A 115343-nucleotide genomic window follows, 5' to 3' on the forward strand; every position below is an offset into this window, starting at 1 on the left:
GCCGGCTTATCGGCAGGACTTGCACTTGGAAGATCACTTCGCAACACGTTGATTATTGATAGCGGGAGGCCGTGTAACAGGCAAACGCCCCATTCGCACAACTTCATTACGCATGATGGCGACACCCCTGCTCAAATTGCCGCGGAAGCGAAGAAACAGGTATTGCAATACCCTACTGTGTCGTTTACCCAGGACCGGGTTGCTACAGTTGAAAAGCATGGTATGCATTTTAGTGTACATACAGACAATCAGCAGGTACATCAAACACGCTTGTTATTATTTGCCACCGGCATCCGCGATATTATGCCGGGTATACCTGGTTATGCCGAATGTTGGGGCATTACGGTATTGCATTGCCCTTATTGTCATGGTTACGAGGTGAAAGACAAACACGTGGGCATAATTGCCAACGGTGAGCTAGCAGTGGAATATGTGCCGTTTATTAGGCATTGGAACAAGGATATTACCCTATTTACGAATGGCACACCTACATTTGACGATGCGGCAAAGGAGAAGTTGCTTACACTTGGGATACATATTGAAACCCAGCCGATCGTGGCGCTTCAACATCAATTTGGAAGGTTGGAGAAAGTGGCTTTACAGGATGGGCGCCAAGTGGCGGTAGAAGCCATGTATGCACACCCTTTCTTTGAGCAGCATTCTGATATACCGGCGAAATTGGGTTGCGAGATGACGGAGCATGGGTATATCCAAGTAGACAGCTTTCAGGCTACTACGCAGCCAGGGATTTACGCGGCGGGCGATAATACTACGCGCATGCGCTCCGTAGCACAAGCTGTGGCACAAGGTGCTGTTGCTGGAGCGATGATGAACCGGGTATTGATTTTTAACTTGGAAGAATCTTAATCGAGGAGGTCGCTGACGTATTGTTGTTCAGCTTGCGGCGCGGGGTATGGTAACGACTTCAAATAATTCCAATCAATCTTTTTCCCCAGGTTGGCCATATAATTGGGTGGCAGCTTGGGGAAAATGTTCACACAGAGCAACATAATAGCTTCGTACATGAGCTCCATGGTTTTAGACTGGGGATCTTGCGCATTTTTAAGCAACCCTAGTGGCACCAGCATCATATAAGGCTTTTTAGGCTGGTTCTTTTTATTGGGTATAATAGGAGATAGAAAAATCTCCTTGGGACCACCTACTACATCTTCTACAAAATACAAGTCCAACACGATAGCTACCTCATGCGGTACTTGTAACTTTTTATCTTGCAATAAGTTAGTTTGAATAAACTCCTCGAAATACTTCCTTACTAGGTAAGAAATAGGAGGTCGTACTTCGTGGTTGGTTGCAAATTGATGAATGGTGAAAGTAGCAGGCACGCGTATTTTTTTTGCGCGAATATACTGTTTTAGGCATAAAAAAAGGGCATTGCCTTGTTCATACACAGCAATACCCTTCTTGGTAAATGTGAAATTACTTTTTCGTTGTGGTGTAGCGCGGCATTACCAATAGTTTTACTATGGAATGTGCAACCAACGATAATACAGCTACGAGGATGAGGATGGCCACCTTTTTAGTGGTAGAATCGAACAAATCAACTGTACTGGATTCGCCTTTTCCTGCGAAGAACCAGGTAATCGCAAAAGCGATGATGCCACAGATCCACAGGGTTGCGTGCGACCAGAAATACTTAGTTTTTTGCATGCCCCCTTTTCCGAACGAAGTAAAAAGAAGTACAACGTGGGCCACGAAAAAGGCCAGGGCTAAAATTGACAAGGAAGTGAGTACCATGGAATATAGATTTGTAGGTTGTATATTTACAATATACGTCTTTTTTTAAATTAAAAAATAGGGGCAAAATCCCAAGAAATATTAAATTATAGGTGTATTTCGATCAAAATAATATACGCAACAACACGTATTGACATACACTTATTTGACACATCAATTATATGCTAACCTTTTCCACACAAAACCTAACCATGCAAGCACTCTCCATGAACGACCTCGCTGTTGTACATGCCTTGCATTCTATACAGGAAGTTGATGAATTCAATACATTAGGTGTACCCCGCGATATAAAAGACACTACCAATGTTTTGCGTAAATGGATTACAGCTGCAGAAAATAAAGAAACACCTGAATACATTTTCACTATTAAACACCGCGCCACCCATCACTTTATTGGTCTTATTGCCTTTAAAATGAAAGCGCCTAAATTTCGTTCCGCGGAAGCTTGGTATAAATTGCATCCACACCACTGGGGTAAAGGACTAGCAACCGAAGCATTGCGCGGGCTTATAAAATTTGGGTTCGAACATCTACAATTACGCCGTGTTGAGGCGGGTTGTGCTGTTGAAAACACCGCTTCTTATAGGGTAATGGAAAAAGCAGGTATGCTGCGCGAAGGTATGAAAAGAAAATCGTTGCCCTTGAAAAACGGCTGGCACGATACTTATTTCTACGCTATATTAGATACCGACCATGTTTAGTTGTTGCGCATAATACGCTCTACGAGTCCAGGGCTTATTCTGTGCAAGACTTTCAGCAGTTTTGCTTTACCAATATGAATAACGGGGCGATCATTTTTCAAACCTTGTAACATTTCCTTCACCAAAGCTTCCGGTGATATCTTTTTTCCTTTGTTCTTGCGTGTCATACCGGTATCCACTAATGGCGGTACTACTTCAAATACTTGTACGTTGGTATGACTTAATTGGTATGTCAAACTTTTTGTAAAACTTTTCAGCCCTGCTTTGGTAGCACAATACACAGCAGCAGATCTCTTGGGTGCTATAGCTAAGGCAGAAGTGATATTGATGATAGCGGCTGTAGATTGCTGCATGAGCACGGGGAGCAAATAAGCCGTAAGCGTGATCGGTACTTCTAAATTAAGCATAAGTTCCCTTTCTATACGTGGAGCACAGGCGCTTGTGGTAGGTAATTCGTAATTATACTGAACGCCAGCATTATTAACTACCATGTTGCATTGTGGATATTCCGTGGTGACGGTATGTACGAGCGCATGTAGTTGCGTAGCATCACTAAGGTCGCAAGCGATGGGAATTAATGTAGGCTGTGCGAGGTGCTCGAGTAATTGGGTATTGCGGCCTACCGCTAACACAGTATTTCCTTGGGTTAGTAACGCTTCTGTGATGGCTAAGCCAATGCCTGCTGTGGCTCCGGTTACGAGCACGGTGTTTCCTGTAAGGTTCATAGTAACGTGTTTTCGAAGCAAAGGAACAACCTTGCTATCTCCTTTTCAATTACATATGTAAAGAAATTAGCGCTTTGCGCGTATACGGCTTAATTGGGTAGGTGAAATACCTAAGTAGGCAGCTACTTGGTATTGAGGAATTAGGTTTTCTAAACCTGGATATTCTTCTTGGAATACGCGGTATCGATCTTGTGCATCGAGTAGTACGAGTTCAATTTCTCTTTTTTCCTTTTGCATGAAAAAGGATTCAGCAAGCTTGCGAACGCCTCTTTCAATTTCTTGGTGCTGATCGAATAATTGTTCGATCTCGTAGTAGTTAGCGACCAATAACTCGCAGTTGGTGAGTGCTTGGATATTGATCTGGGAGGGTTGGCGGGTAAGTATGGCGGTGTAGGCGCCGATGAATTGGTGTTGGGTACTGAAAATTTTATTGTATTCTGTGCCGTCGCGGGATACAAAGTAGGCACGGGTAACCCCATTTAGCAGGAAGGCAATGTGTTGTTCGTATCGCCCTTCCCGGGCAAAAAAATCGCCCTTCTCTAGCTTTGCCGGCTGGAAAAGGGCCAATAAGTTAGTAGCTGCAGCCGGGGATAATGCGGATAAGCTATTGAAATAGTTGAGTAATTGGGTGGTCATTACCTTACAGCATTCGTAAAAAACACCACCAATATAGCTATAATTGCAGGCAATGCTTGCTTGATAAAAATCGATTTGGAGGCTGTTAACGCACCGTATACACCGGCTACAATTACGCAAGCTAAGAAGAACATGGCCACGTTTTTCGACCAAATAGGGTCGGAAATCAGCAACGACCAGCCCAATCCAGCTGCTAAGAAGCCATTATACAAGCCTTGATTGGCAGCAAGTGCTTTCGTTTTCTCAAATAAGTCTGCAGGAAAGGATCGAAACGTTTTCTTACCAATGGTCGTCCACGCAAACATTTCAATATATAAAATATACAAATGCTCGAGTGCCACGATGGCGATAAAGATCTTCGAAATAAGATTCATGAAACGGGTTTTAGGTATTCAATATTAAGTAAAAAACAAATCGTAACCCTGTTTAAAATGAAAAACAATGCGCTCGTATCCAAATGGAATTTTCATTAACATACATTATCATATAGAGAAGAGTTAAAATATTAACCTACTGTTAAACCCAAAGTTTACAAGCATTCCCACATATTTTTAGCATTACTAAACTCATATTAGGGGCGCCAAAGCGTCAAATTACATGTTTAAACAATTGAATTACAATTAATAAATGTGCTTGAAAATATTTTTTATACCATAAAATATATTAAATTAGAAGTACAGGATTGCAACTAAATAAGAGAATGTTTTTTGTTGACGCAGTAATTAATACCCTAAGCACCCTGTAAATGATTTCTTGTAAGACGAGCAGCGTTCCCGAGAAGAGCAATGTAAGCGCATGTAGACTGTAACGAGGAGTATCCTCTATAAACCAAAACTTATCGCATGATTATCACCTCAACCGCTTCGCGGTTTCAATGTTTCATACTTTAACATATTGGCAGCGTATTCCCCTATACAAAAGATTTTTATTGATGATTGCTAATTTGTTTATGCTTAGGACAGGCTGTTCCTTTTCCAGGGAACGGCCTTTTTAATGCCAGGACGGCATTAATTTGATGTTGCTAACTTGTTATGCTTAGTATAACAAGATTGACCGCTCCCCGGGAAAGAAATCAATATCTTTCAAACCCTGCAATTATTTACGTTACTAGTGGAATTAATGATGTTGAGTCAATTCAAACAAGTAAAAGCCCTAGCGGCCATTACAATTGAAATACGATTGGACAAAAAAGGAAAAAATTGGCATCCATGCTATAATATGGACGATTCACATACTGAATGTACGAAAAATAATATTCCATGTGCACCTTCCTGGCAGTTGCCAAAATTAGCAAAGGCTGAAAGTCATTATTACAAAGACTTCCAGCCAAAAAATATTTTGTTAATCCTTATTAACAATTGCCATTCACATCACAAGCATCTCCAGCTATAGCCGTAGAAAAATCGAGCGGTAAGCGACTAGCATTGTATTCGCTATATGATTGTTGTAACGCTTGTAAGAATAATTCTGAAGGTTGTGCACCGGAAACGCCGTACTTATCGTTCAACACAAAAAACGGCACCCCTCGCACACCTAATTGCACTGCTTGGGCTTCATCGCGGTGAACGTCGTCGGAGAAAACTTCTGTTGTTAGTACATGTACTACTTCTTCCCTATCCAATCCAATACTAGTGAACAGGTTGATGAGTGTATCGTGGTTACTTACATCTTTACCGTCGGTGAAATAGGCTTTGAACAATACTTCTTCTGCCGCATCGCCTAAGTGGTGACGTTTAGCCAATTGAATTAAACGGTGTGCATCGAAAGTGTTAGAGATAACTGTTTTATCAAAATTAAATTCAAGACCCACTTCCGCAGCCGAAGCCGTTACTTGGGCATGCATTTGCTTCGATTGCTCTACGCTCATCCCTTTCTTCTCGGCTAAATATTCATAAATACTTTTGCCGGGCATGCTAACCGTGTTTGCATCGAGTTGGAAGCTATGCCATACGACTTCGATGTTTTCTTTATGATCAAATTGTTCGAGGGCTTGTTCGAATTTACGTTTGCCAATATAGCAAAATGGGCAACGTACGTCCGACCATATATCTACTTTCATATTTGTATGTTTAGAAATTATTCGCTTTAATTAGTTGTAAACCTTTCGTCCAGCGTACTAATTCACGGAGGAGTGTTTCTGCTGACTTTTCGAGGTTTGTATTAGGAATAAACACTTCGTTTTCATTAATGAACTGGTCGAAGAACGGGATGTGAACAGCTTCCATTAGGGGTACCATGCGGAAAGTGCTGAGGTCACCTTTTAAGCCTACAAAAGCACGTGTACCAGCGGAAACGCCGCCATAACTTACGATACCCGCGGCTTTGTAGTTCCATTCTTGGCTTAAGTATTCTAAGGCATTGCGGAGTGGTGCTGGGTAATTATAATCGTATTCGGCTGTTACGAAGATGAACGCATCTGCTTCATCAATTTTTGCGCTCCATGCTTTTGTATGATCGTGTTCGTATTTCTTCAAAATGGGGTGTGTAGCCTCGTTCATCATCGGCAGATTCAATTCGCCAAGGTCGATCAATTCAACATTAAACTCGCCAGATTCTTTAGCTTTCTCTGTGATCCATTTTGCTACAATGGGACCTTTTCTACCCGGGCGAACGGTGGAAGTAATAATTTTTAGATTGAACATGTTAAGAAGGTTTTTAAAAACCCGGCAGGGAGGCTACTACCCTACCGGTACGATATAAAAATTGAAAAATTATGCTTGTTGTATAAGTTGTACGCTGGCGTGAATTTTAATATCCTCCCCGAGCGCTAATTCACCTTTTTCCATGAGCGCGTTGTACGTCATACCGAAATCTTTACGTTTAATAACACCATTTAATTCAAACCCTGCAATCGTTTTACCGGCACGATCCTGTACAGTGCCTCCATAGGTAACATCTAAACGAACGGGTATTGTAATACCGCGAATGGTAAGGTTACCAACCAATTCGTATTGATCATTGCTTTTCGGGGTGAAAGAGGTGGAATCGAACGTAACAGTTGGAAACGTACTGGCATCGAAGAAATCGGCGGTACGTAAGTGCTCGTCGCGTGTTTCGAAATTGGTATTGATGCTATTAACTTCCATCTCGAAATGGATAGACGCATCGCTGAAATTGGGCTCAGCAGCAGTCATGGCGCCTTTGTAATTCATAAAAGCTCCATTTACAACCACTACCGATTGTTTTACTTGAAATTGGATGGCGGAGTGTGTAGGATCAATAATCCATGTAGAAATTGCCATTGTATAATCTTTATAAGAAATATTAAATTAATAACATCCAAATTTATGCTAACACTGTTAGATACTGGGGCAAAAAAAATGTATATTCTATTCCAATGATTTAATAAACCCGCTAACAGCGTCTTGGAGAATCAACACCTTCATTGAATTGGGGCGATTGCTTTCGATCATTTGAATAGAAACGAGCCCGTGCAAGATGGACCAATATGTATGGAACTTCAGCATGGGGTCTACTTCCGATTGAGAACCGGCAGCCAGTGCATCTCTAACAGCTTCGATCATTTCGGCGGTGCAGGATTTCATTTCAGGTACATTCACTACCCTGTCGCAAGTAGGAATACCTAGTCCAAACATAAGCTGGTAGTATTCTTTTTGCGAGAACGCGAAATCCCAATACGCCAAAGCCATCGCCTCGAGCTGTTTGCTCGGTTTGCGATGTGCCTTCTTAGCGGCATGCAAATCCGCTTGTAACAAGGCAAACCCATCTTTCGTGAATTGTAATAAAATGGCGTCTTTATTCTCGAAATGTGTATACACCACCGGCACAGAATACTCGATTGCATCGGCAATCTTGCGGATGGATAGGGCTTGCCAGCCTTCTTCATTCACAATCTTCCACGCAGCCTGGAGGATACCTTCACGCATCTCTTTCTTCTGCCTATCTTTCCTTTGTGCTATGATACTCATATTACTACTGCAATTTTCGCTAACAGTGTTAGCAAAGATACGGCAATTACTGGAATTGCCAATTTTAGCACTGGAAATGACGAATTCCAAACAAAAAGCCGTGCATCATACCTACGGAAAGTATGATGCACGGTTGCAATGAAAGTTAGGAATTACACTATTTGCCCCAGAAAGCATCTTCCTGTTCCGCGTCGGCCGTAAATACTTGCACTTTTGTGATAAGCCCGTTTTCCACGGTATAGATATCAATATTGTCTACCGCTAGTTTTTCACCCGTTGGCAAAGTAGCCGTCCAGTGTAATACAGTGGCCACTTGCTGGCCATTGACGGAAATAGATTGAATTGTTTCGAGTTTCAGGGTATTGACGGTTACTTGGAACATACCGCCCACCATGGCAAATACTTCTTGGGCATTACGCTTTTCGCCAGAGAACTGGTTTTGGCCGGGTTGACTCCATGTTAATGCTGGGTGTAATAAAGCTCCTACCGTTTGCATATCTCCTGTTTGTACTGCTTGTAAGAATTTCTCTACGGTTTGTTGTGCGTTGTTCATATCGTATTTTTTTTCGTAATGAAAGAATGTTGTTATGTTATTTGTACGGTACAAAAGTAGCTGGAAGCAACAGGGTGATTATTACCATTACACGACAAAGATTTACCATTTTACGACAGCCGTATTTTGGAATGTATTGCAACGTAACTTTATAGCATGAACCCACATCAACAACAATTCCTCCTTCACTTCTTAGCATATGCTGCGCAGCGAAACGTAGACATAACTACCCTTTGCCAAGCTGCCCAGCTCAACATCAAACAACTAAGGAAGAAACAAGCACCTGCCTTAACACCACATCAATGGCACCGCTTATGGCAAGCTGCTATCGATGCTACAGGAGATGAATTGTTTGGTTTGCATTTCGGAGAATCCATGCAGCTAGTAGCCCTAGGCACCGTTGGAGAAATCATAAAAAGCAGCGATACTATAGGCGATGCTGTACAAACAGCCGCCAGCTTAGCATATCTCGTTACCGACCTATTCAGCATTACTATCGAGCGAAAGAAACATCAATTCAGCTTCCAGTTTATCCCGAAAGGGAATACCAATTCGCTCGCATTCCGGCAAATGATGGACTTATTTCTCGTGTTCACTGTGCACGAATTAGATGGCTTTGTATTACAGAAACTATCTCCCTTGCAAGTGCGCATTGGTTATACAATAGCCCAACCAAGCGAGTATGAACGGGTATTACGTTGTGCTCCTATTTATAAAAAAGATGTGTTCAGTTTAACTTTTCCCAGTACTTATTGGGAGGAACCTATAATAACGGCTAACCATGCTGCGCAGCAGCAATTGCTCGCTAATATTCATGCCTTACAGCAAAATGGGGATTCCATGCAAGCGAAGATTCATAATTACTTGGTAACAAACGCTTACTTAGGCATTGCGTCGTTAGAAGATATTGCAGCGAACTTAGGTATGAGTCCACGTACACTACAACGCAAACTAAAGGAAGAGGGCTTAAAATACCAGCAATTGACCGACGAAGTAAGAAAAGTGCTAGCATTGCAATACCTTGCGGGCAATAGCGCGTTGAAGGAGATTGCAGGCATATTAGGATACAATGAAATCAGCGCCTTTAACCGCGCATTTAAGAGGTGGACAGGTAATACTCCCAGCGAAATGCGTTTACAATTGCAAGCAAATTAACCATGCGAAAATCCAATAAAGTACCTTTACAAGCCTTGCTGGAGGGCGACTACCTTAGGGTGTACAGGATGCATAAGGAACTGAATGACTTATCGGCGATTCCTCATCGTCACGACCATTACGAGTTGATGATGATCACCGGTGGCAAGGGCGACCATGCCATTAACTTTAAACAATACCCGTTTAAGGTAAACCGGGTGTATTTTATTCATCCCGGGCAAGTACATACTATTAATGAATTTGAGCGAGATGGGATATTGATTCTCTTCGGTGAAACCATTATGCAACGCTTTCTTACTTTGCACAAATCGGAAGATCACTTCGGCTTACTTGATCCATTTACGGATACACCATTTGTTGATTTGGATGCCCCATCACGGGAACTATACCAATCTATACTACCTAATATCCAACAAGAGTTAAAAGCTAGGCAACCCGATGAAGCGATACTCTTTCATTATGTGTCACTTCTGCTGTTGGCCGCCAACCGTAGATTCACACAACAACATACAGATACTAAACATAGTACCAAAGAAAGAGAGATTAGCAGTCAATTGAAACGCCTTGTAGAAGCATATTACAAGCAAGAACACGGTGTAGCTTTTTATGTAAAGAAAATGAATCTTCCCATCAAGCAATTAAACAAATATTGCTCGCTTACTTCGGGGTTGAGTTTATATGCATTAATTCAAGAAAGGTGCTTAATTGAATCTAAAATACTATTACAGGTTTCTGCCTTATCGGCAAAAGAAATTAGTTACCAGCTCGGATTCAAAGACCCTGCATATTTTGGGCGCTTCTTTAAAAAACATACCGGGTTAACACCGGTTGGTTATCGAGCACAAGTGGCGCTAAAGTACCAGTCATAATAGCTATAGTACCAACTCTACTTTTACTTGCCCAGTAACTTTGCATATACAAATTACAATTGTTATGCAAGAGCAACGAAGGACGATACAAGCCATTGGCTTGGGTTTTATAGCGTCCTTATTTCTTTCCAGTACATTTATTATTAATAGTTTACTAGCGCACACTACAGGGCATTGGACTTGGACAGCGGCTTTGCGTAGTATTTTCCTTATACCTATTCTAGGTATTATATTGCTTTGTAGTAAGCAGCTAAAACCCATGTTGCAAGCTATACAACAAATGCCGGGCTTGTTCATTCAATGGGGCATACTTAGTTTTGGCGCCTTGTATACATTGCTGGCATTGGCATCTTTATTTGTGCCGGGATGGTTAGTAGCAGCCACCTTCCAAATAAATATCCTCGCTGGGATGTTATTAGCGCCATTTATTTACAACGATCATCGTTCCAAAATACCTCGCAGAGCCTTGTTATTATCAGTGTTAATTTTAGTGGGCGTATTAATTATGCAATTTGAGAAGTTGCAACATGTCGATCACATCGGCGGTGTTATACTCAGTTTCTTTTTGGTATTAGGAGGTGCTGTTGCTTGGCCTTTAGGTAATAGGAAGTTGATGGTAGAATTAGAGAAACGTGGTTTACAATTAAATGCCGTTCAACGGGTAATGGGGTTAACGATTGGATGCATGCCCTTACTATTATTCTTATGTTGTATTGGCTATGTACAAACTGGATGGCCGCCAATAGGGCAAAGTGAAGCTTCCTTTTACGCTGCGCTTTTTAGTGGCTGTTTAGGCGGTGTTGGATTTTATAAAGCTACTCATTTGGTGAAACACAACCCCGTTGCACTGTCTACCATAGAAGCCACGCAGGTTTTCGAAATATTCTTCACCTTAATTGGCGAGATGATATTGAACCATGCTGGGTTCCCCGGCATATATGGTACGGCAGGAATGTTAGTAATCCTCGTAGGTATTGGTATGCATTGTTACACCGCAGTGAAGCACAAACCGGCGATTAGCTTGCAATTGTCGTCGTAAATAATCGTACATTCCTTGTATAAAAAAAGCTGGTATATATATACAAGGAATATTGTATTGTTTAGCGGGCATTAATCATTCCTGGCATATCGACTTTTACCGGCCCATTATGCCCCCTTGGTTGCCCTACCACGATGCGTTGATCTATATTAGCGGCATAGCAGAAATCATGCTAGGGATAGGCTTAATGGTAAAACAAACAAGGGTACTAGCAGCTTGGGGGTTGATAGCCTTGTTAATAGCTATATTCCCTGCCAATATCCAGATGGCCATTAACTTTGTACGAGAGCATCACCCGCAAACATGGGTAGCTTTTGCACGGTTACCTTTGCAATTACTGTTGATTTACTGGGCTTATGTTTATACGAAACCAATAGAGCCTAGTCAACGTATATCTCGTTAAACAACTTCGTGTACAAGCATATTCTTTGGGTTCTTTGCGTGATAGGTTGGTGGCCTGTTAATGGGCAACACATCAATTGGCAGAACTTTGATAAATCGGCCTTCCAACAGGCGATGCAACAAAATAAACCGCTGTTATTGGATTTGGGCGCCAGTTGGTGCCATTGGTGCCATGTAATGGATGATTCCACTTACGAAAACCCAACCATCGTTCAATACATTAACGATTACTATATTCCCACCCGCGCCAACCAAGATAAAAGGCCCGACTTATACGCCAAGTACAAAGATTATGGCTGGCCCGCTACCATCATCTTCTCACCCGAAGGCAACGAAGTTTACAAAGAAGCAGGCTATATTTCTCCCGAAACATTTCTTCCCATTCTTCAAACACAACTCCATTCCTCCCCTATAACGAATACAATAAATAACTCACCTATTAACTACCAGGCATGGACACCTGCAGTGAAAAAATACATACTCGATAATTTTTATTACTACCTCGACACTACACTAGGCGCATACGACATGAGCCAGAAATATATAGAGTACGATGGAATCGACTACGCGATGTATGCCGCACCTACCAATAAAATTTTAGCACGTTGGCTGCAAACAAGCATTACCCAATCATTCAACTTGAATGATACTGCTTGGGGCGGCGTGTACCAGTATTCTACTAACCGCGATTGGCAACACCCGCATTACGAGAAGCTACTGGGTATACAAGCCCGCTATTTAAAAATGTATGCACGGTATTATGCGTTGAAGAAAGATGCTAGTACACTCGCGCGTCTTAACCAAATAAATAGCTATCTACAAACATTCTTAGCCTCTCCTAACGGCCTTTACTACAATTCGCAAGATGCCGACCTAATCGCTGGTCAACACGCAGCGGCCTTCTTCACCTCTTCTTCCGCTGAGCGCCTACACCAAGGCATTCCAAGAATAGATAGTGCTTGTTATGCAAAGGAGAATGCCCAATTAGCAGAAGCCTTCTTGTATAGCTGGGCTGCAACAGGCGACACTTCCTATCTCCAAAAGGCAAAAAAGATACTAACCACCCTCACCACAGTATACAATGCACCCAATGGCGGCGTTTACCACGATCTTCAACATACAAACCTCCCGCTAGCCCTCGGCGATCAATTATACTTTGCAAACGCGCTCTTATTGTACTACCAAGCAAGTGGCGATACCGGGGCCTTACATAAAAGTGTAGCTTTAGCCCAATGGATGCAAACGCATTTATTGGCACCACCCGGCGGCTTGGAAAGCTATGAACGTGCCAATGCCGTTTTACCTCCCGGGATCGTGATGGCAGAAAATATTGATGCTTGCCGCTTTTTTAACCGGTTGAGTTACAATAGTGACAAATCCTTCAAATCCACTGCGCAGCAAATCTTTCGCTACCTTACACAACCTAGCCTGCTCAAACACATCATTGCCGAACCCGGCCTGCTATTAGCACAGGTAGAATTAAGCAGTGCGCCTACACTGGTAAAAACTAACCGATTGGTATTCATACAATGGCACGATTACGCCATGGAGCAATAAACAACCTAATTGGTTGCTCATTTCATTGGGAATGAAATAATTGACATGCCTAATTGTTACAATTTTAACTATTTTTATCGTGTACCCAGTTTTTTTGGATAACAAGCTTTTATAATTAAGATTATATTTATACCTTAAACCTACCTGTGAGTGATAGAACACACGAGGGTACAACATTAATAAAACGACTACACCGCATGTAGTTAAGATTGTCAACCAAATGAGTAGTAGCGACGCAGCGTTAATCCGTGGAATCCGGGCGAATGATCGACAAGCATTCACTGAAGTGTATGAGCGTTACTTCCAAGCATTAGTAATGACGGCTCACCGTTATGTGAAAAACCCGGGCATCGCGAAAGAACTTGTACAAGAAGTTTTTATCAAGCTTTGGGAACAACCATCATTACTCGAGGAAGACGGTGCCTTGAAAGCATACCTTTTTAAAGCTGTCATCAATCAATCGCTCAACTTCCTGAAACGCGAGAAGAATATCGCGCGGCATCACCTTGTTATTGCCGAAAGCTCCAGCGAAGGCTACTTGGAGAATCTGCAAGAAGAACAAGAACTGAAAGTGCTCATCTATAAAGAAATCGAAAAGCTGCCTACTCAATGTCAACGCGTATTTAAAATGAGCCGGTTCGATGGCCTTAAATACCGGGAAATTGCCGAAACACTATCCATTTCTGAGAAAACTGTTGAACACCACATCATTCACGCACTAAAAGTATTGCGCATCAACCTGTTTGTCTCCAACGACCAATCCCGCGATTACACCACGCAATTACGCCTACTTCAACTCTTCATGGTTTTAGCGGCCGATCTGCACGATCGACTCTAAGCTTATCCAATCTGCCCTATTGCCGTTTGTAGCCCATAACTGCTTGTATTTTCACATTACATTCTAACATCATATAAATATTTTTTAAAAAAATCTTACTTCCCACTAGGGGGGTACCCTGTATTTAATTGTATACATATTAAAGTCGCTAGAAAAAATGGACGAGAACACAATTAATTGGCAATTATTGGTGCAGCACTTCAACGATCCTTCGGACGATGATTTGCAGCAACAAGTATCAGCATGGCTTTCGGCCAATCCATCGCACCAAAACATGTACGAAGAACTGAAACGTGTGTGGGAACTTTCGGCAGACGCCAAAGTATTACAGCATTTCAATGTGCAAGAAGAGTCGGCCGCCTTATCGGCCCTATTGCCCGACAAACCTGTGTATGAATTACCGGCCGATCCCATATCTCGTTACCGCTGGTACAAGATTGCAGCGGCTGTATTACTCGCTTCTATCGGTGGGTATTGGTTCTACAGGGACGCGAACAAGATCAACTTCCTTACGAAAACAACGGCACAGCAAATTGATTCTGTCATCCTATACGATGGTTCAAGAATCATCTTACACAAAAACAGTAGCATTCGCTATGCCAGCAATATGGTGAAAGCCGACGCACGTGCTATTTACTTAGAAAAAGGGACTGCTTTCTTCGATGTACAACCGAACGACCAACAAGCCTTCGAAGTGCACGTAAACCATTCGAAAATTACGGTACTGGGCACTGCTTTCAATGTAAACGTGGAAGGTGAAGCGATTAATGTAGATGTGAAATCGGGTAAAATTAAGTTCGAACCGCGCAGCGAAAACGGCGTGGTATTGCATGGTGGTCAAAGTATCGATTACACGCCCCAAAGAGGCATCACAACACGCAATAGCACCAATGAAAATGCCGACGCATGGGCCACGAAAGAGCTGGTGTTTGTAGATGCATCGCTCGCAGAAGTATGTAAACAATTAGAAGATGTATACCAAGTAACTATTAGCATGAAAGGACATGTGCCGCTGAAAAAACTCAATGCCACGTTTAGAAATAACCCGCTAAGCGATGTATTTGAAGTATTAGAAGCAGCCTACCCTATAGAAATTGAACAATCGGGCCAACAGATCATTATCACGAGCAAATAAGCCTAGGTAATTCTTAACACACCCTGCCATCAACCAAATTTCGTCGAACAATCGTGTATCTAACCTATAACCAAAATTTAAGATGTTAGAAATTCTCATCAAGAAAAAACGACCCAAATCAAAGGTCATTTTGGCCTTATTAACGCTCGTTTGCGTGGAAGGAACCGCCGCCAACCTTTCGCATGAACAGATTCGCGACGAGCGTTTAGAAGTTATCCTGCGCAAGATGGAACAGAAGTTTAACGTAGTATTCGTGTACGATGCTGCCGTTATTAACCGCGAGATGAATGTAGAAGTAAAACTTGACAATGTTTCGATCGACCAAGCGCTGAAGCAATTGGCTGCGAAAGGCATCCAAGCGAAGAAAGTAGGCGATAAAATTGTATTAACCAAGCAAGCTCCTGTTGCAGCTGTTGAACAACAAGTGAAAACAATCACTGTAAAAGGGCATGCAAGGGTAAAAGCTGAAAACGGCGAGATTAGTACCCTGCCTGGGATTACGATTCTTGAAAAAGGCAATCCCAAAAACGGTACAGCTACAAATGCTGCCGGCGAATTTAGCATTACCGTGAAAGAAGATGCCACCTTGGTATTTTCCATGGTAGGTTACAAACCCCAAGAAGTAAAAGTTGCCGGTGCCTCTTCTTCCTTGAACATTACGCTAGAAGAAAACGTAACCACCCTCAGCCAAGTAGTTGTTACAGGTTACCAAACGATCGACCGCAAACTCTTCACGGGTTCTGCCGCGCTCTTGAAAGGCAGCGATGCGAAGCGCGATGGTGTTCCCGATGTAAGTAGAATGTTGGAAGGCCGTGTTGCCGGTGTATCGGTACAAAACGTATCAGGTACTTTCGGTGCCGCTCCTAAAATTCGTGTACGTGGCGCTACCTCTATTACCGGTGATAACAAACCACTTTGGGTAGTAGATGGTGTGATCTTAGAAGATGTGGTGAACGTATCGAATGAACAATTATCTACCGGTGATCCTACCACGTTAATCGGTTCTTCCGTAGCCGGTTTGAACGCCGATGATATCGACAATTTCCAAATCTTGAAAGATGCCGCTGCAACGGCTATGTACGGCGCCCGCGCTATGAACGGGGTCATTGTAATTACTACGAAGAAAGGTCGTTTAGGTAAACCTGTTGTGTCTTACACCGGTAACTACTCTACTTACCTGAAACCCACATATAACGATTTCAACATTATGAACTCGGCCGACCAAATGAGCTTATACCTCGAATTGGAACGCAAAGGCTGGTTAAACTACGCGGATGTTGCCCGTAGAGCAAACGGTGGTGTGTTTACCAAAATGAGCGATATGATTACTGCCGGCCCAGATGTTCTTTTAAATACACCCGAAGCCAAATCGGCCTACTTGCAACGTTATGCGCGTGCGAATACCGATTGGTTCGACGTATTGTTCAACAATTCTTTCATGCAAGAACACTCCCTGAGCGTTTCATCTGGTTCTGATAAATCACAGTTGTATTTCTCTTCCAGCTTCTTGAATGATAATGGTTGGACGATTGGTGATAAAGTAAAAAGATACACCGGTAATGCCCGTGCGAACTTTAATTTAACAGATAAATTAGCCATCGGCTTAATTGCCCAAGGTTCTGTGCGTGAACAACGTGCACCAGGTACTATTGGCCGTGTAAGTAACCCAGTAGAAGGTAAATACGATCGTGATTTCGATATCAACCCATTCAGCTATGCGTTGAATACCAGTCGTACCATGACGCCGTACGATGAAAACGGTGACTTGGAATACTTCAGAAGAAACTACACAAAGTTCAACATCATCAACGAATTACAGAATAACACCTTGGATTTGTCGATGTTGGATTTCAAGTTACAAGGTGATTTGAGTTATAAAATCACGCCACACTTAAAATACAGCTTCTTAGGTTCGTTCCGCTATGCGAAAACAAACCGTGAACACAAAGTGCGCGAAAACTCGAACATGGCCATGGCCTACCGTGCAGCCGATGATGCAACCATCCGTGCGAATAATAAATTCTTATACCGCAACCCCGATGATCCAGAAGCTGAGCCAATTGTAGTATTACCTTATGGTGGTTTCTACAATACAACCGACGATTACTTGGTAAGCTACAACATGCGTAACACCTTAGAGTGGACACGTACTTATAACAACACGCACACTTTCTTACTCTACGGTTCGCAAGAGGTGCGCCTAGCTGATCGCCAGAATAAATTCAATTATGGCTATGGCTACCAATTCGATAAAGGTGGTGTACCCTATGTTGATCCTAACATTATTAAACAAGCCATTGAAGGCAACTTTGACTTCTATGGTATGAGTATGAACTACGATCGTTTCATTGCTTGGATGGCAAACGGTGCATATTCTTACAAAGGTAAATATGCTTTGAATGCTACGGCACGTTATGATGGTTCTAACTTGATGGGTAAATCGCGAAATGCTCGTTGGTTGCCTACTTGGAATATCTCCGGTTCTTGGAACATTGATACGGAAGATTTCATGAAACAACAACAAACGATCAACCGCTTAACCTTGCGTGCTACGTATGGTTTAACGGCGAGTGTGGGTAGAGCTACCAACTCTAGTTTAGTCTTGAAAAGCGGTCGTGCTAACAGGCCTTACTTACCAGAAGTTGAATCGATCATTCGATTGGCTAACTTAGAAAACAGCGAGTTAACATGGGAAAAGCAATACGAAACCAACGTTGGTTTTGATGCAGGTTTCTTCAACGAACGCCTTACGTTAACGGTTGATGGTTACTTAAGAAATGGTTTCGATTTGATTAGCCCGATGCGTACTTCCGGTTTAGGTGGCGAGTTTGTGAAAAATGCAAACTATGCAGATATGGAATCACGTGGTATCGAGGTTACACTCGGTTCTTCCGTTATTAAACGCAAAGATTTCAGCTATAGAACCCAAGTAACCTTCGCTTACAACAACCAAAAAATTACCAAGTTAAAAAGCAACCCAAGCGTGTGGGAATTAGTAGTACCAGATGGAGGTCCTAATGAAGGCTACCCTTACCGTGGTTTATTCGGTGTAGAAGTTGCTCATTTGGATAAGTCGACCGGTATTCCTGTATTCATCAACGAAAAGGGAGAAGAAAGTATTAACGTAAACTTACAAAGCCAAGAAACCAAGTACCTCAAATACCTCGGTCCTGTTGATCCAACCATCACCGGCGGTTTCTACAACTCTGTGAACTATAAAAACTTGACTTTATCTGCCTTGGTAACTTTCAGTGCCGGTAACAAAATTCGTTTGAACCCTGCATTTGATCAACGCTATACCGATTTGAACGCTGCACCACGCGAGTTCCTCGATCGTTGGGAAAACTTGTTGGATGAAAAAGTAACAGGTATTCCATCTGTAGTAGATGTTCGCCACTTTAGCGGCTTAGGTGGTTATTCGCCTTATAGCATTTACAACTACTCTGATGCACGTATTGCCGACGGCGGATTTGTTCGCTTGAAACAAGTATCGCTTACCTACATGTTGCCACCGAAATACTTGAGCAAAATCAAAGCCAATAACTTGTCGATCAGTTTGCTCGCTAACAACCCATGGTTGATTTATGCCGATAAAAACTTGAAAGGACAAGATCCAGAATTCTTTGCATCAGGTGGTGTGGCATTGCCGATACCGAAGCAATACACCGTTTCATTAAAACTTGCGTTCTAATCAAACAATCAGATGAACATGAAAAAATATGCCCTCTATATATTAGCCGGTGGAATGGTAGCCGGTACCGGTTGTAAGAAGTTCCTTGAAACAACGCCTGATATGCGTACGGAATTGGATACGCCTACAAAAGTTGCCGAATTATTGGCCACTGCATACCCTAAAGGCAACTATATCACCTTCGCTGAAGCCATGTCCGACAACTCGGAAGACAAAGGCACCAACGATGGTACCTTGGTGAATGTGCAGCCTTGGAGATTTGAAGATGTACAAGATCGTGACCAAGATTCTCCAGATAACTACTGGTTTCAAGCATATTCGGCCATTGCTGCCGCTAACCATGCATTAGCCGTAATCAACAAACAAACCGACAAAGCGGCTGCTTACCGTGCATCGAAAGGTGAAGCTTTAGTAGCAAGAGCATACGCGCACTTTATGTTGGTGACTTTGTATGCTAAAACATACGATCCTGCTACGGCGGCTTCTTACCCGGGTGTTCCATATATTACCGAACCAGAAACCAAAGTAGTACAGAAATACGAGCGCAAAACAGTGCAATACGTATACGAACAAATCGAAAAAGACTTGTTAGAAGGTATGCCGTTGATCGACGATAATTCGTACAAAGGTGCTCCTAAATATCACTTCACAAAAACAGCGGCTTTTGCCTTTGCTTCTCGCTTTTACTTATTCAAGAAAGATTATGCGAAAGTGTTGCAATACGCGAATGCTGCCTTCCCTAATGGTAATATTAAACCTTACTTACGCCAAGTAAACGTAGCATCTGAAAGAAACAAAGAGCCATTGGTAAAACGTGCTGAATACACAAAAGCAACTACGAAAGCCAACCTTTTGTTAGTGGAAACTACCTCTTGGTGGGCACGTAACTTAAGAGGTTACCGCTATGGTATGAACAGAAATGTGTTAACCAAAACCGCTTGGTCAAGAGGCGTTAGTGGTGGTTTATGGGGTTTCTCGTTCTACGGATCAGAAGAAACTCTTTTCACACCGAAGTTTGAAGAGCATTTCGTGAAAGAAGACATCAACGCGAATATTGGTATTGGTGTGAACGTAATTCCTTTGTTTACAGCGGAAGAAGTATTGTTTAACCGTATTGAAGCAAACATTTACTTAGGTGATTATGCGGCAGTATTGAAAGACATGAATGAGTTCGGTAGCTTACGTTTCATTGTAAACGATACCGACAACCCGAACTACGACCCGGTAAACCACGTGATTACGCAAGACAAGATTTTGGCTTTTTATAAAACGAATGACATCAAATTGGGCTTCATTAAAACGATTCTTGATTTCAGAAGAACGGAGTTTTTACAAGAAGGTATGCGTTGGTTTGATATCCTGCGCTACAACTTGCCTGTAGAACACGTTTCTTTCAACCTAAAAGATCGTTATATCCTTGGTCCTGATGATCCGCGTAGGATTTTGCAGATTCCACAAGAATCCCAATTATCAGGCTTAGAAATGAACCCTCGTTAATCCATTCAAAAAGCAACACCATGAAAAAGTACATTGTAGCGATACTGTCTGTTTGTTTTGCCGCGAGCGTGTTCACTGCTTGTAGTAAAAACGACGACAACCTCGACATCCCGTTGATGTACGAAGGCGATAAATACGCTAAAAACGCCATCGATACCTTCATCATCAACGAATATATTATCCCGTATAACATCTCGGTGAAATTCCGTTGGGACCCCTTCGAAGTTCCTACCAACAAGTTCTTGGTACCGGTAAAAGAAGACGTGGTAATCCCAGTTATGACGATCGTAAAGCAAATTTGGATCAACCCGTACGAGCAAATGCTAGGCAAAGGGTTTATTCAAAAGTATGCGCCTAAACAGTATGTATTAGTAGGTAGTGCCAACTACAATAATGATGGTACGATTGTATTGGGTGAAGCAGAAGGTGGTAGAAAAATTACCCTTTACCAGCTGAATAAATTCGACCGTAAGAATGTGCCTTTTGTGAAACAAATGTTACACACCATTCACCACGAATTTGCACACATCTTACACCAAACCATTCTATACCAAAGAGAGTACAAACAAATTACGCCGGGCGGCTATACTGCTACGTGGTATAACACCTCGAATGCACAAGCCTTGGCTTTAGGTTTCATTACACCGTATGCAAGATCTAACAGCGATGAAGATTTCGTAGAAATGATTTCAACGATGTTGGTAGAAGGTAAAGCGGGTTTTGATGCCATTGTGAACGCACAAACGCCGGCAGCACGTGATTTATTAAGACGAAAAGAAGCATTAGTTTCTGCGTATATGCTCGACAAATGGAAAGTAGACATTTACGAATTGCAAACCATTACGCAAGCAGCCATCGCACAAGCCACTAACTAATGAAAACAAGACTTAAATACGTTTGTATGAAAAATATTTTAATCCCCGGTTTGCTGCTCGCTATCATTAGCATAACAGCCTGCCGGAAAATCGATAGCGACCCGGTATTCGGTCAAAGACCGGACGAGCGTTTGATGGAAATTCTTGAAAAGGCCGACCAACAACTTAAAAGCAGTGAATTTGGTTACCAAGCGTACCTCTTCCCTTCTGAAGGTGGTAACGGTGGCTTTGCTTTCTATGTTAAATTCGATCCGAACAACCGTGTGCAGATGTACAGCGATATTAACGCTAGTACCAGCTCGCAAGTAGGTAGTAGCAGCTACCGCTTGAAAGCCATTCAAACACCTTCGTTGTTCTTCGATACGTATAACTATATGCACGTATTATCAGATCCCGACAACCCATTGGGCATTGGTGGCCGTGCAGTAGGTAACTACGGTGATTTCGAATTCTCTATCGATTCTACCAAGGGCGATACGATTCACCTAACAGGCAACAAACAAAAAAGCCCCTTCGTATTAGTGAAAGCATCCCAAGCAGATGCCAACTTCTACAAGAATAACGGCTTGTACAGGTTAGATTCTACCCTGCGCGATTACATGACCAATGCTACATTCCTCTACGTAGAAGATGCTAAATCGGGTAATTATGCCTTTAGCTTGAATGCAGATACCAGGGTGGTAAGCTTAAGCCGTGTTGAAGGTGGCGAGGTAGTGAGCCTCAATACAGAATATGCCTTAGCCCCTTACGGCTTGTATTTGAACAAAGCCATCACCATTGGCGGTGTTAGCTACCGCTATATTTATTGGGATGCAGCAACAAAAAGCCTGTACTTTAAAAATGGCGATACCCGTATCAATATTAAGAATGGTACAACCGCTATTATTCCATTCTGGCGCTATATCGGGGTTGACTTTAACTCGTTGGTGATTAACGATTCGCCGATGGATGGTTGGAGTACCGACTTTACAACAAAATGGAATGCAGCACGCGTGGCCATGTTGAATGGTCCGTATACATTGAGAATGGGTTACTTATTCCTCACATTCAATAAGGATGTGAAGTTGATGACCATCAACTTGTTCATTTACCAAGGAGCAAACCAGTTCTTAGCAACGTACCCATACAGCTACACGGTTACAGAAGACGGTGTATTCAAATTCAAAAAAGCCGGCGACCCGAATGGTAACGGTGGATTGATAGCGGCGAATATGGCTCCGCTCTTAAATCACATTGAGAATGATCGCTTCACCACAGATTACTTTATCCACCCAGTGGAAGGTGTGATGGGTATGATGAAGAGTGTAGAAAACCCAGCATTCAGTTTCTCAACTTATACGACTAATTTCTAGTGAAACATCCCGGAACAGCAAGCTGTTCCGGGTCTTTCCCTCGTCAACATAATTGATATACCATGAAAAAATTTCTTTACTTCACCCTCGCTACTGCCCTTGCATTGGGTGCTTGTAGTAAATCGGAAGACTTCATTATACCGGTAGAAAAATCGTATGCAGATACAGCTGTTAATCTCAGTACTTTCAGTAGCTTACTCAATAGTGCGAAAGATGGTTGGGCAGTGACTGTGATTCCTAAAGACCACGGTATTTATTCCGCTTACATTCGTTTCGATTCGGCCGCAAAAAGTTTCACCAGCATCACAGAATATGAAACTAAAACAGCTTCTTCGAAATACGAATTAACCGTTACCGGCCAATTGAATAGCACGCTTACGTTGGCTACCGGTAATTCATTCGAATTACTACCGGTGGAAACTACCCGTTCCATTGATGAGAGCTTTAATTTCGTATCGAATGTAAAAGACACTGTACGTTTACGTGGTGCTCGCTACGGCGATGAGTTGATCCTTACAAAAGCAACCACTGCTGAGCGTACCGCTTACGAAGCGGGGGCATTGAACTCGATGCAACAATTGATTCGTGCTTATTATAACGCTACTTTGTATCCTACCATCACTACACCGGGCGGCGAAAAGCAACAGTTAGATTTAAGTCCTACTGCCCGCTTTATTTCCCTCTTCCGCGTAGCGAACAACCTATTAGAACGCGAAGGAACAGATATGACTGCTACTTTAAGAGGTATCAAATTCCGTCGACCATTGTTCATTGGTAAGGAAACAGTAAGCGAGTTGTTATTCGATCAAACGGAAGGCAACTACTTCACGAATATTGGTACACAAAAGGTATTTTTAGTTGACAATGCCTTACCGAATATTCCTTTACACTTGGCATTGGGTAAATTATACCCAGCCACTTGGGGTACACCGGATAGAACCTTCTTCCCAGAATATGGCGTTTTACCAGGTAACTCTGTATCATTTAAAACAGCCTATGATAATGCAAAAGCAGCCTTACTAGGTATGGGTTTTTCATTGTACGGTATTAACTATACGTTTGTAACAGCTTCTAATATTATGAACGTAGATGTGTTCTTTGTAAGAGGGTCTACTATTTACCAAGGTCAGTTTGGCTACAACTACGTAAAAAATGCAAATGGCCAGTTTACGTTTACGGCTCGTCCTTTCACTACGGCTACCATTAGCCAGAATGCGAGCTTTATAAGATCGGCGATGTTGCCTTATTTGAACGTTTTGGTAGCACAGCCTTATACAGTGGGTTACTACGACGCATATCAAACTTTGGGCACCATGTTGGCACAATTCAAAGGCGTAAATGATCCTACCATGGAATTCACTGGGTTCTTTGCTTCGGTATTGACCTTGTAAAAGATAGTTGACCGTCGAAGTACAGGCTCGGCGGTCCTGGTTTCACCTATTTTTGTTTAGCCCATTTTTACCTTGTAATGGTTCAATCGACGGGCATTTCTACAATCTAACGCCTGGTTTGCAGGGAAAAAATAAGCCCCGGTATGCTTGCATGCCGGGGTTATTTATTGATAGCCCCTAAACAAAACTTCCTACCGGCTGTTAAATAATCATCCACTCCTCTTCCTCGGCACAAACATCACGCACCTCATCAGCATTATTCATCAAATAAATTATTCGCTGATGCTTCGTTTACTGCTGCTCGCTTTTTGCTGCTGCGTGCTTTTAAAAGTACAAGCACAACCTCAACAAGAAATCGGTTGGCCTCGACAATTAACGAAAGACGGGAACGCCATTACCTACTACCAACCACAAGTAGAAAGTTGGAAAGACTACAAAACGCTGGTAGCCAATGCTGCCTTCGCACTTACCCCTAAAGGCGGTAAAGAAACCATGGGCGTTGCTACTATAGAAGCGGAAACCAATACAGATAAAACTGACCGTATCGTGTATATCCGCAATATTAAATACACCAGTGTGCGCTTCCCTTCAATAGAAGATGATCATCAACGGGCGGCCATGGAAAAAGTATTCCGGGATATTATGCCTACACAAGGCGATCAAATATCATTAGACCGGTTAACAACGCAGATGAATGACAAAGCCAATCCCAACACGCCTACTGTTCAAGTGAAGAACGACCCGCCCCCGGTATTTTTTAGTCAAACGCCCGCCATTTTGCTCATTGTAGATGGCAAGCCGGTATTATCGCCCATAGAGAAAAACAGTATGGAATTCGTGGTGAATACGAATTGGGATTTGTTCTACGATAAAAGTCATAAGCAATATTACCTATTAACGGAAAACGTATGGTTGACGGCGGCCGATTTTAAAGGTCCATGGACGGCCACTACCAGTTTACCGAAAGACATGAGTAAGCTCCCTGCAGGGCAAAACTTCGACGATGTTAAGAAAGCAATACCACCGAAAGGCGGTACTGCGCCGTATGTTTTCTTTAGTGATAAGCCGGCAGAGTTAATCCTAATAAAAGGCGCCCCTGTATATTCAAAAATCAAGGGCACTAATTTGCTCTATGTAACCAATACCGATAATGATGTATTTGTAGACAATGATAAAGAACTTTTTTACGTATTACTTTCCGGCCGTTGGTTCTCGGCCAATAACTTTGAAGGCCCCTGGCAATATGCTGGAGATAAGCTTCCTAGCGACTTTAAAAGTATTCCGGCCAACTCCCCGAAGGCGCATGTATTAGCTTCCGTACCGGGCACTATAGAAGCCTCGGATGCGGTTATGCTGGCACAAATTCCGACGACAGCTATCATTAACAAAGCCGAAGCCGAAAAACAAGTGAAAGTAACATATACGGGCGATCCACAATTTGCGCCTATAGAAACAACTTCATTGGAATATGCCACGAACACGCAGGATAAAGTGATCAAAGATGGCGACCTATATTACTTGTGTTTTCAAGGTGTATGGTTCATGAGTACCAGCCCGAAAGGGCCGTGGAAAGTAGCCGATAATGTTGATCCTACAATATACACCATACCACCTAGTTCCCCGGTATATAATGTTACCTACGTTACCCAAACAAATGCCACCCCTACTACCGTAGAAAGTAGTACTACGGCCGGTTACTTCGGGATGTTCGTAGTAGGATTAGTGACAGGCATGGTTATTAATTACGGTACAGGCTGGTATTACCCGCCTTTTATGTATTGGGGACCTATGTATCCTTACCCTATTTACCATCCTTGGCCATGTACGTATGGTGCAGGTGTAGTGTATAACCCATGGACGGGTGGATTTGCAGCAGGCAGAAGAGCATATGGGCCATACGGGGCAGCAGGTACGTCTGCTTGGTATAACCCAGCTACAGGTCGTTATGGCCGTTCTGCCAGCGTACAAGGCTGGTACGGAGGCAGAACATCGGCCTCTTCATACAATCCATGGACGGGTGGGTATGCGCATACAAACCAAGGGCATAATGCTTATGGCCAGTGGGGGCATTCAACAGCCGCGGTTGGCAACCATTGGGTGCAAACAGGGCATGTAACAACGGCCGGTGGTACAGCAGTGGGTTATAGAACTGCTGGAGGTAATAGCGGCGTTATTACTACGGGCAACCGGGGCAACCATGTAGTGCACACGAATAATGGGAATGTATTTGCCGGGCATGATGGGAATGTATATCGAAAAAACACCAATGGTTCTTGGAGCCAGTATACGAAAGATGGAGGTTGGAACCAAGTACAACACAATGGGAATGCTACGCATACAAACCCAGGCCGCATAGGTGGCAATGAAGGCACGCAACACGTGATGCAGGGCTTAGATCGTTCGGCGGCACAGCGTAACCGGGGTGAGTTTCAAACAAGGCAATTCCAGCAGTTTCAACGGAGTGGAGGCTTAGGCGGTGCTCGCGGCGGGTTTGGCGGCGGGCATGGGGGTGGATTTAGAAGACGGTAAATGTGATTTGGTTAACATAGCAACCGGGCTGTAATTTGTGAAAATAGCAGCCCGGTTTTTTATTTTTCCAGGGCATGCAAGATCTCTTGTAGTTTTTGGGTATTTAAAATAGACAACATAAACGTAGTACCATCTTTCTTTACAACAAACAAACCGGCATTCCCTTGCGTAAGGTACCCTTGTCCATATTTCGGGCTTCGCTTATACCCCCATCCCAAGAAATCGCCCAGTGCATTGAATTCTACCACCTGCACATAATCGATATCCTCCCAAGGAATGGTACGCAATTTCCTTACGTGGGGCGGGTAAGTAAAATGTACCCCGTCTTCATCTACCAATACACTTAAGCGGTAGATCAATAACAAGGCAAATACAGCCAATTGCAGCAATATAGCTAACGATAAGGCTATAATATCTACTTTATCTCCATTGTACATAAACTTGATGAGCAATACCACCAATAAAATGAAAATGGGTAAAAAGAGTAAAAATAAAATGGGGGTAAATAAGCGGGAGCGCTCGCTGAATGCATCGTGTTGTTTCATAAGATCAAATATTACCGCGTTGGCTACCTTTAAGGTACGAAAAATATAGCGTACAACCGGCCCAATTTTTATTACCATTTTCTTATTTAACGCATGATTACCAGCATTATTCGGACTCCTAATCGTGCAAAAGCTTAACAGTGATTTAAAATAAGTGTTACAATGACAATTAAATTACGTAAATCATTGAAAAATACCCACTTCCGAGTAATGTACGAGCAAATTGCCTGTTGTACCTTGCATTTGAATTATAGCCCGCTTAAAATCGCTTATGGATGTATTGCTCTTAGGAGAATTAAAAAAACTTTGGCAATCCCTTGCTAAACATGTATTACCCGGTGAATTCGATTTCAAATTCGATGTTCAACAACACTTATTAAACATCTTCCATGTTGAGGAGTATTATTATTTTATTTTTAACACAGGTACGGGTACGCTTGAATTTGTAAGCCCACAGGTTAGTAATGTATTAGGTTATACCGCTGAAGAATTTGATTCCATGCAGTTTCTTCGTTGCATACATCCCGACGATCAATTCTGGTTTTTAAACTTTCAAAATATGATAGCGGAGTTTTTCATGAACTTACCGCCCGGGAAAGTCATGCATTATAAAATCCGTTCCGATTTCCGTTTGAGAAAGAAAGATGGGGAATATGTGCGCATATTGTCACAAGTAACCGTTCTTCAAACCAATGAAATTGGTAGTTTGCTGCGTGGGTTTGGTGTACATACAGATATTACGCATTTGAAAAAAGATGGTCGCCCCATGTTGTCTTTTATTGGCATGAATGGAGAACCGTCGTATATTGATGTGGAAGTGAAACCGGTATTCCTTTCCTTCAAAGAACTTATTTCTCCCCGTGAAAAACAAATCTTGCAACTTTTAATCCAAGGGAAAACGAGTAAAGAAATAGCGATTGCCTTAGGGAATACAAAGCAAACAGTAGATAAGCAGCGGAAGAATATGCTCGTGAAAACAAATACGAAATCGTCGGCAGAACTAGTGGTGAAAGCCATTCGCGAAGGATGGATATAAGATATAGATATATCAAATACTGTGATCGATTTTTGCATGCATGAATATTCATTTATAAACTCCATCTTTGCAAAAATTTTCAGTACGTGACTCACTCCTCCAACGCTAGCGGGAAATTCGTTTCACTTATTTTAATACTCGGAAGCCTTACTGCACTCGGACCATTTACGATCGACATGTATTTACCCGGGTTCCCGGCTATTGCAAAAGATTTACAAACGGATGCTAACCATGTAGCCTTATCGCTTTCCAGTTATTTTATAGGTATCTCCGCTGGACAATTATTATACGGCCCTTTATTGGATCGTTTCGGTAGAAAACTGCCCTTATACATAGGCTTGGCCGTGTACATCATTTCCTCCTTAGCTTGCGCTTATGTGCATACGATCGACGGTTTAATTGCTTGGCGTTTCTTCCAAGCTATTGGTAGTTGTGCTGCCACCGTTGCAGCCATGGCCATGGTGCGTGATTTATTCCCAGTAGAAGAGAGCGCAAAAGTATTTGCCTTATTGCTATTAGTGGTAGGCGCATCACCGTTATTGGCCCCTACTATTGGCGGTTATGTAACAGCGGCATTTGGCTGGCATTCCGTTTTTCTTATCCTTACAGGTTTAGGCATATTAACTACCATTGCTTGCATTTTGTGGTTGCCTACCAAGTATCAACCCGACAAAAACATTTCCCTTAAACCGGGCCCTATTTTACGCACATTCGGGCAAGTATTATCACAAGCACAATTTTATACGTATGCCTTTACCGGCGCCATTGTATTCTCGGGATTGTTTGCCTATTTATCGGCATCACCGAAGTTATTCATGGAAGTATACGCGGTATCGGAGCAAGCCTATGGTTGGATATTTGCTGTATTAGCAGCGGGTTTCATTGGTTCTAGCCAGTTTAATACGTTGTTGCTGCGCAAGTTTAGTAGCGAACAATTGATTCGTTTTGCTTTGCCGTTACAGGCATTGATTAGCATTACGTTCTTTGCAGCTGCGTACTTTGATGTATTGAACTTAACCTTGGTATTAATTTTCATCATGTTATGGAATTGTTGCTTGGGTATTATTAACCCCAATGCTGCCGCCTTAACATTGGCTCCTTTTGAAAAGAATGCGGGCAGTGCTTCTGCTTTAATGGGCGCGGCACAAATGGGCATAGGCGCACTTTCCAGCGTGTTTGTGAGCTTACTCAGTGCTAACAGTGCTATGCCGTTGGCGACTGCTTTCTGCGGTGCCTCCGTATTAGGATTATTGGTATTGATGATTGGAAGAAGAAACATTAAGCACCCTATCAAAGCTGCTACAGGCACTACGATGGCTGCACACTAAAATAACAAAGGCTGCTGTACACCACAGCAGCCTATCTTTGTAGATATATAAAGACACGGTTAATCTTGCCAACCAAATAAAGACTTCGCTTTATTATAATCCGTGTAATCTCTTTCCCCGCTCCTAGCCACCGGCGTAATTTTCGAAGCAGGTACAAATACAAATTTGAAACGACGGAATTCTACAGCCGGCACATAGGCCGAACCATCCGGTTTGTTGATCCTAAATGCTAAAACGTATTGATTTACATTTGCACCAGGGTAAAGGAGGTAGCGGGTTTGATATAATCCGCCTGAACCTAAGCCAGGACATGGATACCATGCACCATCTAATTCAGCAGTGGGATTATAATACACCAGGACTAAACTGGAATCGACAAATCCCTTCCTTAAATTATTCAATACAAAGTTTTCGGCACCGCCATTCACAGTCTTAGCACCGAATGTGAAGGTTACAACATTGGCGTTTCCATCATTGCCGTCTTTGCCAGGCGCACCATCGTCGCCTTTTTTACAAGCTGCTAACAAAAGGAAACCCAATACGAGTACAAGCAAATTTTTCATGTGTAATGACAATTTGGGTAAGCAAAAGGTAAAACTGGAACTTCCAACAAAACAGCAAATAATAGTTAACACTCAAACGCGTAGCACCGGGGCCGTTGCTGCGGAAATACTGTAAACGATAAAGTACAAAACTATACTGCAACGGGTATACGTACAACGGCCATTTCATTGGTGGCCGGAAATTGACTATATCTGGTCGTATTAACCTGGCAAGTGAAATAACCGTTGTTTTTGTATACTGTTTTTATAAAAGATTCCCTTTCAATACCTTCACGGCATCACCACGCTCTAACTCGTTGTGTTCCTGCCATTGCGATTGTTGCTGTTCCGCCAAACGTGCAGCTTGTACGGCATGAAACTTCTCTTCCAAACGCTGTAAACATAATTGCTTGTTTTGCAATTGAGAACGGGTATCTGTTACGGTAACCGAAATACCTGAAGGTTGATGGATACCACGTACCGCCGTTTCTACTTTATTTACGTTCTGGCCACCAGGTCCGCCGGAACGGCACGTTTCAAATACCACGTCTTTGGGGTTCCATTTTTGCGCAGCTCCTGGATCGAATAAGGAAACACCTACGAACCAGTTTTTACGCTTATGGAATTTTCTATACGGGCTTTCTGCTATCCATTGAATAGTGCCCTCCCATTCTTGAAACACATCACGTACACCGTGCCCAAAGGCCAACAGTGTAACCGATAAAAAGGTGCCTTTAAGATCACCTTTTACTTCTTCAATAGTATCGAGTGCAATGTGTGCTGCTTTTGCGTGGGCTACAATTTTCTCTTTTACTTTAGCTACTACACGGGCACATTCAACTGGGCCACGGCCCGATGATATTTGGATAATTAATTTGTCCATTGTTTATTATTCTTTGTGCATGCGAACGATTTTAGGTAAAAACCGTCCTTGTACATTTACTAATTGTGTTTGCGCTGCCATTACTGTTTCAATGTCTTTATACGCAAACGGGTTTTCTTCAACGCTGCCACCAATTAAGGTAACGCCTGCATCGGCTAAAATTTTCTTTAAGGCCGATACGGTCATTTTTTGTTTGGCTTGTTGCCTGCTCATAGCCCTACCGGCACCATGAGAAGCTGAATACAAGGCCGCTTCATTGCCTAAACCTTTTACGAGGTAAGCAGCGGTAGTCATACTACCTGGAATAATTCCCCATTCGCCGGCATGTGCAGGCGTAGCACCTTTACGGTGTATGATCGCTTCTTCACCCGATGGCAATGTATCTTTCCAGGCAAAATTGTGGTGGTTGTTAATGTTGGCCATTGCTTTTAAGCCCAAGCTTTTCAGCAGGTTGTAGTGAATGGCTTCGTGGCATGCCTTGGCATAATCGCCTGCAAGGTTCATACTCAACCAATATTCTTGACCGGCTTCCGTATCTAAATCCAACCACGCTAAAGATTGCGCCGAACGCGGCAGCTTACAAGTTTGCATGGCAATTTGCGTGTAATGTTGCGCAATAGTAGCACCTAAACCGCGGCTACCCGAGTGCGACAATAAGGCTACATACGACTTTGCCGGTAATTGTAAATCATTCCCTTCGGGCATATCAATTAACCCGAATTCTACAAAGTGATTACCCCCACCAGAAGAGCCGAGTTGCCTTGCTGCCTTGATTTGCATACGTTTTAAGAAAGCCGTGTCGTCGAAACGCGCATCGTCTAAAACTGGATGCTCCTGGTGAAATTCCAAACCGCCTTCCATACCGAAGTGTGTTTGTTCTTTCAGAGCCACTTTCATTTGGTAGCTATAGCGTTTGAAGAAACTTTCATCTTCATCAATAATCGACAACGACATTCTACAACCAATATCCACACCTACTGCGTAGGGAATAACGGCATTTTTCGTAGCCAATACACCACCAATAGGCAAACCGTAACCGGCGTGTGCATCGGGCATAAGCGCGCCTTGCATGGTAATGGGTAAGCTCATCGCTGTTTCCATTTGTTTCTTCGCGCTGTGTTCAATGCACTTGCCACCAAAAATTTTTAACATGCCTGTTTCAGCCAGTAAATCGAAAGTCTGCCAATGAATGTCGACTTCCTTACCGGTGAATTGTTCGGCTATTTTTCCCAGTACTTCGTGTTGTAAGTAGTTGTTGGGATTGTTTTTGATATCTGTCAACAAGTCAATTAATGCCTCGTTGGTATCGTGTTTATAATGTTTCGATAGAATATTTAATGCCAAGCTGCGGGCTTGGTCGTTTGTATATCCTATTTTACTGAGCGTTTTAGCTTTTAACTGGCCCATAATATTTTTAGTTATATGCCATATCAAATATTGACATAGCAATTCCATATATGACTAACACTTCGTTAGCATATCATTCAAGAAAATAAATAAATTACATGGTAATGCCCTGTCGCGTTGGAGCAACGCGATGCAATCATACACTCAAGAAACTGCTATAGGCAAAACAATCCCCTAGCGCGAAGGTGCACTGTATGTTTCAATAATAAAAACAGGAAGACCGGCCTAGTTTAGGCAGCGAGTGAAGAGGGCGATATGTGAATACGTTCTGTCATGATTCCTTAGATTTAAATGTGAGTGATAAAGGAATTCGATGCAAAAGTAGTACTTCATTTCAAATTATAAAATTTTTTATCATCTTTTTTCTGTGGAAGCTGCACACTCCATTTAATTGACATATCAATTATATTTCCAAAACACGCTATGAATAACGCTTTTAACTGCCTATAAACATAAGAACAATATTTATGTGAAATCTTGCAGGTAAATTCCGAAAAACGGGTTTTCTTTGCAATGCATGTCACTATTTATCACTTCGCTTAACTCTGGCAGTAACGGGAACTGCTATTATATCGGCAACGAACAGGATGCCGTGTTGATTGATGCCGGGATCTCTTGTCGTGAAACCGAGAAGCGTATGAAACGCCTAGGACTTTCCATGCAGAAGGTGCGGGCTATATTTGTTTCCCACGAGCATTCCGATCATATCCGCGGTATACCCGTATTATCGAAGAAGTTTAATTTACCGGTGTACATCACGGGCGAAACGATGCGTAGTGGTGGTTTAAGTTTACCCAGCGAACGCGTAATCAGCTTTGACCCCTATGCGCCGATCGTGGTGGGGGAATTGAAGATTACTGCTTTCCCGAAGTTCCACGATGCCATTGAGCCTCATAGCTTTATTGTACAGAATCACGAAGTGAACATCGGGATTTTTACAGATATAGGGGCACCCTGCGATCATTTGATCCAGCATTTTAAAATGTGTCATGCTGCTTTTTTGGAGGCGAATTACGACGAGGCCATGTTGGAAAACGGTCGTTACCCTTACTTTTTGAAGAATAGGATTAGGGGTGGCAAGGGGCACTTATCTAACCGCCAAGCATTGGAGTTGTTCCAAGCACATAGGCCGGCGCACATGAGCTTGCTGTTGTTATCGCACTTATCGAAAGATAATAATGATCCACAGCTAGCCCAATCCATGTTCAACGAGCATGCAAACGGGGTGAAAGTGATGGTTGCTTCCCGTTATGAAGAATCGCCTGTATTTAAAGTACACACCACGGGATGCCAAAACATCCATGAAATACCGCTGTTATTCTAAATAATTGTATATATGCTGAAAGTAGTGCCTGTATTCCGTGTATTCAACTACGAAAAAGTGATCGAGTTCTATGTCGATTTTCTCGGCTTTGAAGTGGTATTTAAGCACCAACCTGGCAACTTCCCTTTTTACATGCAGGTGAAGTTCCAAGATGCCTTACTGGATCTTTCGGAACACCATGGAGATGCTACCCCGGGCGGCCGCATCTTTATTACGGGTATGAAGGACTTAGCTTCATTCCAGCAGCAATTAATGGCAAAAGAATATAGATACCTAAAACCCGGGCTTCATAAAGCTTTTTGGGACGAAAACATCCTGTTGGTAGAAGTATTAGACCCTTTCATGAATAAAATTATTTTCCAAGAGACGTTGACGCCGCAATCTTAGGAGCAAGGAAATTAAATATCCGCTTCACAATCACTTCAATATAACGCTTCAAATACGCTTCATTCAAGTAAACGTTCGAGAAATTCTCGAAGCGGTCGCACTGTATTCCCAAATAGAAATAGTATAAAGCCACGCTCAGCGCGGGAATAGCCTGTAACTCTTCCGGTTGAACGGGGCGCACACTGTTGTAACCTGCCATGAAAGCAGCGTATTTCTCTTCATACGCAGGACCTTCTTTCTCTAAATGGTATAATTGCATGAGGTAATAGGCTAGATCGAGGCAGCGTGGACCATTTCCTAAGAAATCAAAATCGAAGATGGTTACATCCCCTTCAAGGCGGATACTCATATTGTCGAACCAAATATCCATGTGTACGGGGCCTTTCGGTAGTAAGTCCCAGTTCACTTGTTGCAGGCTTTCGTGGAGTATGGTTCTTGTAGACGCCATAAATGTGATCTCGGGGGAATGAGGATCGATCCACTGGCAGAGTTTAGCAATAGTATGGTCGAGTAAGCGTTCGGGGGTATAGGTTTCGCGTTGAATGTTCATTCCTGCAGTTACTTCGTGAAAATGGGCCATTACCTCCCCTACCTTCTTGTGCAAATCGGCCCCATAGAACATCACCTTCTCACCAGCAGCAAAAGAAAACATCACCCCGTAGCGCAGGCCTTCCGGGCTTTGTAGTGCTTGCATATATCGTCCTTGCTTATCGGCTAAGGGGTAAGATACGGCCACGTTTTGCGCTTGTAATGTAAGCAGCACTTGGATTTCTGCCTGTATTTCCGCCTCGGAACGCCAATTTATACTGTACACCCTGAATACACCTGCCCCTCCTTGCCATTGTACTTTAAAAGTGTGGTTAATACCCATACGGAGCATTGTACAGGTAACCGGCCCAGGTAACTGGTAAGCCGATTGTAGATACTCACCCAAAGCAGCGGGTGAAAAAGTGGAGGTGATAACGGGCAGTTGTACCATAGTTGAATGCGTATTGGCGTTTAAAAAGGGGACGCAAGTTACGCTTAATTCTTTATAGCCAGCAATGATATTGAAAAACAATAAGTTATATTTTGACATTGTCATATCAACATGATTCACAATCAATTACAAGGGTCAAATCGGCTGGAAGATAGGCTTTTACTGGAAAAAGATAGGGTGGAGATAGGCTCGAGATAGGCTTGGGATAGGGTCGAGATAGGCTTTAGATAGGGTAAGGATAGGGTGATGGTAGGGAAAAGTAAGGGGAAGATCGAAGGAAGACCGATGTAAATACGATGTATTTACATGGAACTTACTTAGAAAGTACATGGAAAGTACTTGGTGACTACTTGGAAAACACATGGCAGCTACATGAAATGCCTTGCTTGAAGATGCTAGGAAGCCTTGGGTAGATATTGGACTAACACTAGATGCTAATGGGAAGCATACTGGGATATGGCAATAAAACATGCCCAAGCAATGAGAGGGCAGCTATTAACTACTTGATAAAGAAGAGGAAAGAAAGGCCAAATTGCTTTGGCCTTCGTTATTATATTAACAGAATATCGATTCTATGGGCTTGTACCTTTTCAGCTACATCCGACCAAGAGAACACGGTAAAGTAGCCATCTTGAGAAGCTACCAAACCAATGGCATCGCGCTGATCGTGAATGAACTGGGCTGTAGATAAATGCCTAGTGCCGCCAATACTTGATGGATGTACTTCTTTGGCGCGGCCACCCATAATCGGTTCAATCATTACAATTTGATCTACCGGGAGGGCACCTTGTGCGCGGGCTATTTTGGCACCGAAAGCTAACAGTTCGTGGCTTTGGTTTACAATAGTAGCACCATCTACCGCGGTAAGACCTGTAATGTTAGATACTTCGCGGCGGAGGGCGTTTTGCCAGAAGATTTCGCTGGTGTTGCTTTCGGTTACTCTTCCCAAGTCGGCCACACCGCTAAAGGAAGGTTGGATAGCATATTGCATGGGGTGAATGATGGAATTCCGCCAATTCGCATGCTCGTCCGGCACTACCAATAAGATACCGCCCCGTTTGTGGGCCCGCATCGATACGGCGATTTGGATGAGGATGTTGGTAGGGTCGTTCCATACGGCCGAGGTTTCGGTACCTAGGAGGGCCGATACAATCGACGGGGTATCGGGGAAGGTAGCACATTCTTCGTCGACGATCTTTACTTGGTCGCCTTTTAGTACGGCTACGTTCGCGAACTTCGCTAGGCCCATGGCGCGCCTGTGTTTAACCACAATGAGGCCGGGCTCCGATACATCTACTACAAAGCAGTATTGTGGTAGTTTATTCGTGGTTCCCCAGATATAGAGTCCATCTTCATCATGCCAAATGCCTACATGTACACCGGCACTTTCTACACCGGGACCTAACTTGGTAAGTACATCTGCATTAAAAGCCAAGCGTTGGGCGAATAATAATGGTTTACCCGATTGTTCGGGATGTAGAAATGCAAGCGATATTTTCGTGGCAATGCCTTCTTCCCGGCGTAAGCTCGCCCAAAAGGCAACGTCGATAATTTTTTCTATGATTTGAACCCCGGGCGCATTCGCTAAATCACCTTCTCCATTTGCTTTCGCTGCATTCAAATGTTTACAGTAATGCATTGAAATACTATCGGCGACCTTTTTAGCGGCGGCGTAGGTTGATTTGTATTTGATTTCCATATAATAAGTGCACGTTCCAATCGAAACGTCGTCAAAATTAGTCGAATAAAAAACAATCACATATGGCTGCACGTATGAAAACTGTAAAATTTCCATGATCATTGAAAAATGATGACATTTGCGGAAACTCAGCTTACAACATGTTGCAATTAGAGAAAGTTCATCATATCGCCATTATTTGCAGTGATTACGCGCGATCCAAGGCGTTTTACACGGAAGTACTGGGCTTAGCAATAGTACGAGAGGTATACCGGGCGGAAAGAGATTCTTACAAATTGGATTTGGCTTTACAGGGGCAGTATGTAATTGAACTCTTCTCCTTCCCTACACCACCGCCTCGCCCATCGCGACCGGAGGCATTGGGATTACGACACTTAGCCTTTGCGGTGCAAGATATTGAAGCTGCTAAAGCAGCATTAACCGCGAAAGGCGTACCTTGTGAAGAGATCCGGGTGGATGAATTCACTGGGAAACGATTTACATTTTTCCAAGATCCCGACGGTTTACCGTTGGAACTTTACCAACAATAGTACAATATGGAAGAGAAAGAAGTACCGAAACAGGTTTCTAAAGACCCATTACATGGGCTAAGCTTAGAAAAGATATTGAACCACTTGGTAGATAGCCTTGGTTGGGAGGAATTGGGTTACCAAATTAGGATCAACTGTTTCATCAGTAATCCAACCATCAATTCATCTTTAAAATTCTTACGCAAAACACCTTGGGCACGTACAAAAGTGGAAGATTTCTACAAGTATGCCCTGAGAAAAGGCTTGCTAAAATAATTGCTAAAACCCGCTGTGATAGCGGGTTTTATTTTTTCATCTCGACAACTATTCGCCGGCTTTCTTAGTTAGAAATCCTTATCTTGTTGCCTGAAAACCCTAACTACATGAGATTGAATACCCTTATCCTATTATTTTGCTTGCTGGCATTACCATTCGCCTTGCAAGCGCAAACAGCGCGCGATAGCGTTCATGTAACTGCTCCTAAGTTCATTATCCAAAATGACAAAGACCAAATTTTGCTGATGTACGACAAAAACCGCCAAGCATGGGAAGTACCCGGTTCGGTGTATGAAGGCAATATCAGTTTTAAAAACTTGGCCGACAGTGTATCGGCAGAACTGGGGGTGAAAACGAAGCATTTACAGTTGGCGGGTATGTTTACCTATCATTACCCCAACAAATACCGCAATATTATTCGCCCTTATTTTGTGCTAACGTACGAGAAGAACGCCCCTACACCTGCATCAGCAGGCGAGAAAGTGGGTTGGTTTAGTTGGGAAGAAGCGCAAAACTTGGTGCCTTACCCGGCGTCGGTATTAATTTTAAATAAGATTCACCAAGATCCCCAGGCAGTGTGGGGCGCCGCCTTTATTGAATATGGGTATACAAACCCAATGGTTGACAAATCGAAAATTACCTTCAAGATTGTAGAAGACTTCTACCGTTTACAATAAAAAAAGCGTTTGATGTAAGCTTTATAGCTTGGTTTACATCAAACGCTTTATCTATGTTTGAGAAAGCCGGTTAATAATCCACCGCAATCTTCATCACTACTTTTTTCACACCAATGGCATCTGCAATGCTGATATTAGGCATATGTAAATCGGTGGGGAAGAAAATAGCAAACATGCCCGTGTCGAGCATAGAAAAGAAAGAAGGCTTTTCGGCGAATAGCATATAGTCTTCTGTTTCGCTATAAGGTTTGGAAGGAATTTGTTCGCGTAAGAAATCGTGCCCGATTAACTCCTTCCCTTTTACGATATATTGAATATCGATGTATTTCTTGTGTGCTTCCATTTGTTCGCCGGCGGCGTCTACGGTATCGTATTCGTTTACAATGGCGAAGATCTTATCTCCTTCCACTTCATACTTACCTTTTTCTAATGCCAAGAAGTTTGTATTGGCAAGGTAATTGAACGCCTTCACAAATTTTTCGCCCAAACCATGATATAATTGGGCATTCTGAAAAGTATCTATAATCATTTCCTGTTCGATATTGCTGATAGAATGGGTGAAAGATAGTGAGAAAATTTTGATAAATCCATTTCTGCCGGCTAGAACCTTCTTGCTGCTTTCCCCGTTATTTCATGGCAGGTCGCACCTTAAACACCATTACATGAAAATTCCGAAGTTCGTCGTTATAAAACCCGTATTCTACACTTCCGGCCTTATTGTGCTGGCAAGCTTGATATTGTGTATTGCCTTTAAAGCATCTGTTGACGAATGGTTTTTACGGATGCAATACTTGGTAACGGAAAACTTGGGTTGGTTCTTTATACTGACGGTGAACTTTATACTGGTGTTTTGTTTGGCGATGGCGTTTGGAAAATATGGCAATATCCGGTTAGGCGGCGAGAAGGCGGAACCGGAATTTAGTACAGGATCGTGGTTTGCCATGTTATTTAGCGCGGGCATGGGTATTGGTATCATGTTTTTTAGTGTAGCCGAACCCGTATCACATTTTGCACAACCTCCTCAACCCGTGGGTTCGCCCGTAGCAGCTGCAAAGCAAGCCATGAATTATACCTTCTTGCATTGGGGTTTACATGCTTGGGGGATATATGCCTTGGTAGGATTAGCATTAGCATTCTTTGCATTTAATAAGAAATTACCGCTAACATTTAGGAGTTTGTTTTATCCCTTTTTGGGCGAACGCATCCATGGTTGGTGGGGACATGCGATAGATATATTGAGCGTATTGGCCACCTTGTTTGGGTTATCGACATCATTGGGATTAGGCGTACAACAAATGGCGGCGGGATTAGAATTTTTGTTTGGGTGGAGCAGCAGTATTGGGTTCCAGTGTTTATTGATTATCGGAATTTCTTGTATCGCCACATTATCGGTGGTATCGGGTTTGGATAAGGGGGTGAAGATATTAAGTAACGTGAACATGATTCTAGCCTTTGCATTGATGCTATTGGTGTTCATATTAGGACCTACTATTTACTTGTTGAAAAGTTTTATTCAAAACACGGGATCATACTTAGGCAACTTCATTGAAATAAGTACTTGGAACGATAGTTACCGCCAGACCGGCTGGCAAAATAGTTGGACTGTTTTTTATTGGGCTTGGTGGATAGCATGGTCGCCTTTCGTGGGTAGTTTCATTGCCCGGATTTCCAAAGGCAGAACGGTGCGGGAGTTTATACTAGGGGTATTGATAGTGCCTGCTATATTAACCTTGTTATGGATGACCATCTTCGGCGGCACAGCCTTGCACAATATATTACAAGGCAACGATGGGATTATACATGAAGTACAAAGTAATTTATCGACGGCCTTGTTTTACTTCTTACAACAATTCCCTCTTACGCAGGCCATTTCCTTTTTGGCGGTTGTGCTGGTTGGGTTTTTCTTCATCACTTCCTCAGATTCAGGTTCATTGGTGGTGGACAATATTACATCTGGTGGCAGCATGCATACACCGGTATTACAACGAATTTTCTGGGCTTTCATGCAAGCCTTTATTGCCATCGTGTTATTATGGGGCGGTGGTTTACAAGCCTTGCAAACAGCCGTAATTATAGCCGGGTTGCCCTTTGCTGTGATAATACTATTGATGTGTTATAGTTTGAAGAAAGGATTATCGGAGGAATATAATGCCCTTCAGAAGAAGCACAAACAGAAACAGGAAAAAAGTTATAGGAATTTTATTAGTGATTTAGTGAACGACACCTCATCATCCAACGACCCACAAAAATAAACCTTATGGAACAGCGCCCAATGAATGTATTAATAGGCATCGACCTTTCAGGTATGGACAGTGTATTGGCCAGCTACCTTGGTGATTTAGCGCAATGGATGCCATTGAGCAAATTGGTGTTTTTACACAATGTGAAATTGAGTGAATTGCCGCCTAGTTTGAAAACGCCGAGTAAGCTTACGACCATCTTACAAAAAATAAAAGATCATATTCAGCAAACCCTCACGAACAGCGGTGTAGCACATACACAAAGCCAAGTAATTGTAACAGTAGAAGATTATTCAGAAATAGCTTTCACCCAGCAAGCGAAGCACCATGCAATAGACTTAGTACTGTTGGGCAATAAAATAGACATGGAAGGCAGTGGCGGCCTGAGTCATAAGTTAGTGCGTATGTTGCACATCCCGGTATTATTAGTACCGGAAACGGTGGAGGGTAGGCCCATGAGAATAATGGAGGCGGTTGATTTTTCGAAATTTACGCCGAGCGTGGTGCAATGGGGTGAAATGATACGGGGCTATAATGCGCAACACCAAGGATTTGTATGTGAACCGGTGTATGTATCGAAAATGAACTACCATTTTTTCCCGGTATTCCAGGGAGCGGATGTGGATGTATCGGTACAGAAAGATGCGGTGGAGAAAAAGAAAAGATGGCAGCAGCAATACCCGAAGTTACCGGCCTTGCAAGTAGTGGAAGCAAGTGAAACGAGCGTGGCAACAGCTTTACTACAATACGCCAAGCAACACCGTTATGATGTGATTATTATGGGCGTACAGGGTGTAACATCGTTAACGACCTTGTTTGCGGGAAGTGTAGCGAATGAAATGTTGCAAAAAGAGGTGCAAGTGTGCTTATTATTTGTAAAGGTGAAATAGAGAATATTTCCTTGTAAATCAAATAATTAATCGCTTGTTAAGTGCCGTAAAATTGTTACATTGTATATAGAAACTGAAACCAAAACACTCCGTCATGAACCGTATCCAATCAATTTTGATAGCCACATCGCTATTAGCAGTTAGCACCGTAACCCAAGCACAGAACAAACCGGCAAACAAATTTTATTTGAAAGTGGCAGGCGGCTACTTTTTCAGTGTATCACCGGGGCAGTTCCCGGATGTGGGTCCTTATCCGCCGCGTGATATACACGATGTAATTAATCCTACTACAGGAGCCACAACAACGATCCGGGAGAAAGTATTAACGGGATCGTATGGAGAGGGGGCCCGTGGGGGATTAAGCTTTGGATATAACTTGAATAAATACATGTCGTTGGAAGCGACCTTTAACTATTTCCATAGCACGAAGAACTTAATGACGCGGAATGTTACTACTATACAGGGTACCAATACAACAGTGGGGGGTATTGAATCGCGTGGGCATGTGAATGCCGTGGATTTCTCCCCTAGTTTAGTATTGAGCCCGGGTTATGCGAAATGGAACCCGTATGTGCGCTTTGGTATGGTGGTACCTTTATGGGGCCGCTTGATTATCAATACAGATGCCACTAAAACAAGCGCTGTACCGGGGCAACCGGCTACTATTGTAGCCCAAACCACTATTCACCGTAAGGAGGAAATTAAGCCCAACGCCACCATTGGTTTCCAAGGAGCATTGGGTGTATCCTACCCTATCTCGAAACGCTTTGATATTTATTTAGAAGCGGAATATAGGAATGTGCCGGTGAAGAGTAAGAGTAAAGAAGTAACCGCGTATGATGAAACAACCAATATTGTGAATACAGCTACTGGTCAACCAGTTGCACCGTCACAACATCGCGGGTTGAACGATTTAAGCATCGCGGAAAGGAATACGGATTATGTTACCGTATTAGATCAGAATAGTAATACGCCGATAGGTACTACCGGCGCTAAAACGAACTACAAGAACGATAATGCACCAGCTAACGATTTGAAATCGTATATCAACATTGGTGGCTTAGGCGCTAATTTGGGTGTGAAGTTTAGGTTTTAGGATTTTATAAGCTATTATAACATAAGCATGTGGGCGGTCTCTACTTTGTAGAGGCCGCTTTTTTTTGTGCTTGGCATAGTCCAATAAGTTGCAAAATGTTGTTTATACATATAGATCGTGTTAGAAATATCTTTATAAAAAACTATAAATACTTATAGGCTTATTGATATGTTAAGCATTAGTTATTACAAAAAAGTAGCTAATAAAAAACTAGTACGAGTGCTACCAAGTGATTGTTAATAGGGTTAAGTAATCGTGAGAAATAAACTATCGAATTGCGCGTAATTTTATCACGTAAGACTAATAAGGCATCCACTGTTTCTGACTCCAAGAATAAATCGTAAAAACCAAAATCATTTTACTTATGCAAACAACTGGGTCAAATAGACCACGAAATTCTATCAGGTTTTATCCGACAACTGATGGTGACAATACGCTAAGATTAAATGAAAATGTAAAAGAAGTACCAAAGAAATACCAGAAACTGTTACGACCATTCTGTCAAGATTACTGGTATGAAAGGTATGCAGATTATGAAGTATTGTACCAAGAAATCGAACACAATGGAAGCATTATTTGCTTAGTAAACTTTTGGTGTACAAATGATTGTAAGATGTACCCCACAGTACTTGAGAAATTTAGTGCTGTCAATATCATGATTGAAGGATCTATTTCGGTTGCATTGGAAAACATGGTTATTCTTATGCATCAGAACAAATTTAATGTATACCAGGTTCCTTTTGGTCAGCACACAGCAGCATTAGAGGCTGGGTGTTTTTACGAGTTGATTCATTTTGATTATAGTGAAGAACTTTTACAAAATAAAACTCATTCAAGTTATCCTTTAATACAAGACTGGTTAACCTTGCGACAAAAGAATGCTGCTGGTACTTTATTTCAAAAAGAAGGCTTCATTAACAAGGAGTTAAGAGAGGTTATAGGTAAAATAAAGAAATCGAATGACCAACTAAAACCGTTGAGTGTTGAAATTTACTTGTTACAAGTACTAGAAATAGCCTTACAAGTTGCCAATCATGTACAGGAAGAAGAAGAACAAGATCAGGATGTTTTGGTAGATAATAAACAATTGGGAATGCACGAGTCGCCCACTTTTAATAAAACAGGCGTACCGATTGATGCAATGATTATTAATAAGAAACATTTAGATAGTATTCTAGATTCCATTATCAACGAAGAATTTATACCATCAAGATCTAAAAATAAGTCTACATCATATTATACAGCCTTATTAGAAAATTTTTTAAGAAGAGCGCGTATAAAAGAAGATGATTTCATAGCGGCTATGATCAACCATAGCCGTGCTCATACCGGGTGTACTATTCACGGAATAGCATTAATTATAAGATTGATGGCAATTAAGGATATGTTTAAAAATAAACCCAAAATATCGAAGAAGGAAATTGTGGCTAGTTTTGGGCTGAAATCGTATCCTACATTTAGTAAAACATTTACAGAATATTTTAAAATATCACCATCAGAGTTATAATTAAACTATGATATAACGGTTATAATAGTAGGGCTATCTAAATAAAATGTTGCCCTACTATTTTTTCAATTTTACTCAAAAAACATTTTTTTTGATGCCGTCTTTTTTTCCTATCTTCAAAAAACGCAATTGTTTTGTTTGCCAATTTAGAATTTTGTAACCCGTGATGATATTGCGTATATGCCAAAATTACTTTCCATTTATTGATTTGCACTGAACAACCGCCCCACGGTGCTGCTGTCTGTATAGCAAAAGACAGGGGAGGAAAAATCATTAACCCTTTTTGTTTATGAAGAAGAAAAATCTTTCTTTAGCAAAAAAATTGTTTGTTGACAAAGCCACTATTGCCCAGTTAACCAAGCATCAACAAAGTGATGTTAAAGGCGGTGCAGTGACATTGCAGGCAGATTGTGCAACTTACGACCCACAAGTAACTTGCGAATCTCGTCCACGTCCAGGTTACGTTTGCATGTAATTAATTGAAAATCATTAGAAGAACAGTATAACAACATATTGATACCTGCATCCACGTAAACGCAGATTGCATTAATTCACCACGCTTATTATAAGGGTCTAATCGCTGGCCTTGTACTCCTTTGCTTTGGCAATTGGGTGAGACGGCTATTGCCTTTACTTTGCTGAATGTTTGTGGTTTGTTCATTTACCTCATGCTATATCAATATTTGATATACCACTCCTCTATTCCTTTCAATCTCCCATTTTCTTATCCAAAAAAACAGCTTTAACATGAAAAAGAAAAAATTAGATCTCCAAAAGAAATTGAACATCAACAAATCTACTGTTGCGCAATTAACTACCGACCAACAAGCTTTGGTAAAAGGTGGTATCATCACATTGAACGTAAGATGTGAAACAAACCAAGCCAGCTGCAATACCTTCCGTTGGACAGAAGATCAGTGCATCCTTTGCTAATCTTCCATTATCAAACGCTTAATGATTACAGGTGAAAAAGAAAAAACTTGATCTCCAAAACAAATTGTTGCTGGATAAAAACATCATAGCAGAATTAACTACCCAGGAACAGGCTACCCTTAAAGGTGGTGCTACTGTTGGAGCCGGTTGTGAATCGACTACTACTTTGTGTATAACACAAACAGGCATTGGCTTTCAACCTCCATCCAAAACAACACATGGGTCGTTAACACTCACTTGTAAGTACTTGTAATCAATTTTTCATTTACATCAAATCAAACGTTTTATGAAAAAGAAAAAAATTGCATTAGGTAAGAAGTTACAACTGGGCAAAACAGTTGTTGCTGATCTCACCTTACAAGAACAATTACAAGTGGCAGGTGGAGCAACCATAGGTTGTGCTACACGCTTAATTACTTGCCAAACAATTCCTTATACAGAGCAAGCTTGCAAGCTTTGTTGGGAACCATAGTTGCTAGTCTTGCTCATATGCAACTAGTTGCTCGTTGGCGTATGAACAATATAACAACGAAAGCTGGCATTATGTACTGCGCTTATCTCGAAGTACGTAAAGGGTAACCTTGTATTACCATACATACTTTACATAACGGTAGTTGTTTATAAACGCTACCGTTATTACTTCCCTGGTGAGCATTTTCAATCAATATCTACCATAGGGCTTCAAATAGTTATCACCCTTTAAAAACATGTATTATGAAAAAGAAAAAACTTGTTTTAGGTAAGAAATTAATGATCCAAAAAGGTACCGTAGCAAACTTAAGCGGTCAACAGCTTTCCGATATTAAAGGTGGTGCACCTGTAACGTTGCGTTCGCCATGCGCTACTTACTTCCAATCTTGCGATACCATTCCTTACACGCAACAATTCTGCGTGATTTGTGATATCGAGTAATCTCATTCGTTGCGCAACGATCCGACGAAGGAAAACAGGCACGGTAGCATGTTCCCCGTGAATACGCATAAAGTTCTATTTATGCAGGCTTCCTCCAGCCCGACTATCCCGCTGTCAAACAAACCCAAAACGCTGATAACATCCCAAGGCGTTGCTCCATTGCTAAAGACAGGGATTCATCAAAACTTTTCATTCAATTTTTATGAAGAAGAAAAAACTTTCACTCGACAAAAAATTGACGCTTACAAAAGCGACAATCGCAGATTTGAACACAGATCAACAAAATTCAATTGTTGGTGGTGCTACAGTAGGTTCTGCATGTATCACTGAGTCATTAGCTATTTCGTCTTGTATTGCTACAAGACCAAGTTCAACTCGCCCTTGCTGTCAAATTCCTTAATAGCAGGGTAAGTTAAACTGTTTGTTTTACGATAATTCTATCGTCCTTTCCGGGAGTCGCCGGCATTGTTCGGCGATTCCCTTCTTCTACCGTATAAAATCTACTTATCTATGAACGCCACGACGCAACAACTGAAGGGTATTTACGAAGATATGGTGCATATGTTCGAGCAAAAGAAATTCAATACAGAATATAGCACAAGCCTCTTTAAAGGTCCATGGGGCGCTTTATTATACATGTTCTATTACGAGCAGTACATCGATCCCACGCAAGACCGTGCAAGTGAAGTATTAGAAGAGCTATATACTAATTTTAATCCCGGCGAAGGCACCGATTTTAGTTTCTGTAACGGGCATACCGGGCCTTTTTGGTTACTCCACCATCTCAACAAGTATGAATTCATAGAAATTGATATACAGGAAATCATGCCCGGCTTCATTGAAGCAGCCATTGAATATAGCAAAGCGCATATCGCGAATAAAAACTTCGACTTCTTACATGGCAGCGTTGGCATTTGCAATTTCTTAGTGGATTATGCCAACGAGCCACATGTAAAAGCACACTTAGCCGACTTTGTAACCGCCTTACAGAAAATAGCTTTTGAAACACCCCAAGGACTAAGTGTTCCCATGTTTTATATGACCGAGCCATTTGTAGAAGGGGGCGTAAACTCCTTTAGCTTGGCCCATGGTAATTGCGCGGTGCAAATATTGCTCGCGAAGATTTACCAAAAAGGTATTGCCCAAGATGCTTGTACGGCCATTGTTTCGGGCAATATTGAATATATGATTAACAATAGAAACCAAGTAGCCGACAATGCAGCTGTACCCTTGTACCCTGCCATTATGGATGGGCAATCGGTTTACAGTAGGCTTTCGTGGTGTTATGGTGATTTGAATGTGGCCATAGCATTACTGATTTGCGGTAAAACTTGGGCGAACGACGAATGGTTAGCAGAAGCACATCATATTATGCAACACAACATGCAGCGCGACACTATGGAGCTGGCGGGCATATTGGATAATTGTATTTGTCATGGCTCTAGTGGTATTGCTGCTTTTTACCGTCGTTTCTGGCATGAAACCCGTCATCAATCATACTTAGATTGCGCAGCGCAATGGCATGAAAAAGCGATTGACTTCATGAAGTTTGACAATGATGGATCGGCACATGGTATTAAAGTGTGGTTGGGTAGAGATAGGGAGTGGGATTATTGCTGGGATTTGTTGGATGGTAGTTGTGGTGTGGGTTTATCATTATTGTCTCATACGCAGGCAGAGCCGCTGCCTTGGGATGAATTCCTTTTGTTATCCTAATTATTGAACATTTAACCATTGCATATGGCCTTGCAGCATACCGGGTTTTTCATGTTACGAAGCCCTCTCTTCCCTGTAAATAAATACAAAGCGGTGTTGGATACTGATATTCATACGCTGCTCGCCCAGCACCCGCATTTCGTATATGCACTATATATAGCATCGAAAGACCTTGTGGCAGAAATCGACCGTTGGAAAGTAATGCCCGGCGAGTTCAACGAAAAGAAAATTGATAAGCTGAGAAAGTCGTTATATAAATATTGGGTGCGTGCTTCTACACGCAGTACACCTTATGGTGTGTTTGCGGGTTGTACAACCGGTACAATCGGCGAACAAACTAGTTTTCAATTAGCCCCTATAGCAGCATCGCGGCAACATGTTAGGATTGATATGGATTATTACACGAAGATTTGTCACCATATACAATCCATACCGGCCGTTAACACCCAGTTACAATATTTCAGCAACAATAGTATTTACAATGTTGCCGGTAAATACCGGTACGCGGAGTATATCATTGTTAACCATCGCAGAAAATACTTGCTGACTTCCATTACGGAAACAGCCTTCATTACAAATATTCTACAACAAGCAGATAAAGGCTTAACGATCGATGAAATGGTAGACATCATACATGCTGAAGATGATACTATTAGCGTAGAAGAAGCAACGGCCTTTATTGATGAGCTGATCAAATCTCAATTACTGATTGCCTCTATAGAACCTACCATAACGGGGGATGATAACGTGGGGCGATTAATTGCAACGATACAAAACATCCAAGAAGTGGATGCTTTCCGTGACACCTTATTACAATTGAATGCATTATTTGCGCAACAGGATTTTGATGTACAGCGCTTACAATCCATTGTAAAAACTTGTGAAGAAAAGTTTCCATTGAGTTTGCCGAAGGATTTGTTGCAGGTGGATTTATTTAAATCGGCGGTCCATTGTAGTATAAGTGAGCAAGTAATGGGCGACATTACTACGCAAATACAACAACTAATGGCCTTATGTACACCACAAAAAGGCGGAGGCCCAGATTTACAAACCTTTCGGCAAAAGTTTACGGAACGTTACGAGTCGCAAGAAGTGCCGTTGAATATTTTGTTAGATAGCGAATTGGGTATAGGATACGGCGCCGCAAATGAACAAGCCGTGCATGCGCCTTTCGTGGAAGACGTGGTAACGGACACACCTGGTAATGGAAATGGGCAAACTATTAACTGGAACATGGTAGCACAACTGTGCTTACAGAAATACGAAGCAGCCTTGCGTGGTAACCTACAAACGGTGGAATTGACGGAATCGGAATTAAAGCAAATTGGAGATGGTGAAACAATTGCCTTTGCACCAAGTTGTTATTTATTTGGTTCCATGATAGCCGATGATCCGCAACAAGTAGATGCTGGCAAATACCAATTCAACTTGCAAGCATTTGGTGGACCATCGGCCGCTAATTTGCTCGGTAGGTTTTGCAGTGGTGATGCGCAATTGGGAGAAATCGTTAAAACGATATTAGAAAAAGAGGCCGCTGAATACCCGGGCTGCATCATTGCCGAGGTGGTGCATTTCCCAGAGGCCAGGGCCGGGAATGTATTAATTCGCCCTGTACTAAGAGAATACGAAATACCCTATGTAGGCATGCCAGGAGTAGATGCAGCACATCAAATACCAGTATCGGATTTGATGGTAAGTGTGCGGAACAATGAAATAATACTACGTAGTAAACGCCTGAACAAGCGCGTGATTCCACGGTTGAGTTCGGCACATAATTATAGTTTTAACAGCTTACCGATATATAAATTCCTTTGTGACTTACAACACCAAACAACAGTAGGCGGTTTGTTTTGGGACTGGGGCATCTTCTCTTCCCGAGAGTATTTGCCGCGCGTGGTGTATAAGAACATCATTGTAAGTCGTGCTTATTGGTACATGAAGAAGGAATTGTACACCCAAATAGGCAAAACCTTTGCCGAGCAAAAAGCCTTCTTACAAACCTACCGCGAGAAATGGAACATGCCTGCAAGGGTCATGATGGCGCAGGCCGACAATGAATTGTTATTGGATTTAGAGAACGATATAGCCATCGGTTTGCTATTTGAGAACCTAGCGAAAGTGGATGTGCAACTTAAAGAGTATTTATTTGCCGGTGAGGTAACTGTTGTGCGTGACGAACAGCAAGCTTCCTATGCAAACGAGTTACTTATTCCCCTTCACTTCACCCCGAAAGAAAAACCAATCATCACTACCATATCTGCGGTAAAAAAAGTAACTTCCCATACTATCACGCGCAGTTTTTCACCGGGTAGCGAATGGTTATATGTGAAAATATACGGTGGATACTTAGTGGGCGAAGACGTATTGGCGAATTATTTATCGACCCAGTTAACCGAGTGGAAAGCCAACGACCTTCTTGAAGAGTATTTCTTTATACGCTATGCCGATCCCAAACCGCATATACGCCTGCGGATCAAGAACACAGCGCAACCTGCGTATAATCAGCAATTATTACAACAATTAGAGAGTGACTTACAACCCTATATTCAAAGCGGCCAAATAGCTGCCATCCAGTGCGATACTTACGTGCGGGAATTGGAGCGTTATGGTTCGGCTACCATGGAAATGAGTGAAACACTGTTCTACGCGGATAGTGCGGCTGTACTGGGTATTATTTCGTTGCTAGATGGTGCAGAAGGCGAAATGTACCGTTGGAAATTAGCCATGCGAGGGGTAGACATGTTACTCGATGATTTCAATTTTTCGTTACAAGAGAAAAAAGAACTGCTAGCCCATTTAAGAACAGGATTCGTGGAAGAATTTGGTGGGATGAAGCTATTGCACAAACAGTTAAACGATAAATACCGGTCGCAACAGAAAGAGATTTATTCTTTTATGAACCGTGAAGCGGATGAAGAGAACGAGATTGAAGAAGTGATTGCTTTGTATGAAGAGAGATCGGTTATTACGCGGCCATTAGCCATGCAAATTCAAAAAATTGTTTGCGAGCAATTACAGCACGAGCGGGCGCATTGGGATATTATTTCAAGTTACATACATATGTTCTTGAACAGGATATTCGTAGCCAAGCAGCGGAAGCACGAGCTGGTGCTGTATCATTTTTTAGAGAAGTATTATTTATCACAATTAGCGCTTGTAGAATTAGCAAAATAGATGGGTTTTACATTTTATAAACAACTCGATGCCATGGATTGTGGTCCTACCTGCTTACGCATGGTAGCGAAGCATTACGGCAAGCAATACTCCTTGGAGTATTTGCGAGAGCAATCCTTTATTACCCGTGAGGGTGTAAGCTTATTGGGTATTGGCGAAGCAGCAGAGAAGATCGGGTTTCGAACGCATGCTATTAAAACGAACTTCGAGCAGTTGGATGAGAATGTGCCTTTGCCTTGTATTCTCCATTGGAACCAGAATCACTTCGTAGTGTTGCCACCACAGGATTATGACCGTGATAAAAAGAACCAGAAAATATTAGTGGCCGATCCTGGACATGGAATGGTGAAGATGGATAAAGAAACCTTTTTGCAAAGTTGGATGGGCAACAGCAAAACGGGGATTGTACTCATTTTAGACCCTACAGAAAGCTTTTACCAGAACGAAGAAGAAGTACCTGGCAAGCGGGGCTTCCGCTTCTTGTTTAGTTATTTACGACCGTACAAGAAATACGTGGCGCAATTATTCCTTAGTGTATTCATAGCGAGTATGCTATCGCTAATTGCCCCGTTTTTAACACAAGGATTGGTAGATAAAGGCATTAACCACCAGGATATTGGCTTTGTGTACTTGGTATTGATTTCCCAGTTGGTATTATTTGCCGGCACTACGGCCATAGAAATGATCCGCAGTTGGATATTGTTGCACATGAATAGCCGGGTGAACATAAGTATTATATCCGATTTCTTGGTGAAGCTGATGAAGCTGCCTATACGGTTCTTCGACACGAAAATGGTGGGTGATATTCATCAACGGATAGGCGACCATGCCAGGATTCAAACATTTTTAACAGGTACTACCCTCTCTACATTGTTTTCCTTCGTGAATTTGTTTGTATTTACCATTGTACTGGCGATTTACAGTTTAAAGATATTGGGGGTATTCCTAGTATTTAGTGCGGCGGCGATTTTGTGGATTACCTTCTTTCTAAAACGAAGAAAGGAGCTTGACTACAAACATTTCCAGCGGATGAGTGACAATGAAAACGTGCTGTTTGAATTAATTACCGGCATGCAGGAAATTAAGTTAAACAACTGCGAAACCGCGAAACGTTGGGAATGGGAACAAGTGCAAGCCAAGTTGTATAAGATAAGTGTAAAGGGGCTGGCATTGGGGCAATACCAACAGGTAGGTTCTGTATTCTTTCATCAACTTAAAAACATTTTAATTAGCTATATCTCGGCCCGGGAAGTGATGAGTGGTGATTTGACCTTGGGTATGATGTTGTCTATTTCCTATATCATCGGGCAAATGAATAGTCCACTCGACCAATTACTCAGTTTTGTGCAAGCGGCACAAGACGCGCGGATTAGTTTGGATCGTTTAGGCGAGATACACAACCGTGCCGATGAGGAAGTGGAAGGCCAGGTAACGCAGCCTTCTTGGATGCAGCAGCAAGGCGATATTGTATTGGACGATGTATCGTTTCAATATGCGGGGCCACAATCGCCACATATCTTGAAGAACATTAGCTTACGCATACCGGAAGGAAAAATTACGGCCATTGTAGGCTCCAGTGGCAGTGGGAAAACAACCTTGATGAAATTGCTACTACAGTTTTACCCACCTGTATCGGGCAAAATAACAGTAGGTTCAAAAGACCTATGGGACCTTTCACCACGTTGGTGGCGGCACCAGTGTGGTAGTGTGATGCAAGATGGGTTTGTATTTTCTGGAAGCATAGCGAAGAATATTTCTATTAGCGATGAAAAAGTGAACCACCAACAGCTAATACATGCCGTGGAGGTGGCGAACATTCGACAATACATTGAAGACTTGCCATTAGGTTACCAAACGAAGATTGGGAATACAGGAAACGGCATGAGTGCCGGGCAGAAGCAAAGGTTGCAGATTGCCCGTGCGGTGTATAAAAACCCGAAGTTTCTCTTTTTTGACGAGGCCACGAGTGCTTTGGATGCGAATAATGAGCGTGTTATTATGGAAAACTTAGATCGTTTCTTTGAAGGGAAGACAGTGGTTGTGATAGCACACCGCTTGAGTACGGTAAAGAATGCCGACCAGATTGTAGTATTAGAGAAAGGGGAAATTGTAGAAGTGGGCACACATGCGGAGTTAACGGCGAAACGGGGTAACTATTATGCCCTTGTGAAAAACCAATTAGAATTAGGGAATTAAAAAGAACGTATGCCATCAACAGAATATATCAGTAGTACCGACATAGCACCGGCGCCCTCTACGAACGGGCACGAGCTGCACCCTTCTTTGGAAGCGGCCCATAGCGAGGAAGTGCAAGAGATCATGGGAAAGATGCCTAACTGGATTATTCGTCGTGGTATTATCCTCGTGGGTTTGATATTATTGTGCCTATTTACAGGCGCCTATTTCTTCAAATACCCCGATGTAATACCCGCCCGCGTGTTGATCAGTTTCGCTAATCCACCCGTAAAAATCATTGCCCGTAATAGTTTGCCTATACAGAATTTATTAGTAGAAAATAACGAGGTGGTAAAAACCGGGCAGATCTTATGTGTATTGGAAAATGCGGCAGATTATGCCGATGTGTTAAGGATAGCCGTTATGACTGACCAGGTTGATAGTGCTTTATCATTACGGGTCACCATTGAAAGTTTGCAATTGCCCGTGGGATTGCAGTTGGGAGAATTACAATCTCAATATACAGAACTGCAGCAGAGCATTGCAGCTTACCAATTTTTCTTGCACCACAATACTTACCGGGCTAAAATATCGGCATTACAAAAGCAATCGGCCTATTATGGTGAATTGAATTCGGTATTAGGTCAAAAGGAAAATATTTTACAGGAGCAGTACCGTATTCAGCAGAACCGGTTTGCGGCAGATTCAAGCTTGGTACAAGACCGGGTGATTTCGCGGAACGAATTTAACGAATCGCGGAAGCGGATTTTGGATCATGAAATGAATACGAAAGATAACAAGAGTAATATTATCCAGAATAATTTGCAGCAAACGGAATACGAGAAAAACATTTCGGAAACCGCCATGCAGCTTCAAAACGAGGAAAATTCGTACGAACAGAAAATCCGTGATGCAGCCAAGCGTTTTAAAGGTGCTTACAGCGAGTGGAAGCAACGTTATATATTGGAAAGCCCTATGAATGGGCAAGTGAGTTTCTTTAAGATTTGGAAATCGCACCAATTTGTACAGGCGGGTGAAGGTATTATGATGGTAACACCACCTACCGACAATTACATTGCGCGGGGTGATATTTCAATTGTGAGAGCGGGTAAGATAGTGGCTGGTCAGCGTGTGTTGATTAAATTACCTGCTTATCCATTTGAGGAATACGGGATGTTACGGGGGCACGTGGTGAGCCGGTCGAACGTGGCCATGGATAGTACGTATAGTATAGAAATTAGTTTGGATAATAAATTGATTACTTCGGCGGGCAAAGAGATCCCGCAGCAGCCCCAGCTATTTGGCGAGGCGGAAATTATTACCGAAAACAAAAGTGTTTTAACCCGTTTGTTTGAGAAAATCTACGGTAATATCCGTCGTTAGTGGCCCCGCTTATGCACGAATTTACAGGTTGTTACCGTGCTTTTTGTCCATTCATCAAAACGGGCCAAAGGCTGAATTACCGTGCAAATAAGCCATGGATGGGGACCCAATCCGAAATGTATAAATCGATTGCAAGAAGAATGGATATAGGAAATTTTGACGATTTGACTATATTCGTATAGAAGAATCCATAATCAAGTTAACTAATGAGTAATTTTCAACTACCTCTTTTCGGCGATGTGAATCCAAGATCGTTGGAAGAGTACTACGAGCAGGACATCGAATTGGGCGGCAAAGTTGTGCGCATCGACCTGAATTTTGAAATGGTGAGCGTTTCTGAAAAGAAATTAGTGGCTTTACAAGAATTATTGGCTCAATTGCCGACGTTGCAAGCAACGGCATGGGAAGCCTTTCAACAAGATTTAGCAACTAAAGATACTATTAAGCAATTATTACGCTTTTTCTTAGATGAGAAGCTAGATAAAACCGTATTGGCTGATTTATTAGCGAATGCGAAGGAGGGTAATAGTGACGAGGAGAAATTGTTATCGGCCTTTGAATTGAAGCGTATTGGGTTTTTCCCGGAGCAGGAAAACGAGTTCGTGATCATGGATTACAGTTTACCTAACAACATCAACAATTACTTGGTGGTGGCGTATTTGAACTCTAAAGGAAAAGTAACGGTTGTAGAAATTGAAGACTAATCATTCATTATTTACAAATAGAGCCTCTCTTCACGCAAGTAAAGAGAGGCTTTTTTATTATAGATCGGTGTATGCATTGGTGAGCACAATTTTGCCAATATGCTTACTAGTTTCGAGTAATTCGTGTGCTTTCGCAGCATCTTCCAGGGCAAATTCGGCAAACACCATAGGTTTGAACTTACCGGATTCTATGAGTGGCCAAACGTTTTCTTTGACGGCTTGGGTAAGGTTTGCCTTGAACTTTTTATCGCGGTTGCGGAGGGTGCTACCCGTGATGTAGATACGCTTTTGCATCACTTCCCGTATATCGAGGTGTACATCGGCACCGCCCATGGCATTGATGTATACAAGGCGACCATCGTGGTTCATGATGTGGATGTTTTTACGAAAGTATTCGCCGCCGATCATATCTAAGACTACATCAATACCTACATCTACAAGTACATCTTCGAATGCTTGTGACTTGTAATTAATTGCTTGTTCGGCACCGAGGTCGAGGCAGGCTTGGCATTTTTCATCGGACCCGGCGGTGGTATATACTTTAGCACCCAGCGCTTTGGCTAATTGGATGGCAGTTATACCGATTCCGCTTGTGCCGCCATGTACGAGGAAATTTTCCCCGGCGGTTAAGCGACCACGTTCAAAGACATTGCTCCATACAGTGAAAACGGTTTCGGGTAAGCTGGCGGCTTCTATAAAATCGAGATTCTTTGGAATGGGCAGGCAATGAGTAGCTTTGGCGGTGGCATATTGCGCATAACCACCTCCCACAATCAGCGCGCATACACGGTCGCCCGTATCGAAGCCTACCACCTCTTTACCGGTAGCGACCACTATACCGGCCACTTCGAGCCCTGGGATATCTTGTGGAGCGCCGGGTGGTGGTGGATAGTTCCCTTTGCGTTGGGCTATATCCGGTCGATTTACACCGGCGGCTTTTACGGCGATGAGGACTTCATCGTCGGCTAGCGTTGGATCGGGATGATCGACTAACTCTAAGACATTAGGAGCGCCGAACTTTGTTATAACAACAGCTTTCATATCAATAAATTTTATGCTAGTTCTTAGTATGTAACAATCCATCAACAAATTAGATCGCGTTTTGTAATATAAATAAAAGTTGGCCATGCATACGATTCATATTAAGCGGGCATATGAGCCGGCGAGCAAGCTGGATGGGTACCGTGTATTAGTTGATAGGTTATGGCCGCGCGGGGTTTCTAAAGAGGAATTACAGGCAGCTGCTTGGGAGAAAGAAGTAGCACCTTCGAATGCGTTACGTACGTGGTTTCATCATGAAGTAACGAAGTGGGAAGAATTTGAGAAGCGGTATGTGGCGGAATTGAAAGTGAACCCTGCGGTGGATGAATTATTAGCCAGCTTGCAAAAGCATACCACCATTACCCTACTCTACGCTGCGCATGACGAGGTGCATAATAATGCAGTAGTGCTTCGCTCTTTCCTTCAAAAAAAACTACATTAATCTAAAAATTGGCCTAATTTTCCCGCCAATCGGTATGGTACGAATGTTTCATACCAACATAAAACTAGAACATGACACAAGAATTATCACCCTGTATTCGCACGGTGAACGTGATGCGCTACGTAACGCCCTTGCGCGAAGGCGGCTCTATGCCAGCCATCGTGGAGGCGGACGATGATTTCATGTATGTCGTGAAATTTCGTGGTGCAGGGCAAGGCATCAAGGCTTTGATAGCGGAACTTATAGGTGGCGAAATTGCACGGGCATTGGGGTTAAAGATCCCAGAGATCGTATTTGCGAATTTGGATGCGAGTTTAGGAAGAACAGAACCTGATGAGGAAATACAAGACTTATTAAAAGCCAGCGTAGGCTTAAACCTTGCTGTGCATTATCTTTCAAGAGCCATCACGTACGATCCAACAGTTACTACGATAGAACCATTGTTGGCCTCGAAAGTGGTTTGGTTAGATTGCTTATTAACGAACGTAGATCGTACGGCACGCAATACTAATATGTTGATGTGGAATAAAGAACTATGGTTGATTGACCATGGGGCGTGTTTATACTTCCATCATAACTGGACAAATTGGGAAGAGCAGTCGAAACGCCCATTTGTGCAAGTAAAAGACCATGTGTTATTACCACAAGCAAGCGAACTGGCAGCGGTAGATGCATTGTTCAAACCAATATTAACAGAAGAACGCATCCGGGCTATAGTTGGGCTTGTACCAAGTGAATGGTTAACCTTCAACGTAGAAAATGAAACGGCGGAGGAACGCCGTGAAGTATACATCCAATTTTTATTAACGCGCATTGCGAATTCAGCCATCTTTTTAAACGAAGCACAACATGCAAGACAATCACTTATTTGAGTACGCCGTAATTCGCGTTGTACCAAGAGTGGAGCGCGAAGAATTTTTAAACGTTGGTGTGATCGTATACTGCAAATCGAAACGATATTTAGGCGTAAAAATTACGTTGAACGAGCAACGCTTACAAGCATTTTGTCCTGTAGCAGATGTGGAAGAAGTGAAGACCTATTTACATGCGATAGAAACGATTACTGCTGGGAATAAAGGTAGTGGGCCTATTGGGCAACTCGACCAGGCCAGTAGGTTTCGCTGGTTAACAGCTACAAGAAGTACGATTATTCAAAGCTCCAAAACACATACAGGCTTAGCCAAAGATCCAGCAGCTATTTTGGAACGATTGCACGAGCAGTTGGTATTGTAATGGAAAACATATTATAGCCTAAACGCCTGTTATACTTTCGTGTGGCAGGCGTTTTTTTTGCTATTCTAATAGCATGTTACAGGTGATCGATCTTCTATGATAACTATGCTTAAAAGGTTTTACCAAATTTATTGGGGGCAATTGCGACGAAGGTAGTTTACCCGGTATATTCAACCCAATAAAACCAATCTATATCATTATCAACTACTTACATTCATTTTCACAATAAATAAAAGGAAAAAACACATACCAACTTGGGGCGAATCCGTCATTTTAGAGCGGAGTTTGCGACAGTATCTATGTATAATTTTAGGGTATGAAACACATATCCATTCTTGTTCCTGTAGGCCATTCGAGTGTAACAAATATCGAGGGCACCCAACAAATTCTTGAAGCCACAAATGATATTCTCCGGGCGAAAGGGGAAGAACCGGTATTTCATGTGCAACTAGTGGGCATTGAACATCAATCGTCGCAACGTGGGGGTCGGTATACCATACAACCCGATGTATTAATACAGGATGTTCCGCGTACCGACTTAATCATTATCCCAGCTATGCACGACTTACCGGGCGCCTTACAAGCGAATGCGGCCTTTAAACCCTGGATATTGCAACAATATGCACAAGGTGCAGAGGTGGCGAGCTTTTGTATCGGGGCATTTTTCTTGGCAGATACAGGACTTTTAAACGGCAAGCAAGCTGCCACACATTGGCAAGAGGCGCATCATTTTAGAACAATGTTTCCCCAGGTGAAATTGGTAGACGATAAAATTATGACGGCGCAAGATCGCTTGTATACCAGTGGCGGCGCCTATTCATCTCTTAACCTATTAGCCTATTTGATAGAGCAATATGCTGGGCGAGATGTAGCTGTACATGTGGCGAAAATATTTATGATTGATATAGATCGTGTGAGCCAGTCACCCTTTATTATGTTCAATGGTCAGAAGAACCATGCTGATGAAAATATATTACGCGCACAAAATTACATCGAAGAGAATTATGAGGAGCGGATTACTGTAGAGCAATTAGCAAGTGTATGTACTTTAGGAAGGCGTAGTTTAGAACGCCGCTTTAAAAAAGCGACGAGCAATACCGTAACAGAATATATTCAACGTGTGAAGATCGAAGCGGCGAAACGTGCGTTTGAAACGAGTACATATAATATTAATGAGATTATGGATAAAGTAGGCTATACGGATGTGAAATCGTTCCGTTCTGTATTTAAAAAATTGACTGGATTATCGCCGTTGAGTTATAGAAATAAATACAACCGCGAAGTGATGATGAATTGATTTTAGCGACCGTGCACTTTCATAACTTATTAATTCTTATAGATTTTATCTATTTTTTATTTTGTGATTCTATTGATTCCTGCTTGCATTTTCCTGTATCACAAATTAGCTACAATACTTAACTGTATTGCATTTCATAGGATTTTTACCATTTATATTTATTGGCCTATAATTGTAGAACTGTGCTGGCTTGGGGTTTGGGAGGAAAATATTTTTTAAATAAGATTTGGCAGGAATGAAATATTTCCTACATTTGCACTCCCAACGATACAGACGGAGGGAACAAAAAAAGATGATTCCGTAGCTCAGTTGGTAGAGCAATACACTTTTAATGTATGGGCCCTGGGTTCGAGTCCCAGCGGGATCACAGAAAACAACAAAGCCTACGCGATGCGTAGGCTTTGTTGTTTTAGTACAAATATTATTAAGTTACTTTCATATGATAGAAAAACAAAGCCGGCTGTTATCAACCGGCTTTGCTACTAATAAAGTATTTTGAAAAATTACGATAAGGCCACCTCTCCTGTTTTCGCTTTCGACATTCTCTTTCTAATTACTAAAGACACAATCCAAACGGCTAATAATACTACCAGGATGATAATCTTCGTATTATTCAACTCCGAAAAGAAATTATTCAGCGAATGAACAGCTGCTACTGCTAGTAACGACTGCGTAGTATCAGCCACTTTCCCAATCCCCCAAGTTCCAAGTATTAAAATACCGAAGAATACAAAATTCGAAGTAGTAAGTGAAAAATTAAGATGCCATAGGAACCAAAGTGTAGCAATAACCAGGATACCAAGAAAAGGAGGCAACGACTTAAGTTCTTGTTGCAAGAATCCACGCCAGCCAATTTCTTCCATTAAACCATACACTAAAACAGCAAAAACTCCCACCACAGGAATGGTTCCATTCGTGAAATATGCTGCGCCACAAATTAAAGCGATGGGGAATACCCAATATAATAATACAGGGAATAGTAACTTTTTGTAGTTTCCTTTTAAAGAAAGTACAGGTTTTATATTAAAAACCTTAAAAACAACCAATGCACCTACCGCAGGGCCTATGCCACGAAGTACTACTTTTAAAAAATCGTTCGACACAGCCTCTAACAAGTTAGTTTTAGTGGCTAGGTATCTGCATGCGATGGCAATTACGTAAAAGGTAAGGATAGCTAAAAAATTTACTTTCTTCTTCATTTTTTCGATTTGGATGACATGACAAAGGTAGGTAAGCGATTTCCTCAAAAAATTGACGAAGGGTAAGAAATCAAATCTTATGCAAGTTTTTTCCGAATTCTACTTAAGCTTTCGGCCGTTACGCCCAAATAAGACGAAACGATCTTTAGGCATGTTCGTTGAAAGATCTCGGGTCGGTCTTTAATAAGTTTAAGGTATCTTTCGGTAGGCGAAAGCGTTAATAAGCTGATTTGTTCCATCTGCTTACGAATAAACATGGCATCTGAAATGGCTTTCCCGATGTATAACCCAGTGGTGGAGCGGGCGTATAAACCCGTTAAATCATCATAACTGATCGACCATAATGTAACATCTTCTAGTGCTACTGTTTTAATGATTGTTGGACTTTGGGTTAGAAATGACATATAATCGCTAAAGAATTGGTGCTCGTAATAAAGGTTAATACAAACATCCTTGTCGCCGGTTTTTACAAAATGGCCTACAGCGCCTTCCATAAGGATGTTGACATACTTCTCGGTTTTATGGTAGTCTTTGATAATGTCATTCTTCGCATATGTGCGTACTTCTATGCATTCTGTAAATGCGGTCCAGATATTTATTTCTGCTTTATAAAATGGATCGAATATCTCTTTGATCTTACTTGGTGTAGGTTGCATATCTACGATTTAGCCTTTGGTAGCTGAAAGGAAGTATGTTTAACCTAGATGGGTTCCAGTGATCATAGCTTACCCTTTCAATACTTGAAAAGGCTAAATTTACATGATTTTGAGGTCTGCGTATTGTCGGCCGGCAATAATTTGATGATTTTTTCCCTGTAAACCTACTTAACAATTTGAATAAACCTCTCCAATGGTATTATTCATAACTTCCTAAAGCATTCAGTTCATTAACATATTTTATTGTATCTTCTTTGATTTTTATATGATGCCCTAGATGCCCATAATTTTATCTATTCTATTCTTTAAACAATATATAAACACCACTTACAACCTTCATTAAATATTTAAAGAGAAAGGCTTCCCCAATAGGCAATCCTTTCTCTTTAAAACATCTATTATATTAATTATTTGACAATATAATTTTAGACGCTGTTGTATTTTTAATAAACAAAATTGCGTCAAAATCTATTCCCAATTTTACAGGCAAGGATCTTACCAATGTCCAATTCGCATATATATTCATAATGTTATTTTTAGCGTTCGCGAAGGGGATTGGTCTTGTATTAAAAGACAAGTAATAATTAGCATATGTTGCTTTTGCAAACATGGCAGAAAAACTACCTTGTTCTGCTTCAAACGAATGGCTAGTTAATCCCCCTGGAGTAATTACAGTTACTGAACCTTTGTAGGTATCAAATCCTAATACGTATAAATTCTGACCGAAATTTTCCTTTAAATGATAGCCCAACCCCTTAAATTGTGCCATGGTAGTATCCTTTGCGAGATGTATATTATGCGCCCATACAATTGTTTTGCCCTTATGAGCCGCATACTCCGCAATCACATTATCGGCCATGTACTTATCCCTATTAAATGGGTCGCCTGCATATTCTTCACGATCGAATCCAAATACACGCACTTTTTTTGTTGTTGGTTGTCCTTCATTATATTGTTTCAATAATTGGAACAGGTTATATATCTCTTCTGTGTTGTATAAAACCATATCCTTCATCAATAATTTTAGGTTTCCGCGTCCATTAGTAATGTATTCATTAATAGGTTCAATATAACTTTGTATGCATTCAAATCCAATTTGCCTATATTCTAGGTTAACAACTAAGTATTCTATAATGCGACGTTTCTGGTTATAGAACTCTTTTGTTCCATGCGACGCTTCTCCCAATCCAAAAACAACATTGTTCTTTAGTTCGGTGGAGAGAAATTGAAGATCGTTTGAAGTAGAAGCCGTATCAGCAGCCAAAGCATATGCGTGTTCGTTGATCCATTTAACATTTGCATCTTGTGAATATGCTGTTGAAATACTTGTTAAAAAAACAATAAAAATGGCCAAGCAGCTTATTTTCTGCATAAATTTTGGTTGATATAGTGTAATGAATAATATAATATCTAACCATTAGATGCAGGCATATGCAATTTCCACAAGATATCTTGGCCAATTTATATTAATGATGCACATCCTTACTATCACGAGGAGCCTCTACCCTATCAAACATACCATAATCGCGAATTACGGAAGCAATCCGCAAATGATAATCTTTGAAAATATATGCCCGGCCTTTCGATTGAGCAGCCCTATGTATCTCCAAGTTGCGCCATTGTTGAATAGCGCTTTCATCACTCCAAAAAGAAAGCGATAATATCTTCCCTGGATGAACGAGACTTTGAAACCGCTCGATAGAAATAAAACCAGGTATTTTCTCCAGTTCCGGTTTAAGACTCGCAGCTATTTGCAGGTATTCGATTTTACAGCTATCGTCGTTGGGAATTACTTCAAAAATAACAGCTATCGCATGCTTATTTGTTGTCATTTTCTTTCGTCCATGTTGAAGAAAATGTAACACCTCTTCATATAATTGAAAACGGTTCTTCTCTAAGTGTAACACATGCGTTCCTTTGCTGATTACTATATATTTTTTGTCATCTACATTTTCCAAAGTCGAAAAAAGCTTTTCAGCATCTTGATTGTTGGGATATTGATCCCATTCACCACGTATGACTAATGTTGGAGGTTGAATGTTCTTAGGATTGTAATATGATTGATGATGTTGTAAATCAATTATATCTTGAATAGGGCCTGCTGGAAATTGAATTTCGTTTGTATTATGCTTTACCGCGTATGGATCGGATGCCTTCCATACATCTCCCCAACTTTCGAAGATAGCAGGTTCAAGTTGCCTTTCTTTACCAACAGGGGTTAATTTATCCATGGCACTAATTCTTTGCTGAGGTGTTATAGAATGAAATGCTGTTTTTACCTGTTCATATGCCGATGCTGTTTCCTTTGCTGTTATAGCAGCAAACAAGACCAGTTTGGCTACTTTGCCAGGATACTTTGTAGCATATAGCGCTGCTACAGACCCTCCCCACGAATGCCCAACGAGGTAAACTTTATCATAGCCGGTTTTCTTACTAATAAATTCAACAGCTTTATCAATATCCTTATAAACATCCTTTGCACGCCCAACCGGCTCTTCTTGTGAAGCAGTATCACTCATAGTTGGATAACGATCAGCATACCCATAACCCAGAAAATCCAGCGCATACACATCATAGCCATTTGATGTTAAATGATCCATCCAAGAAACGTTGTTCATTCTAAACCCAAAAGATAGCAGAGAGGGGAATGAACTGCCATGAATAAATAACACGGGATAATCGTTTGAAGGAATGTTAGGAGATTGATGAGCAATGGCCAGTTGTAAACCCTGTACATGACTTCCTGTCTTTAATATTTCTATTGTTTGCATTTTGGGTGATTTAAGCAACACATCATTTACTTGCCCATTTGCTCGTTGTATAATAGAGGCAACCAAGATGATGTGCAATACTAAAAATTTCATGTCGTCTATTTTTTGCTCCAAAGCTCGCTTTTCAATAACTTTAATACTTCAATCCATACTTAACAATGATTGTTTCATCATGGAAAATCAGTTCCGCCATCTCACTTCTTTAATTGGCGACCCCGTTCGCAGTATAATTTTATGGACGCTTCTTGATGGAAGGGCGTATACGGCGATGGAACTTGCCATTTGCGCCGATACTTCACCACAGAATATAAGCATGCATCTCAGCAAACTTTTAGCCGCCGATTTACTAACGGTTGAACGGCAAGGGCGACATCGCTATTATAGATTTTCGCGGCAAGAAGTAGCGTATGCTATTGAAGCTTTAGCGAATTTGATTCCTCAAAAAAAGAATAAAAAACCAGTTACTACAATAGATACTGATATTAAGTATTGCAGAAGTTGTTATGATCATTTAGCAGGAAAAGTTGGTGTATTACTGACTGAAAACCTAGTTACAAAACGAGTAATTGAACTTGATGATAAAGCATACCAAGTAACCCAAAAGGGGATTAAATTCTTTAGCGAACTGGGAATTGACGTGGCTACCTTGAAGGATAAACGCCGGCTCTTTGCGGTGCCGTGTTTAGATTGGAGTGAACGAAAATATCATCTTGCAGGATCACTAGGTGCAGCAATGCTAGCACAACTATTGGAATTAGATTGGATGCGAAGAAAAAAAGATTCCCGGGCTATTTATATCACTGCAAAAGGCAGTAGCGAGCTATATAACAATTTTCAAATAGAAGTATAAAAATATCTCCACTATATTTTTATACTTTTTTTATCATGCATACTATTTTAAAGGCATTTTAAATAAAAAGGTTGCAAGTAAAAACTTGCAACCGGTCATTCTATTTTCGCTTATGATTGGCTAAATGAGCTATTTATTACCTATTTTTCTTTATCATTACCTTCTAAGATATTGGTAATCCGGACCTCCATATCTTGTAAGTGATATTTCGAAATTCCTGATTGAACCGGAATCGCACGGCGAATATCTCCACGTAACGACACCAATTGTGCACGTACTAATGTAGATGCATCATTACCCGTTGGATCGGGGTTTACATAAAGAATGGTGCCATTACCGTAATTGCCTCCTGTAATCTCACTTACTTGCTTAAATGCTTTTTTAGCTTGTTCGAGATACATCTTTTGAAGATTACGACGGTATAAGTCTACCGGCTTATTGGAATAAAGTTCTGACCAAACTGTACTTTTTAAATCTTCCAACATTTCACTAGCAGTGTATGTCTTCGATCCTTTATTCATTTCTGCTTCGCGGGTAAGACTAACAATCGTACCTGATGCTAATAAACGTTTGATAACATTTCCTTGTGCAATACTGATATACAAAGCACCATCAAGTCCTGTTAAATTTGTTAGAGTATCGTTAATCAGCCATTTCTGCGTAGTGAACACGTACTCTTGCAAGAATTTCATCGCTTCCTTTTGTTTAGCGTATTCAACAGCAGTTATTTGCACGCCGGGTTGTTCTACACTTTTCAAGGTTGTATAAGAACCACCTACGCTCTTCAATACTTGCGCACTTAATAGCATGTATTGACGCAATAACGTTTCATACATATTCTTTAAGTTCTCGTAGCCTTCATTTGGTACACGCGTCCAATTTTTCAATTGAGGCAATACGCGTTGCAAGTTTTTAAGGCCGTATTTAGCTGCAATAACATTGTTATCGCCTAAATCTTCACTTTGGCTGCGAGGATCGGAGAAAGAGAATTCACCACCGAAGAACAAACGTTTGTTAGCAGCAAGGCTATCAATTACTAGTTTATTCATGAAAGCAATTTCTTCGTTGGGAGATTTGAATTGTGGATACCAACGGTAACCGAATTCGATCGCCCATCTATCGTAATCACCAATACGTGGGAAAATACCTTTCTCACTGATATTATCTTCTGGCTGTGCTACCCAGTTAAAACGTGCATAGTCCATGATTGAAGGCGTGTGACCATGTGCTTCTACCCAAGCTTTATCACGCAGCTTTTCAACCGGCACTGTAGAACTTGAACCAAAGTTATGTGCTAAACCAAGTGTATGACCAACTTCATGACTCGAAACGAAACGGATTAATTGACCCATTAACTCGTCATCAAACTCCATTTTGCGTGCTCTTGCATCTAATGGTCCTGCTTGAATCATATACCAGTTACGCACAAGCTGCATAATATTGTGATACCAGTTGATATGCGACTCAATAATTTCACCACTACGAGGATCGTGAACGTGCGGACCACTAGCATTCGCTACAGCAGAAGGCTTATAAACAATTACGCTATGGCGAGCATCATCAATACTCCAGGTGGAATCATTTTCAGGAGCCGGCAATGCCTTAATTGCATTTTTGAAACCTGCTTGCTCAAAAGCTTTCTGCCAATCGTTTACACCGGCAATCAAATACGGTACCCATTTCTTAGGAGTAGCCGGATCGATGTAATAAACAATCGGTTGTTTAGGTTCTACTAATTCGCCACGTTTGTATTTTTCAACATCCTCCGCCTTCGGCTCTAAGCGCCAACGCGTAATTAAATAGCGCGCTTTTACACCTTGTGGATCAGCATCAAAATCAACATACCCTCTCGAAAAGAAACCTACGCGCGCATCTGCGTAACGTGCTTGCATAGGTTCTTTTGGTAATAAAACCATCGAGCTGTTTAATTCATAAGAATCTGGAATGGTGGCACCAGGCTGAGCACCTGTTGACATATAACTGCGTAATGTGCGAATCTCGATATTCATCGGGAAAGCCTTCACGCTTGTTATAAATGATTTATCGGCTTGTACAGCACCTAATTTCAACGCTGCTTTAACCATAGGACCGAAGTGGAATATCTCGTTTTCATTATTGAGCATATCCGTTACATCGATCACGGTAGCATTGGCGGCTTTGTTGTATGCTTTTACTGGAAAAACGGCTGCAATGGGTTCTAAGTTCGATTTAATTACGGCACGGAACATCCCGTTTTCGGTAGTATCCGATGAGCGTTCTTGGAAACGCATAACTTTCATCAAGATTTTATCGTCTTGACCCTTATCGAAATGAACAACGTTTTCAGCGATTTGATCGCCTGCGTACCCCGTCATGTTGGGTCTTGTATTCGTAGCGGCTTGCCCAATTCGATTTACGACAAGAATAGCGCGTGTTAACATCGAATCCGGGATCTCGAAAAAGTAACGACCACCTACTGCATGCACAGTAAACATGCCTGCATAAGATTTTGCTTTAGCTGTAATAACTTGGTCGTACGGCTTAATGCCGGCAGGAAGAGAGTCCGTTTTTTTTGCAGTTGAATCGGCAGGAACCGGTGAAGCTGCAGGTTTGTTCTTTTGCGCTAATGCGCCCGTGCTGATAGCAAGCAACGACGCGAGTGCAATGTTACGTTTAAGCATAGTTTTATTTAAGTAGTTCTTCTAGTTTTGTTGCTAATGCTTCGCCGCGTAGATCTTTGGCGATAATTTTACCCTTCGGATCGAGTAGGAAGTTTTGTGGAATGGATTTAACCATGTAGAGTTTCGCAAACTCGCTATTCCAATATTTCAAGTCAGACACATGCTGCCAATCCAACTGATCTTTGTGAATAGCGGCGATCCATTCGGCTTTTTTGCCGGCTTGATCTAATGAAACAGAGAGAATATCGAAATTTTTATCTTTGAATTCCTGGTAGGCTTTCACAACAATGGGGTTTTCTTCCCTGCAAGGCCCACACCAACTTGCCCAAAAATCAATCAAAACATATTTACCACGGTAATCGCTCAACTTCACCATTTGCCCACTTGTATCAGCAGCTTCAAATAATGGAGCCATAGCACCAATGCGCACAGTCATGAATTGATCAATGGTTTTCTTTAGGTTGACTCCTTCCTCACTTTGTCGAACATTCTTCTTTAACCCTTGGAAGAGATGATTATATGCCACGATATCTTCTGGTAAATGACCGATTACATCTTTCAATGCATCGATGCTAACCATGTATCCCGGATGTTTTTTGATGAAAGTGATCTCTTGTGCTTTACGTTTATTCTTCAACAACTTCATTTCGTAACGCCATTCACCTAGCCCGATGGTATCGTATTTTGCCTTGGCCTTTTGTGCGTCGTAATAATTCTGTTGACAAGTGGCTAGTTTTTGATCAGCAGCAGCTAAATAGGCCGCCAATTCCTTTTTTTCTGCCGACAACTTAACAGTATCTGTCACTGTTTTTTGTGCCATCACACTACCACCGAAGCAACAGGCAATGGAAATTAAGAATGCGTTTTTCATGGTGATTTATTTTCCGTTTAAGACATGAATTCCCCTGTACCGGTGTGTATGGGAACACCGGTACGAGATAGAGAATTCTTATAAGAGAATGATTTTTTGTTTAGAAGACGCGGCTACCGTTACCTTGTTCCATGTAGATAACAGTATTTATTCGCCCTTCACCTTCAAAAGTTGGCGTAGAAAGAGGTTGAAGGGTACCAATTGTAGTAATTTTATGTAACCATACCTTGTATCTACCATTTTTATAGGTAGCAATAGCCAGATAGTCAACAGTATTGGTTACACCTGATGCAGGCACCGGATATTTCACATGCTGCATTCTAGTAACGACTTCACCGGCAGGCAAAGTAAACTGTAAACGCTCTGAAGTTGTAGCAATATCCGTCATATAAATATCCGAACCGTTTGCATAGTAGATATAGTCATTATCATAGTTACCTGCAATCATACTAGCTTGCATTAAGCCGTGCGTTGGAGCCAATGTATCACGTTTCAAGATCATCATGGTATCAGAACCAATTAAGCTTGGGTAGTTTACATTTAATTTATAGAGCATGCCCCTGTTATCTTCCAACTTCCACAACATGTTTGCTATACTGCGTAAACCCGGGTAGCCAGCCATCCATTTAAGATCTGCTTTCATGTTTTTCAAGTCACGACCATTATTCGCTAAGGTGGCGAAGTTCATACCATTGAAGCAGAACACAGACTTGCTATTTAAGTCCCACCCTAAATCCATGGCACCTACTTCTGCGATAGGAGAAACATTATATGTTTGCGGTAACTCGGTGAACAATGAACCTTTTAGCATACAATAAGCCTTGTTGCCGTTGATGATCATTAAATTCGTAGACGCCATCGGTTGAAACACATTCTTCAAATCGGCCTTTGCTGGTTTTGCAAAGAACATACTGTCGAATTTGTAAGTTTGGAAACCGTTACTTACGCGGTAAATACCTGCTGTTTTATCTGTCAACACCACTAAGCCACCATATAAATCAGAGGAGGTTAAAGTTTTGCGTAAGCCACTAGCGAAAATGGTTTTTACGGCGTTACCTTCTAAGCTCTTCCCGTTATTGTAATGCGCGATCCAATTATCAATTCTACCAGCTTTATGAATAAAATCAATATCGGTTTTACCGGCATTATCTTTCACGAGGTACCAACCATCGTTGTTCAAGGTAGAAACATTGAAAACTACTTTCTTCAAGGTGACTACGCCAGTTGGTTTATGACGCACATTGAACACAAGAAAATACTGACCTGGATCTAACACTACAGGCCATGCAATATTCTTTGTTCTTGCTACCGTATCAATCTTGATTTGATCACCAAGGTTGGGTACAAAGTTAGCCGTAACGTTTGTCCAGTAATAGTCATAGTCGTTTTCGTTTGAAACCGTGGGGTTTATTTTCAACGTATCACGGTAAGTGAACAATTTGATAGTATCACTAATACCGCTCACCGTTAATGTTGGTATTGGGTTTGAAGCACCGGTACTGTCGTCTTTTTTACAGCTGAAAACCAATGCGGCCATCAGCCCTATGATGAGAACATTAATCTGTTTCATTGATTTGTTGGTTGAATGGTTAAGGGAATGAAATGATAGGGCTTGTGGGTGAAGATGTTTCCCGTATGGGAGCTTTACCACTGGCAATGTTATCTGCATTGTTATTAAAATCAGTCAATGCCTGCTTTAACACAATCACATATTGCCTGAGCGCCCCTTCACTATTTGCGGCCTTATACCAAGCATCGTCAATGTTTTGTCTCAATACATCAATCATAAATTGATGCTTCCCTACACTATATTTACCGAAGGTGCTGAATGCAGGTGATAAATAGTTATCGGTTCTCCAAGAGTCGAATCTTTCCAATCGATCAGAGAATACAATTGTTTTCTCTTTTGCAATCTTTTCTCCTAATCCAAAATGATCGTTTGCTACTAGTTGAATATGTAGTCGGTAAGAATTATTTGCCAAGCTTGTATCTCTCAACAAGATAACCGGGATTTTTGCAGTGGCTTCATTGGCTTTTACCACCATTATATTCTCTACTGCTTTATCATCAAATCCAACATAGTGCGTACCGGGTATTGCTTTAAAAGGCAATTCAGTTACAACACTGTCGATGATTTTATTCGTAAGAGGATCGCGGGTGTAGGTAACAGAGAATTCTGGCACCTGCACAAACTTAACAGGTCGATCAAAAGGCGTAATGCCCCCGATCGTATTTACATCAATATATACTGTATCACGGAGTACCGTTTTAGGTTCGAATACAAATGTGGCAGATTTCGTGATGGTATCAGCCATTTGAATCCTGGCGATATCACTATAAGTAAGGTATGGCGCTTTTTTGCAGCCCGATGCAATAATTAGGGCTAATGCGCAATAGCAAATGAGTCTTTTCATGGCCGTAATTATTTGTTGTTATAGTTGATTTCACGATCAGGTTTAGGTACCACATACCTTGCAGCGCTACCTGTATAGTAAGAAGCGGTCCAGCTTGCCGGTAATGTTGCTATATTCAAGCGTTTATAGGTAAAGAACGTTTGACCTTCTGCGTAAAATTCGCGTACGTATTCACGTAATATTTTATTCTTACGATCGGCTTCCCAACCACTGTTGTTAAAACCATTCGGGAAAGGAATCCCTTTTTCATTACAAAAAGCGCGGTAGTATGTTTCTGCTTCCTCTTTGGTAGTAGCACATTCTGTAAGAATCAAATACATTTCGCTTAAGCGCAACAAAGGAACTTGCAAAATGGGCTGTAGGGTACGTTGAATAAACTTCTTATACATTACATAACCCGGTGCACTGGATTTATACGACCATAAGTCTTTCCATCTTACATCCGATGTTCTTTCCGCTACTGGAAATAGGTTATTCAGGTAATAGTAACCATCTTGAATATTGAAATCGCTACGTGCTAAACCACCCGATTCTCCAAACGTGTTATTAGCTACACTTTCCAAGTTGTAAATATGTACAGCTGTAATATGCTCAGGCGACATTAGATGATCTCCTAATGAACGATCTGATTCGCGGCCTAAACGATATGTAGGTTTGCCCGTACGATCTTTAGCATCCAATACCATTTGTGCGTATTTAACTGCATTTACTTTATTAGCCGGGTCAGACGCGGATAAGTACATATACACTCTCGCTTTCAATGCTAATACGGCATTGTAGTTCATCCTAATCTGGCGGTACATGTAAAAATTATCCGCTACTACTGGTGGTGCACTTGAAGAGGGAGAAGGGTTTAATTCGGCCAATGAATAATACTGGATCGGATCTTTCCCTTTCATGATTGCTTCTGCAGCATCCAAATCCGCTAATACCTTCGCTGCAAAGTCACTAAACCCAATCGGCGTAATAATCTCGTGTGTTACTTCCGTTACATACGGTAAGTAAACAGCAGCTCCACTATTATCCGGCATTTGGCCAAACATACGCAAGATGTCGAAGTGAGCAAATGCGCGTAATGCCAAGGCTTCACCTTTTATTAATGAGTAGTTTTCACCGGTAAACAGCGATTTCTTACCATCAATTCTCTCCAAAATACTGTTTACACTGGCGATCATTTTATACTCATCAGCATACGTATTTTCCATCCAACCTTTCACACTGGCATCGGCGTAGTTGGCATTTACCAAGTTGTTTAATGCTTGGTTACCGTTATTGATCACATCCCAGTTACGGGCCATATATTCGATATTTCCCCACATAAGGCTACCGCCGTAGGTGTTACCGCTTTTTAATTGAATGTAGGCACCGGTTAATGCATCACGGAAACCTTTCTCAGAACTAAATAATTGGTCCTTCGTTGTTTCAGCTTTAGGTGTTACATCCAAAAATTTACTACAGCTACTGAAAACCAGTGAGCCTAAAAGTATAGTAGTGATTGTTAGCTTCTTCATGTTCGTTATGGTTTAAAAAGTGGCAAACACGTTAAAGGAGATTTGTCGTGTAAACGGATAATCCAACCCGCGCTCCTGCTTAACGGTTGATATGTAGAACAATTCACCTGTATTACCAGAGATCGTTAATGCCTGCATACCCATTTTTTGTAGCCATGCTTTATTCGTGAAGTTATAAGTGATGTTGATGTTCTGGCAAGTCAATGTAGATTCATTCTGCACAAACCTAGATGATTGGAAGATGGCCGACGGATCATTGATTCCTCTGAAGAATGATACATCACCCGGTTGCTTCCAACGGTCAGTAAATACGCGTGAATCAACGTTGAAGAATTTATCGGCACTTTCCACACGGTCTACCAAGGTTTGGTTATAAATCTGGCCTCCTAAACGGTAACCGAATGATGCGTTCATTGTTAATCCTTTGTAACGTGCCAATGTGCTGAAGTTACCACGGTACGTAGGCTGGTTCAAACCAACTGCTACCCTATCCGCTGCATTCCATGAATACGTCACCTCGCCATTTCTTGTTAAGTATAACTCGCGACCAGTACTTGGATCGATACCCAAAGAGCGAACAGCATATATAGTATTCTGAGATGCACCTTCGCGGATGATTTTATTCGGCGTACTACCATTACTCAATAACGCCAATTTATCATTCGCAGCTTTCATGGCTTGTGATAATTGAACAATTTTATCAGTATTATAAGCAATGTTACCTGTTACCGACCAACTAATTTGCTGCGCCGGTTTTTGAATTAACATAACCGTAGCACTTGCTTGCCAACCTCGCTGTTCCAATTGTCCAATGTTCTCGATGTAGGTTGTGAAACCATTAGAGAATGGTAAATCAAGTGATGACAATAAGTTGGATGTTCTTTCTTTATAAAGATCGAGTTGCATGCTAATTCTACCACGGAATAACTCTGCTTCGATACCTGTATTATACTTTTGGTTTTTCTGCCACTGAAGATCTTTGTTACCAAGGTTCGACTGTGTAGCACCTAACCAGTTTTTATAGTGGTCATTTGTAATGTACCCGTAGGTTGCCAATGGCTTGTAAGCTGCAAATGCTTGGTTACCCGTTACACCGTAAGATCCACGTAATTTCAACCTATTAATGAAGCTGAGATTTTCCTGTACAAAGTCGATGTGGTGCAAGTTCCAACCACCACCGATAGAATAGAATGGTGCATAACGACTATTAGTACCAAAATTCGAAGCACCATCTATACGGTAAGAACCATCTACAAAGTAGCGATCATTATAGCTATAGCTCACGTTACCAACGGCACTCACCCTTCTAGTAGTTGCTTCTTGACCACCAGGGCGGCCATCTCTTTTGTATTGCAAAGCCATGCCTAAGAAGTCGATACTTGCATCAGGGAAACCTTCAGCCGCAAAACTGTAAGAAGTTCCTTTGTCCTCCGCAGCTTCTAACTGAACACCAACACTCAAATAGTGCATTGCTTTGAACAAGTTGCTATACTGTAAGTTTAAGTTCGTGTTGTAGCTAAATGCTTTCCCTGTTGAGAAATCGTAGCTACCTTTTCTTAAGATGTCTGCATCCGGGTAATCGGCAAATGCTGAGTGCTCTGCCGGTTTGAACACATCGGCCGTTGTATTATTGGCATTGATACCAAATCCACCACGTACCGTAAAGTTTTTGATCGGTGACCAATCTACTTGGAAGTTGTTGATGATATTCAAATAGGCACTTCTATCGAATGAATTCAACGTTGCATCATACATCGGGTTGGCATAAGGTTTACCACCAGAATTGCGTTGTTGTACCCAGTAATCGTAGCTGTACGGCGTAAACGACCTTACAATATGCCCAGCCGAGTCATAAGGACTCCAGTACGGGTTTAATTTTACATAATCGCCGAAAGAACCCCATGGCGATTGGTTGCCTTTCACGCTACCAACAGTCATACTATTGCGGAAATTCAGTTTTTTTAGGCGGTAGGAGAGATCCACTGTACCATTGATAGATGTTCTGTCGGAGCCTTTCATGACGCCGTTCTGCTTACGAACGTCACCAATCAATGCATAACGGAAAGCAGCATCACCACCCTCTAAACGGATAGCGTGCGACTGATCCACACCATTACGCAAAGGTTTAGCCATCCAATCGGTATTAACACCGCTTTCTACTACAGCTTTTACTTGGTTGTAATACTGTTGTAAAGCAATATTAGCCTCAGGGGTTTTCGTGCGATTATAATAATATCCTGATAATCTTTCTAATTCGAGTTTGTCGCGTGCATTTAACAAGTGATAAGAACTAAGATCTGGAGTACTTAAGTTCATACCACCTCTATAAGTCATGCGTAATTTACCGGCAACAGGTTCTTTAGTAGTAATAACAATTACACCATTTGCACCTCTTGAACCGTAAATGGCGGTAGCAGGACCATCTTTCAACAAGGTGATCGTAGCAATTTCGTTCGTATTAAGATCCATCATACGTTGTAACGAGATCGGGAAACCGTCCATAATAATGAGCGGGGTATTAATCAAAGCAGACGTATTATCCTGCAATTGATCGATGTTGGGTAAGTTTCTATTACCGCGCATCTGGATATCTGGTAAACGGTTAGGATCGGAACCGAAGTTGTTATTGGGCACTACATAGAAAGAAGGATCGATGTTACCAATTGTAACAAGGATGTTTCTACCTTGGAAGTTCTGAATTTCTTTCGCTGTAATCGTTTTAGCGGCACCGGTATAAGATTCCTTCGATTTGTTGAAGATACCGGTTACTACTACGTTGTTGATGGATGATACGGCCGGCGCTAAAACGATGTTAGCCGTTTTGCCTTTACGAATCGTGTACTGTGTAGAACGGAAACCAATAAAGGAAACCAATAGTACATCGCCTTCTGTGGCATCGATCTGGAAATTACCTTGTGCATCCGTGCTAGCCACTGCTTGCTTCCCGATTACGCGGATGGTAGCACCCGGTAATGGGCATTGACAAACGCTGTCGGACACGTGGCCTTTGATTTTCTCGGCCACTTGGTCATCTACAGCATTCACCGTTGCATTTGCTTGCTTGGGTTTAGGTGTAATCACGATCGTTTTTGTACTTTCCTTCAATTCCAAATTGAAAGGCTGCTCTTTTGAAATAATACTGAGTAGCTCGGGTAAGGCCATCTTCCCGTTTACGGAAACCGACTTTGCATTAGACAGGATTTCCTGGTTGTAAAAAGCTACATAACCCGTTTGTTGACGAATGATCTGCAGTAGCGATTTAACCGATAAATTATTGCCTGACACCGATACCGACTGCCCATTAACGGCTGCCTGTACATGGATAAGCGTGACAAAAAGTAGAACAAATGTCATTCTCATAGCAAGAAAAATTGTAGCTGTGCTAAAGCGGCGGCTGTGCTTGTTTTTAGCGCCACACGCTGACAGTGATTTGGTTGATAAGCCCGCGGCCGGGGGGTCTTGAATAGGCATAACCTCAAGGACCGGCTTGCGATAAGCGGTAAAATCCATAACTTACGTATTGGTTAGGGTTGATAAAAAAGCAGTTTGTCCTAAGTAAATTGTTCAAGGGATCAGCCCAGCCATCCATAGCCGAGAGTGTTGCAAGCGCTTTCGGCTCTTTTTTTGCCGGCATTCCCTTCTCGGAAATTCTAAATCATGTTACAGTTTCGATTAGTTTATTGTTAGTGATATTGAATGTTAGTTGGTATTTTGATTTACCCCGTTTATCCGGGCATTATGGCATTACGATCAGCTTACGACCCTCCAAATGAAAATGTACATTTGAGCTTTCCAGGATTTGTAACACATCCTGTAATGTATTTTGCTTGTTGATCCAACCACCAAAGCGGGCGGCAGGAATTCCTTTCTCATAAACGACTTCTATATCGTACCAGCGCTCGAGTTGACGCATAATTTCGTCGAGACTGGCATTTTCAAAATTGAATAGGCCATTTTTCCAGGCCAGGATTTGATCGGTATCTACCGCGTTCAATATCACCATCTGTGACAGTTGCGGCTTAACAGCCGCCTGTTGACCAGGTTTAAGTGTTGCAGTATGGCTATAGGCATTTATTCTTACCGCTCCTTCTAAGAGAGTTGTTCTGATTGAATGCTCGTTGGTATATGCGTTGATGTTGAAACTAGTGCCAAGTACTTGTATTTCTGTGGCTTCGCCTGTTTGTACCTTGAAAGGTAATTGCTCATTTTGCGCTACTTCGAAATATGCTTCTCCTTGTAGTTCTACATGACGCTCTTTTCCACTGAAAGCAGTGGGATATTTAATTGAACTTGCTGCATTTAGCCACACCTTTGTGCCATCTGGCAAAACAAGTTTGAATTGACGCCCTTTAGGAGTCCTTACATTATTATATACAATTTCGCCGGGTTGTAGATCAGCGGCGTTATAAGTTAATTGGCCATTTTGCAATACAACATTAGCACCATTCTGGCTGGCCACAACGCCATTACCAGCGCTATCAAGCACTAATTGCGAGCCATCGGCCAGCGTTAAAATAGCGCCATCGCGGCCGGGAGCAATTGGCGTGGTTTCCTTTAATGCAACAACTTTTCTTGTTGCGGGCTGATGTAAATCACTGTGTAACAATGCATACGTAGAAACGCCCATCAAAACAACTGCTGCAGCGGCGTAACGAACAATTCTACTTTTGAAAAAGTTGAATTTGGGTTGTTGGCTTTCCTTGGAAAGCGCTGCTAACTGTGAAAAAAAACGTCCTTTATTCTCTTCCCGGTTTTGTTCAATATTATACCAGGTTTGTAGCATCTTATGAACGGATGCTTCATTTTGTATTTTATTTAATAACGCGGCGTTGTCGGCTGATTGGGATGCCCAATCTTCCAACAATTGTTGTTCTTCTGCCAACAATGTTTCCCCTACCAGCTTTTTATGTAACAAAGCGGCAATACGATCGTCGTAATCAAAATTCATAGTTGCAAAATCCCCTGTTGGCATTCCCGTCATTTCAAGTATAACAACTGAGTGTTACGAAGCGTGACAAAAATTTCTTAAAAAAATAAAATTGAGAGAAACCGGTTGGATAATCCTTTCTTCAATAGTTCCGTTTTTAACTCTTTTATAGCTCTACCCTTACGTTGGCGGAGGTTTTCCATAGAAATCCCAAGCTGGGCAGCTGCATCGGCCGATGACATATCCTGTAGATATAATAATTCTACTACCTGGCGATATGTTTCCGGTAAACGCGCTATTTCTTCGTAAACAAGCCGCATTAGGTCCGATTCGGCCATCAAAGCCTCTATGCCTATACCGGCATCTTCTTCTTGGCCCGAGATTTCATGGGAGTTCCTTTCCCGTACACGTAAATATTTCTGGTAGTTTAGGCTGGCATTACGCGCCAAGGTAAACAAGTATCCCCTGAGCTTCCCGATCGATTCGAAACGGGCAGTGGATTGCCATAATTTCACCAGCGACTCTGTAGCAATGTCTTCCGCTTGGTGTTGATCTTGGATGATACTGTGTGAGAAATATACCAAGGTGTTGTAATATGTATCAAACAAATATGCATACGCCGTAGTGTCTTTCCCCGCTATGGCAGTAAGCAATTCATTCTCCTCGTATTGTAGAACACCCTGCAAAATCGATTTTTTACTGTTATTTGTACTTTATGCAAACATAAAAATAAATTCATTAAAGTAATAGTTGTCTATGAAGTGAGGTACCCTAACTATTATAGAAGGTAAAAAAATGACCACTAGAAATCAATTTCTAATGGTCAAACGAAGAAAGTATATTAAAGTAAAAATGACACTTATTCATCTACCTAACATGCACAACATATATAATATTACCGATCTCCTCCCAACAAGTTTTTAATGCTCTGCATATGGTCTACTAATTGCTGGCGCTCTTCTTTTGACAACTTATTAATTAAAGTAGTGATTTGTTCCTCCGAGGCAGCATTCAATTCATTAAACAACAGAGCTCCTTTGGGCGTAAGAGAAATAAGCGTTACACGGGCGTCTTCCCCCGATACTTGCTTAGCAATTAATTTATCCTTCTCGAACTGTTTCAATACCCTACTCAAATATCCTTTATCAATACCCATAGCAGCAATTACTTCCGAAGCGCTAACGGGTTGTTGTGCATTAATTTCATATAGCACGCGTACCTCCGATAACGAATAGGTACTATCCAATAAATGGTCGTCCAACAAACCAAGTAACCTCGTGTAGTAGCGGTTGAACGCCCTAATATCTTGAATAGTTTTCTGTTTCTCTTTCATATAATTGAATTAAGGTAGGGTGAGGTCGTATCGTTGTTCCACAACGGGTTTATCAAAATTCTGCGAATTTTTCTCTTCCGTTAACCGGAACCCAAACCGCGTATACAACGATATCGCCGCCAATTGCTCGCTTGTTGTCCATAAAAATCCATACTGTATCTTTCGTTCCTTCATGAATTGAACAAACTCTTGCACAAGATATTTCCCCAATCCAATACCCCGGTATGCCGGTAAAAACAAGAAATAGCGTAACTGTAGCTGTTCTCCCCGGTGTTGCACCACCATGCACCCCATTATCTTCCCTGCATGCTCGCATATCCAAAGCTTGTCTTTCTCCACATCATACGCCCGGGCAAATTCCTTTAAACCGTCTAATACGTACATTTCGAAATTCAACCCGTAATTACATTCTTTGGCATAAATATCACCATGTAAATAAGCGATATAACCCAAATCGCCGGGCGCTAGTGTGTGCCGTACCTGTATATCATGTAATGTTATCGCTGACATATAGTAAGTTTCAAAGTAGTTTATTTGTTGACAAAATCAACCTTTATTCTATACAAAGGAAAAGAATTAAGTTGAATTAGTCAACTAATTAAGGAAATTTTCATCTTTCTATTCGCCATAGCTTTATACCCTTTTGAACAAATTTCCAAACTAGCCCGGTTGTTCGGTTTTGTACAATTCCAAGCACGCTTCAATCCCGTTCTTTGTAAAAAAATACGATATGAAATCCATCACCATGCTAGCTATGCTTATTGGCATGAGCTGTATAGCTAAAGCTCAGTCCAACGAAAGTTCATTACAAGAAGTCAGAAAAATTATTGAAAAAAGCAATGCCACTTATGCCGACTTTGCCAACAAAAACGACGGCTCCATCCTCCTCCGTTATACAAATGATGCTTGCCTTTTCCCTCCCAATGCTGCGCCTGTTTGTGGAAGAAATAATATGGCAAAATTTTTCAAGGATGGTCCCAAAGTACATACTACTTTCACTATTCAACATTTATACGGCGATGGAAAAACGTTTGTTACAGAAGAGAGTTACTACGAAATGACCGATTTTAACGGTAAAAAAATTGATGAAGGGAAAGTAGTGGTGGTTTGGAAGCATACAAACGAGGGGTGGAAGATGCACCGCGATATGTTCAGTAGTAATTATCCTAAGAAGTAATTGTTAAAACCCAATATTGACAGCCTCCTGGAATGCCTGCCCGTTCTTCACGAGCGAACGGCGGGCACCGGAAGGCGTAATACCGGTGAACTTTTTAAACTCGCGGATAAAATGCGCTTGATCGTAATACCCACACGTATAAGCTATAGCAGTTAATGAATAGCTTGTTTCTAATACCATTTGTACACTTTTATTAAAGCGTGTTACTGCCAATAATGCCACTGGGTTTATGCCCACATGGGCGGCGTATAGCTTTTGGATGTACCGCTCCGAAACCCCGGTTTCTTGGGCCAGCTTACGAACGTCTAACCGTTGGTCTTCATTGGTAACCAAGCATTGCGATAACTGTTGTACCAAATTCACTTTTTGCAACTTATGCTCGTTCTTCTGTAGCAGTTGTAAAAAGTACTGTTCCAGTACACGCACCTTCGCTTGCATGGTATGCACTTCCATCAATTTGCTAAATAGTTCGGCGTACGCCTGTTTATGTACATCAAATAAATCGGTGGCGTAATTAGTGAAAGCTGTTAAAGCGTCGGTAACAAATAAAGTACTGGCGAAGGGATAAATCCTTGTAATGAGTACCGTGGTGCCTTTTGTTACTGTTAATCTTGTTGGTAATGTTAGATGTCCAAGTAACTCTACTGATGGTGTATTTTTTGATCTTCCGTTGATGATAGTGGTAGCTGAACCTGAAGAAACATTCATCACCAAATCGACACAACCACTGGGGTAAAAAACTTCATTGTTAAGATCTTGTTCGATCGTAACAAATGTATAACTCTTAATATACGGCGCTAAGCTGGCAGAAGGCAAAAATTGCATGTACACAAATGTTTACGCTTTGCTATCATAAATGTACATCATTCAATGGATTAAAAACTGGACAATAAGCAATATTATATTGTCCAGTTTTTAGTATTGATTTATACTACCCCGCGCATCTTTTCCAGCATTTGTAACCAACTTGGGTAAGCACCAGTTTTCTTCGCTAAGTCTTGAGAAACAGATTGTTTTAATTGCAAGCGCGTGATACCCTTTTCTACTTCCGAAAATGTAACTGTTACCACTGTTTCGCCTGGCCAATCGGCATCCATGCCTATTGTAGTAGGGTTAATCGGCTGCCCATTTTCATCGGCGTTTATGAGGGTAAAAACAATTCGAATGTAGGGCTGCACTTCGAGATATTCACCAATGCACCAACAATCGCCATGAACAGGGTTAGAGATACAAGAATGAAACTTTCCGCCGGTGACGATATTGAGTGTTTTGAAACGAATGGTACAACCAGCGGGAGCATACCATTGTAGAAGTTTTCCAGGGTCGGTCCATGCATTAAAAACACGTTCGATACTAGCATGGAAGGTTTCTTCAATAAAAACTTCTTGAACTTGCATAAGCTTTTCCATTTGTTATTGATTTTATTTGTGAATATGCTTTGATTTCTTGGGGGATGATGTAGCCTCTTTTTCCTCCTCTTCCACGAGGCTTTTAAGGGCATTTAAGCGGCCCGTCCACATTTTGTGGTATTGTGCCACCCATTCATGCACTTCGTTCAATTTATCTAGCCTTGCTTCGCAAATTCGTTCACGGCCTTGCTGGGTAATATTCAGTAGCCCGCATTCTGCGAGCACCTTTAAGTGGAGTGAAATCGCCTGCCTACTTACATCGAATTGCTCTGCAATGGCATTCACATTTACAGGTTGTGCTGCAATTAAACCTATGATAGCACGCCTAGTAGGATCGGCTATCGCTTGGAAAACATCTCTTCTTGCTTCCATAATATGCAATCATTTGCTTGCAAATATAAATGCAAGCATTTACTTGCGCAAATATATTTTATGGGTATATGATTCGTCATTGATTTTCAATCGGAAGCTTAGTATTACGTATTTAATACCCCTTATATACCTTTTACGTCGATGGAAAAAACATGGGATATATATCCAAACCATTGGAAGAACATTGAACAACCATTGGAAGAACATTAGAAGAACATTGGAAGATATTATAATTGCCTATTTGCTCCCGATACATGATATGCTAATCATTTATACATCAACACATTATAACGTCATTAAAAAATATTATTACACTGTGTTTAATATTCACTACAATTACAGCTCCCCTAAATTAGGTGGGGATGTGACTAATTTGATAGACAACTGCTGGCATCATTAGTCCCCCAAAATGCTTTACTTTGTTTAGCAATATGTAGTATGGAACACCAAGAAATCGAAGCACCCGGCGAACTTCGTGGTATTATTAAATGCTTTTGGTATTTCAAAAGAGATTTTGGTTCTATTGAATCCAATTTTGAAATTATGCCCGATGGCTATGCTGAAATATCATTCTGTTTTGGGCAGCCTTGTAGTTTGGTGTCGGGTGGAAAGCTTATACCCCTACCCTCGCCTTTTATTATGGGTATGCTGAACCAACCGGTTGTTCTTCATACGAAAGATGTATTTGAAGTAATTGGGATTAGGTGTTACCCATGGACTGTATTCGATTTATTAGGGTTGCCCCCAGGGAAGGAAGAGGTTCATTTCTTCCATCACCCTATTTCACAACTACAATCTACATTAGCGCAATTATTACAAGACGGCAATCCCCTAGCCGCCTTAACTACAGTGAAAGATTATTGCTTACAAGCTACACCCCATGTTGCTATCGACGATACCATTTTTAAAGCCGGTATTGCTATGCGGGAAAGTAATGGTGCTATACCGGTAAGCCAAGTGGCCGCCGCCGCGCATGCTAGCATACGCACATTAGAAAGGAAATTCAAACAATCGGCCGGCTTCACGGTAAAAGACGTAACCGGGCTTATTCGATTTGAACAGGTTAGAAATCACCTCTGGAAACATCCCGATGCAAACCTAGCCGGGTTAGCAGAAGAAATGGGATATACCGACCAAGCTCACCTCAGCCGCGAATTCAAACGCTATAGTGGCACTACGCCTGCTGCTTTCGCTCGCCATGCGAAGAAAATGTTGTAAGCCAACAATTGTCGTGTTTATACAAGCCTAGAATAATTGGCTTTCGGAATTTTGTGTCACAAATTATTCCTAGTCATTATGCTCTACGTGAGCAAAATCATGTTATGTACGATGTAATTATTGCCGGTGCAGGCCCAGTGGGTTTGTTCCTCGGCTGCGAGTTAGCCCTCGCCAACTGTAAAGTATTGATCCTTGAAAAAGCGGATCGCCCTGGCTCTATTTTAAAGAAGTTGCCATTTGGGATGCGTGGTTTAACTGCGCCTTCCATTGAAGCACTTAATTACCGTGGGTTATTGCAAGAAATGAAAATCCCCCTTCAAGTAAAAAACCCTTTCGCCGGTAACACTCCTATACAACAACGCCCTGGTGGGCATTTTGCCGGCATCCAGTTTCATCTTAACCAAGTAGATACTAGCCAATGGAAATATCGCCTTCCCATCACAACAGATTTCAATCTTATGTCGGAAATGGAAGAATTAGAATCCACCTTCACCCGCAAGGCCCTATCATTAGGTGTAACCATTTTACGCGGCACGCCTATTACAAGTTTTGAACAAACAACCGATGAAGTGATAATACTAGCCAACAACGAAACATTTACAGCTAAATGGCTTGTTGGTTGCGATGGTAGTCGAAGTGTTGTTCGAAAAATAGGAGGCTTTGAATTTGCCGGTACAGAACCTGAATTTACCGGTTATACTGTAAAGGTAGCATTTGAAGATCCTAGTATTTTGAAAATGGGAAGAGTGCTTACCCCAACAGGCATGTACTTCCAACACCAACCGGGCTACCTAGGTATCCAGGACTATGATGGTGGCGCCTTTCATAACGCAGGCACGCCTATTACGCGGGAACATATTCAAGCCGTACTTCGCCGCATTTCAAACACCAACGTTACGATAACAAATGTAGAAGTTGCTACTACATGGACCGACAGGGCCCGCCAAGCTACCCAATACCGAAAAGGCCGTGTATTATTAGCCGGTGATGCCGCGCATATTCATTCGCCACTAGGTGGCCAAGGTTTGAACCTGGGCTTAGGTGATGCCATGAATGTAGGTTGGAAGTTAGCCGCTACTATTCACGGTACAGCGCCAGCTGGCTTACTAGATACCTACGAATTGGAACGACATCCTACCGGGCAACAAATTCTTGATTGGTCGCGGGCACAGGTTTCTATAATGCGTCCTACAGCGGCTGCGCATGCATTAAATGCCATACTACGTGATATTATGAACACCCGGGATGGAGCTACTTATTTTGCTGGGAGAATTTGGGGACTTCAAACACATTATCAGCTCAATGGCGATCACCCATTAACAGGGTATAGCGTTCCTAATTTTAATTTTGAAGATGGAACATTGATGTCGGCACATATGGAAGCTGGCAAAGGCATATTGCTCAACTTTGCGGCCAATACTTCTTTACAAAAGTTCGCCCAACAATTTGAACACCAAGTTAAATACTTAACCATACCGGCTAATGATCAATTAGGCTTACATACATTATTAATTCGACCCGATGGTATTGTTGCCTTTGCTTGTGATGAGATGCCCATCATCGAAGCCTTAGAACAAGCAACCTTACAATGGTTTACGGCATAAATAAAAAGGCTTGCAGCAAGTTTACTACAAGCCTTTTTACAGTTTACGATTACAAAGGTTTTTCGATAATTCTATATCCAACTACTGCTTGATCGGATGTACTTGTTTGATTGAAATTCGCCAAGTACATATTCACATCAATCGCAAAGGCAGTAGTTATTAATGGCAAGCCAGGATTGTTCGGATCCCCTGTTGCGCAAACGGCACAAACCCTGGCAACATCTTGACAAAGTTCGTCCACTTCTGCTTGGGAAGAGATCGAGTAATTTGCAGCCACTTTTAGAGAGGCTCGGTACAAGTTCATTTGCGAAACAGTGTATGGATTAGCTAACTGTGGTCCATTATAAATAAACCAAGTTCCGTTACAGGTAGGGGCTTTACTTAAACTGCGAGCGTTTACAATACATGCGCAACTAATAGCAACTACTATAGTTGCTAATGAAAAAAATACATTTTTCATAATAAGGGGTAAGTTAATGTGGAGTGTGATTTGAATTACAAATAATAGCGATAGCCGAGTTCATTTATAAGAAGCTCATCTTCAGTCGAAACCTATTTATGTAACAAAGTTCATACTCTTACCTGCTTTGGCATTACAAGGCACATCGCTACTTCCCACCTAACTCCGATAGCTGTTTTTGCGCATTAGTATTCTTTGGGTTTAACGTTAATGATTTCCCAAACATAGCCATCGCTTCTTGCCGCTTTCCCAAATGCTTTAAAGCCCCGGCATAACTATCGTACACATTTGCACTATTGGGGAAAAGGATGGTATTCAATGCCAATACCTTTAAGCCTTGCTGTTGAAATTCATTGTAGAACATTTGTAAACCCATTACATTCATTTCGCGCTCATCTAAATAATACGAAGCAGTATCTGATTTCTTTGAATTGAATGCAACTAAGGCCGAATCGGGGTTGGAAAGAATTAAAGTACGAACGTACAATTTCGCCAGCGATTTTTTGTTTAGCCGGGGGGTAAGCCCATTCAATGCTCTTAATAGGCTAACGGCATTTGAAGCATTTTCCCTATGTGTTTCATTATTTAGTAAGATCAACGTTTGATCCTTCGTTACATTACGTAAGAGAATGGTTACAGCCCCAGTCATTCCGCCAGGGTGAAAAACAACTTTACCATACGTGGTATCTTTTAAAATCATCCATCCTAAACCATAATAGCAAACGGCATTATCCCATCCTGTAGCGGCTAGCTCACCATTATTTAGTTTTGCCGGCGTAAGAGCTTCTTCCAAAGTAGCCGCTTTCAATAACTTATTATTGTACAAAGCCCTGTCGTACAATAATAAATCGCCGGTTGTACTTATAATGTTACTATGCCCCACAAAATCGCCCAAGTTATGTAACTCAATACGATTTTGTTGTAATAAATCATTGCGTTGCTTAATCCAAGGTGCATAGGCTGGGAAGTCGTATCCTATGGCGCGGTTAGTATCATTATCACTTTTCGATCCAATGGCGATATAGGTATGCGTCATACCGGCCGGCTGGAATATATTTTTACGCAAATATTCCTGGAAAGTAAGCCCACTCATCTTCTCTACCACCAAAGCTAGTAAACAATAGCCAGGGTTTGAATAGCTCCATTTTTCGCCGGGTTGAAATCTCAATTCACCTTGTCCTTGGTTAATAACCGTTAATATATCCTCATTCTTGAATACCCTTGTTGTATCAGCCTCATACGCAGCTTCAAACATTTGGAAATCAACTAAACCGGATGTATGGTTTAATAAATGGCGAAGGGAGATATTGGGATATTTGAAGGTTGGAAGATATTTTTGAACCGGGTCCTCTAGTCGTAATTTGCCCTTTTCCTTTAATTGAAGAATAGCAATCGCGGTGAAAGTTTTTGATAAAGAGGCCAGTTGAAAAGTGGTTTGATCCGTTAATGGCTTCTTTTGTTGCACATCTGCCGATCCTCCATAATCTTTCAATATAACACGACCTTTTTCAGCTACCAATAAGTTACCCGCTACTTCGTAATTGTTGTACAATGCTTTAAATAAACTATCCACCGTTTGTATGTTGGATTGAGCCGATAACCGTGCTTCCGTTGCCAATAAGAAGACCAACGAAAGCGTAAATAATTGTTTCATGGAACTAACTTTTTTAAGTTTAATTAGAATGACTATCCCAATATACGAAGTTATTCGTAGATCATAATTTTATCTTACGCTTGAGAATTTCACAAGTCGTTTTTTATTGATAATCAATAAAAACAACCTTTAGTTGTCGATATACAACCCAAAGTAGCGACTACGCAACTAATAGGTGTTACTTTTATGGTGCTGTATGAAGGGAAGCGAAATACCTTTGCTGCATCGTCGACGACCACATTTTCAATTTCAAAAAAGCACACAATTATGGAAGCTATAAATATTGGTAATAAAATCGCGAAAGCACGCAAACAGGTAAATATGTCGCAAGCACAACTTGCACAACAATTATTTATTAGTCCCCAAGCAGTGGGTAAATGGGAACGTGGTGAATCTGTACCAGATATTATAACAATGAACCGCCTAGCGGAGATTTTGCGGGTAGACTTAAATTATTTCTCCGGCAGCTTTGCTACAGTACGTAGTGAAGAGGTTGTGATGATGCCATCAAGCGCGGTATCCAATCGCCCTGGTCAACAAGCTTGGGATATGTCGAAAGGTAATTGGGTTAATGCTGACTTCTCGGGCCTGAAAAACCTGCATGAACAATTTAGTTCTTCCAATATGCAAAAATCCAAGTTCATTGGGTCGGATTTACCCGGCTTGCTATTACGGAACAACTACATTTCGCAATGTGACTTCTCGGCCTCGAACATCAATAATAGTCAATTTCAACAATCACACCTGGTAGACACCAAGTTTAATGAATGTACCTTGCAAGCATCCCAGTTCACGGATAGTCATATAAAAAACTGCGACTTCTCCGGTGCTGACTTTACAGGGGCGAAATTTACATCTTGTTCATTTTCAAAAAATATCATCAACCACGCCATTCTTACCAATACTTCTTTTCATGATACCCATTTCAGCGGCATCATTTTCTATGGTTTGATAGAGGATTGTTATTTTGAAAATTGCGGCTTCTCTAAAGTAATTTTTCAACAAGCCACCTTACGCAATACCTTCTTTAAATGTAAATCACTGAAAAACATTCAATTTATAGATAGCCAAGCTGATCGTATGACCTATGAATTCTTGAAAAATGGGAAAGCCAATGTAAGTGGGCTCACATTATTACCGGCATAATTACAGGCAGCCGTCTCAACTGTGTAGAGGCGGCTGTTCATCTTTCCACCATTGTTGAAAAGAAAGATATTGTTGATTGGCATCATGATGAGCATCCAGCGCTGCCTTTAATTCCTTTTTATCTAACAGGTAAGCGTTATTGTGTTTTCACCGGCCATTTACCATAATAGGCTAGTACTTTATATTTCCCTTGCACCCGCCCAAATATAAAACCAAAGAAGCTATCGGCAGTGCCATTTGGTTCGGGATATTGTTCATATACTTCATACATGCGCGAATTTTTATCGACAGCTTGGCGTAAGCTGATATAGTAATCTTCGTTTATATTTTTGTCAATCTCGTGCAACTCGTCGCTTGTTGCTTGGGGGATAATGCGGCGTACGGCGTCATGAAAAATATCATGATAGTACTTGGTAAACGCTTCGCTACTAACAGCGGTAGCTAGCTTATTAACTTTACCGGCTTGTACATCTGCATTTGTCCATTGCATGCCGGTTTGAATAGGAAAGTGTATGAACGATGTAATGTCATGTACACTATTTGTTTTTACGGCAGCTTGGAATGCCGTGAAGGTGGTTAGAAAGTTTTGTTCATCGCTCGTACCGGTTGTATCGGCAGCCCGGGTTAAGGTATCGGTATATTCCGGCAATGTTGAGCTGGGAGCTGGTAGTTTTTCTTGGCGGCTAGAATTGTTGTTACAGGCTATTAACAAGACCAGTAAACAAAAACTGATGTGGGTAGTTGTTTTCATCATGATAGATATGGTATTGAATAAGGAACCACAAGTTTTGTACCGAAGCGGGATGATACTTATATTTACATACACACTTGGAAACCATGGAATTCGATCTTAACAATAAAAACCTTGTACTGTTCCTTTTAGCACAATTTCCTTTTGCCTCGAATGATGAATTGGAAACTATGTTAACGGATTACCTCGTTGAAAATTTCGACTTCCCTACCCATGAATGGATAGAGGGCTTAACGGGTACCGAAGAAGAAACAGATAATTGGAACGGTTATACCTTTGTTCACCGTATAAACGACGAGGTAACATTATTTGTAGAGTTTCACCCACAGGAAACCATTTATTTTTTTAACGATACCTATTTAGGCAATACGGGAGGTAATTACCGGTTATCGCTCTTAAGTTGGGATGAATTACAGGCTATTCTTCAACACCAACACAACGACTATTTACTTCTTTTATTACTCCTTTTACCGCTAACCATCGGGCGTTCCCAAGAACGTACTGCCATCGAAGCAAATGTGCGAAGGTTACTAAAAGCAACAGCGCTCGAGCTAGACGAAGTTAACGTAGAACTGTTTACGCAGTTTATTGTTCGTCATCTTATATTTGAAGAGGAAGACATGAATACACTTCAGTACCAAGAGAATATAGGCTTCGTTACGAATAGGAACCATTCAGAGAGAAGTTTGTCGAACAACCCGGTAGAGATTACAGCAGTTAACAAAGTTATCACACAAGCATTAAAACTGAGCGGGATGTAGTTTGCCAAGTGGTTGCTTTGCTGCTAAACTTATTGGGAAACGGGCAATTCTGTCTACACATTCTACAAAATTCAATAACTTTAAAAGAGTGAGCATCTACTAAAATAATATGAATAACCGCTACAGAAAACGTTTTCCTACAATACATCAATTAAATTTATTATAAAGGCATATTTCTTGTGAGGATTTTCATGAGCGACCAGCTCTTATATACCAGTTAAATAGGCACCAATGAAAAAGGTAATACTTGTAGACGATGATGAAGATATCCGTGAAGCCCTCTATCTTGGGTTACGCAATTCACCCTTTGAAGTTAATTTCTTCGAATCGGGTAACGATATTTTAACTAAAGACTTAGAAGCACCGGATTTATTCATACTTGATCGAAATATTTCGGGGCAAAATGGTATTGAACTGTGTAAGTTTATTAAAGGTGATGATAAATACGGGCATGTACCGGTATTAATTATGTCGGCCTACCCTGATGTACATATCTCCGCTGCCGAAGCTGGGGCGAATGATGTATTAAAGAAACCGTTTTCTTTACATGCTTTACGAGAAATGATTCATAAATATTTATAACAATGAATCAAAATGCTACTTAGTGTACATCATCAACGCACATACAGTGAAGTCTAAAAAATCTTCTTAAATTTTTTAAGCGTGGATGAAATAAGTTTTCGTTTTTTCAATGCTTTTGTTTCGTCCAATCCTCCTTCAGACTTCCCCATACTACCACACCACTCAAAAATGTAAGTGCCCCGGCAATATGTACCGCCATCATTAAGCCAAAAAAATGTGCCACAATACCAGCCATGAGGGCACCTATGGCATAACCCATATCTCTCCAAAAACGGTATACTCCCAAAGCACTAGCACGCCAATTGGGATGTGCAGCATCACTTACTGCAGCTAATAACGCAGGATACACCATAGCTGTACCAACGCCTAAGAATACCGAGCCAACCAAGCCTGCTTGTAATGGTGGGAATATCTTCATTCCAATTACGATATGTCCTAATACTTGCACAAACATACCTGCTACAATTAAAGGTTTACGGCCAATTTTATCTGCTAAAGGACCTGTAATAATTTGTCCTACTCCCCACACTACTGGGTATACAGCCTTAATCCACCCCACCCCTTCTACACCTACACTCATGGTAATAAACAACAAAGGGAAAACGCCCCACGACATGCCATCATTTAAATTGTTGATTAACCCGGCTTGTGCAACTGCGCGAAGATTCTTATTCTTAAAAGAAGCTTCTTTGAAAGTCCACCATAAATTGGGTGTGGGCGTAGCTTCACTTGCTTTACTAACTTGCGTAGATTCCAATTGGGCAAAAGCACGCGTATCTTTAACCACCCAAATCGATAACATGAACCCTGCTATGGTATAAAAAATACCGATGTAAAAAGGGGCGGGGCGCAAACCATAATGAGCTGCTAAATACCCGGTAAGTAAAGCCGTTAAGCCAACGGCACCATATCCAGCAGCTTCATTTAAGCCCATCGCAAAACCGCGTTTTTTAGGTCCCACAAGATCAATCTTCATGTTTACCGTCATCGACCAAGTGAATCCTTGGCTTATGCCAAGTAAAATATTAGCAGCAATGATCCAATTCCAAGAAGGCCCATATGCCAAAATAAATGGAACAGGTAAACCAATGATCCAACCTAATATCAACACTTTCTTCCGTGTATACCGGTCGGCCAATACGCCCGACACCAGGTTTGTACATGCTTTTACAACACCAAATGCTATGATGAATGAAAAAATTATAATCCCACTATCAATATGAAACTCCGCTGTACCCACTAGCGGAACAACGGTGCGCTCTAGCCCTACCATTCCTCCTACTAGCATATTCACTATAACTAGTAATACGAATTGTGGCCAATTTTCCTTCAACCCTAACTGAACATTCACAATAATATGATTTGATAAAGTCCACTATTCAACAAATTAATTGAATAGAAATCAATAGCTAAAAAAGGTGTACTTACGTACACCTGCTTTCTATATTTATATTTTATCGACCCGCGTTATTGGCAGGCCTTTTAACATCCAATCGGGAAAACCGCCATCCATTCGTTTTGCTTGGAAGCCTTCGCGATGTAGCAAGGCTACAGCTTCATCGGCATATACACAAAATGGGCCACGGCAATACGCTATGAAGGTTTTGTTTTTCGGTAATTGCTTCAACTGTTGTTCTAGTGTAGCAATTGGTATAGACATGGCATGGTGAATATGACCACGATTGTATTCTTCTTGCGGGCGAACATCCAATAAGATCACTTCGTTTTGTTCGATCAACTTTGCAAGGGTGTCTATATCGACCGTTTCCATTTCGCCATAACCTTTCCGAAAATCGGTGACTACTTTTTCTACAGCGTTATTATACACCATCCCTAATTCGCGTAAACTTGCCCACGCTTGGTATACATTTTCACCGGCTAAACTATACAGCATAAAATTCCCATTCCGTGTAATTCGCACCAGCTTAGCAGCTTTCAAATGCTGTAAATGTTGCGAGGCATTGGCAATCGGCATACCTGTATTATTAGCAATATCCTCAACAGAAAAAGGGCCTTGTGCAAGAAGATCAATAATCTCCAAGCGGTGAGGATTGCTCATGGCTTTCGTTACTTTTGCCAACTCGCCATACACGGAATCTTTGAAGGCTCTTTTATTCATATTGCTATAATGGGGGCTACTTGTTTGTCAATTGCTGATCCAAGAATTGTTCTAATGCTTTATCATGTAAATTGATAGCGATGATCTTTCCTTCTTCATTCACCACTACGTTGAACGGCAATTCTTCCACACCGTAATCACGCGCAGGAACGCTGTTCCAGAATTTTAAATCGCTTACTTGCGGCCATGTAATACCTAAGCGCTGGATACTTTTTTCCCAGTTCTCTTTTTTACTATCCAGTGATACACCTAATATTTCGAAGCGACCACTGTTTGCATGTTTCTTATAAATAGCTTTTAGTAAAGGCTGTTCTTTCACACAAGGTAAACACCAGCTTGCCCAAAAATCGATGAGCACAATTTTACCATGTAGATCGCTTAGCTGTAGTGTTTTTCCACTGGGTTGTAGCAGGCTAATAGCTGGCGCTTGATCACCAACTGCTAATGTTTTATTTTGCGCGTTGCTGTGTAAAGCGGTTACCAACAGCACGAAGAGTAATAATTGTTTCATAATTTATTGCACGGTTGGGTATTGCTTATCAATCCAATCTACTTTTAAATTCTTCGGCACGTCTAGCAATTTGGCATTCTTGAAGCCCATATCCATTAATGTTTGGAAGGCAGGACGTACATTAGGGCAACGATCAAATGGGCAACAGCCACAATAGATAACAATTGCTTTGTCCTTTTTTACATTTTTTAAATAATCTTTTAGCTTTTGCAAGCTGCCGGCATCATGTGCCGCACCTATGTCGATTGAACCTTTAATTAACGCATCTGGTCCAACGTTCAATACGAGTAAATCCTTTGTTTGGTTCGATGTAATCTTATCTGCCAATGTTTTGGTGGCCATTAATTGGCTGTTGGTCCATGGTTCCTTTGCTTGGCTAAATACTGTTTGCTGCACTACAAGCAACAAACACATCCATAAAAAGAGGTGCTTCATAACGGTTATTTTTTCAAAGATAACTAAAACTATTCAATAAACTCATTGAATAGATTACGATCGCATATTACCGTTAAATAGCTAGAAATATAGGTTGCCATATTAAATACATAGATAATATACCCTGGCTATAAGGGGAACATTGGGAGAACATTGGAGGAACATGAAAGTATATTGCTTGAACAAGTATCTTCTTCATCTTTCCTCTTTCACAAGCACATTTAGCCGTAGATATTGCTCTTATTGTATAAACCCGGTCGCTAGTATTATATAATTTTATTATTTACGGCATAAGAAAGTGCTTCAACAATGTTATCGACACCCAATTTTTCGAAGATGCGGCGGCGGTAATATTTAACCGTATCAGGGGCAACGAAAATTCGTTCTGCAATTTCGATAATTGTGAGCCCTTGCGCATATAGGTATAAAATCTCCATTTCGCGGCTTGTAAGTGCCGTTTTCTTCGATTTACGCCAAGTATTAGATGCTAGGTCCAGTTCCCATTTGTCATCGCTACCATGCTTGTAAATGTATATATTCCCAGCGGCCTTATGGTGACTCATAGATACGATACACATCGATTTCCAGAGTTTCCCATCGTTTGTAAGAAAAAGCGGTGTTAGCTTGTGATTAATCAGTATTTGGCGACCGTCTTTATGTATAAGATGAAAATCGTAAGTAATGCTGTATTGGGATTTTTCTTCAGAAGGAAGATTTTTATAGAAGTCGAACCCGGCCTCGTTGAGGGCACTTAACATTTGTAAATCACTTTGTGGCACATGGTTAAAGTAAAATTGGTACCCCATTTCCTGCACCTCCCCTGCCGAATAACCCGATAAAAACAACGGGTTATCTGACACATACTCAAACGACATGTTCTCGTAATTAATTACATACACACTCTGGTACGTTAAACGAGCAAATGCCTTCACCGCCTCCAAGTAATCTTGATTTTGTAAGCGGTTTTCAGGCGAAATATTCGCTAAGTTGTTCTTTGTCAATAAACTTGAAGGGTGGTTACTTGGCTTCATTACAATCAAATAACAGCAAATTTACACTAAAGTGTAGTCCCCGGAAATATTTTTGTTTTGACTTTTGTACATATTACATCAACAAGCAAATCCAAAATCTCCGTACTGTTATGAACTGTAGGCTATGTAACCACCCGGTGAATGATAAATACTGTAGCCATTGTGGTCAACCGCTAGTAATCAAGCGTGTTGATAGTCATTACGTGGTGCATGAAATTACCCATGTTCTTCATCTTGAGAAAGGTATCTTCTACACAATGAAGGAATTATTATTACGTCCTGGTTATTGTGTAAAAGAGTTCTTTACGCACGATCGTAGCCGCCTGGTGAAACCTATTATTTGGATCATTATCACCTCCCTTATTTATACCATTTTCGAGCATCTTCTTCATGCAGAGAATGCAACACAAGGCACGACTACTGTAAGTCCTACTGCTAATAAGATGTTAGTATGGATACAGGCTCATTATGGGTATTCCAACATTATTATGGGTCTATGTATTGCTTTGTTACTGAAGTTGTTCTTTTTTAAATACCCATATAATTTGTACGAGATATTGATATTATTATGCTTTTTAATGGGCATGGGTATGTTGATTTTAACTGTATTTGTTATTGTAAAAAATGGCTTACATATTCCTACTGGTCATACAGGGGCATTTGTGGCTATGGGATACAGTATTTGGGGCATTATACAGTTTTATGGCACAAAAAAGGTAAGTACATATATTCTTGCCACGGCAGCCTATCTGATTGGGTCACAAGGATTTTATTTTTTGGCCGGGTTAATTGGCGCCATCATAGATAAATTTATCAAACACTAGTAATTGCAGCATTTTACGCTTCGCAACATCCCGGTAAGCTTGCTTGCCGGGATGTTCTTTTTTATACCTTCCATAAAAAAGGCACAAAAGTTGCCGCTATTCATTTATTGCAACAATCAACGACCCTTATGACGAACTAAAACAAAGCAACCTTGCAACATTAGAACCATTATCAATCCATTTCTTTATTAAACCATGAGCGCATGAAAAACCTTTTCGTCCTTTTAGCAGCCGGCTTGACTGTTTCGCTATTTGCATGTTCAACAGATGACGACATCGACAATGAACCCAAATATCCACCTGTAGAAACAAAAGATCCCAATAGTAAATACAAACCGGCCTTTGCTGGTCAAACCAGGGCTGCTGGCGTTAAAACCACCACCCAATTAAGCGTAAAAACTATAACATCGGGCTTAACATCACCTTGGGCTGTTAAAAGCTTGCCAGATGGCAGGTTATTGGTAACGCAGAAAACAGGTACCATGCGTATTGTAGATACAGCAGGTACATTAAGTGCCCCTATTACGGGCTTGCCAGCCGTCAATGCAAATGGGCAAGGTGGCTTATTGGGATTAGCTATCGATCCTCAATTTACCACTAACCGCATGGTGTACTGGGTATTCTCCGAAAATGTAGCAGGTGGTACTGTAACAGCCGTCGCAAAAGGTCGTTTAGCGAATGATGAAAAAACGATTGAAGGGGCGACTGTTATTTACAGGGCCAACCCAGCCTACAATGGCACTTTGCACTATGGCGGCAGAATTATTTTTGATCCCCAAGGAAATTTATTTGTGAGTACGGGCGAACGTTCCGATTTAGCTACCCGCCCACTCGCGCAATCTGTTACAGCTGCATTAGGTAAAGTATTACATATTACAAAAGAAGGGCAAGCCGCACCCGGTAATCCTAACTTCGGCACAGAAGCTTTACCAGGATTATATTCCATCGGTCATAGAAACGTACAAGGCTTAGCTTTACACCCAACTACAGGTGATTTATGGGAAGGTGAATTTGGCCCGCTTGGTGGTGATGAAGTAAACCGTATCCAACCAGGCAAAAACTACGGTTGGCCTATTATAACATATGGATTGGAATATTCGGGCAAGCCCATTGGCGACACCATCCAACAAAAAGATGGTTTAGAACAACCCATCTATTATTGGGACCCAGTTGTGTCGCCTAGTGGCATGACTTTCTACACAGCGGATCGAATCCCAGAATGGAAAAATAACCTATTCTTGGGTGCATTAAGTGGTATGCATATTGTTCGCTTAGTAATTGCCAATAACAAAGTAGTTGGTGAAGAAAGGTTATTAGCCGGCGAGGGACAACGTTTCCGCGATGTAACCCAAGGAAATGACGGGGCTTTATATGCCGTTACCGATCAAGGTAGATTATATCGAATCGACAAAGCAAACTAACAAATATGGCGGCATCTTATACGAATGTAAGATGCTGCTTTTTTTATACCTGCTAGCAAAGTAACTTCGCCCAAAACCTATTCATGTTATTTCCCCGCTACCTCCTATTCCTTCTTCTTTCCTTTACTGCTATAACATCTTACGCCGGTGGCCTTTCAGCATGGAGTGAAAAAACACCTTTCAATCATATCATCGAACATGATGGCACAGCAGGCGGTTGGGTTAGTCTTTATTTGGATACTACTACTGTCAACTTCAAAAACTTTTACTTTTATAAAACGTACCTTATCGCTTACGATGATTCGTTACAATACATCATCAACGAAAAAACGAGTACCGTTCAACAGTTTCACAATGAAACAGCATGGAAAGCAGCCTTAAAAGAACAAAGTTTGGAACCTATTTGGAAAAGAGAATACAACAGTAATTATGGCACCGATAAATTGGCAGTCATCTTCTTCTTAATTTTCGTTCCATTCCCCTTGTTGTTGCCGATATTTTGGTTGGTTTGTATCGTAAGTTTGGCATTACCTTCCCGGAAGATGTGGGTATTTAGAAAACATTTCAGCTGGGTATACCCGGCCGTGATTTTATGGGCGTTATTGAGTGATTGGGTACCACAGAGTTTTTAATGTTCGAAATAAAAAAGCCTGGTACCACAGATGCGGTACCAGGCTTTCGTATAAGTAAAGTTCAATCGCCTATTGCAATGACTTTTGTAGTTTAAATTGTTTCTTGTAATTATTGGCCGAGATATTGAGTACGTAAAATCCTGGTGGCAACTTAGCAGCATCAATTTTATACCTGCTTTGTTGGGATTTAAAACTAACGCGTGCTTGCGCACGGCCATTTATATCGTACAAAGTGGCTACATGTGATGTTACGTTGGCCGGTAAAGAGTAATAGATTTCTTGCTGGAATGGATTCGGGAAAGCTGCAATACCTAGGGCTTTTTCATCTGAAGCAACTTCTTCCATTTTACGACCCGTTGCTACTGTACTAGAACCAACTACAGGCCCCACAATGCTGAAATTGAATTTTTCCCAGCCTCCGATGGTTGTACGCGTACAAGTCATATCAGCTGCACCATTTTCAGAAGACACATAGAATCCATTATTACCACGTAACGAAATAGTGCCATCACTGTTTTGTATCCAATCGAATAGCTCGGTAGCACCAGCGGCAGTGCGGTTACATGTAATAGCCGTGGCCCCGTTTTCGGATGACACATATTTACCCATACTACGTAAGGCAATTTTTCCTCCGGTAGCAGATAGTACGCTAAATTGTTCCCAGGTTTGCGGGGCTGTTCTTGTGCAACGCATAGCTTGCGTACCATTTTCACCACTTACATACAAGTTATTATTACCTCTTAACGTAATAACCGAGCCTACCGGCGCTACTGGGTTGGCTGATGCAAATGATATCCAATTTAAGTTAAAGCCTCCTGTAACTACTTGCAAACGCAATGTTTGTTCGCCTGCAGCTAAAGTGGCTGTGGTATTTACAGTAGTCCAAGTTTGCCACGCACCTGTTACTGGCAGTGTTGTAGTAGCCAACACCGTATTTCCATTTTTCAATTGAATAGAACCTGCTGTTGTTTGTGCTGCTACGCGGTATTGAATGTTATACGTACCGGCTGTTTGTACATTTACTTTATAGTCTAACCAATCTCCAGCATCTGTATAACCTACGTTTAACCCTCCCCCGGTATCGGTAGTTGTTTCTGTTTGAATACCACTCATGGAAGTGTAGTTTTCTGCTTGAACTGTTCCAGGAATTGGAATAGCCGGAGTAGGACCAGTTGGCACACCACCTAACCAAAGCAAGCCATCAATTATAAACTTGTTTTGTGTAGCACTTGCAAAAGTGGATGATTTGCCGGTATTGGTCGCGTAGTTCATGTCGTTATGCCCAAAGTTGGCATACAACATCTTGTAGTTTTTGTTTGTCCAGATTACTGGATAGTAACCGCTGTACCAAGATTGATTGGGATCGGTACCTAATGGAAAACTAGAAGGATCGATGGAACATAGAATGCTGATGTTACTGTTGTTACGCAAATCGTTGCTCCATGCATACCATTCGCTAACGGCGCTGGTAAAGGTAGTAGGAAGTTGTTGGGTACTAGGGTGATTTTGGTTTTCACAACGTAACACAGCTGTTGTTGGACCCCAAGTATTACTTTGAAAATTACCCGACCCGAGGAAGGTATTGTTATACCAGCTCCAAGCATTTGCGTTCGTCGTAAAGGCACATACGTGGAAACCCATCCAAGCACCTCCATTTTGCATATAGGTTTGGAAGGCTGCCCGTTGTGTAGCATTCGTAGGAGCATCATCTAAGAAAAGTACGACCTGGTATTGCGACAAGAACGTTGCATTTAGGTTGTTCCAGTTAGTGGTTGATTCATAAGAAAAATTGTACTGGGCTGCCATCTGCGGAAACCATTGGTTAGCCTCTTGCACAAAGTTAATGTGCGCGGCATCCCAAGTGCCATTATAAAAGGCTATAACTTTGAAACGAGGCGTTTGCGCCTGTACACCTAAATACGATAGTAGTATAAGGCATAGAAGAGCCATACATCTGTAGGCTTTTTTGAAAAGGGGCATGTTGTGTGGAAACATGGAATTAAAGGTTTAAGTGATTATAAAACGTGGAATGGCTCAATAGTATAAGACCGGCTCAACAATACCGGTTGCAGCAATGTAGTATTACTCCCCTGCTTCAAGCAGGCACATGTGAAAATGAATAATTACGCGAATAATTGATAACTCGAAAGGTAAACTTATAAAAAAGAACTGCCGTAATTTTTCAATGTTTTACCTTTACAAATTGTATTTGAACAAGTTTTTGTTAGGGGAAAGCTCTTCATACCGTGAAACAATTATAAAAGATACAATAGTCAAATGAAAATTGCAATAGTTGGTACACATCAAGTCGGAAAAACTACATTAGCGCAAGCAGTACATGCTGAACTACAAGACTATACCCTACTGCAAGAACCCTATCACGACCAAAATGAAGCGGGCATTCCTACAGCGGATGATTTCATTCAACAATTCAACTATTCCATCAAGCAAGTAAATACCGGCAATGATCGTGTTATTTTCGACAGGTGTATTATTGACATCTTAGCATATTTACACGCAGTTTCTCCTACCTTAAACATCCAATCATTCTTCACCCAAGCACAAACGGCTATATCAACAATTGATCTATTCATTTTCATTCCCATCGAAAAGCCCGATATCGTTACCTCATCACAAGTAGAAATGCCTAAACTTCGGCAGGCTGTAAACGATTTACTAATTGAATGGATAGATGATATGGGCATAGACGCGTTAGTGGTAAGAGGAGATATTCAACTTCGTTTAGCAACTATCATGAACAAACTGGCTGGTAGCGCAGTGTAAATTATAAGCTCTCGACACACACACCGTCATAAGAGATATATATTATTTGAGTATTATACCTGTTTTACATTATCGCAATGCTTGTGGTGCCTGGTTTATTATTTCCCATAATTGTAAACCTTTCCTGTATTTCCCTGTTATCAATAACAAATACACCCAACCTGGGCATAAATGGCAGGTATTTAATACCCCCCTCATTAGCACTTCTCTCAACGTTTTAGCTTAGTAACATAGGCTGCTCAGCTGTACTGAAGCTGTCTTAACTTTCACAAGATTAATTGATTTTCTATGACTAGTTTGACTAAAACTTTGGGGAAATCGCTGTCATTATTACTGCTGTTTTCCTCTTCCTTCGCTTCCCTACAGGCCCAGAAGAAACCCAATATCCTCGTCATTTTCGGGGACGACATTGGTATTCCACAGATAAGCGCCTATACAAAGGGATTAATGGGCTACCAAACGCCGAATATCGACCGGATCGCTAATGAAGGTATGCTCTTCACCGATTCGTACGGGCAACAAAGCTGCACGGCAGGCCGGGCCTCTTTTATATTAGGACAAGAACCATTTCGAACAGGTTTACTAACGATTGGGATGCCGGGCGATCCACATGGTATTACCAATTGGATGCCTACCATTGCCGATGTCATGAAAACACAGGGCTATGTAACCGGGCAGTTTGGTAAAAACCACTTGGGTGACCAAGATCAACACCTTCCCACGAAACATGGGTTTGATGAGTTTTTTGGCAACCTCTATCACCTGAATGCGGAAGAAGAACCTGAAGGATACTTCTATCCAAAAGATGCGGCTTTTAAAAAGAAATACGGGCCTCGTGGCGTCATTCGCTCTACTGCGGATGGTAAAATTGAAGATACAGGTCCGTTAACCTCTAAACGGATGGAAACAGTAGATGAAGAATTCTTGAAGGCAGCGAAAGATTTCATCAACAAATCCTCCCAAGGCGACAAACCATTCTTCGTATGGTTTAACAGTACTCGTATGCACGTGTTTACCCACTTAAAACCTTCATCCATGGGTAAAACCGGGAAAGGCATCCATGCCGATGGTATGGTGGAACACGATGGTATGGTAGGGGAATTACTAGACTTATTAGACCAGCTCAAAATAACGGATAATACAATTGTGGTTTACACCACCGATAATGGTGCAGAACTTGCCTTATGGCCTGATGGTGCTATGACCATGTTCCGTGGTGAAAAAGGTACTACTTGGGAAGGCGGGTTCCGCATACCTATGATGGTTCGTTGGCCTGGTAAAATTAAAGCCGGTACTGTCAGCAATGAAATTATTTCTTTGATCGACTGGTTCCCTACTTTATCCGCCGCAGCAGGCTTACCAGATGTAAAAGAAAAAATGGCCAACGGCTTCACCGCAAATGGCAAACAATTTAAAGTGCATTTAGATGGTTACAACTTCCTTCCATACCTCCAAGGCAGTACAGCTAAAGGTCCACGCGATGCCATCTACTATTTCGACCAAGGGGGTAATTTAAATGCTGTTCGTTGGAATGATTGGAAAACCAGCTTTGCAGTTGCCTCTCATGGTAATATTGCTACTGCTACACGGTCCGTTCCGGCGTGGTCGTTAATCACTAATCTACGAATGGATCCTTATGAAAGAGGAATGGAAGATGGTGGCGAATCGATGAAATTCTTCGCGCAACAAATGTGGCTCCTTGTACCAATACAAGGTAAAATAAAAGAATTCTTCAGTGATTTTGATAAATACCCTTATCAAACAGGTAGTACCTTAAACGCATCTGGTATTAACTATGGCCTATTACGGCAAACAGATGCACTTAAACGATTAAAAGAAGTAGAATCGATGTCGACCCCTAGAAACTAGCAATACAACTTACTATAAAGCAAAAAGGATGCTGATAAAGCATCCTTTTTACTTTGTGGCCACCAGCACTAAGCTATCACGGTTTAAATTTTCGCGGTAACTGCGTTAAATGGCTTTGTTTACTTCAAACCATTCTAAACTATTGACATATCAATATAATAATCATCCAGGTTAAAAAGATCGATTTCATGTTGTATAATTCTACTGTTAAATTAGAACAAGCGGGTGAGCAAACACTGCTCGTTTCGACAAACACACGGTTTCTTTCGACCAAACAATTCTTAATAATTTGTTAAATACAACTGCCGCAACCATGCATCTATGCTACATTTACAGCAATACAATTCACATTGTGTAGTCAATATTCCACAAAAAATTAACTAGTTCCACAACACTTGTTTACAGTTGCTAAATAGCCGTTTACTTCTGGTATACCGTTTGCCTTTTCACTCACAAGTTTATTCATTCACTTAAAACCATATTTTATGAAAACAATGCTGAAACTTTTGGGTGTATTATTATTAACATCGTTCATTTTTGCTGCTTGTAGTAAAGATGATGATCCAGCTGATACAGACATTTTTGCCGGTACTTTTAAAGGTAAAATAAGCTATACTGCCGGTGGTGAAACTACAAACGCCGATGATGGTAGCATTTTCGTTACGAAAGTTGGTCGTCGCTATGATTTCAGATTCTCGAATGGTATTCCTGATTTAACGGGCGTGGAATTCGAGCAAAAAGACGATAATACGATGGTTAACATTGGTGCTTCAGGTACAGGGTTAATTACTATTAATAAAGATAAGTTAGTGATTGGCTTTACAAGAGACGGTAAAACTTGGACAGCCGATTGTACCCGCTAAACATTACAAATCCGAACTATAGTGAATGGATGTATCCATTACATGTTAGCCGCGAAATTTGTCACGCACATTCGATCATAAAAAAGGCTAGTGTCTATTAGATACTAGCCTTTTTAAGCTTATAAGTTAGCCGAGATAGATGTCAATTCATCTACCAAGGCTCCTCCTTTCAGATCTTTCTTGATAATAATGCCTTGCGGGTTGATGAGTACATTCGATGGTATACTGGTAACTCCGTACATTTTTGCGACCGCGGTACCGGTGTTATCTAGCAATTGTGTCCATGTTAATTGATCTTTTGCTACTGCAGCTAACCAATCGTTCTTCCTTTCATCAATTGACACGCTCACGATTTTGAAATTCCCGGCGCCGTACTGCTCGAACAATTTCTTTAAATTAGGATGTTCTTCGCGGCATGGTTTACACCAAGAAGCCCAGAAATCCAATAAAATGTATTGCCCCTTAAAAGCACTAAGTTGTACAATGTTCCCTTCCATATCCTTCAAAGTAAAATCGCGCATAGCTTGGCCAACTTTGATTTCATTGGTTTTCAGAATCATGCCATGTACATATTTCCCTTTTTCCGAGGATTGTAAAGTGGGTAATAATGCATTGTAGGCCTTTTCTACTTCATCGATCATCATGCGCACACCGGAATAACGTACAATAACGTCGAGACTTACCGGTGAATTAGGATGTTCCTTCGCAAAATCCAATTCAATTTGCACCCGCTCTTTAAAACGCTTGATTTCAGCTTTCTCTGTTGCATGCACCAGTGCCGTGTCTTTCCGCTCTTCTGCCGTTAAATCATCTACGTTCCGTGCACCATGGTATTTATGACGGAAAGGTTGCATTTTATTTTGCAAAAGTTGGTAGGTATTATTGAGCGGTGTTCCTCCAACGGTAGCACCTTTTAACGTATCCTTACTATTAACAACGATCGTACCCGGCTCTAGGTATACACCCAGCGATTCACGCACAATATCTGCGAATTGGGGGTTTTCATTTCTATAGATAGAAGCGGTAAAAGGCTCGCCACTAATAGTTCCTTTGAAAGAAAAACGATGGTTCTTAGCAACAGTTGAATCCAAATAGGATTGCCCCTTTTGCCGGTACATTAAATACAGCTTATCTCCATCCTGGATTAGCTTCCCATTGCCTTTAATAGTATAGGTAGATTGCGCTTGCATACTCGAAACAATGGCAAATACTGCCACCATGATAGGGATCACTTTCATTGCAGGAAAGATTTTGGTTGAGTAATGGGAAATTATCATAAAATCTTGAAACGCGAAAGCACAAGCCCGTATTGTTTCATCTTGATCAATTTAAATAGCTTCTAACTACTTATCCCACCAATAAACCCCTCATGCTCAATACCACGAAAAATAAATTTGCGTAGTTAAATGACTACATATATATTTGTGTAGTCAAATAGCTACATAATGAACCTAAGACGAGATGTATTCCAAGCCATCGCCGATCCCACGAGGAGAGCGATACTACTGCTGGTGGCCTCGCAAGCCATGTCGGCAGGCGCCATTGCGGCCAATTTCGATACGGCACGCCCTACAGTTTCCAAGCACTTGCAAATACTGACCGAGTGCGAATTACTGGAACAAGTGCAGCAAGGTAGAGAAGTTATTTACCACTTAAACCCCTTAAAAATGAAAGAAATAGCCGATTTCATCGAGCCATTCCGCCAAATGTGGGACGATCGATTCAACAAACTAGAAGCGATTATGAAAAACTATACACCTAAAAAGAAATAACCATGGAAAGAAAAACGAAAGTACATGCCGAAGAAGGCAAACAAGAAATCTTCATCACCCGCGAATTCGATTTACCGCTCGAATTATTATTCAAAGCCTACGAAGAAGCCGACATTGTAGAACAGTGGATGGGCACTAAAGTAGTAAAGCTCGAAAATAAACAACACGGTGGCTTCGAGTTCGAAACATCCGATAATAAAGGCAACGTGGTATTCCGTGCAAACGGTACCATCCACCAATTCGTTCCTAACGAAAACATTATTCGCACTTTCGAAATTATGGGCACCCCGCATGGTATTCAATTAGAGTACTTACACTTCGAATCTATCAGCCCGGAAAAAAGCAAGCTCAATATGCAAATCATTTACCGCTCGGTGAAAGATCGTGATGCCTTGATTAGCATAGGTGTAGGTATGGCCATTGGTATCGACATGGCACACAATCGTTTAGAAAAAGTATTATCCAATTTACAATAACTCGTTATGTCAAAAAGAAACAAAATCATTTACTGGATCGCTACACTTTGGTTGGCTTTAGGCATGGTATCTACCGGTATCGTACAAGTTTTTAAGGTAGCACAAGAGAAGGATTATATGACCCAATTAGGCTACCCTTCCTACTTCCTTACGATTATTGGTATATGGAAATTCCTAGGCGTGATTGCTATATTATTGCCTAAATTTCCAGTAGTAAAAGAATGGGCATACGCAGGCTTCTTTTTCACTATGACCGGCGCAATTATTTCACATATTGTAGTAGGTGATGGTATGGGCGATATCTTTCCCGCGATTTTATTGTTAGCTTTAACAGCGCTCTCCTATTTCTTCCGCCCTACCGACAGGAAAATCAATTCTATTCACGCATAAAATTTTCAGCCATGGCTATCCAAAACCCAAAAGTTGATTGGTTCTTCGAGAAAGAATCTAAGTGGCAAAAAGAATACAGCATCCTCCGTGCCATTGCGCTGGATTGTGGTTTAACGGAAGAATTGAAATGGGGCTGCCCTACCTATACCCTAAATGGCCAGAACGTAATGTTGATCCACGGCTTTAAAGATTATTGTGCCATCCTATTTATGAAAGGGGCTTTACTAGCAGATGAAAATAACATCCTTATTCAACAAACAAAAAACGTACAAGCAGCTAGGCAAATTCGATTCACTTCAGCAAAAGAAATCCAACAAGCCGAATCCACCATCAAAGCCTATATCTACGAAGCTATAGAAGTAGAGAAGGCTGGCCTGCAGGTGGAAATGAAAAAAGTAGAAGCATTCGAGATGGCAGAAGAGTTCGAAGTAGCGCTAAACAAAAGCGCCAAACTCAAAAAAGCTTTCGAATCCTTAACACCCGGCCGCCAACGGGGCTACCTACTCTATTTCTCTTCCGCCAAACAAGCGAAAACGAGGCAACAAAGGGTCGACAAATATATTCCGCACATACTCGATGGTAAAGGGTTTGAAGATGAATAGGCAAAAAATAGCCCCCGGTGTTAGTCCGGAGGCCATCTATTTATCCAACTATTAAAAACCTTACTTTTTCACATCAAACCTATCCGCGTTCATTACTTTGTTCCATGCAGCAACAAAGTCGTTCACGAATTTAGTTTGACCATCAGCGCTACCGTATATTTCCGCGATAGCTCTTAGTTCTGCATGAGAACCAAATACTAAATCGACGCGGGTAGCTGTCCATTTGGCTTCACCGGTTTTACGGCTTGTACCCTCGTACACTTCGCGGTCTTCTGATGCTGCTTTCCATGCAGTATTCATGTCTAATAAGTTCACGAAGAAATCGTTGGTTAATTGACCAGGGCGGTTGGTGAATACGCCGTGTTTAGACCCGTCGTAGTTCGTACCCAATACGCGCAAACCGCCTATCAATACCGTTAATTCTGGTGCTGTTAAACCTAGTAAATGCGCTTTGTCAATCAACAATGCTTCCGTAGATGCATGTAAGCGACCTTTGCGGTAATTACGGAAACCATCTGCCAATGGCTCGAGGTAACCGGTTGACTCAACATCCGTATGATCTTGCGAAGCATCCATACGGCCGGCTAAGAATGGAACAGTGATATTTTGCCCTGCTTCTTTCGCAGCTTTTTCAATACCGGCAGCACCTGCTAACACAATCAAATCTGCGAGAGATACTTTCTTGCCACCTGCTTGGAATTCTTTTTGAATCGCTTCCAATGCATCTAATACTTTTTGTAATTGCGATGGATTGTTCACTTTCCAATACCTCATCGGCGCTAAGCGAATGCGTGCACCGTTTGCACCACCACGCTTATCGGAATTGCGGTAAGTAGAAGCGGATGCCCAAGCGGTAGATACTAATTCAGCAACCGTTAAGCCTGTTGCTAAGATTTTTGCTTTCAAGGCTGCTACATCTGCATCGTTGATCACTTCATGATCCAATGCTGGGATGTAATCTTGCCAAAGCAATATTTCTTCCGGCACTTCCGATCCTAGGTAGCGAACACGTGGCCCCATATCACGGTGTGTTAATTTAAACCAAGCACGGGCAAATGCATCTGCAAAAGCATCGGGGTTTTCTAAGAAGCGGCGGGAGATTTTTTCATACACAGGATCAAAACGTAATGAAAGATCCGTGGTTAACATCGTCGGACGATGTTTCTTGCCTTTATCGTAAGCGTCGGGGATAATGTCACCTGCATTTTTGGCTACCCATTGGTGTGCACCGGCAGGCGATTTTGTTAATTCCCATTCAAACGCGAATAAGTTTTCGAAGAAGTTATTGCTCCATTGGGTTGGTGTAGTAGTCCATGTAACTTCTAAACCAGATGTAATGGTATCGGCACCTTTACCCGAGTTGTAGCTATTGCTCCAACCAAGGCCTTGGGCTTCAATACCGGCTGCTTCGGGTTCTTTGCCTACGTGCGTAGCAGGTGCTGCGCCGTGGGTTTTACCAAAACTATGTCCACCTGCAATAAGGGCCACTGTTTCTTCATCATCCATGGCCATACGACCGAAAGTATCACGAATGTCTTTCGCGGCAGCAATTGGATCGGGGTTACCATCCGGGCCTTCAGGGTTTACATAAATTAAACCCATTTGTACAGCTGCTAAAGGCTTTTCTAAATTACGTCCATGTATATCACCATCTGCATCATCGTCCGAACTTACGACTCCATGATTTTCAACCACGCCAGGAGAACCATGTGCATAGCGCACATCACCGCCTAACCAAGTGGTTTCAGAACCCCAATACACATCTTCGTCCGCTTCAAAAGCATCCACACGACCACCGGCAAAACCAAAGGTTTTGAAGCCCATCGACTCTAACGCTACGTTACCGGTTAAGATCAACAAATCGGCCCAAGAAAGTTTGTTACCATACTTTTGCTTAATGGGCCATAACAAACGGCGTGCTTTATCTAAGCTAACGTTATCGGGCCAGCTATTCAACGGGGCAAAACGTTGTTGACCAGAACCAGCACCACCACGACCATCAAATACCCTGTATGTACCGGCGCTGTGCCAAGCCATACGGATAAACAATGGGCCATAATGGCCGAAATCCGCCGGCCACCAATCTTGTGAATCGGTCATCAACGCATGTAAATCTTTTTTCACAGCTGCTAAATCGAGGCTTTTGAAAGCTTCGGCATAGTTGAAGTTTTCATCCAATGGGTTCGATTTGGACGAATGTTGACGGAGAATATTAAGCTTTAATTGATTAGGCCACCAATCGGGGTTACGCGTACCTCCGCCGGCAACATTGTTTTTCAGTGTCCCATTGTGGAAAGGGCATTTGCTGATGTCGTTTGATTCTTGTCCCATTTTTAAAATTTTATGGTATTGAGTTGAATGCTTCCTCGCATTTGTGTTTCTAACAGGGTCAAAACTAGGACATTCATGATATAATCACAATCTATTAATTCTATTATGAAATAGTTTAAATCTATTGGCATGTATATTTGGCGATAGCTTCGTTTTATATGCAGTGAACGTCCACACATAGTAACCCAATAGGGAGAAGATTGTTCATCCAATACCGCTTATGAACTACAAATCGATACATTTGTACAGCTTTTATTTTTCGTTTAGGTGTGAAAAAAGGACAACAACATATCCCGGTTCACCAGCTGGCACTGGATTACGCAAGCGGCATTGCGGTTGGGAAAAGTACGCCTACCCAGGCGCTACAGGAGGATCATTCGATGCAATCGCACCGGCACGATTTTCACATTTTTTTATTGGTGGTAGCGGGTTCGGTGGAAATGGAATTGGATTTTGAAACGTATAAATTGAAGCCACCATACTTGCTTTACATTCATCCTTCGCAAGTGCACCGCGTGGCAAAGGTGAAGCAGGCCACCTTGTACTTGATGGCGATGGATACGGCACATCTTCAACCGGCGTATTTACAATTACTCGAACAATCGGTGATGCCGGCAAAGCCTTTAGTCTTATCTAAAACAGGTATACAGCCATATATCCAAGCCATGGAAATGTGCTTAACTGTTTATAATTCACCACCGAAGAAACTACACGACGCTATCTTACAAAACTATTGCAATGCTTTCGCCGGTATGGTTATTTCCGCTTACATGGAAACAAATGCAGCCAAGAGCAATGCTACCCGCTTCGATGTGATTACGATGGATTTCAAATGGCAATTAGAACAACATTTCACTACATTGAAACGCCCAGCCGATTATGCCGATTTACTCAATATTTCTTCGGCCTACTTGAATGAATGTGTAAAGCAAGCCACCGGCAACCCCGTTTCTTGGCATATACAGCAACGCGTGGTATTGGAAGCAAAGCGCTTGCTGTACCATACTACCCGCTCTGTGAAGGAAATAGCCGGTGAATTGGGGTTTGAAGATTATGCTTACTTCTCCCGTACATTCTCGAAATTAACCGGGGTAACCGCCCTAAGTTTCAGGAAGAAAAACCACGATTAGTCCAATTTCTACCATCCATTCTCCATTCCCAATCCGCGCAAACGGACCGTACTTTGCATGATCAAAATAGGAATACATCATGCCCAAAATTGCAAAATGGTTAGGCGATACCATTGAAACCCTCATGAGCTCCAAGTTCCCGCTCATGCAGGTATTGGAAACGACCTTCATTACCCCTACCATCAAAAAAATACGCTTACAAGGTGCTACCGGGGACATGAATTTTCAACCCGGGTACGCCGTCATTATCCGCGTATCGAGTACTGAATACCGGAACTACACCGCCTCGTTTAGTGAAAGTAAAGATGGTATTATTGACATCATCGCGCATATCCATGGCGATTATCCCGGCAGTAACTTTATGGCACAATTACAAGTGAACGACGAGATACGGATTTCCATGCCCCGGGGAAAAACAGTGTACAACCCCCATGTATCCAAACAATTTCTTTTTGGCGATGAAACCAGCTTGGGATTAGCCGCTTCTCTTCAGCCCTTATTCAAAAAACATCACCATCAATACCAATTCTATTTCGAATTAGACCCTGGCAATATGGCCGCTCCCCGCTTGGCCGGTTTGGATCACTACACCGTATTCTCCAAATCCCAATTGTTCCATGATGAACAATGGGTGGCTACCCTTCCTATTTTCCAAGAAACGAACTGGGAAGATTATAATTTCATTATGGCCGGCAACGCCAAATCCATCCAAACACTTCGGAAAGTACTGCGACAAAACAAAGCCAGGGGTAGCTTTTTAGCCCAAGCTTATTGGGCAGCGGGCAAGGTGGGATTGTAAAATTCAATCAAATCATTGCAGAATCGCAATATTGAACCGCAAAGACAAAAAGTTTGACTTTTTAAGAACAATCATTTTCCTTTTTATCATCTTCTTTTGCAAAAACATTACAAGGTTGATTGGTGTTAATTTGAAAACAATTCTACACTATAACATTTTTCAAAAAGAACTTATATGATAGCAACAAAAGGTTACGCTGCTTTAAGCGTAGGTGCAAAGTTAACAGCATGGGATTTTGATCGTAGAGATGTGGGCCCGAACGACGTGCAATTTGATATTCTTTACTGTGGCGTTTGCCATTCTGATTTGCACCAAATTAAAAATGATTGGTTTGAAGGTATTTTCCCCATGGTGCCGGGCCACGAAATAGTAGGCCGCGTTGCACGCGTTGGCGAAAATGTAAAGAAATTTAAAGTAGGCGACTTAGTTGGAACAGGCTGCATGGTAGATTCTTGCGGTAAATGCGAAAGCTGTAAACACGACGAAGAACAATATTGCGAAAACGGCAATATTCAAACGTACAACAATGTAAATCACTATACAGATGGCATGCCTACGTACGGTGGTTACTCTAAAACCATTGTTGTAAAAGAAGAATTCGTTTTACGCTTGCCGGAAAACCTCGAATTACCAGGCGTGGCACCTTTGTTATGTGCCGGTATTACTACGTATTCTCCATTGAAACATTGGGGCGTAGGTAAAGGTCATAAATTAGCGGTATTGGGCTTAGGCGGATTAGGTCACATGGCTGTTAAATTCGGTGCAGCCTTTGGTGCTGAAGTGACAGTATTGAGTACTTCTGAAAACAAACGTGAAGACGCGAAAAAATTAGGTGCGCATAACTTCATCGTTACCACAGATCCTGAACAATTCAAAGCGGCCGCTGCCTCTTTTGATTTTATCCTGGATACCGTGAGCGCTAACCACGACATTCCAGCTTACATGGGATTGTTGAAAACGAACGGTGTGCATATTTGCGTGGGTGCCCCTTCTCAACCTACCCCTATTCCAGCATTTGCATTGATTCCTAATCGTAAAAGCTTAGCTGGTTCAATGATTGGTGGTATCTTGGAAACACAAGAGATGTTAGACTTCTGTGGTCAGCACAATATCGTTTCCGATGTGGAAGTAATTGACATGTCGTACATCGACAAAGCATACGAACGCATGGAAAAGAACGATGTAAAATATCGTTTCGTGATTGATATGGCTACCTTGTAATACGTTTTTAATCACATTTTTTCTATAAGGGTTGATAGGTATTTAAGCTACCTATTAACCCTTTCTTTATCAACAATTCCTTATGAGCACCATCGACTCTTATATGGCCCCTGTTCCATTAGACAAAGCCTCCCGCTTAATTAACCACGGCCCAACCGTATTGGTGAGTGCCCGGCATAGAGGCATACAAAACGTAATGGCGGCTGCATGGGCTTGTGCCTTGGATTATTTACCACCGAAACTTACCGTTGTAATTGATAGCAATACAGCTACCCGTGCATTGGTAGAAGGAAGCGGGCAATTTGTAGTGCAAGTTCCCACTGTAGCACAACTCCAATTAACGTACGATGTAGGCACCCGTAGTTTACATACCGATGTGGAGAAATTGGCGCATTGCAAGGTGGAATTGTTTGATATAGATAAATTTGATGTGCCTTTCGTTAGTGGTTGCTCTGCATGGTTGGCTTGTAAAGTAATACCCGAACCACATCATCAACAGCAATACGATCTATTTGTTGCCGAAGTAATAGGCGCTTGGGCCGACACCCGCGTATTTAGTAACGGGCGTTGGCATTATGAAACCGCCGATCCATCATTCCGTAGCTTACATTATATCGCCGGGGGCCATTTTTATGCAATTGGAAATGCCCTAGATGTAGACATGACAAAGTAATGTCGCAAACACCCCTTTTAAGTGCATTTTTATATAAAAGCCTTTACCGAGCCTTTGACTTCCCTTTAACGACCCTTTGAAAAGCCTTTAAAAAGCCTTTGACGACCCTTTAAAAGACTTTAACCTGCCTTTGAAAGACTTTGACTTGCCTTTGAAAGACTTGGAGGATACTGCTGGAAAGCTACAAGATATATCCCCTATATATGGGGAATATATCTCCACATAGCACAGACATGGTTTTAACATTAAAAGAACATTAAACTACCATTAGGAGAAACTATTTCATAAGGGTTTCAGCGTTTCTGCCCGCTATAACCCTTACTGATACTACATCTATATTTTGCACTGCAATCCTACTACAAATGAAGTAACCAATTGCCTTCATTACTGTTTGGAACAACCGTACTAAACAGCACAATAAAGGGCAATAGAGCCGCAAATTTAGCCTCAACTAAGATATCTAACCATAACCTCCATAAGAAAAATCAATACGAATTTGAAGCTAAAACAGCCCTTAAATCGCTGCGATTTTTAGACAAAGCAGCATCATTTACCTAATCCATTCAAAATCAATCCTTACAGAATATTTCTTATCCTACTGACATAAGGCTGTCACACCGTCCTGTTACTTTTGAATTACAATTTAAATACAAGCACATGAAAACTCCGCTTTTACAATTAATACCGCAAAACAGGCAGGAATGGCGTACATGGTTAGAGAAAAACCATGATAGTGGGCAAATAGTGCAGGTAGTACTCCTGAAAAAGCACGCCCAAGTAGCAGGCATTTCCTATACCGATGCAGTAGCCGAAGCGCTGTGCTTTGGTTGGATCGACAGTACCGCGCGTACTTATGATACCGACCGGTTTATTCAAACCTTCGGCGCAAGGAAAGCTAAAAGTCCATGGTCGGGTATCAACAAAAAGAAATCCCAAGAACTCATCGATGCCCAGCTAATGACAGCCCCCGGTTTTGCCAGCATTGCAGCAGCAAAAGCCAACGGCTACTGGAACATACTCGACGATGTTGAGAAGTTACTTATCCCTGCCGACTTACAAGCCGCCTTCAAAAAATCTCCAAAAGCCGCCGATTTCTATGAGCAACTTTCCAATGCTGAAAAGAGAATGATTTTATATTGGTTAATAACGGCGCAAAGAGAAACAACCCGCAGTAAACGAATTGCTGATTTAGTGACTGGAGCAGCCAAAGGACTAAAACCCGCTATCCTCCCCCAAAAATAAAGCGCCTGCACGTTTCCATGCAGACGCTACTGTTACATCGCAACCTTTCTACAAGCTTGCGCAATACGTGGCAACGCTATCACGGCCATCGCAATGACAAGCCAGTGGGCAGTTACTACAACTTGCCACAAACCTATCACACACCGGCGGAAGCGAAGAATTACCTCCAGCAACGTGGAGCATTTGGGTTCTGCTGAGCATTTTTCCTAGCATAGTGCATTGTTTTTGGGGTAAAAAAGCATGGTTCAACACAATGCACAACAGTGCAGGTGAAAGCCATAAAATACATGTGTAATCAATGATTACAGGTACGAGCAAAAGAACCTGTTTCCAGAAGTTTGCGTGCAAGTGCAATCTTGTGGGCATTGTAAGTAACAATCCGTAACCGGTTTATCGCACCTGGCTTCATTCATAAATTGGCCACCAACAATTTGGCGCATTTGGTTCCTGTTGAGATGTTTTCCTAACATAGTGTTTTGATTTTGGAGTGAAAAAAAGCGTGGTTAATTACCTGTTTTAATTAATAAAGTACCTCTTTACTTGTTCTGCAAACAGGCACCTTATTAAATGCATCTACAAGATGCCTGAACAGAACCAGTTGCCCCAATGTGCATAATCGCAGGAGCATTCTGATGGGCATTCTAAAGCACAGTCTGTAACACGCCTGTTACAAACAGCAGCATGTTGTGCTTGGCCTCCGGCTACGCGGAGCATTTGGGTTCTGCTGAGATTTTTTCCTAGCATAGTGTATTGATTTTGGAGTGAAAAAGAATGCCATACGCTATACTTTTGAGAGTATGCGATAACATGTGAATAACCATTTGATTAATCCTAGTAAGTAAGGATAGCGGTGCTATTACCGGCGTTACTTAAACATCGTACGCACAGAAATAATGGCCCCAGCTTGCATAATGGCAAACGCATTCAACCGGGCATTCTAAAGTGCCACAATCAGAAACACGCTTATTGCATTTAGCAGCGGTGGTAGAAGCTCCTCCCGACATGTGCAGCAGTTGGTTCCTGCTGAGATGTTTTCCTAGCATAGTGTATTGATTTTGGGGTGAAAAAAGCAGGGTCCTTTGCTTTGAATGGGGCATTCAAGCATGCATGATAGCACCATGTACAACTCGGCAATAAATATTATTTATTGCGCATGGGCATATTAGCTATCAAGCTATATCTTATGGAATTTCACAAGCATATCGCTCCCTGGCAATGGGTTCGCAAATACATTCCGTAGGGCATTGCGAGCAACGTTGCACAAGCATTCCACAAGCAAAAGTGTAAGAAGAAATACCGCCTGCTAAACGGCGCATTTGGGCTCTGTTAAGCTGATTTCCTAGCATGGGTTTATGTTTTTGGGGTAATCAAACGTATAAGCGTATAGGCACTTGCTTCTCTGCAAGTAAGTACTTTTACAGCTTCTAATTTGCACGGGGGAATAGTAGTCCGAGCATGGTAGTTTCCTTAATTATTTTTCTCTGTTTGGGTGTGCGCAATTGGGAGGTTGCGCGGGGTTGAACGAATGTTTTAATTGCCTGTTATTGTAATTCAAAAATAATTGTGGTACCTGCAATTTGCATGCAGTGGTGAAATTTATTTGCTGTCAACTTCTTTATGCCAACCTTACATCCTTACCTACCGCTTCTCCTTTCATTACCTGGTTTACATTCTGCATGGTTACTGAGGCTATTTGGGAAAGTGCTTCTTGGGTAAAGAAGGCTTGGTGACCGGTTAACAGTACATTCGGGAAACTCATCAACCGTTGAATCATATCATCGGCAATAATATTGCCCGACAAGTCTTTGAAGAAAAGCTTCTCTTCTTGCTCATATACATCTATCCCCAAATACGCTACCTGCCCCGTTTTTAAAGCATCAATTACATCGGCCGTATGTAGCAAGGCACCACGACTGGTGTTAATAATCGTCACCCCTTTCTTCATTTGGTCGATGGCTGCTTTGTTAACGAGGTATTTATTTTCCGGTGTTAGTGGGCAGTGAAGCGAAATAATATCGGCAGATTGGAAGAGTGTATCGAGCGTAACATATTGCACCCCTATTTGGGCCAAGGCTTCATCGGGATACATATCATAGGCCATTACTGTACAACCAAAACCCAGCATAATCTTACAAAAAGCGCGGCCAATTTTACCTGTACCTACAACGCCCACTGTTTTTCCATGTAAATTGAATCCAAGTAACCCATTCAGCGAGAAGTTCTGCTCACGTACACGGTTATACGCTTTGTGGGTTTTACGGTTCAGTGTTAGCAACATGGCTACGGCATGTTCCGCTACTGCTTCCGGCGAATAAGCAGGCACGCGCACAACTACAATGCCGTGTTGCTTCGCAGCATCGAGGTTTACATTGTTGAAGCCTGCACAACGAAGGGCAATAATTTTAACCCCTTTTTCCGCCAACGTGGCCACTACTTCACCCGTTAATCGATCATTCACAAACACACATACCGCTGCAGTACCAGGTTCTACAGCATTCACAATATGTGGACCTAAGTGTGTTTCCAAGTATTCTAATTCAAACCCGTATTTTTCATTCTCTGCATTGAAAAACACCTTATCGTATTGCTTAGCGGAAAAAAATACCATCTTCATACGATGAATATACAAAAAGGAACGTAATTGGCTACCCTTCCTGTACGAAAGTTATTTGCGTAATACCACTGGGAAAGGTAGACTGGTTTGTTATACGCCAAGTAGAAAAAAGTGCTGGATCGTCTCCTAATTGGCCACCCGTTCCACTCATAACAGGCACATAATTTAATACCATGGTGTTAACTAGCTGATGTTGTAGAAAAGTGTTGTAAATACTTGTACCTCCACCAATCAATACTGTATCATATTGCTGTTGTTGAATGTATGCCATGGCGACCGCTTCGTTTGCCATTACTTTATAAGCTGTAGATGCG

At 41.6% G+C, this 115343-nt stretch carries 113 protein-coding genes and 1 tRNA gene (2 of these 114 running past the window's edge); 65 read left to right on the plus strand and 49 right to left on the minus strand.

The window, feature by feature from the left end; genetic code table 11:
- On the plus strand, positions 1 to 867 hold the 3' portion of the coding sequence (locus LX64_RS05940) for an NAD(P)/FAD-dependent oxidoreductase (RefSeq protein ID WP_245952563.1). Its footprint begins 33 nt before the window's first position; only the last 867 of its 900 coding nucleotides appear in the window; its start codon lies beyond the left edge, outside the window; it ends in the stop codon at positions 865 to 867.
- Here LX64_RS05940 and LX64_RS05945 read toward each other — a convergent pair.
- Both LX64_RS05945 and LX64_RS05950 read right to left on the minus strand, forming a co-directional pair.
- Positions 864 to 1343: a hypothetical protein gene (locus LX64_RS05945; RefSeq protein ID WP_148707207.1), complete on the minus strand. Its 480-nt coding sequence runs from the start codon at positions 1341 to 1343 to the stop codon at positions 864 to 866. The two genes, LX64_RS05940 and LX64_RS05945, sit on opposite strands and share 4 nt — an antisense overlap.
- Positions 1344 to 1437: 94 nt before the next feature.
- The gene (locus tag LX64_RS05950) at positions 1438 to 1668 is read right to left on the minus strand and encodes a hypothetical protein (RefSeq protein ID WP_148707208.1); all 231 of its coding nucleotides are present in this window, start codon (positions 1666 to 1668) and stop codon (positions 1438 to 1440) included.
- A gap of 278 nt (positions 1669 to 1946) precedes the next feature.
- Between LX64_RS05950 and LX64_RS05955 the strand changes: the two genes are divergently transcribed.
- A complete protein-coding gene (locus tag LX64_RS05955; RefSeq protein ID WP_111596699.1) occupies positions 1947 to 2456 on the plus strand; it encodes a GNAT family N-acetyltransferase in 510 nt (169 codons plus the stop codon).
- Here the strand turns inward: LX64_RS05955 and LX64_RS05960 are convergent.
- From LX64_RS05960 to LX64_RS05995, 8 genes are all read right to left on the minus strand, one after another.
- Positions 2453 to 3181 (minus strand): SDR family oxidoreductase, encoded by a 729-nt coding sequence (locus LX64_RS05960; protein ID WP_111596700.1) that lies wholly within the window; start codon positions 3179 to 3181, stop codon positions 2453 to 2455. The genes LX64_RS05955 and LX64_RS05960 overlap by 4 nt on opposite strands.
- 66 nt (positions 3182 to 3247) lie before the next feature.
- Positions 3248 to 3817 carry a Crp/Fnr family transcriptional regulator gene (locus LX64_RS05965; RefSeq protein WP_111596701.1) on the minus strand — a complete coding sequence of 190 codons (570 nt, stop codon included), beginning with the start codon at positions 3815 to 3817 and terminating at the stop codon, positions 3248 to 3250.
- Positions 3817 to 4191 (minus strand): DUF1304 domain-containing protein, encoded by a 375-nt coding sequence (locus LX64_RS05970; RefSeq protein ID WP_111596702.1) that lies wholly within the window; start codon positions 4189 to 4191, stop codon positions 3817 to 3819. Before LX64_RS05970 ends, LX64_RS05965 begins: the two co-directional genes overlap by 1 nt.
- Before the next feature lie 977 nt (positions 4192 to 5168).
- A complete protein-coding gene (locus LX64_RS05975; RefSeq protein WP_111596703.1) occupies positions 5169 to 5876 on the minus strand; it encodes a DsbA family oxidoreductase in 708 nt (235 codons plus the stop codon).
- 10 nt (positions 5877 to 5886) lie between these two features.
- A complete protein-coding gene (locus tag LX64_RS05980; RefSeq protein WP_111596704.1) occupies positions 5887 to 6459 on the minus strand; it encodes an NADPH-dependent FMN reductase in 573 nt (190 codons plus the stop codon).
- Positions 6460 to 6528: 69 nt separating this feature from the next.
- On the minus strand, positions 6529 to 7059 hold the full coding sequence (locus tag LX64_RS05985) for a YceI family protein (protein WP_111596705.1): 531 nt from the start codon (positions 7057 to 7059) through the stop codon (positions 6529 to 6531).
- An 87-nt stretch (positions 7060 to 7146) separates the two neighbouring features.
- Entirely contained in the window at positions 7147 to 7746 is a 600-nt protein-coding gene (locus LX64_RS05990) for a TetR/AcrR family transcriptional regulator (RefSeq protein ID WP_111596706.1), read from the minus strand.
- Positions 7747 to 7903: 157 nt separating this feature from the next.
- Positions 7904 to 8299, minus strand: a complete 396-nt coding sequence (locus tag LX64_RS05995) for a nuclear transport factor 2 family protein (RefSeq protein WP_111596707.1) — start codon at positions 8297 to 8299, stop codon at positions 7904 to 7906.
- Positions 8300 to 8455: 156 nt separating this feature from the next.
- Between LX64_RS05995 and LX64_RS06000 the strand changes: the two genes are divergently transcribed.
- The 13 genes from LX64_RS06000 to LX64_RS06060 all read left to right on the plus strand — a co-directional run bounded on the left by LX64_RS06000 (position 8456) and on the right by LX64_RS06060 (position 26629).
- Entirely contained in the window at positions 8456 to 9454 is a 999-nt protein-coding gene (locus LX64_RS06000) for an AraC family transcriptional regulator (protein WP_111596708.1), read from the plus strand.
- Between the two features lie 2 nt (positions 9455 to 9456).
- On the plus strand, positions 9457 to 10323 hold the full coding sequence (locus tag LX64_RS06005; protein WP_111596709.1) for a helix-turn-helix domain-containing protein: 867 nt from the start codon (positions 9457 to 9459) through the stop codon (positions 10321 to 10323).
- Between the two features lie 64 nt (positions 10324 to 10387).
- Positions 10388 to 11362: a DMT family transporter gene (locus LX64_RS06010; RefSeq protein ID WP_111596710.1), complete on the plus strand. Its 975-nt coding sequence runs from the start codon at positions 10388 to 10390 to the stop codon at positions 11360 to 11362.
- Positions 11363 to 11471: 109 nt separating this feature from the next.
- Positions 11472 to 11765, plus strand: a complete 294-nt coding sequence (locus LX64_RS06015) for a DoxX family protein (RefSeq protein WP_211324743.1) — start codon at positions 11472 to 11474, stop codon at positions 11763 to 11765.
- Positions 11766 to 11773: 8 nt separating this feature from the next.
- The gene (locus LX64_RS06020) at positions 11774 to 13321 is read left to right on the plus strand and encodes a DUF255 domain-containing protein (protein WP_158538543.1); all 1548 of its coding nucleotides are present in this window, start codon (positions 11774 to 11776) and stop codon (positions 13319 to 13321) included.
- A 220-nt stretch (positions 13322 to 13541) separates the two neighbouring features.
- Positions 13542 to 14159 (plus strand): RNA polymerase sigma-70 factor, encoded by a 618-nt coding sequence (locus tag LX64_RS06025; RefSeq protein WP_111596713.1) that lies wholly within the window; start codon positions 13542 to 13544, stop codon positions 14157 to 14159.
- A 157-nt stretch (positions 14160 to 14316) separates the two neighbouring features.
- Positions 14317 to 15294, plus strand: coding sequence for a FecR family protein (locus LX64_RS06030; RefSeq protein WP_111596714.1), 978 nt, complete (start codon positions 14317 to 14319; stop codon positions 15292 to 15294).
- Positions 15295 to 15376: 82 nt separating this feature from the next.
- Positions 15377 to 18985: a SusC/RagA family TonB-linked outer membrane protein gene (locus LX64_RS06035; RefSeq protein ID WP_111596715.1), complete on the plus strand. Its 3609-nt coding sequence runs from the start codon at positions 15377 to 15379 to the stop codon at positions 18983 to 18985.
- Positions 18986 to 19003: 18 nt separating this feature from the next.
- Positions 19004 to 20482, plus strand: a complete 1479-nt coding sequence (locus LX64_RS06040) for a RagB/SusD family nutrient uptake outer membrane protein (protein ID WP_111597050.1) — start codon at positions 19004 to 19006, stop codon at positions 20480 to 20482.
- A gap of 20 nt (positions 20483 to 20502) precedes the next feature.
- Positions 20503 to 21357, plus strand: a complete 855-nt coding sequence (locus LX64_RS06045; RefSeq protein WP_111596716.1) for a zinc-binding metallopeptidase — start codon at positions 20503 to 20505, stop codon at positions 21355 to 21357.
- 26 nt (positions 21358 to 21383) lie between these two features.
- Entirely contained in the window at positions 21384 to 22709 is a 1326-nt protein-coding gene (locus LX64_RS06050; protein ID WP_158538544.1) for a DUF4302 domain-containing protein, read from the plus strand.
- A gap of 62 nt (positions 22710 to 22771) precedes the next feature.
- Positions 22772 to 24100, plus strand: a complete 1329-nt coding sequence (locus LX64_RS06055; protein WP_111596718.1) for a DUF4302 domain-containing protein — start codon at positions 22772 to 22774, stop codon at positions 24098 to 24100.
- Positions 24101 to 24382: 282 nt separating this feature from the next.
- Positions 24383 to 26629: a hypothetical protein gene (locus LX64_RS06060; protein WP_148707209.1), complete on the plus strand. Its 2247-nt coding sequence runs from the start codon at positions 24383 to 24385 to the stop codon at positions 26627 to 26629.
- Positions 26630 to 26688: 59 nt separating this feature from the next.
- On the opposite strand, the gene LX64_RS06065 is transcribed toward LX64_RS06060, so the two are convergent.
- The gene (locus LX64_RS06065; RefSeq protein WP_148707210.1) at positions 26689 to 27174 is read right to left on the minus strand and encodes a hypothetical protein; all 486 of its coding nucleotides are present in this window, start codon (positions 27172 to 27174) and stop codon (positions 26689 to 26691) included.
- A 271-nt stretch (positions 27175 to 27445) separates the two neighbouring features.
- Here LX64_RS06065 and LX64_RS06070 point away from each other — a divergent pair, with 271 nt between their 5' ends.
- Both LX64_RS06070 and LX64_RS06075 read left to right on the plus strand, forming a co-directional pair.
- Complete coding sequence (locus LX64_RS06070) at positions 27446 to 28210, plus strand: LuxR C-terminal-related transcriptional regulator (RefSeq protein ID WP_111596721.1); 765 nt, start codon at positions 27446 to 27448, stop codon at positions 28208 to 28210.
- Positions 28211 to 28296: 86 nt separating this feature from the next.
- On the plus strand, positions 28297 to 29538 hold the full coding sequence (locus LX64_RS06075; protein ID WP_111596722.1) for a multidrug effflux MFS transporter: 1242 nt from the start codon (positions 28297 to 28299) through the stop codon (positions 29536 to 29538).
- A 59-nt stretch (positions 29539 to 29597) separates the two neighbouring features.
- On the opposite strand, the gene LX64_RS06080 is transcribed toward LX64_RS06075, so the two are convergent.
- The 3 genes from LX64_RS06080 to LX64_RS06090 form a co-directional block, all read right to left on the minus strand.
- Complete coding sequence (locus LX64_RS06080; RefSeq protein ID WP_111596723.1) at positions 29598 to 30101, minus strand: hypothetical protein; 504 nt, start codon at positions 30099 to 30101, stop codon at positions 29598 to 29600.
- A 244-nt stretch (positions 30102 to 30345) separates the two neighbouring features.
- Positions 30346 to 30963 (minus strand): peptide chain release factor H, encoded by a 618-nt coding sequence (gene prfH, locus LX64_RS06085; RefSeq protein WP_111596724.1) that lies wholly within the window; start codon positions 30961 to 30963, stop codon positions 30346 to 30348.
- Between the two features lie 6 nt (positions 30964 to 30969).
- A complete protein-coding gene (locus tag LX64_RS06090; protein WP_111596725.1) occupies positions 30970 to 32370 on the minus strand; it encodes an RtcB family protein in 1401 nt (466 codons plus the stop codon).
- 517 nt (positions 32371 to 32887) lie between these two features.
- Here LX64_RS06090 and LX64_RS06095 point away from each other — a divergent pair.
- Positions 32888 to 33694: an MBL fold metallo-hydrolase gene (locus LX64_RS06095; RefSeq protein WP_111596726.1), complete on the plus strand. Its 807-nt coding sequence runs from the start codon at positions 32888 to 32890 to the stop codon at positions 33692 to 33694.
- A 12-nt stretch (positions 33695 to 33706) separates the two neighbouring features.
- On the plus strand, positions 33707 to 34081 hold the full coding sequence (locus tag LX64_RS06100) for a glyoxalase superfamily protein (protein WP_111596727.1): 375 nt from the start codon (positions 33707 to 33709) through the stop codon (positions 34079 to 34081).
- On the opposite strand, the gene LX64_RS06105 is transcribed toward LX64_RS06100, so the two are convergent.
- On the minus strand, positions 34047 to 35165 hold the full coding sequence (locus LX64_RS06105; protein WP_111596728.1) for a phosphotransferase enzyme family protein: 1119 nt from the start codon (positions 35163 to 35165) through the stop codon (positions 34047 to 34049). The genes LX64_RS06100 and LX64_RS06105 overlap by 35 nt on opposite strands.
- Before the next feature lie 445 nt (positions 35166 to 35610).
- The gene (locus LX64_RS06110; RefSeq protein ID WP_211324744.1) at positions 35611 to 36759 is read right to left on the minus strand and encodes a putative sensor domain DACNV-containing protein; all 1149 of its coding nucleotides are present in this window, start codon (positions 36757 to 36759) and stop codon (positions 35611 to 35613) included.
- A gap of 140 nt (positions 36760 to 36899) precedes the next feature.
- Between LX64_RS06110 and LX64_RS06115 the strand changes: the two genes are divergently transcribed.
- The 3 genes from LX64_RS06115 (at position 36900) to LX64_RS06125 (ending at position 38221) form a co-directional block, all read left to right on the plus strand.
- Positions 36900 to 37289, plus strand: coding sequence for a VOC family protein (locus LX64_RS06115; protein ID WP_111596729.1), 390 nt, complete (start codon positions 36900 to 36902; stop codon positions 37287 to 37289).
- A 6-nt stretch (positions 37290 to 37295) separates the two neighbouring features.
- Entirely contained in the window at positions 37296 to 37544 is a 249-nt protein-coding gene (locus LX64_RS06120; protein WP_111596730.1) for a VF530 family protein, read from the plus strand.
- 107 nt (positions 37545 to 37651) lie between these two features.
- A complete protein-coding gene (locus LX64_RS06125) occupies positions 37652 to 38221 on the plus strand; it encodes an NUDIX hydrolase (RefSeq protein ID WP_111596731.1) in 570 nt (189 codons plus the stop codon).
- A 70-nt stretch (positions 38222 to 38291) separates the two neighbouring features.
- Here LX64_RS06125 and LX64_RS06130 read toward each other — a convergent pair whose 3' ends face one another.
- A complete protein-coding gene (locus tag LX64_RS06130; RefSeq protein ID WP_111596732.1) occupies positions 38292 to 38750 on the minus strand; it encodes a YhcH/YjgK/YiaL family protein in 459 nt (152 codons plus the stop codon).
- 133 nt (positions 38751 to 38883) lie between these two features.
- Between LX64_RS06130 and LX64_RS06135 the strand changes: the two genes are divergently transcribed.
- The 15 genes from LX64_RS06135 (at position 38884) to LX64_RS06205 (ending at position 54951) form a co-directional block, all read left to right on the plus strand.
- Positions 38884 to 40473 carry a BCCT family transporter gene (locus tag LX64_RS06135; RefSeq protein ID WP_111596733.1) on the plus strand — a complete coding sequence of 530 codons (1590 nt, stop codon included), beginning with the start codon at positions 38884 to 38886 and terminating at the stop codon, positions 40471 to 40473.
- 5 nt (positions 40474 to 40478) lie between these two features.
- Entirely contained in the window at positions 40479 to 41351 is an 873-nt protein-coding gene (locus tag LX64_RS06140; protein WP_111596734.1) for a universal stress protein, read from the plus strand.
- A 94-nt stretch (positions 41352 to 41445) separates the two neighbouring features.
- Positions 41446 to 42447, plus strand: coding sequence for an outer membrane beta-barrel protein (locus tag LX64_RS06145; RefSeq protein ID WP_111596735.1), 1002 nt, complete (start codon positions 41446 to 41448; stop codon positions 42445 to 42447).
- A gap of 364 nt (positions 42448 to 42811) precedes the next feature.
- Positions 42812 to 43954, plus strand: a complete 1143-nt coding sequence (locus LX64_RS06150) for a helix-turn-helix domain-containing protein (protein WP_111596736.1) — start codon at positions 42812 to 42814, stop codon at positions 43952 to 43954.
- 289 nt (positions 43955 to 44243) lie between these two features.
- Complete coding sequence (locus LX64_RS06160) at positions 44244 to 44429, plus strand: class I lanthipeptide (RefSeq protein WP_111596738.1); 186 nt, start codon at positions 44244 to 44246, stop codon at positions 44427 to 44429.
- Between the two features lie 272 nt (positions 44430 to 44701).
- Positions 44702 to 44887: a class I lanthipeptide gene (locus LX64_RS06165; protein ID WP_111596739.1), complete on the plus strand. Its 186-nt coding sequence runs from the start codon at positions 44702 to 44704 to the stop codon at positions 44885 to 44887.
- Positions 44888 to 44918: 31 nt separating this feature from the next.
- On the plus strand, positions 44919 to 45140 hold the full coding sequence (locus tag LX64_RS06170; protein WP_111596740.1) for a class I lanthipeptide: 222 nt from the start codon (positions 44919 to 44921) through the stop codon (positions 45138 to 45140).
- 33 nt (positions 45141 to 45173) lie between these two features.
- Positions 45174 to 45359: a class I lanthipeptide gene (locus tag LX64_RS06175; protein WP_111596741.1), complete on the plus strand. Its 186-nt coding sequence runs from the start codon at positions 45174 to 45176 to the stop codon at positions 45357 to 45359.
- 242 nt (positions 45360 to 45601) lie between these two features.
- Positions 45602 to 45799, plus strand: a complete 198-nt coding sequence (locus LX64_RS06180) for a class I lanthipeptide (protein ID WP_111596742.1) — start codon at positions 45602 to 45604, stop codon at positions 45797 to 45799.
- Between the two features lie 202 nt (positions 45800 to 46001).
- Positions 46002 to 46199: a class I lanthipeptide gene (locus LX64_RS25750; RefSeq protein ID WP_148707211.1), complete on the plus strand. Its 198-nt coding sequence runs from the start codon at positions 46002 to 46004 to the stop codon at positions 46197 to 46199.
- A gap of 110 nt (positions 46200 to 46309) precedes the next feature.
- Entirely contained in the window at positions 46310 to 47515 is a 1206-nt protein-coding gene (locus tag LX64_RS06185) for a lanthionine synthetase LanC family protein (RefSeq protein ID WP_111596743.1), read from the plus strand.
- Positions 47516 to 47566: 51 nt separating this feature from the next.
- Positions 47567 to 50689, plus strand: a complete 3123-nt coding sequence (locus tag LX64_RS06190; RefSeq protein WP_158538545.1) for a lantibiotic dehydratase — start codon at positions 47567 to 47569, stop codon at positions 50687 to 50689.
- Positions 50690 to 52885: a peptidase domain-containing ABC transporter gene (locus LX64_RS06195; RefSeq protein WP_111596745.1), complete on the plus strand. Its 2196-nt coding sequence runs from the start codon at positions 50690 to 50692 to the stop codon at positions 52883 to 52885.
- Positions 52886 to 52894: 9 nt separating this feature from the next.
- Complete coding sequence (locus LX64_RS06200) at positions 52895 to 54247, plus strand: HlyD family secretion protein (RefSeq protein WP_111596746.1); 1353 nt, start codon at positions 52895 to 52897, stop codon at positions 54245 to 54247.
- 206 nt (positions 54248 to 54453) lie between these two features.
- A complete protein-coding gene (locus LX64_RS06205; RefSeq protein ID WP_111596747.1) occupies positions 54454 to 54951 on the plus strand; it encodes a DUF2004 domain-containing protein in 498 nt (165 codons plus the stop codon).
- Between the two features lie 57 nt (positions 54952 to 55008).
- Here the strand turns inward: LX64_RS06205 and LX64_RS06210 are convergent, their stop codons facing one another.
- Positions 55009 to 55992, minus strand: a complete 984-nt coding sequence (locus LX64_RS06210; protein ID WP_111596748.1) for an NAD(P)H-quinone oxidoreductase — start codon at positions 55990 to 55992, stop codon at positions 55009 to 55011.
- A gap of 85 nt (positions 55993 to 56077) precedes the next feature.
- On the opposite strand from LX64_RS06210, the gene LX64_RS06215 reads away from it, so the two are divergent.
- The 5 genes from LX64_RS06215 to LX64_RS06235 all read left to right on the plus strand — a co-directional run bounded on the left by LX64_RS06215 (position 56078) and on the right by LX64_RS06235 (position 59331).
- Positions 56078 to 56434, plus strand: coding sequence for a DUF488 domain-containing protein (locus tag LX64_RS06215; protein WP_211324745.1), 357 nt, complete (start codon positions 56078 to 56080; stop codon positions 56432 to 56434).
- A gap of 71 nt (positions 56435 to 56505) precedes the next feature.
- Positions 56506 to 57306: a HipA family kinase gene (locus LX64_RS06220; RefSeq protein WP_111596749.1), complete on the plus strand. Its 801-nt coding sequence runs from the start codon at positions 56506 to 56508 to the stop codon at positions 57304 to 57306.
- Positions 57284 to 57667, plus strand: a complete 384-nt coding sequence (locus LX64_RS06225) for a DUF3037 domain-containing protein (RefSeq protein WP_111596750.1) — start codon at positions 57284 to 57286, stop codon at positions 57665 to 57667. The genes LX64_RS06220 and LX64_RS06225 overlap by 23 nt, the downstream gene beginning before the upstream one ends.
- A gap of 316 nt (positions 57668 to 57983) precedes the next feature.
- Positions 57984 to 58964: a GlxA family transcriptional regulator gene (locus LX64_RS06230; RefSeq protein ID WP_111596751.1), complete on the plus strand. Its 981-nt coding sequence runs from the start codon at positions 57984 to 57986 to the stop codon at positions 58962 to 58964.
- A gap of 294 nt (positions 58965 to 59258) precedes the next feature.
- Positions 59259 to 59331, plus strand: a tRNA-Lys gene (locus LX64_RS06235).
- A 136-nt stretch (positions 59332 to 59467) separates the two neighbouring features.
- On the opposite strand, the gene LX64_RS06240 is transcribed toward LX64_RS06235, so the two are convergent.
- From LX64_RS06240 to LX64_RS06255, 4 genes are all read right to left on the minus strand, one after another.
- A complete protein-coding gene (locus LX64_RS06240) occupies positions 59468 to 60163 on the minus strand; it encodes a CPBP family intramembrane glutamic endopeptidase (protein WP_111596752.1) in 696 nt (231 codons plus the stop codon).
- Positions 60164 to 60240: 77 nt separating this feature from the next.
- The gene (locus tag LX64_RS06245) at positions 60241 to 60819 is read right to left on the minus strand and encodes a Crp/Fnr family transcriptional regulator (RefSeq protein ID WP_111596753.1); all 579 of its coding nucleotides are present in this window, start codon (positions 60817 to 60819) and stop codon (positions 60241 to 60243) included.
- A gap of 403 nt (positions 60820 to 61222) precedes the next feature.
- A complete protein-coding gene (locus LX64_RS06250) occupies positions 61223 to 62191 on the minus strand; it encodes an erythromycin esterase family protein (protein ID WP_111596754.1) in 969 nt (322 codons plus the stop codon).
- Positions 62192 to 62285: 94 nt separating this feature from the next.
- Entirely contained in the window at positions 62286 to 63704 is a 1419-nt protein-coding gene (locus LX64_RS06255; RefSeq protein WP_148707212.1) for an alpha/beta fold hydrolase, read from the minus strand.
- A gap of 58 nt (positions 63705 to 63762) precedes the next feature.
- Between LX64_RS06255 and LX64_RS06260 the strand changes: the two genes are divergently transcribed.
- On the plus strand, positions 63763 to 64440 hold the full coding sequence (locus LX64_RS06260; protein WP_111597053.1) for an ArsR/SmtB family transcription factor: 678 nt from the start codon (positions 63763 to 63765) through the stop codon (positions 64438 to 64440).
- A gap of 140 nt (positions 64441 to 64580) precedes the next feature.
- On the opposite strand, the gene LX64_RS06265 is transcribed toward LX64_RS06260, so the two are convergent.
- From LX64_RS06265 to LX64_RS06310, 10 genes are all read right to left on the minus strand, one after another.
- Positions 64581 to 67100, minus strand: coding sequence for a zinc-dependent metalloprotease (locus tag LX64_RS06265; RefSeq protein WP_111596756.1), 2520 nt, complete (start codon positions 67098 to 67100; stop codon positions 64581 to 64583).
- Positions 67101 to 67104: 4 nt separating this feature from the next.
- Positions 67105 to 67971: a peroxiredoxin family protein gene (locus tag LX64_RS06270; protein WP_111596757.1), complete on the minus strand. Its 867-nt coding sequence runs from the start codon at positions 67969 to 67971 to the stop codon at positions 67105 to 67107.
- 100 nt (positions 67972 to 68071) lie between these two features.
- Positions 68072 to 69541, minus strand: coding sequence for a PKD-like family lipoprotein (locus LX64_RS06275; RefSeq protein WP_158538546.1), 1470 nt, complete (start codon positions 69539 to 69541; stop codon positions 68072 to 68074).
- A 19-nt stretch (positions 69542 to 69560) separates the two neighbouring features.
- Positions 69561 to 70385, minus strand: a complete 825-nt coding sequence (locus LX64_RS06280; RefSeq protein ID WP_111596759.1) for a DUF4843 domain-containing protein — start codon at positions 70383 to 70385, stop codon at positions 69561 to 69563.
- 8 nt (positions 70386 to 70393) lie between these two features.
- Positions 70394 to 71896 carry a RagB/SusD family nutrient uptake outer membrane protein gene (locus LX64_RS06285; protein WP_111596760.1) on the minus strand — a complete coding sequence of 501 codons (1503 nt, stop codon included), beginning with the start codon at positions 71894 to 71896 and terminating at the stop codon, positions 70394 to 70396.
- Between the two features lie 12 nt (positions 71897 to 71908).
- Positions 71909 to 75256: a SusC/RagA family TonB-linked outer membrane protein gene (locus LX64_RS06290; protein ID WP_245952565.1), complete on the minus strand. Its 3348-nt coding sequence runs from the start codon at positions 75254 to 75256 to the stop codon at positions 71909 to 71911.
- Between the two features lie 376 nt (positions 75257 to 75632).
- Entirely contained in the window at positions 75633 to 76868 is a 1236-nt protein-coding gene (locus tag LX64_RS06295; protein ID WP_111597054.1) for a FecR family protein, read from the minus strand.
- 53 nt (positions 76869 to 76921) lie between these two features.
- Positions 76922 to 77509 carry an RNA polymerase sigma factor gene (locus LX64_RS06300; RefSeq protein ID WP_158538547.1) on the minus strand — a complete coding sequence of 196 codons (588 nt, stop codon included), beginning with the start codon at positions 77507 to 77509 and terminating at the stop codon, positions 76922 to 76924.
- 209 nt (positions 77510 to 77718) lie between these two features.
- A complete protein-coding gene (locus tag LX64_RS06305; protein ID WP_111596763.1) occupies positions 77719 to 78156 on the minus strand; it encodes a MarR family winged helix-turn-helix transcriptional regulator in 438 nt (145 codons plus the stop codon).
- Positions 78157 to 78165: 9 nt separating this feature from the next.
- Positions 78166 to 78666, minus strand: a complete 501-nt coding sequence (locus LX64_RS06310; protein WP_111596764.1) for a GNAT family N-acetyltransferase — start codon at positions 78664 to 78666, stop codon at positions 78166 to 78168.
- A gap of 220 nt (positions 78667 to 78886) precedes the next feature.
- On the opposite strand from LX64_RS06310, the gene LX64_RS06315 reads away from it, so the two are divergent.
- Positions 78887 to 79333: a YybH family protein gene (locus LX64_RS06315; protein WP_211324746.1), complete on the plus strand. Its 447-nt coding sequence runs from the start codon at positions 78887 to 78889 to the stop codon at positions 79331 to 79333.
- Between the two features lie 3 nt (positions 79334 to 79336).
- Here LX64_RS06315 and LX64_RS06320 read toward each other — a convergent pair whose 3' ends face one another.
- The 3 genes from LX64_RS06320 to LX64_RS06330 all read right to left on the minus strand — a co-directional run bounded on the left by LX64_RS06320 (position 79337) and on the right by LX64_RS06330 (position 81114).
- Positions 79337 to 80158 (minus strand): helix-turn-helix domain-containing protein, encoded by an 822-nt coding sequence (locus LX64_RS06320; RefSeq protein WP_111596765.1) that lies wholly within the window; start codon positions 80156 to 80158, stop codon positions 79337 to 79339.
- A 101-nt stretch (positions 80159 to 80259) separates the two neighbouring features.
- A complete protein-coding gene (locus LX64_RS06325; RefSeq protein WP_111596766.1) occupies positions 80260 to 80742 on the minus strand; it encodes an SRPBCC family protein in 483 nt (160 codons plus the stop codon).
- Between the two features lie 12 nt (positions 80743 to 80754).
- Positions 80755 to 81114 carry an ArsR/SmtB family transcription factor gene (locus tag LX64_RS06330; protein ID WP_170132808.1) on the minus strand — a complete coding sequence of 120 codons (360 nt, stop codon included), beginning with the start codon at positions 81112 to 81114 and terminating at the stop codon, positions 80755 to 80757.
- 438 nt (positions 81115 to 81552) lie between these two features.
- Between LX64_RS06330 and LX64_RS06335 the strand changes: the two genes are divergently transcribed.
- On the plus strand, positions 81553 to 82332 hold the full coding sequence (locus LX64_RS06335) for an AraC family transcriptional regulator (protein ID WP_111596767.1): 780 nt from the start codon (positions 81553 to 81555) through the stop codon (positions 82330 to 82332).
- Between the two features lie 104 nt (positions 82333 to 82436).
- On the plus strand, positions 82437 to 83936 hold the full coding sequence (locus tag LX64_RS06340) for an FAD-dependent monooxygenase (RefSeq protein WP_111596768.1): 1500 nt from the start codon (positions 82437 to 82439) through the stop codon (positions 83934 to 83936).
- Between the two features lie 49 nt (positions 83937 to 83985).
- Here LX64_RS06340 and LX64_RS06345 read toward each other — a convergent pair whose 3' ends face one another.
- Together LX64_RS06345 and LX64_RS06350 are read right to left on the minus strand one after the other, a co-directional pair.
- A complete protein-coding gene (locus LX64_RS06345) occupies positions 83986 to 84396 on the minus strand; it encodes a hypothetical protein (protein WP_111596769.1) in 411 nt (136 codons plus the stop codon).
- Positions 84397 to 84544: 148 nt separating this feature from the next.
- A complete protein-coding gene (locus LX64_RS06350) occupies positions 84545 to 86050 on the minus strand; it encodes a serine hydrolase domain-containing protein (protein ID WP_111596770.1) in 1506 nt (501 codons plus the stop codon).
- A gap of 267 nt (positions 86051 to 86317) precedes the next feature.
- Between LX64_RS06350 and LX64_RS06355 the strand changes: the two genes are divergently transcribed.
- Positions 86318 to 87196: a pentapeptide repeat-containing protein gene (locus LX64_RS06355; RefSeq protein WP_111596771.1), complete on the plus strand. Its 879-nt coding sequence runs from the start codon at positions 86318 to 86320 to the stop codon at positions 87194 to 87196.
- Between the two features lie 136 nt (positions 87197 to 87332).
- On the opposite strand, the gene LX64_RS06360 is transcribed toward LX64_RS06355, so the two are convergent.
- Positions 87333 to 87950, minus strand: coding sequence for a hypothetical protein (locus LX64_RS06360; protein ID WP_148707213.1), 618 nt, complete (start codon positions 87948 to 87950; stop codon positions 87333 to 87335).
- 83 nt (positions 87951 to 88033) lie between these two features.
- Between LX64_RS06360 and LX64_RS06365 the strand changes: the two genes are divergently transcribed.
- Complete coding sequence (locus LX64_RS06365) at positions 88034 to 88708, plus strand: Imm19 family immunity protein (RefSeq protein ID WP_111596773.1); 675 nt, start codon at positions 88034 to 88036, stop codon at positions 88706 to 88708.
- Positions 88709 to 88939: 231 nt separating this feature from the next.
- Positions 88940 to 89290 (plus strand): response regulator transcription factor, encoded by a 351-nt coding sequence (locus LX64_RS06370; RefSeq protein ID WP_111596774.1) that lies wholly within the window; start codon positions 88940 to 88942, stop codon positions 89288 to 89290.
- A gap of 106 nt (positions 89291 to 89396) precedes the next feature.
- On the opposite strand, the gene LX64_RS06375 is transcribed toward LX64_RS06370, so the two are convergent.
- The 5 genes from LX64_RS06375 to LX64_RS06395 all read right to left on the minus strand — a co-directional run bounded on the left by LX64_RS06375 (position 89397) and on the right by LX64_RS06395 (position 93386).
- Positions 89397 to 90641, minus strand: a complete 1245-nt coding sequence (locus LX64_RS06375) for an MFS transporter (protein WP_245952567.1) — start codon at positions 90639 to 90641, stop codon at positions 89397 to 89399.
- Between the two features lie 96 nt (positions 90642 to 90737).
- On the minus strand, positions 90738 to 91409 hold the full coding sequence (locus LX64_RS06380) for an ArsR/SmtB family transcription factor (protein WP_111596776.1): 672 nt from the start codon (positions 91407 to 91409) through the stop codon (positions 90738 to 90740).
- 16 nt (positions 91410 to 91425) lie between these two features.
- The gene (locus LX64_RS06385; RefSeq protein ID WP_111596777.1) at positions 91426 to 91920 is read right to left on the minus strand and encodes a TlpA family protein disulfide reductase; all 495 of its coding nucleotides are present in this window, start codon (positions 91918 to 91920) and stop codon (positions 91426 to 91428) included.
- Between the two features lie 3 nt (positions 91921 to 91923).
- On the minus strand, positions 91924 to 92355 hold the full coding sequence (locus LX64_RS06390) for a rhodanese-like domain-containing protein (protein WP_111596778.1): 432 nt from the start codon (positions 92353 to 92355) through the stop codon (positions 91924 to 91926).
- A gap of 266 nt (positions 92356 to 92621) precedes the next feature.
- Positions 92622 to 93386 carry a response regulator transcription factor gene (locus LX64_RS06395; protein WP_111596779.1) on the minus strand — a complete coding sequence of 255 codons (765 nt, stop codon included), beginning with the start codon at positions 93384 to 93386 and terminating at the stop codon, positions 92622 to 92624.
- Positions 93387 to 93496: 110 nt separating this feature from the next.
- Here LX64_RS06395 and LX64_RS06400 point away from each other — a divergent pair, with 110 nt between their 5' ends.
- From LX64_RS06400 to LX64_RS06410, 3 genes are all read left to right on the plus strand, one after another.
- Complete coding sequence (locus tag LX64_RS06400) at positions 93497 to 94210, plus strand: DUF3667 domain-containing protein (protein ID WP_111596780.1); 714 nt, start codon at positions 93497 to 93499, stop codon at positions 94208 to 94210.
- A 203-nt stretch (positions 94211 to 94413) separates the two neighbouring features.
- A complete protein-coding gene (locus LX64_RS06405) occupies positions 94414 to 95631 on the plus strand; it encodes a PQQ-dependent sugar dehydrogenase (RefSeq protein WP_111596781.1) in 1218 nt (405 codons plus the stop codon).
- Between the two features lie 83 nt (positions 95632 to 95714).
- Positions 95715 to 96263: a hypothetical protein gene (locus tag LX64_RS06410; protein WP_111596782.1), complete on the plus strand. Its 549-nt coding sequence runs from the start codon at positions 95715 to 95717 to the stop codon at positions 96261 to 96263.
- A gap of 69 nt (positions 96264 to 96332) precedes the next feature.
- Here the strand turns inward: LX64_RS06410 and LX64_RS06415 are convergent, their stop codons facing one another.
- Positions 96333 to 98213, minus strand: coding sequence for a carbohydrate-binding protein (locus tag LX64_RS06415; RefSeq protein WP_245952568.1), 1881 nt, complete (start codon positions 98211 to 98213; stop codon positions 96333 to 96335).
- A gap of 327 nt (positions 98214 to 98540) precedes the next feature.
- Here LX64_RS06415 and LX64_RS06420 point away from each other — a divergent pair, with 327 nt between their 5' ends.
- The 3 genes from LX64_RS06420 to LX64_RS06430 all read left to right on the plus strand — a co-directional run bounded on the left by LX64_RS06420 (position 98541) and on the right by LX64_RS06430 (position 101779).
- On the plus strand, positions 98541 to 99047 hold the full coding sequence (locus LX64_RS06420) for an ATP/GTP-binding protein (RefSeq protein ID WP_111596784.1): 507 nt from the start codon (positions 98541 to 98543) through the stop codon (positions 99045 to 99047).
- Between the two features lie 288 nt (positions 99048 to 99335).
- Complete coding sequence (locus LX64_RS06425; protein WP_111596785.1) at positions 99336 to 100916, plus strand: arylsulfatase; 1581 nt, start codon at positions 99336 to 99338, stop codon at positions 100914 to 100916.
- A gap of 485 nt (positions 100917 to 101401) precedes the next feature.
- On the plus strand, positions 101402 to 101779 hold the full coding sequence (locus LX64_RS06430) for a hypothetical protein (RefSeq protein ID WP_111596786.1): 378 nt from the start codon (positions 101402 to 101404) through the stop codon (positions 101777 to 101779).
- A 119-nt stretch (positions 101780 to 101898) separates the two neighbouring features.
- On the opposite strand, the gene LX64_RS06435 is transcribed toward LX64_RS06430, so the two are convergent.
- Entirely contained in the window at positions 101899 to 103017 is a 1119-nt protein-coding gene (locus LX64_RS06435; protein ID WP_158538548.1) for a TlpA disulfide reductase family protein, read from the minus strand.
- A gap of 207 nt (positions 103018 to 103224) precedes the next feature.
- Here LX64_RS06435 and LX64_RS06440 point away from each other — a divergent pair, with 207 nt between their 5' ends.
- The 4 genes from LX64_RS06440 to LX64_RS06455 are packed head-to-tail and all read left to right on the plus strand — an operon-like array spanning position 103225 to position 105019.
- Positions 103225 to 103551 carry an ArsR/SmtB family transcription factor gene (locus tag LX64_RS06440; RefSeq protein WP_111596788.1) on the plus strand — a complete coding sequence of 109 codons (327 nt, stop codon included), beginning with the start codon at positions 103225 to 103227 and terminating at the stop codon, positions 103549 to 103551.
- 2 nt (positions 103552 to 103553) lie between these two features.
- Positions 103554 to 104027, plus strand: coding sequence for an SRPBCC domain-containing protein (locus LX64_RS06445; protein WP_111596789.1), 474 nt, complete (start codon positions 103554 to 103556; stop codon positions 104025 to 104027).
- Between the two features lie 6 nt (positions 104028 to 104033).
- A complete protein-coding gene (locus LX64_RS06450) occupies positions 104034 to 104417 on the plus strand; it encodes a DoxX family protein (protein WP_111596790.1) in 384 nt (127 codons plus the stop codon).
- 11 nt (positions 104418 to 104428) lie between these two features.
- Positions 104429 to 105019, plus strand: coding sequence for a YdeI/OmpD-associated family protein (locus LX64_RS06455; protein ID WP_111596791.1), 591 nt, complete (start codon positions 104429 to 104431; stop codon positions 105017 to 105019).
- Positions 105020 to 105079: 60 nt separating this feature from the next.
- Here the strand turns inward: LX64_RS06455 and katG are convergent, their stop codons facing one another.
- Positions 105080 to 107350 carry a catalase/peroxidase HPI gene (gene katG / locus LX64_RS06460; RefSeq protein ID WP_111596792.1) on the minus strand — a complete coding sequence of 757 codons (2271 nt, stop codon included), beginning with the start codon at positions 107348 to 107350 and terminating at the stop codon, positions 105080 to 105082.
- 269 nt (positions 107351 to 107619) lie between these two features.
- Here katG and LX64_RS06465 point away from each other — a divergent pair, with 269 nt between their 5' ends.
- From LX64_RS06465 to LX64_RS25755, 6 genes are all read left to right on the plus strand, one after another.
- Complete coding sequence (locus LX64_RS06465) at positions 107620 to 108480, plus strand: AraC family transcriptional regulator (RefSeq protein WP_211324748.1); 861 nt, start codon at positions 107620 to 107622, stop codon at positions 108478 to 108480.
- A gap of 79 nt (positions 108481 to 108559) precedes the next feature.
- Complete coding sequence (locus tag LX64_RS06470; protein WP_111596793.1) at positions 108560 to 109279, plus strand: FAD-binding oxidoreductase; 720 nt, start codon at positions 108560 to 108562, stop codon at positions 109277 to 109279.
- 174 nt (positions 109280 to 109453) lie between these two features.
- A complete protein-coding gene (locus LX64_RS06475) occupies positions 109454 to 110500 on the plus strand; it encodes an NAD(P)-dependent alcohol dehydrogenase (protein ID WP_111596794.1) in 1047 nt (348 codons plus the stop codon).
- Positions 110501 to 110582: 82 nt separating this feature from the next.
- Positions 110583 to 111173: a flavin reductase family protein gene (locus LX64_RS06480; protein ID WP_211324749.1), complete on the plus strand. Its 591-nt coding sequence runs from the start codon at positions 110583 to 110585 to the stop codon at positions 111171 to 111173.
- Positions 111174 to 111830: 657 nt separating this feature from the next.
- A complete protein-coding gene (locus LX64_RS06485; RefSeq protein ID WP_111596795.1) occupies positions 111831 to 112415 on the plus strand; it encodes a YdeI/OmpD-associated family protein in 585 nt (194 codons plus the stop codon).
- A gap of 17 nt (positions 112416 to 112432) precedes the next feature.
- Positions 112433 to 112612 (plus strand): hypothetical protein, encoded by a 180-nt coding sequence (locus tag LX64_RS25755; RefSeq protein WP_148707214.1) that lies wholly within the window; start codon positions 112433 to 112435, stop codon positions 112610 to 112612.
- Between the two features lie 376 nt (positions 112613 to 112988).
- Here the strand turns inward: LX64_RS25755 and LX64_RS25965 are convergent, their stop codons facing one another.
- From LX64_RS25965 to LX64_RS06495, 3 genes are all read right to left on the minus strand, one after another.
- Complete coding sequence (locus tag LX64_RS25965; protein ID WP_158538549.1) at positions 112989 to 113159, minus strand: hypothetical protein; 171 nt, start codon at positions 113157 to 113159, stop codon at positions 112989 to 112991.
- 871 nt (positions 113160 to 114030) lie between these two features.
- Positions 114031 to 115029, minus strand: a complete 999-nt coding sequence (locus LX64_RS06490) for a 2-hydroxyacid dehydrogenase (RefSeq protein ID WP_111596796.1) — start codon at positions 115027 to 115029, stop codon at positions 114031 to 114033.
- 31 nt (positions 115030 to 115060) lie between these two features.
- Positions 115061 to 115343 carry the 3' portion of a dihydrofolate reductase family protein gene (locus LX64_RS06495; RefSeq protein ID WP_111596797.1) on the minus strand. The gene runs 227 nt beyond the window's last position, so 283 of the gene's 510 nt are visible here — the last part of the coding sequence; the start codon falls outside the window, past its right edge — the gene reads right to left on this strand; it ends in the stop codon at positions 115061 to 115063.

Source organism: Chitinophaga skermanii (genome assembly GCF_003259335.1).
Lineage (GTDB): Bacteria > Bacteroidota > Bacteroidia > Chitinophagales > Chitinophagaceae > Chitinophaga > Chitinophaga skermanii.

Coding starts and splice junctions, on each gene's coding strand:
- LX64_RS06210 (WP_111596748.1), bottom strand. CDS start 55,992: ATGAAAGCTGTTGTTATAACAAAGTTCGGCGCTCCTAATGTCTTAGAG.
- LX64_RS06090 (WP_111596725.1), bottom strand. CDS start 32,370: ATGGGCCAGTTAAAAGCTAAAACGCTCAGTAAAATAGGATATACAAAC.
- LX64_RS05965 (WP_111596701.1), bottom strand. CDS start 3,817: ATGACCACCCAATTACTCAACTATTTCAATAGCTTATCCGCATTATCC.
- LX64_RS06110 (WP_211324744.1), bottom strand. CDS start 36,759: ATGGAAATCAAATACAAATCAACCTACGCCGCCGCTAAAAAGGTCGCC.
- LX64_RS06005 (WP_111596709.1), top strand. CDS start 9,457: ATGCGAAAATCCAATAAAGTACCTTTACAAGCCTTGCTGGAGGGCGAC.
- LX64_RS06335 (WP_111596767.1), top strand. CDS start 81,553: ATGGAACACCAAGAAATCGAAGCACCCGGCGAACTTCGTGGTATTATT.
- katG (WP_111596792.1), bottom strand. CDS start 107,350: ATGGGACAAGAATCAAACGACATCAGCAAATGCCCTTTCCACAATGGG.
- LX64_RS06420 (WP_111596784.1), top strand. CDS start 98,541: ATGAAAATTGCAATAGTTGGTACACATCAAGTCGGAAAAACTACATTA.
- LX64_RS06275 (WP_158538546.1), bottom strand. CDS start 69,541: ATGAAACAGATTAATGTTCTCATCATAGGGCTGATGGCCGCATTGGTT.
- LX64_RS06490 (WP_111596796.1), bottom strand. CDS start 115,029: ATGAAGATGGTATTTTTTTCCGCTAAGCAATACGATAAGGTGTTTTTC.
- LX64_RS05960 (WP_111596700.1), bottom strand. CDS start 3,181: ATGAACCTTACAGGAAACACCGTGCTCGTAACCGGAGCCACAGCAGGC.
- LX64_RS06250 (WP_111596754.1), bottom strand. CDS start 62,191: ATGCAGAAAATAAGCTGCTTGGCCATTTTTATTGTTTTTTTAACAAGT.
- LX64_RS06445 (WP_111596789.1), top strand. CDS start 103,554: ATGGAAAGAAAAACGAAAGTACATGCCGAAGAAGGCAAACAAGAAATC.
- LX64_RS06135 (WP_111596733.1), top strand. CDS start 38,884: ATGAAAATTCCGAAGTTCGTCGTTATAAAACCCGTATTCTACACTTCC.
- LX64_RS06040 (WP_111597050.1), top strand. CDS start 19,004: ATGAAAAAATATGCCCTCTATATATTAGCCGGTGGAATGGTAGCCGGT.
- LX64_RS06330 (WP_170132808.1), bottom strand. CDS start 81,114: ATGGAAGCAAGAAGAGATGTTTTCCAAGCGATAGCCGATCCTACTAGG.
- LX64_RS06225 (WP_111596750.1), top strand. CDS start 57,284: ATGCAAGACAATCACTTATTTGAGTACGCCGTAATTCGCGTTGTACCA.
- LX64_RS06425 (WP_111596785.1), top strand. CDS start 99,336: ATGACTAGTTTGACTAAAACTTTGGGGAAATCGCTGTCATTATTACTG.
- LX64_RS06435 (WP_158538548.1), bottom strand. CDS start 103,017: ATGAAAGTGATCCCTATCATGGTGGCAGTATTTGCCATTGTTTCGAGT.
- LX64_RS25755 (WP_148707214.1), top strand. CDS start 112,433: ATGCAGACGCTACTGTTACATCGCAACCTTTCTACAAGCTTGCGCAAT.
- LX64_RS06385 (WP_111596777.1), bottom strand. CDS start 91,920: ATGAAACAATTATTACTCTTCGTGCTGTTGGTAACCGCTTTACACAGC.
- LX64_RS06485 (WP_111596795.1), top strand. CDS start 111,831: ATGAAAACTCCGCTTTTACAATTAATACCGCAAAACAGGCAGGAATGG.
- LX64_RS06200 (WP_111596746.1), top strand. CDS start 52,895: ATGCCATCAACAGAATATATCAGTAGTACCGACATAGCACCGGCGCCC.
- LX64_RS05950 (WP_148707208.1), bottom strand. CDS start 1,668: ATGCAAAAAACTAAGTATTTCTGGTCGCACGCAACCCTGTGGATCTGT.
- LX64_RS06390 (WP_111596778.1), bottom strand. CDS start 92,355: ATGAAGCACCTCTTTTTATGGATGTGTTTGTTGCTTGTAGTGCAGCAA.
- LX64_RS06185 (WP_111596743.1), top strand. CDS start 46,310: ATGAACGCCACGACGCAACAACTGAAGGGTATTTACGAAGATATGGTG.
- LX64_RS06315 (WP_211324746.1), top strand. CDS start 78,887: ATGAAATCCATCACCATGCTAGCTATGCTTATTGGCATGAGCTGTATA.
- LX64_RS06180 (WP_111596742.1), top strand. CDS start 45,602: ATGAAAAAGAAAAAACTTGTTTTAGGTAAGAAATTAATGATCCAAAAA.
- LX64_RS06470 (WP_111596793.1), top strand. CDS start 108,560: ATGCCCAAAATTGCAAAATGGTTAGGCGATACCATTGAAACCCTCATG.
- LX64_RS06395 (WP_111596779.1), bottom strand. CDS start 93,386: ATGAAGCCAAGTAACCACCCTTCAAGTTTATTGACAAAGAACAACTTA.
- LX64_RS06195 (WP_111596745.1), top strand. CDS start 50,690: ATGGGTTTTACATTTTATAAACAACTCGATGCCATGGATTGTGGTCCT.
- LX64_RS06065 (WP_148707210.1), bottom strand. CDS start 27,174: ATGAAACAACACGATGCATTCAGCGAGCGCTCCCGCTTATTTACCCCC.
- LX64_RS06370 (WP_111596774.1), top strand. CDS start 88,940: ATGAAAAAGGTAATACTTGTAGACGATGATGAAGATATCCGTGAAGCC.
- LX64_RS05990 (WP_111596706.1), bottom strand. CDS start 7,746: ATGAGTATCATAGCACAAAGGAAAGATAGGCAGAAGAAAGAGATGCGT.
- LX64_RS06230 (WP_111596751.1), top strand. CDS start 57,984: ATGAAACACATATCCATTCTTGTTCCTGTAGGCCATTCGAGTGTAACA.
- prfH (WP_111596724.1), bottom strand. CDS start 30,963: ATGGACAAATTAATTATCCAAATATCATCGGGCCGTGGCCCAGTTGAA.
- LX64_RS06045 (WP_111596716.1), top strand. CDS start 20,503: ATGAAAAAGTACATTGTAGCGATACTGTCTGTTTGTTTTGCCGCGAGC.
- LX64_RS06450 (WP_111596790.1), top strand. CDS start 104,034: ATGTCAAAAAGAAACAAAATCATTTACTGGATCGCTACACTTTGGTTG.
- LX64_RS06380 (WP_111596776.1), bottom strand. CDS start 91,409: ATGAATAAAAGAGCCTTCAAAGATTCCGTGTATGGCGAGTTGGCAAAA.
- LX64_RS06345 (WP_111596769.1), bottom strand. CDS start 84,396: ATGAAAAATGTATTTTTTTCATTAGCAACTATAGTAGTTGCTATTAGT.
- LX64_RS06405 (WP_111596781.1), top strand. CDS start 94,414: ATGAAAAACCTTTTCGTCCTTTTAGCAGCCGGCTTGACTGTTTCGCTA.
- LX64_RS06305 (WP_111596763.1), bottom strand. CDS start 78,156: ATGAAAGAGAAACAGAAAACTATTCAAGATATTAGGGCGTTCAACCGC.
- LX64_RS05980 (WP_111596704.1), bottom strand. CDS start 6,459: ATGTTCAATCTAAAAATTATTACTTCCACCGTTCGCCCGGGTAGAAAA.
- LX64_RS05975 (WP_111596703.1), bottom strand. CDS start 5,876: ATGAAAGTAGATATATGGTCGGACGTACGTTGCCCATTTTGCTATATT.
- LX64_RS06125 (WP_111596731.1), top strand. CDS start 37,652: ATGAGATTGAATACCCTTATCCTATTATTTTGCTTGCTGGCATTACCA.
- LX64_RS06205 (WP_111596747.1), top strand. CDS start 54,454: ATGAGTAATTTTCAACTACCTCTTTTCGGCGATGTGAATCCAAGATCG.
- LX64_RS05970 (WP_111596702.1), bottom strand. CDS start 4,191: ATGAATCTTATTTCGAAGATCTTTATCGCCATCGTGGCACTCGAGCAT.
- LX64_RS06055 (WP_111596718.1), top strand. CDS start 22,772: ATGAAAAAATTTCTTTACTTCACCCTCGCTACTGCCCTTGCATTGGGT.
- LX64_RS06160 (WP_111596738.1), top strand. CDS start 44,244: ATGAAGAAGAAAAATCTTTCTTTAGCAAAAAAATTGTTTGTTGACAAA.
- LX64_RS06350 (WP_111596770.1), bottom strand. CDS start 86,050: ATGAAACAATTATTTACGCTTTCGTTGGTCTTCTTATTGGCAACGGAA.
- LX64_RS06120 (WP_111596730.1), top strand. CDS start 37,296: ATGGAAGAGAAAGAAGTACCGAAACAGGTTTCTAAAGACCCATTACAT.
- LX64_RS06260 (WP_111597053.1), top strand. CDS start 63,763: ATGGAAAATCAGTTCCGCCATCTCACTTCTTTAATTGGCGACCCCGTT.
- LX64_RS25965 (WP_158538549.1), bottom strand. CDS start 113,159: ATGCTAGGAAAAAATCTCAGCAGAACCCAAATGCTCCGCGTAGCCGGA.
- LX64_RS06145 (WP_111596735.1), top strand. CDS start 41,446: ATGAACCGTATCCAATCAATTTTGATAGCCACATCGCTATTAGCAGTT.
- LX64_RS06360 (WP_148707213.1), bottom strand. CDS start 87,950: ATGATGAAAACAACTACCCACATCAGTTTTTGTTTACTGGTCTTGTTA.
- LX64_RS06080 (WP_111596723.1), bottom strand. CDS start 30,101: ATGAAAAATTTGCTTGTACTCGTATTGGGTTTCCTTTTGTTAGCAGCT.
- LX64_RS06105 (WP_111596728.1), bottom strand. CDS start 35,165: ATGACAATGTCAAAATATAACTTATTGTTTTTCAATATCATTGCTGGC.
- LX64_RS06440 (WP_111596788.1), top strand. CDS start 103,225: ATGAACCTAAGACGAGATGTATTCCAAGCCATCGCCGATCCCACGAGG.
- LX64_RS06100 (WP_111596727.1), top strand. CDS start 33,707: ATGCTGAAAGTAGTGCCTGTATTCCGTGTATTCAACTACGAAAAAGTG.
- LX64_RS06430 (WP_111596786.1), top strand. CDS start 101,402: ATGAAAACAATGCTGAAACTTTTGGGTGTATTATTATTAACATCGTTC.
- LX64_RS06220 (WP_111596749.1), top strand. CDS start 56,506: ATGACACAAGAATTATCACCCTGTATTCGCACGGTGAACGTGATGCGC.
- LX64_RS06265 (WP_111596756.1), bottom strand. CDS start 67,100: ATGCTTAAACGTAACATTGCACTCGCGTCGTTGCTTGCTATCAGCACG.
- LX64_RS06050 (WP_158538544.1), top strand. CDS start 21,384: ATGAAAAATATTTTAATCCCCGGTTTGCTGCTCGCTATCATTAGCATA.
- LX64_RS06240 (WP_111596752.1), bottom strand. CDS start 60,163: ATGAAGAAGAAAGTAAATTTTTTAGCTATCCTTACCTTTTACGTAATT.
- LX64_RS06150 (WP_111596736.1), top strand. CDS start 42,812: ATGCAAACAACTGGGTCAAATAGACCACGAAATTCTATCAGGTTTTAT.
- LX64_RS06290 (WP_245952565.1), bottom strand. CDS start 75,256: ATGAGAATGACATTTGTTCTACTTTTTGTCACGCTTATCCATGTACAG.
- LX64_RS06000 (WP_111596708.1), top strand. CDS start 8,456: ATGAACCCACATCAACAACAATTCCTCCTTCACTTCTTAGCATATGCT.
- LX64_RS05955 (WP_111596699.1), top strand. CDS start 1,947: ATGCAAGCACTCTCCATGAACGACCTCGCTGTTGTACATGCCTTGCAT.
- LX64_RS06115 (WP_111596729.1), top strand. CDS start 36,900: ATGTTGCAATTAGAGAAAGTTCATCATATCGCCATTATTTGCAGTGAT.
- LX64_RS06415 (WP_245952568.1), bottom strand. CDS start 98,213: ATGGCTCTTCTATGCCTTATACTACTATCGTATTTAGGTGTACAGGCG.
- LX64_RS06365 (WP_111596773.1), top strand. CDS start 88,034: ATGGAATTCGATCTTAACAATAAAAACCTTGTACTGTTCCTTTTAGCA.
- LX64_RS06310 (WP_111596764.1), bottom strand. CDS start 78,666: ATGTCAGCGATAACATTACATGATATACAGGTACGGCACACACTAGCG.
- LX64_RS06325 (WP_111596766.1), bottom strand. CDS start 80,742: ATGGAAAAGCTTATGCAAGTTCAAGAAGTTTTTATTGAAGAAACCTTC.
- LX64_RS05995 (WP_111596707.1), bottom strand. CDS start 8,299: ATGAACAACGCACAACAAACCGTAGAGAAATTCTTACAAGCAGTACAA.
- LX64_RS06215 (WP_211324745.1), top strand. CDS start 56,078: ATGCATACGATTCATATTAAGCGGGCATATGAGCCGGCGAGCAAGCTG.
- LX64_RS06165 (WP_111596739.1), top strand. CDS start 44,702: ATGAAAAAGAAAAAATTAGATCTCCAAAAGAAATTGAACATCAACAAA.
- LX64_RS06285 (WP_111596760.1), bottom strand. CDS start 71,896: ATGAAGAAGCTAACAATCACTACTATACTTTTAGGCTCACTGGTTTTC.
- LX64_RS06070 (WP_111596721.1), top strand. CDS start 27,446: ATGGATGTATTGCTCTTAGGAGAATTAAAAAAACTTTGGCAATCCCTT.
- LX64_RS06245 (WP_111596753.1), bottom strand. CDS start 60,819: ATGCAACCTACACCAAGTAAGATCAAAGAGATATTCGATCCATTTTAT.
- LX64_RS06035 (WP_111596715.1), top strand. CDS start 15,377: ATGTTAGAAATTCTCATCAAGAAAAAACGACCCAAATCAAAGGTCATT.
- LX64_RS06130 (WP_111596732.1), bottom strand. CDS start 38,750: ATGATTATAGATACTTTTCAGAATGCCCAATTATATCATGGTTTGGGC.
- LX64_RS06400 (WP_111596780.1), top strand. CDS start 93,497: ATGAACTGTAGGCTATGTAACCACCCGGTGAATGATAAATACTGTAGC.
- LX64_RS06270 (WP_111596757.1), bottom strand. CDS start 67,971: ATGAAAAACGCATTCTTAATTTCCATTGCCTGTTGCTTCGGTGGTAGT.
- LX64_RS06060 (WP_148707209.1), top strand. CDS start 24,383: ATGCTTCGTTTACTGCTGCTCGCTTTTTGCTGCTGCGTGCTTTTAAAA.
- LX64_RS06295 (WP_111597054.1), bottom strand. CDS start 76,868: ATGCCAACAGGGGATTTTGCAACTATGAATTTTGATTACGACGATCGT.
- LX64_RS06355 (WP_111596771.1), top strand. CDS start 86,318: ATGGAAGCTATAAATATTGGTAATAAAATCGCGAAAGCACGCAAACAG.
- LX64_RS05985 (WP_111596705.1), bottom strand. CDS start 7,059: ATGGCAATTTCTACATGGATTATTGATCCTACACACTCCGCCATCCAA.
- LX64_RS06140 (WP_111596734.1), top strand. CDS start 40,479: ATGGAACAGCGCCCAATGAATGTATTAATAGGCATCGACCTTTCAGGT.
- LX64_RS06480 (WP_211324749.1), top strand. CDS start 110,583: ATGAGCACCATCGACTCTTATATGGCCCCTGTTCCATTAGACAAAGCC.
- LX64_RS06095 (WP_111596726.1), top strand. CDS start 32,888: ATGTCACTATTTATCACTTCGCTTAACTCTGGCAGTAACGGGAACTGC.
- LX64_RS06025 (WP_111596713.1), top strand. CDS start 13,542: ATGAGTAGTAGCGACGCAGCGTTAATCCGTGGAATCCGGGCGAATGAT.
- LX64_RS06280 (WP_111596759.1), bottom strand. CDS start 70,385: ATGAAAAGACTCATTTGCTATTGCGCATTAGCCCTAATTATTGCATCG.
- LX64_RS25750 (WP_148707211.1), top strand. CDS start 46,002: ATGAAGAAGAAAAAACTTTCACTCGACAAAAAATTGACGCTTACAAAA.
- LX64_RS06175 (WP_111596741.1), top strand. CDS start 45,174: ATGAAAAAGAAAAAAATTGCATTAGGTAAGAAGTTACAACTGGGCAAA.
- LX64_RS06320 (WP_111596765.1), bottom strand. CDS start 80,158: ATGCAATTTTTGCCTTCTGCCAGCTTAGCGCCGTATATTAAGAGTTAT.
- LX64_RS06475 (WP_111596794.1), top strand. CDS start 109,454: ATGATAGCAACAAAAGGTTACGCTGCTTTAAGCGTAGGTGCAAAGTTA.
- LX64_RS06190 (WP_158538545.1), top strand. CDS start 47,567: ATGTTACGAAGCCCTCTCTTCCCTGTAAATAAATACAAAGCGGTGTTG.
- LX64_RS06030 (WP_111596714.1), top strand. CDS start 14,317: ATGGACGAGAACACAATTAATTGGCAATTATTGGTGCAGCACTTCAAC.
- LX64_RS06010 (WP_111596710.1), top strand. CDS start 10,388: ATGCAAGAGCAACGAAGGACGATACAAGCCATTGGCTTGGGTTTTATA.
- LX64_RS06340 (WP_111596768.1), top strand. CDS start 82,437: ATGTACGATGTAATTATTGCCGGTGCAGGCCCAGTGGGTTTGTTCCTC.
- LX64_RS06455 (WP_111596791.1), top strand. CDS start 104,429: ATGGCTATCCAAAACCCAAAAGTTGATTGGTTCTTCGAGAAAGAATCT.
- LX64_RS06015 (WP_211324743.1), top strand. CDS start 11,472: ATGCCCCCTTGGTTGCCCTACCACGATGCGTTGATCTATATTAGCGGC.
- LX64_RS06410 (WP_111596782.1), top strand. CDS start 95,715: ATGTTATTTCCCCGCTACCTCCTATTCCTTCTTCTTTCCTTTACTGCT.